At 33.4% G+C, this 81,064-nt stretch carries 65 protein-coding genes; 34 read left to right on the forward strand and 31 right to left on the reverse strand.

What is annotated here, in order from left to right:
- From BLV91_RS15335 to BLV91_RS15345, 3 genes are all read left to right on the forward strand, one after another.
- On the forward strand, positions 1-2,091 hold a 2,091-nt coding region (locus BLV91_RS15335), incomplete at its 5' end, for a T9SS type B sorting domain-containing protein (RefSeq protein ID WP_139262356.1).
- A gap of 58 nt (positions 2,092-2,149) precedes the next feature.
- Positions 2,150-3,058, forward strand: coding sequence for a PorP/SprF family type IX secretion system membrane protein (locus tag BLV91_RS15340; protein ID WP_091434865.1), 909 nt, complete (start codon positions 2,150-2,152; stop codon positions 3,056-3,058).
- A gap of 11 nt (positions 3,059-3,069) precedes the next feature.
- Positions 3,070-5,007, forward strand: coding sequence for an OmpA family protein (locus tag BLV91_RS15345; protein ID WP_091434867.1), 1,938 nt, complete (start codon positions 3,070-3,072; stop codon positions 5,005-5,007).
- 134 nt (positions 5,008-5,141) lie between these two features.
- Here BLV91_RS15345 and BLV91_RS17330 read toward each other — a convergent pair whose 3' ends face one another.
- The 9 genes from BLV91_RS17330 to pyrR form a co-directional block, all read right to left on the reverse strand.
- A complete protein-coding gene (locus tag BLV91_RS17330; protein ID WP_394331841.1) occupies positions 5,142-5,525 on the reverse strand; it encodes an IS3 family transposase in 384 nt (127 codons plus the stop codon).
- A gap of 36 nt (positions 5,526-5,561) precedes the next feature.
- The gene (locus BLV91_RS17335) at positions 5,562-5,969 is read right to left on the reverse strand and encodes an IS3 family transposase (RefSeq protein WP_394331842.1); all 408 of its coding nucleotides are present in this window, start codon (positions 5,967-5,969) and stop codon (positions 5,562-5,564) included.
- 47 nt (positions 5,970-6,016) lie between these two features.
- The gene (locus BLV91_RS17340; RefSeq protein WP_394331843.1) at positions 6,017-6,220 is read right to left on the reverse strand and encodes a transposase; all 204 of its coding nucleotides are present in this window, start codon (positions 6,218-6,220) and stop codon (positions 6,017-6,019) included.
- 364 nt (positions 6,221-6,584) lie between these two features.
- Positions 6,585-7,091 (reverse strand): CAP domain-containing protein, encoded by a 507-nt coding sequence (locus BLV91_RS15355; RefSeq protein WP_091434869.1) that lies wholly within the window; start codon positions 7,089-7,091, stop codon positions 6,585-6,587.
- A 960-nt stretch (positions 7,092-8,051) separates the two neighbouring features.
- On the reverse strand, positions 8,052-8,696 hold the full coding sequence (gene pdxH / locus BLV91_RS15360; protein ID WP_091434871.1) for a pyridoxamine 5'-phosphate oxidase: 645 nt from the start codon (positions 8,694-8,696) through the stop codon (positions 8,052-8,054).
- A gap of 36 nt (positions 8,697-8,732) precedes the next feature.
- Positions 8,733-9,638, reverse strand: coding sequence for a ribonuclease Z (locus BLV91_RS15365; protein WP_091434873.1), 906 nt, complete (start codon positions 9,636-9,638; stop codon positions 8,733-8,735).
- Positions 9,639-9,701: 63 nt separating this feature from the next.
- Positions 9,702-10,034: a ribonuclease Z gene (locus tag BLV91_RS15370; protein ID WP_091434875.1), complete on the reverse strand. Its 333-nt coding sequence runs from the start codon at positions 10,032-10,034 to the stop codon at positions 9,702-9,704.
- Between the two features lie 53 nt (positions 10,035-10,087).
- Positions 10,088-11,014 carry an aspartate carbamoyltransferase catalytic subunit gene (locus BLV91_RS15375; RefSeq protein ID WP_091434877.1) on the reverse strand — a complete coding sequence of 309 codons (927 nt, stop codon included), beginning with the start codon at positions 11,012-11,014 and terminating at the stop codon, positions 10,088-10,090.
- Between the two features lie 56 nt (positions 11,015-11,070).
- Positions 11,071-11,610, reverse strand: a complete 540-nt coding sequence (gene pyrR / locus BLV91_RS15380; protein WP_091434880.1) for a bifunctional pyr operon transcriptional regulator/uracil phosphoribosyltransferase PyrR — start codon at positions 11,608-11,610, stop codon at positions 11,071-11,073.
- Between the two features lie 303 nt (positions 11,611-11,913).
- Here pyrR and BLV91_RS17060 point away from each other — a divergent pair, with 303 nt between their 5' ends.
- Positions 11,914-12,087, forward strand: coding sequence for a hypothetical protein (locus BLV91_RS17060; protein WP_175514024.1), 174 nt, complete (start codon positions 11,914-11,916; stop codon positions 12,085-12,087).
- Positions 12,088-12,149: 62 nt separating this feature from the next.
- On the opposite strand, the gene BLV91_RS15385 is transcribed toward BLV91_RS17060, so the two are convergent.
- Both BLV91_RS15385 and BLV91_RS15390 read right to left on the reverse strand, forming a co-directional pair.
- Complete coding sequence (locus BLV91_RS15385) at positions 12,150-13,769, reverse strand: ABC-F family ATP-binding cassette domain-containing protein (protein ID WP_091434882.1); 1,620 nt, start codon at positions 13,767-13,769, stop codon at positions 12,150-12,152.
- 174 nt (positions 13,770-13,943) lie between these two features.
- Positions 13,944-15,977, reverse strand: coding sequence for a beta-N-acetylhexosaminidase (locus BLV91_RS15390; protein ID WP_091434884.1), 2,034 nt, complete (start codon positions 15,975-15,977; stop codon positions 13,944-13,946).
- A gap of 381 nt (positions 15,978-16,358) precedes the next feature.
- Here BLV91_RS15390 and BLV91_RS15395 point away from each other — a divergent pair, with 381 nt between their 5' ends.
- The 13 genes from BLV91_RS15395 (at position 16,359) to argH (ending at position 31,183) form a co-directional block, all read left to right on the forward strand.
- Positions 16,359-17,828 (forward strand): MFS transporter, encoded by a 1,470-nt coding sequence (locus tag BLV91_RS15395; RefSeq protein ID WP_091434886.1) that lies wholly within the window; start codon positions 16,359-16,361, stop codon positions 17,826-17,828.
- A 154-nt stretch (positions 17,829-17,982) separates the two neighbouring features.
- On the forward strand, positions 17,983-19,167 hold the full coding sequence (locus BLV91_RS15400; protein WP_091434888.1) for a hypothetical protein: 1,185 nt from the start codon (positions 17,983-17,985) through the stop codon (positions 19,165-19,167).
- A gap of 469 nt (positions 19,168-19,636) precedes the next feature.
- The gene (locus tag BLV91_RS15405; RefSeq protein ID WP_091434889.1) at positions 19,637-20,254 is read left to right on the forward strand and encodes a GNAT family N-acetyltransferase; all 618 of its coding nucleotides are present in this window, start codon (positions 19,637-19,639) and stop codon (positions 20,252-20,254) included.
- Between the two features lie 68 nt (positions 20,255-20,322).
- Positions 20,323-21,516 (forward strand): argininosuccinate synthase, encoded by a 1,194-nt coding sequence (locus BLV91_RS15410; RefSeq protein ID WP_091434891.1) that lies wholly within the window; start codon positions 20,323-20,325, stop codon positions 21,514-21,516.
- A gap of 277 nt (positions 21,517-21,793) precedes the next feature.
- Positions 21,794-22,771, forward strand: a complete 978-nt coding sequence (gene argC, locus BLV91_RS15415) for an N-acetyl-gamma-glutamyl-phosphate reductase (protein WP_091434893.1) — start codon at positions 21,794-21,796, stop codon at positions 22,769-22,771.
- Between the two features lie 82 nt (positions 22,772-22,853).
- Positions 22,854-23,990 (forward strand): aspartate aminotransferase family protein, encoded by a 1,137-nt coding sequence (locus tag BLV91_RS15420; RefSeq protein ID WP_091434895.1) that lies wholly within the window; start codon positions 22,854-22,856, stop codon positions 23,988-23,990.
- A 12-nt stretch (positions 23,991-24,002) separates the two neighbouring features.
- Positions 24,003-25,199 (forward strand): glutamate-5-semialdehyde dehydrogenase, encoded by a 1,197-nt coding sequence (locus BLV91_RS15425; RefSeq protein ID WP_091434897.1) that lies wholly within the window; start codon positions 24,003-24,005, stop codon positions 25,197-25,199.
- A 166-nt stretch (positions 25,200-25,365) separates the two neighbouring features.
- Positions 25,366-26,127, forward strand: a complete 762-nt coding sequence (gene proB, locus BLV91_RS15430; RefSeq protein ID WP_091434899.1) for a glutamate 5-kinase — start codon at positions 25,366-25,368, stop codon at positions 26,125-26,127.
- Positions 26,128-26,194: 67 nt separating this feature from the next.
- Positions 26,195-26,578 (forward strand): GxxExxY protein, encoded by a 384-nt coding sequence (locus tag BLV91_RS15435; protein ID WP_091434900.1) that lies wholly within the window; start codon positions 26,195-26,197, stop codon positions 26,576-26,578.
- 149 nt (positions 26,579-26,727) lie between these two features.
- Complete coding sequence (locus tag BLV91_RS15440) at positions 26,728-27,675, forward strand: N-acetylornithine carbamoyltransferase (protein ID WP_091434902.1); 948 nt, start codon at positions 26,728-26,730, stop codon at positions 27,673-27,675.
- A complete protein-coding gene (gene argB / locus BLV91_RS15445) occupies positions 27,665-28,450 on the forward strand; it encodes an acetylglutamate kinase (protein ID WP_091434904.1) in 786 nt (261 codons plus the stop codon). The genes BLV91_RS15440 and argB overlap by 11 nt, the downstream gene beginning before the upstream one ends.
- 150 nt (positions 28,451-28,600) lie before the next feature.
- Positions 28,601-29,671 carry a M20 family metallo-hydrolase gene (locus BLV91_RS15450; RefSeq protein WP_091434906.1) on the forward strand — a complete coding sequence of 357 codons (1,071 nt, stop codon included), beginning with the start codon at positions 28,601-28,603 and terminating at the stop codon, positions 29,669-29,671.
- Between the two features lie 231 nt (positions 29,672-29,902).
- Entirely contained in the window at positions 29,903-31,183 is a 1,281-nt protein-coding gene (argH, locus tag BLV91_RS15455) for an argininosuccinate lyase (RefSeq protein WP_091434908.1), read from the forward strand.
- A gap of 148 nt (positions 31,184-31,331) precedes the next feature.
- Here the strand turns inward: argH and BLV91_RS15460 are convergent, their stop codons facing one another.
- Complete coding sequence (locus tag BLV91_RS15460) at positions 31,332-31,625, reverse strand: thioredoxin family protein (protein ID WP_091434909.1); 294 nt, start codon at positions 31,623-31,625, stop codon at positions 31,332-31,334.
- A 272-nt stretch (positions 31,626-31,897) separates the two neighbouring features.
- Between BLV91_RS15460 and BLV91_RS15465 the strand changes: the two genes are divergently transcribed.
- Both BLV91_RS15465 and BLV91_RS15470 read left to right on the forward strand, forming a co-directional pair.
- Positions 31,898-32,896, forward strand: coding sequence for a DUF2157 domain-containing protein (locus tag BLV91_RS15465; RefSeq protein ID WP_091434911.1), 999 nt, complete (start codon positions 31,898-31,900; stop codon positions 32,894-32,896).
- Positions 32,880-34,040, forward strand: a complete 1,161-nt coding sequence (locus tag BLV91_RS15470; protein ID WP_091434913.1) for a hypothetical protein — start codon at positions 32,880-32,882, stop codon at positions 34,038-34,040. Before BLV91_RS15465 ends, BLV91_RS15470 begins: the two co-directional genes overlap by 17 nt.
- A gap of 75 nt (positions 34,041-34,115) precedes the next feature.
- Here BLV91_RS15470 and ytxJ read toward each other — a convergent pair whose 3' ends face one another.
- Positions 34,116-34,505 (reverse strand): bacillithiol system redox-active protein YtxJ, encoded by a 390-nt coding sequence (ytxJ, locus tag BLV91_RS15475; protein WP_091434915.1) that lies wholly within the window; start codon positions 34,503-34,505, stop codon positions 34,116-34,118.
- Between the two features lie 145 nt (positions 34,506-34,650).
- Here ytxJ and clpB point away from each other — a divergent pair, with 145 nt between their 5' ends.
- The 7 genes from clpB to BLV91_RS15510 all read left to right on the forward strand — a co-directional run bounded on the left by clpB (position 34,651) and on the right by BLV91_RS15510 (position 45,848).
- A complete protein-coding gene (clpB, locus tag BLV91_RS15480) occupies positions 34,651-37,257 on the forward strand; it encodes an ATP-dependent chaperone ClpB (RefSeq protein ID WP_091434916.1) in 2,607 nt (868 codons plus the stop codon).
- A gap of 1,072 nt (positions 37,258-38,329) precedes the next feature.
- Positions 38,330-39,601, forward strand: a complete 1,272-nt coding sequence (locus tag BLV91_RS15485; protein WP_175514025.1) for a hybrid sensor histidine kinase/response regulator — start codon at positions 38,330-38,332, stop codon at positions 39,599-39,601.
- Between the two features lie 210 nt (positions 39,602-39,811).
- Positions 39,812-41,656, forward strand: a complete 1,845-nt coding sequence (locus BLV91_RS15490) for a PLP-dependent transferase (protein WP_091434979.1) — start codon at positions 39,812-39,814, stop codon at positions 41,654-41,656.
- Positions 41,657-41,730: 74 nt separating this feature from the next.
- Entirely contained in the window at positions 41,731-42,075 is a 345-nt protein-coding gene (locus BLV91_RS17065; RefSeq protein WP_091434920.1) for a hypothetical protein, read from the forward strand.
- Positions 42,076-42,353: 278 nt separating this feature from the next.
- Positions 42,354-43,211 carry an HNH endonuclease gene (locus BLV91_RS15500; RefSeq protein WP_175514026.1) on the forward strand — a complete coding sequence of 286 codons (858 nt, stop codon included), beginning with the start codon at positions 42,354-42,356 and terminating at the stop codon, positions 43,209-43,211.
- A 150-nt stretch (positions 43,212-43,361) separates the two neighbouring features.
- Complete coding sequence (locus BLV91_RS15505; protein ID WP_175514027.1) at positions 43,362-44,180, forward strand: formylglycine-generating enzyme family protein; 819 nt, start codon at positions 43,362-43,364, stop codon at positions 44,178-44,180.
- 750 nt (positions 44,181-44,930) lie between these two features.
- Positions 44,931-45,848: an AraC family transcriptional regulator gene (locus BLV91_RS15510; RefSeq protein WP_091434925.1), complete on the forward strand. Its 918-nt coding sequence runs from the start codon at positions 44,931-44,933 to the stop codon at positions 45,846-45,848.
- 1 nt (position 45,849) lies between these two features.
- Here the strand turns inward: BLV91_RS15510 and BLV91_RS15515 are convergent, their stop codons facing one another.
- Together BLV91_RS15515 and BLV91_RS15520 are read right to left on the reverse strand one after the other, a co-directional pair.
- Complete coding sequence (locus BLV91_RS15515; protein WP_091434927.1) at positions 45,850-46,224, reverse strand: DUF779 domain-containing protein; 375 nt, start codon at positions 46,222-46,224, stop codon at positions 45,850-45,852.
- 76 nt (positions 46,225-46,300) lie between these two features.
- A complete protein-coding gene (locus BLV91_RS15520) occupies positions 46,301-47,806 on the reverse strand; it encodes an aldehyde dehydrogenase family protein (RefSeq protein ID WP_091434929.1) in 1,506 nt (501 codons plus the stop codon).
- A 294-nt stretch (positions 47,807-48,100) separates the two neighbouring features.
- Here BLV91_RS15520 and pheT point away from each other — a divergent pair, with 294 nt between their 5' ends.
- A complete protein-coding gene (gene pheT, locus BLV91_RS15530; RefSeq protein ID WP_091434933.1) occupies positions 48,101-50,521 on the forward strand; it encodes a phenylalanine--tRNA ligase subunit beta in 2,421 nt (806 codons plus the stop codon).
- A 120-nt stretch (positions 50,522-50,641) separates the two neighbouring features.
- Here pheT and BLV91_RS15535 read toward each other — a convergent pair whose 3' ends face one another.
- From BLV91_RS15535 to BLV91_RS15600, 14 genes are all read right to left on the reverse strand, one after another.
- Positions 50,642-51,196: a fasciclin domain-containing protein gene (locus BLV91_RS15535; protein WP_091434936.1), complete on the reverse strand. Its 555-nt coding sequence runs from the start codon at positions 51,194-51,196 to the stop codon at positions 50,642-50,644.
- A 169-nt stretch (positions 51,197-51,365) separates the two neighbouring features.
- Entirely contained in the window at positions 51,366-51,830 is a 465-nt protein-coding gene (locus BLV91_RS15540; RefSeq protein WP_091434938.1) for a DUF5362 family protein, read from the reverse strand.
- 113 nt (positions 51,831-51,943) lie between these two features.
- A complete protein-coding gene (rpsA, locus tag BLV91_RS15545) occupies positions 51,944-53,722 on the reverse strand; it encodes a 30S ribosomal protein S1 (RefSeq protein WP_091434940.1) in 1,779 nt (592 codons plus the stop codon).
- A gap of 331 nt (positions 53,723-54,053) precedes the next feature.
- Positions 54,054-55,433: a nucleoside permease gene (locus BLV91_RS15550; RefSeq protein ID WP_091434941.1), complete on the reverse strand. Its 1,380-nt coding sequence runs from the start codon at positions 55,431-55,433 to the stop codon at positions 54,054-54,056.
- Positions 55,434-55,503: 70 nt separating this feature from the next.
- Complete coding sequence (gene cmk / locus BLV91_RS15555) at positions 55,504-56,196, reverse strand: (d)CMP kinase (RefSeq protein WP_091434943.1); 693 nt, start codon at positions 56,194-56,196, stop codon at positions 55,504-55,506.
- 81 nt (positions 56,197-56,277) lie between these two features.
- Positions 56,278-56,895, reverse strand: a complete 618-nt coding sequence (locus BLV91_RS15560; RefSeq protein WP_245709722.1) for a murein L,D-transpeptidase catalytic domain-containing protein — start codon at positions 56,893-56,895, stop codon at positions 56,278-56,280.
- 61 nt (positions 56,896-56,956) lie between these two features.
- Complete coding sequence (gene porQ / locus BLV91_RS15565; protein ID WP_091434945.1) at positions 56,957-57,976, reverse strand: type IX secretion system protein PorQ; 1,020 nt, start codon at positions 57,974-57,976, stop codon at positions 56,957-56,959.
- Between the two features lie 171 nt (positions 57,977-58,147).
- Positions 58,148-60,598, reverse strand: a complete 2,451-nt coding sequence (lon, locus tag BLV91_RS15570; RefSeq protein WP_091434947.1) for an endopeptidase La — start codon at positions 60,596-60,598, stop codon at positions 58,148-58,150.
- A 360-nt stretch (positions 60,599-60,958) separates the two neighbouring features.
- Positions 60,959-62,263, reverse strand: coding sequence for an MFS transporter (locus BLV91_RS15575; protein ID WP_091434948.1), 1,305 nt, complete (start codon positions 62,261-62,263; stop codon positions 60,959-60,961).
- Positions 62,264-62,403: 140 nt separating this feature from the next.
- Complete coding sequence (locus BLV91_RS15580; protein WP_091434951.1) at positions 62,404-63,222, reverse strand: M48 family metallopeptidase; 819 nt, start codon at positions 63,220-63,222, stop codon at positions 62,404-62,406.
- A gap of 89 nt (positions 63,223-63,311) precedes the next feature.
- Positions 63,312-65,711 (reverse strand): glycoside hydrolase family 31 protein, encoded by a 2,400-nt coding sequence (locus BLV91_RS15585; RefSeq protein ID WP_091434953.1) that lies wholly within the window; start codon positions 65,709-65,711, stop codon positions 63,312-63,314.
- Positions 65,712-65,899: 188 nt separating this feature from the next.
- Positions 65,900-67,807: a 1,4-alpha-glucan branching protein GlgB gene (gene glgB, locus BLV91_RS15590; RefSeq protein ID WP_091434954.1), complete on the reverse strand. Its 1,908-nt coding sequence runs from the start codon at positions 67,805-67,807 to the stop codon at positions 65,900-65,902.
- A 65-nt stretch (positions 67,808-67,872) separates the two neighbouring features.
- Complete coding sequence (locus tag BLV91_RS15595) at positions 67,873-69,153, reverse strand: glucose-1-phosphate adenylyltransferase (RefSeq protein WP_091434956.1); 1,281 nt, start codon at positions 69,151-69,153, stop codon at positions 67,873-67,875.
- Positions 69,150-70,571, reverse strand: a complete 1,422-nt coding sequence (locus BLV91_RS15600) for a glycogen synthase (RefSeq protein WP_091434958.1) — start codon at positions 70,569-70,571, stop codon at positions 69,150-69,152. The genes BLV91_RS15595 and BLV91_RS15600 overlap by 4 nt, the downstream gene beginning before the upstream one ends.
- A gap of 188 nt (positions 70,572-70,759) precedes the next feature.
- Here BLV91_RS15600 and BLV91_RS15605 point away from each other — a divergent pair, with 188 nt between their 5' ends.
- The 4 genes from BLV91_RS15605 (at position 70,760) to BLV91_RS15620 (ending at position 73,833) form a co-directional block, all read left to right on the forward strand.
- A complete protein-coding gene (locus BLV91_RS15605) occupies positions 70,760-71,626 on the forward strand; it encodes an alpha/beta hydrolase (protein ID WP_091434960.1) in 867 nt (288 codons plus the stop codon).
- A gap of 13 nt (positions 71,627-71,639) precedes the next feature.
- Positions 71,640-72,029, forward strand: coding sequence for a peptide-methionine (R)-S-oxide reductase MsrB (gene msrB / locus BLV91_RS15610; RefSeq protein ID WP_091434962.1), 390 nt, complete (start codon positions 71,640-71,642; stop codon positions 72,027-72,029).
- Positions 72,030-72,033: 4 nt separating this feature from the next.
- Positions 72,034-72,678, forward strand: a complete 645-nt coding sequence (locus BLV91_RS15615) for an endonuclease III domain-containing protein (protein ID WP_091434965.1) — start codon at positions 72,034-72,036, stop codon at positions 72,676-72,678.
- 126 nt (positions 72,679-72,804) lie between these two features.
- Positions 72,805-73,833, forward strand: coding sequence for an isoaspartyl peptidase/L-asparaginase family protein (locus BLV91_RS15620; RefSeq protein WP_091434967.1), 1,029 nt, complete (start codon positions 72,805-72,807; stop codon positions 73,831-73,833).
- A 78-nt stretch (positions 73,834-73,911) separates the two neighbouring features.
- Here BLV91_RS15620 and BLV91_RS15625 read toward each other — a convergent pair whose 3' ends face one another.
- Positions 73,912-74,862, reverse strand: coding sequence for an NAD(P)H-dependent flavin oxidoreductase (locus tag BLV91_RS15625; protein ID WP_091434969.1), 951 nt, complete (start codon positions 74,860-74,862; stop codon positions 73,912-73,914).
- 163 nt (positions 74,863-75,025) lie between these two features.
- Here BLV91_RS15625 and BLV91_RS15630 point away from each other — a divergent pair, with 163 nt between their 5' ends.
- The 3 genes from BLV91_RS15630 to BLV91_RS15640 are packed head-to-tail and all read left to right on the forward strand — an operon-like array spanning position 75,026 to position 77,374.
- The gene (locus BLV91_RS15630; RefSeq protein WP_091434971.1) at positions 75,026-75,640 is read left to right on the forward strand and encodes a hypothetical protein; all 615 of its coding nucleotides are present in this window, start codon (positions 75,026-75,028) and stop codon (positions 75,638-75,640) included.
- A gap of 2 nt (positions 75,641-75,642) precedes the next feature.
- The gene (locus BLV91_RS15635) at positions 75,643-75,936 is read left to right on the forward strand and encodes a winged helix-turn-helix domain-containing protein (RefSeq protein WP_091434973.1); all 294 of its coding nucleotides are present in this window, start codon (positions 75,643-75,645) and stop codon (positions 75,934-75,936) included.
- Between the two features lie 55 nt (positions 75,937-75,991).
- Entirely contained in the window at positions 75,992-77,374 is a 1,383-nt protein-coding gene (locus BLV91_RS15640) for a DUF4153 domain-containing protein (protein ID WP_091434975.1), read from the forward strand.
- Between the two features lie 454 nt (positions 77,375-77,828).
- Here the strand turns inward: BLV91_RS15640 and BLV91_RS15645 are convergent, their stop codons facing one another.
- Positions 77,829-80,825: a sensor histidine kinase gene (locus tag BLV91_RS15645; RefSeq protein WP_091434977.1), complete on the reverse strand. Its 2,997-nt coding sequence runs from the start codon at positions 80,823-80,825 to the stop codon at positions 77,829-77,831.
- Positions 80,826-81,064 lie beyond the last annotated feature (239 nt).

Consider the following 81,064-nt stretch of genomic DNA (forward strand, 5'->3'; position numbering starts at 1 on the left):
GGTGACAACGGGAACTGTTCTAGCTTGACACGTACAGCTGTAACTTTAACTATTAACGCTGCTCCGGTTGCTCCTACTTCTGGTGGTGATCAAACGGTGTGTACTGATGGAACTAATACACAAACACTTACCGCAACTGCAACTGGTGGAACTATTACTTGGTATGACGCTGCAACTGCTGGAAATGTAGTGCAAACTCCTACTCAAATGGGTGTAGGAACTAGCACCTATTATGCTCAAGCTTCTAATGGAACTTGTTCTAGCTTAACTCGTACTGCTGTAGTATTAACAATAAATACTGCACCTGATGGACCTACTTCTGGTGGTAATCAAACAGTGTGTACTGATGGAACTATTACGCAAACACTTACTGCAACTGCAACTGGTGGAACGATTACTTGGTACGACGCTGCTGTTGATGGTACGGAAGTTACAAGTCCTACTCAAGTTGGTGTGGGAACTAAAACTTATTATGCGGAAGCTTATAATGGAATTTGTTCTAGCTTGACACGTACTGCTGTAACTTTAACTATCAATGCTGCCCCTGACGCACCTACTTCCAGTGGCAATCAAACCGTGTGTACTGATGGAACTACTAGACAAACACTTACTGCAACTGCAACTGGTGGAACTATTACTTGGTATGACGCTGCTGTTGATGGTGAGGTAGTAACAACTCCTTCTCAAATAGGTGTAGGAACTAAAACTTATTATGCGCAAGCTTCGAATGAAACTTGTTCTAGCTTGACACGTACAGCCGTGGTATTAACTATTAATCCTGCGCCGGTTGCCCCTACTTCTGGTGGTGATCAAACAGAGTGTCAGTCTACAACTATTCAAACTCTAACTGCAACTGCTATAGGTGGAACTATTACTTGGTATACTGAGGCTACAGGGGGTAATATAGTGGAGAGTCCAACTCTTAGTAGTGTAGGAACTATAACTTATTATGCTCAAGCTGATAACGGTAACTGTTCTAGCTTGACACGTACAGCTGTAACTTTAACTATAAATCCTACTTTAGTTTTGACCGCTTCTACTAAAATAGATGCCGCGTGTAATGGAACAAATACGGGTTCTATAACTGCTGGAACCGTTACAAATGCTGTCGGCACTGTAACTTATTCTTGGAAAAATAGTGAAAACGCTATTATAGGTACATCAGCAACTGTGAATAACGTGCCTGCTGGAATCTATACTCTTACTGTAAGTGATCAATGTACTTCAAAATCTAATTCGGTTACTGTTGGACAACCAATTATGGTAACTGTTAGCGGAATCGCAACAAATGTTGCTTGTTACGGAGAAGCGAACGGTTCAATTACTATTACCAATAGTATTGGCTCTACAGTCGTAATTACAAATGCTGCTAACGAGATTGTATCTAATTCTAACTTAGTTGCTGGAACTTATACTCTTACCGCTTCCGCAAGCAATAGTAGCCAGATCGGTACTTGTACTGCTGTTGCACAAGTCGTTATTTCACAACCAGTGAAAATTGAACCAATAGAAACGGAGTCAATATGTAATACGGACAGAACATTAATTATTGATTTAAATTCATACTTACCAGTAGGTACTCCTTTAACAGGAAATTGGATTGATGACGGAAGTAATGCTTTAAACAAAAATATATTAACTCCATATAATTTATCTATACGTCAGTATGATTTTCAATACCAAGTGACAGTGGATGGTTGTCCTCTAACATATATCATAAAAATGAACATAACAGATTTCGATTGTGGAATTGTATTAGGTTGTGGTGTTGTTGAAGTACACAATGCTTTCTCTCCTAACGGTGATGGAATAAATGAAATGTTTGTTATCGACAATATTGAAGATACTGTCTGTTACCCAGAAAATACTGTTGAGATATATAACCGTTGGGGGGTATTAGTTTTTGAAACTAAAAATTACAATAACGAAACTAATTCATTTAAGGGATATTCACAAGGTAGAACTACTGTAAGCCAATCTTCAGGATTACCAACTGGAACTTACTTTTATATTTTGAACTATTTATCTGTTGACGGAACAGGAAATATTCAAACTAATAAGAAAGATGGTTTTTTATACCTTACACGATAAATCTAACTCAAATCTAATACCTGAGGCGTAAAATCCTCAGGTTTAAAAACGAAATCAAATGAAGACAAGAATACTATTATTCGCCTTGATGTTTACTGGAATTGTTAGTTACTCGCAACAGGATGCACAGTTTACACAATACATGTATAACACAATCAACATCAATCCAGCTTATGCCGGTTCTAGAGGAGCTATGAGTATATTCGCCTTACATCGCACACAGTGGGTTGGACTAGATGGAGCACCAACAACTAGTACGGTGTCTATAAATACACCTTTAAACAATAGTCATTTGGGTTTGGGAGTATCTCTTATCAATGATAAAATTGGCCCAACAAGAGAAAACACCTTGTCAGCTGACTTATCATATACGATTCCAACATCTGAAAAGCTTAAGCTATCTTTTGGTCTTAAAGCAACGGCAAATTTATTTGATTTGGATATTTCCAAATTAAACCCTAAAGATAGTGACCCAAGTATACAAAATTATAATAATAAATTCACACCAAATATTGGAGCAGGTGTCTATTTACATTCTGACAAAGCCTATGTGGGTTTATCGGTTCCAAATTTCATAGAGACCAATCGTTATGACGACAATGAGGTTAAGATTTTCAAGGAAAAAATAAATTACTATTTAATTGCAGGTTATGCATTTGATTTGAATAGTGATTTTAAATTTAAACCTGCTTTACTTACCAAAATGGTAGAAGGAGCGCCTCTTCAAGTTGACATTTCGGGAAACTTTATGTTCAATAATAAATTTGTAATTGGAGCAGCATACCGATGGAGTGCTGCCATGAGTGCAATGCTTGGATTTCAAATTTCTGACTCAATGTATATCGGATATGGATATGATCTTGAAACAACAAAATTAGAAAATTATAATTCTGGATCACACGAAATCTTCTTTCGATATGAATTATTCAAAAACAATAAAAAAATTACAACTCCCCGATTCTTCTAAAAGTAATTATCATGAAAAATTATATCACCCTTTACCTAACGATAGTAAGTGTTTTTTCATTTAACTGTTATTCGCAAAAAGCCCAACTTGCTTCGGCTGATAAAAAATACGAGAATTATTCCTATATAAATGCCATTAAAACCTATGAAAGAGTAGCTGAAAAAGGATACAAATCGGCAGATATGTTTCAAAAATTGGGAAACGCATATTATTTCAATGCAGACCTTGAGCAGTCGGCTAAGTGGTATGGCGAATTATTTGCTATGACTTCGGATGTAGAACCAGTATATTTCTACCGTTATGCCCAATCTTTGAGAGCTATTGGTGAGAATGACAAAGCAAATGAAATGCTGAAAAAATTCACCAAACTTTCCGATGATGATTCCAGAGGAGACCTTTTTATTAAGAATGTAAATTATTTAGATGCCATAAAAAATAATTCTGGAAGATATACTGTTGAAAATGCTGGTATAAATTCTCAGTATTCAGATTATGGAGCGGCAATAACTTTAAATAAAATCGTGTTTGCTTCGGCCAGAGATACTGGTAGTCTAGGACAAAGAAAACATACTTGGACTAATCAACATTTCACAGATTTATATGTTGCTGATTTAGACGGAGAAATGAATCCTGGTACTGTTGATAAATTCGATAGAACAGTAAAATCTAAATTTCATGAGGCCACTCCTACTTTCACTAAAGACGGTAAAACCATGTATTTCACCCGAAATAATTATTTCGAGGCAGAAAAAGGAAAAAATGAAAAAAACATTACTTTAATAAAAATATATAAAGCAACTTTAGAAAACGACCAATGGGTTAACATAATGGAACTTCCTTTTGATAGTGACAATTATAGCACAGCTCATCCGGCCTTAAGTTCAGATGACAAAACCTTGTATTTTGCTTCAGATATGCCTGGAACTTTGGGTCAATCAGATTTGTTTAAAGTAGAAATAAATGAAGATGGTACTTATGGAACTCCAATCAATTTAGGAGAAACAATCAATACCGAAGGAAGAGAGACTTTTCCGTTTATAAATGATGAAAATGAAGTTTACTTTGCTTCTGATGGACATCCTGGTTTAGGAGGTTTAGACATTTTTGTTTCAAAAATAAATGAAGATGGCACTTTTAATAAAGTTCAAAATGTGGGAAGCGACGTAAATTCCCCTAAAGATGATTTCGCATATTGGATAGACACAAAATCAAGAAAAGGTTTCTTTTCTTCTAATAGAGACGGTGGTCAAGGATATGATGACATCTACAAATTTTTAGAACTTAAAAAGCTAACTTGTGAACAGCTGCTGTTTGGTAAAGTAACGGATCAAAGTACAAATGAAGTACTTCCAGGAGCTAAAATTAGTTTGTTTGACAGTCGTTTCAATGCGATGGGAGAAGTTCTGGCAGATTCAAAAGGTGATTACTCATTCGCTGTAGAGTGTGGAAAAACCTATAATGTCAGAGCAGAAAAAACAGATTATACAAAAAAAGAAGAAAAAATCACCATTGATAAAGAAAATGGAAAAACTAACTTGAATATAGCCTTGGAAAAAGAACAATGTAAAGTGGCTGTAGGCGATGATTTAGGAAAATGCTTCGGTATTAAAATGATTTACTTTGACTTAGACAAGTCTAATATCAGAAAAGAAGCTGCTTTAGATTTAGAAAAAATATTAGATGTACTTAGTCAAAACCCAACTATGAAACTTGATATCCGCTCTCACACCGATAGCCGTGCATCACATAAATACAATGAAGACCTATCTGATAGAAGAGCAAAATCTACCATCAATTGGTTAATCAAAAATGGGGTAAGTCCAGATAGATTAATAGGAAAAGGATATGGTGAGACAGAATTAGTAAACAAATGTTCAGATGGTGTGGATTGTACCGAAGATGAACATCAAATGAACAGACGTAGTGAATTTATTATTACAGCCTTATAGTTATTTAAACATTAGAACTACTCTATTTTGTAATTCTAAAAATTATTCAAAAACCTCGAAAGTAAATCTTTCGAGGTTTTTTTTTTGTTATATCCCCAAAGAAGTGGATATTCAAATAAAACCTGCAGTATAAGTTAAGCTACATTTTTGTAATTAATCTGATTATCAAATTCTTCAATAGTTGCATAATTCAAAGCAGAATGTCTCCTTTTTCTGTTGTACCAAATTTCAATATATTCAAAGATTTCCAGTTTCATTTGTTCTTTAGAAATCAGTTTGCTCCCATAAATCAATTCCGTTTTCAAAGATTTGAAGAAACTTTCCACTACAGCGTTATCCCAGCAATTTCCTTTACGACTCATACTGCGGGTTATTTTTTTATAGGAATCAAGAACATTTACAAACTTTTTACTGGCATGTTGGACACCTCTGTCAGAATGAAAAATCAAACCTTCATCAATATCGCGGTTTTTAACCGCCATTATCCAAGCTCCAAGCGTAGTTTCTTCTGTACTCATTCCGTTACTCAAACTCCAACCAATAATTTTTCTGTCCTATAAATCCATGATAGTGGTCAGGTATACAAACCCCTCTTTAGTTTGGATATATGTAATATCCGAAACCCAAACTTTTGAAGGCGTTTTTACAATAAACTCTCTGTTTAATACATTTTCGGCAACTAAATAATTATGATTTGAGTTGGTTGTAACTTTGAACTTCTTGCTTAATTTGCTTCGTAAGCCAAGTTCCTTCATATATTTTGCAACTGTGATTCGTGAAACTTTATAGCCTAAATACTGTAATTCCAATGTTATTCTAGGACTTCCATATCTTTGTTGGGCTGCAAAATAACTCAATGTTATCTGTTCTTTAATGGTGATTTTTAGTTGTTGTCTTGCTGTGATTGCTTGTTTTTTCCATCGGTAATAACTTCCGCTACTCACTTGTAGAACTTTGCACATTTTTTCAATCGGGAATAGTTGTTCATTGCTTTTTATGAAACTATAAATCATCGACCACTCTTGGAAAAAATGCCGATTGCTTTTTTTAATATATCACGTTCTAACTCGGCGTCTTTGAGTCTTTTCTCCAGTTCGTAGATTTTTTCTTGCTCGGGAGTTAGTTTTAAATTTCCTTTCCCAGGAAAACTTCCTTCTCCAAATTCCTCGAACTCTTTACGCCATTTATACAACTGTGGTGCTGTGACTCCCAACTCTCTGGCGAGTTCTGATACATTTGTTCTATCTTAACTCAATTGAACGGCTTTTTCTTTAAAAGCTTTGTCATAAATTTTGCGGACTTCTTTCATACCCTAAAATTAAGATTATTTCTTAACTTTCTGTGATGGCTAAGTTAGCATGTCCAAGAATTATTTGCAATGACTTCTGATTTAGAGGCTGAATATTATTATCGTTACTCAGCATCTTTAATGGCGATTGGCGAAAATGACAAAGCCAACGAAATGTTGGCTAGGTTCAATCAATTCTCTAGAAATAATAAATAGCTTTTTTTGAATTTATTATAAAAAAAGAGGCTGCAATTTGGGGAAAACAACCTCTAATTTTAAAAAAAATAAATTATATTTTTGCAAAGATATTAGTGTAATATTTTTTACCTGTTGTAGGATTCTCTCTTATCGCAATTCCAAAATGAGTAAAATTACCTTCTATATTTTGTTTGTGTCCTGGGCTATTTAACCAAGCATTTAGAGCTCCTTGTGGCGTACTGTAGTTATAGGCTATGTTCTCTCCTACTGTTTTAGCACCCAAAACTTTTATTATATTTTCAGAACGAGCTACAAAATCGTCATGGTTAACTACATTATTAGTTATCATATAGTTGTCATGTTCTTCTGACTTGTATGAAATATGGTTTATCTTTTCTAAAGTATTTAATCCAACACTTACTCTGTAATCATTTATCAATTTCATTGCTTCCAATTCATTTGCACTATAAGTGTAGCTTACTACAGCTTGTGATTTAGCTTCTACTGGTGAAGATGCTTCAGAAGAATCAGAAGAGCAAGAATTCATTGAAAATATAACTGCTAATAATAGTACGCTGCGAAGTAAAGATATTTTCATAATTATGTAGTTTAAGTTTAAAGTAGATTGTGGGGCAAACTCCTTTAGGATAATATTGTTTGTGTTTTAATTCTTTTCAAACATACCCAATATTTCGTTAAACTACCAAATAAAATCGACGAACTACATCTTTTGTTTTTAATATTAATATTTTTCTTACATTAGAATAATAATGTCAAGATTTTTTTTAAGTTTTTATTTCACTTATATATACCATTCGCTCACACAGTATCTTGGATTTACATTTCCAAGATATCTAGCCTAACTAATTGAGAACCCTTTTTTTATTTATCATAGAATCTATATTTCGTAAAAAAAAAGCTGCATCTTTAAGTTACAGCCTATATTAAACCGAAAAAATTACATGATTGCTAGTACATTTATTTAATAGCTTTTTCTAATAGCAAAATTAAACTCCTTCAGAAACCTACAGTTCCTAATGATCTTATCTTACTATCTAATTATGGGATTAATGTGCACACTACTTAATAATAAATTTAAAATTTACCACTCTATCTTTATGATTTACAAATTATTACAAACATTACCTGCCTTGAAAACAAAAAAATAGTAAAAAGCTAAACCACATATAGTTGGTATTTTCATGTAGTATGTATAAAATATGATTTAAAATAATAATAATAATACATTTAAACCAGCGATTTCTGTATGCTAATATGCCAATTTCATCGACTATCTCTTTCAGCCTAAAAATAAATTACTTACAACTTATAATTTTACTTCTCTTGTAAATATATAGCAAGCTTGAAAGTAATAAAAACATATTATCACTACTACTTCACGACCTTAACGTGATCGTAGCAGACTAGTAGCCAAAGTTCCTTAGGGTTATATGGTAAGTGTTCAGCTTCAATTCTAATTTAGCTGTATTTCCGCTAAACCTCTTACGATAATCGACGAACTACATGTTTTGATCGTAACATTAGTACTTTTCTTACTTTAAGGTGACAAACGCTCTATTTTCCAAGAAAAGTCTTCTTGACTTGTATACCTAATCCTATCGTGTAAACGATTAGGTCTTCCTTGCCAAAATTCAACTTCCATTGGAACTACTAAATAACCACCCCAATGCTTTGGTCTAGGAATAACCATACTATCGAAATCTTTTTCCAATTGTTTTAAACTTTCTTCTAAGTATGTACGCGAAGGAACAACTTCACTTTGGTTGGATACTATAGCTCCTAATTTACTTCCTTCGGGCCTTGAGTCAAAATAATTATCTGAATTGATTTCAGTTGTCTTTTTAGCAATTCCTTTTATAATAACCTGTCGTTCCATTGAATGCCAAAAAAAAGAAAGACATATTTTTGGGTTTGCGTCAATCGCCTTGCCTTTTTCTGAATTATAATTGGTATAAAAAATAAATCCTTCCTCCGTAAATTTTTTTAACAAAACAACTCTAGACTTTGGGAATCCATCTAAACCAATTGTAGCCACTGTCATTGCATTAACTTCTTCGCTTCCACCAAATTCTTCTGTTTCATGGAACCATCTATTAAATAAGTTGATAGGGTCATCAGGAATGTTAGATTCTAACAACTCACTTTTTTCATAGGATTTTCTATAGTTACTCAGATCATTCATTTTTATTCTTTTTTAAATTTATGGAATTCTAAAACATCAAAAATCAAAACTTTTTCCATCATCAGCTAGTAGCACTTGAGAAAAAATCGTTTGAGCTTCTTCTTTAAATAATTTTATATTTTCATATCGAGTAGAATAATGTCCTAGAACTAATTGTTTAACATTAGCTTTTAAAGCAATAGTTGCCGCTTCTTTAGCCGTTGAATGTAATGTTCTCTTTGCTAGATTCTCTTCAGATTGTAAAAAAGTGGATTCATGATATAAGACATCCACATCATTTAGTAACGGAATGATCCTTTCATCATAAGCCGTATCTGAACAAAAGGCATAATTCTTAGGAGGTATTGGGTCAAATGTCAATTTATGATTTTCTATAAGCCTTCCATCTTCTAATACTATATCTTTTCCATTTTTTATATTTTGATAATAACAGCTATCAATTTCAAAACTTTCAACAGCGGCCACATTAAGCTTCCTTTTATCTATCTTCTCCTGAAACAAAAAACCGTTGGTATATACACGATGCTTTAAAGGTATCGTTTTCACTATAACTTTCTCGTCTTCATAAATAACTTGGGTTTCGCTTGATTCCAGTTCATGGAAATGCAAACCATAATTGGTCCAGGAATTTGACAAGCGTAATTGTAACATTATGATTTCCTTTATGCCTTTGGGGCCATAAATATGCAAATCAGTTGCTCTATTTAGTAAGGTGAAAGTTGAGACTAAACCTACAAGCCCAAAAAAATGATCCCCATGTAAATGAGAAATGAAAATATGATTGATTTTAGAAAACCTGATTTTATTTTTGCGAAGTTGAACTTGAGTTCCCTCTCCACAATCAATAAGAAAAAGTCTGTTTTTAATTTCTAAAATTTGAGAAGTCGGATTGGTAAATGTTCTTGGAGTTGCTGCATAGCAACCTAATATTGTTAGTTTCAAATTTATGAGTTTCGATTATAGGCTTAACGCCAAATTCTCGTATAAAGATTTGTGCTTTTATTTTTAAAAACCCAAATCCCTTTCAATCTCTTCCATTTCAATAATGTCGTTTGCTTCCAGTAAAGAAGGAACAACAGTAAGCGCATCAGGAATAGCATTATAATCAAAGTCAGAGATTACAATAGCAAAAGATTTTTTCGATTTTTTGTGCTGTTTAGATAAGGGTAAAAACAATTTGATGTCATTTACAGTCAAATCTTTATGATACGAAAGATCTATTATTATATTGTGTTTTTCGTATGTTTTATACTGGTGAGTCACTTTCATCAAAAAAGAAGTAAAATCGCCTTGAGTGTCTTTAATTGTAACTGTGTGTCCTTTTTGATCTACTTTCATCGAATTTTATTTTCAAAATTACTATAAAACTAAGTTAGTGAAGATTTTTGAAATTACTGAATTTTTGAGGCCAAAAGATAGATGACCGCCATCCTAATTGCAACTCCATTTTCCACTTGATTTAGAATCATCGATTGAGATGAGTCGGCAACTTCAGAAGTTATCTCTACTCCCCTATTTATAGGGCCAGGATGCATAATAACAATTTCTTTACTAAGTGAGTCCAACAAGGTTTTATCTAAGCCATATTGTTGTGCGTATTCTCTAGTCGATGGAAAAAAATTAACGTCCATACGTTCATTTTGAACACGTAGCATATTGGCTACATCGCACCATTCTAATGCTTTTCTAAGGTTGGGTTCAACGGTAACTCCAAGTGATTCGATATGTTTTGGAATTAAAGTTTTTGGTCCGCATACTTTAACTTCAGCTCCTTGCATTTGCAAAGCATATATATTAGATAATGCCACTCTTGAGTGTAAAATATCCCCCACTATAACTACTTTTTTACCGCCCACATCTCCTAGCTTCTCTCTAATCGAGTAACTATCCAGTAAAGCTTGAGTAGGATGCTCGTGCGCGCCATCTCCTGCATTAATAATGCTTGCCTTTACGTTTTTAGACAAAAAATAAGCTGCACCAGGAGTCGCATGACGCATTACAACCATATCTACTTTCATCGAAAGTATGTTGTTTACTGTATCAATAAGTGTTTCTCCTTTTTTAACAGAAGATTGAGCTGCTGAAAAACTGATAACATCAGCTGACAATCTTTTTTGTGCTAGTTCAAATGAAAGTTTTGTGCGGGTACTGTTTTCAAAAAAAATATTGGCAATGGTAATATCTCGCAACGAAGGCACTTTTTTAATAGGACGATTGATGACTTCTTTAAAATGATCGGCTGTTTCAAAAATAAGGTCAATATCACTATTGTTAATATATTTTATTCCTAATAAATGATTTACGCTTAACTCTTTCATTCTTTTGCAATTATTATTGTTTTATCGGCTTATTTCTGAACGTTTATTTTTACTGCTTAATTTGTTATCAAATAAACAATATCTTCACCGTCATTTTCTTTCCAGTTTACCTTTACTTTTTCATTGTTTATTGCATCTACCTGCCTTCCTCTATAATCTGGTTGTATGGGTAAATTACGGCTAAAACGTCTGTCTATCAAAACAAGTAATTCGATTTCTGACGGTCGTCCAAAAGATTGAATCGCTGTCAACGCTGAACGGATACTTCTACCAGTAAACAATACGTCATCAATAAAAATAACTTTTTTATTTTCTACAATAAAATTAATCTTGGTTTTATTAGCTTCCAAAGGTTTATCGGTTCTACGAAAATCATCTCTAAAGAAAGTAATATCTAAATAGCCTAATTTAATTTCAGGAGTACTGTATTCATTTTCCAATAGCTCTTTCAGTCGCTCGGCAAGAAAAGTTCCTCTCGGTTGAATCCCTACCAAGATGGTATCTTTAAAATCGAGGTGTTTTTCAATTAGCTGACAAGCCAAACGGTGTAAAATGATATTGACTTCTTTGGAATTGAGCAAAACTTTTTGAGTCATAGTAAAGTAGTGTGTTTGGTCTCGCAAATATACAAATTCAAATTTATGATTTATTAAATATAAGCGTAGAATATGGTTTTCGTCTATGATTTGATATATTCTTCAATTGGCTTAGCGCCAAAAGTAATCTTATGCTCCATATCCATTTATCTTTTAAGCTTTATTTACAAAAAATGATAACTAAAAAGAGGATAAATAATTCTGTTAGCAAGTAAAGCTATTTTATAACTTTAAATGAGAATTATATAACTAATTTATTTTGTCATTTGGTAATTTTATAATTCAATTTAAAATCAATTTACCATGACAAACAAAGCAACAAAATTCATTTTACTATTTGCAATATTGATTTCATTTACAAGTTGTTCCGTAATTGGAGGAATCTTTAAAGCCGGTATGGGCGTAGGAATTTTTATAGTAGTTGCTATACTTGCAATCGTACTATTTTTAATCAGCAAACTATTTGGGAAGAAATAATTGAAATGAAAAAACTCCTGCAAATCAATTGCAGGAGTTTTTTAATAAACTGTTTATTATGTTTATTTAGTATACATCTTAGTTCTTAATTCCTGAACTTTTTCATCGTCCAAATATTCATCAAAAGTCATATAGCTGTCTATTGCACCATTAGGCGTCAATTCAACTACTCTATTACCTACAGTTTGTGCAAACTCATGATCATGCGTTGTAAAAATAACAGATCCTTTAAAGTTCTTTAATGAATTATTAAATGCAGTAATAGACTCTAGATCCAAGTGATTTGTAGGTTCATCTATCATTAATACATTCGCTCTTTCCATCATCATTCTGGATAACATACAACGTACTTTTTCTCCTCCTGATAATACTCTACATGTTTTTAAAGCTTCTTCTCCTGAGAAAATCATTTTACCAAGAAAACTACGAATATTTACTTCGTCACGTTCTTCCTCTGTTTTTACCCATTGACGTAACCAATCAACCAATGACAAATCACTCTCAAAAAAAGAATGGTTTTCTACTGGCAAATAAGCTTGGTTTGTAGTAACTCCCCAATCGAAATTTCCTGCATCAGCCGTTTTATTCCCATTAAGTATTTCATAAAACGCTGTTGTTGCGCGAGAATCTTTAGAGAATAATACTATTTTATCGCCTTTAGCCATGTTTAAATCAACGTTTTTAAACAAGACTTCACCATCAACAGAAGCACTTAAACCTTGAACATTTAATATTTGATCTCCTGCTTCACGCTCTTGATCAAATATAATCGCAGGGTAACGACGACTTGAAGGTTTAATCTCAGATATATTCAATTTACTAATCATTTTTTTTCGAGAAGTGGCTTGTTTTGACTTGGCCACATTCGCGCTAAAACGACGAATAAATTCTTCTAATTCTTGTTTCTTTTCTTCGGCTTTTTTGTTTTGTTGTGCACGTTGTTTAGCCGCTAATTGACTAGACTCATACCAAAACGTATAATTTCCTGAGTAATGATTAATTTTACTAAAATCAATATCAGATATGTGTGTACAAACTGAATCTAAAAAGTGACGGTCATGCGATACTACAATAACTGTATTCTCATAGTTTGCTAAGAAATTCTCTAACCAAGCAATTGTTTCAAAATCCAAGTCATTGGTAGGCTCATCCATGATAAGTAAATCAGGATTACCAAAAAGTGCTTGTGCCAAAAGGACACGAACTTTTATTTTCCCCTCAAGATCACCCATCAATGTATAATGATGCTCTTCTGTTATTCCAAGGTTTGATAGCATAGAAGCAGCATCTGAATCAGCATTCCAACCGCTCATTTCTTCAAACTGCACTTGCAACTCCCCTATTCTATCTGCATTTTTATCATTATAGTCTAAATAGAGCTCGTCCATTTCTTTCTTGATAGAGTATAACGTCTTGTTTCCCATTATTACGGTTTCCAATACGGTATGCTCATCAAACATATTGTGGTTTTGATTTAAAACCGACATACGTTTTCCTGGCTCTAAATGAATATGTCCTGATGTAGGATCCATTTCGCCCGAAATTATTTTAAGAAATGTTGATTTTCCAGCTCCATTGGCTCCGATAACTCCATAAATATTACCATGTGTGAAGGTGGTATTTACTTCGTCAAACAAAATTCGTTTGCCAAATTGAACTGATAAATTATTAACTGTTAGCATAAATTATTTTTATAAAAATTTTTGCAAAAGTACAAAAAAATACTGATTTTTTTATGTATCAAGCCAGATTTTAATGAATTGCATTCTGTATACTCTTTTATTAAATATCCAAAAAAAATCTTGACGTAAGTTCGTCAGGATCATATCAATTCATAATTCTCAATAAATAGCAATCTATGGCATTTCTGATATTTTTCTTAAACTATTGTATACCGCTAGTTCCACATCAGCATTTTTCTTAGAATTGCATTTTTCTAATAATTCATTCAAGATTTCTGGCTGTACAATTTTCTTGTTTTCAATCTTAAGTAACAACTGTTGTGATAGTTCACTTAGACTTTTCGACAAAGGTAAAAGTGGCTGAATCAAAGGTGCATTGGCGCTTAAATCAATTAATTGGTCATTCATAGCAATCCATTTTCTAAAAAAATCAGTTACAACAAATTGGTTCTCCTGACTTTTATTTTCTAAATAGGCCAAAACCGCTTTGTCAAAATCATAAGCATCAGAGGCGTCAGCAGCACAAGCATCTGCAAATAGGGTTAGCGGTGAATGCATGCGATACTTTTTACCGCCACCATTACGAGAATAGTTTTTTAAAGGTTCACACACATTCGATAAATCATTTATTGGTGCTGTTGACTGGTTGTTACTGATATTTCTTAAAATCACTCCTTTATTCCTAATATGGGTAATTCCCAATTCTTCCAGTCTCCAAGAAATCGTCTTTAGTCGCTTGTGCAAACTATTCAAATCAGTAACCTCCGCGTCAGACCACAATCGTTCCGCTATCGCTGCAGTTCTCGGCCATATTCTTGAATCAATATTTAATGGTGTAACAAGCTCGCTCCACATCGCTGCTTCGCCCCCAAGAATCCTTACTTTTTCTTCTGGTGTGAGCGTGCTATTTTTGGGGATTGGATCATTTAAGTAGTGCTTCTCCACACTAAGCATCAAATCAATATAATACCCATTTGACAAAACCGTTTGATAGCCGTTCTTTGCTGCTTTAGCAAGCGAACCTCCAGATTCCTGGCCTTCATTAGTACCTCTCCAGGCATGAATTATGGCGTCTTTAGACATATTCTCTGTCATTATTTCTTCCCAGCCCATCAGTTTTTTATTATGCTTTTTCAACATTGGAATCAACTGCATGTTAAAATAGGTTTGCAAATCATGATTGCTGCTCATTTTATTTTTCTTCTTAAATTCCTGAATCTGGGGATTAGCATTCCATTCTTTACCATTATTTTCATCTCCGCCAATATGAAAATAATCCCCTGAAAACAACGGGCACACCTCGTCGAAAATTTCACCCAGCAGTTCGTATGTTTTTGGATTCGTTGGATCTAAAGTCGAATTATAAATCCCTGAATTTCTCTTTACGGCATAAGCAGCATCAGCAGCTAACTTACTCCCTACTTCAGGATATGCGGCAAGTAAGGCCGACGCATGACCTGGAATATCTATTTCCGGCACAACCAGAATCCCTCTCTCATCAGCATATTTTATGATGTTCTTGATTTCCTCTTGAGTGTAATAACTGCCATCTGTGGATAGTTCGTTCAACTTTGGGTGTTTTTTCATTTCAATTCTCCATCCTTGATCATCAGCAAGATGCCAATGAAAAACATTCATTTTCATTGATGCCATTGCATCAAGATTTCTTTTGATAACATCTACGGGCTGAAAATGTCTTGCGGCATCTATCATTAATCCTCTCCAAATAAACCTTGGCGAATCGGAAATGACAACGTTCGGAAAATAATAGGAAGTAGTATTATTTTGCAACAATTGTAAAAGCGTCTCTAAACCATGCAGCGCCCCTAAATCTGTTGTGGCATTGATTGTTATTTTATTAGATGTAATAAGAAGTCGGTAACTTTCATCTTCATTTAATTTAATTTCTCCATTCCGAGTAATATTTATTTGCAATTGTGCCTCTGGTACTTCATTAATTTTAGTCAAATGTGCCTGCTCCAGAAAAAGTCCTGTCCTTCCATCTAATCTTCTAACAAATTGGGTTGCCCCAATAAAAATCCGCTGATTAGGATTTCCTGTAATATTAACTTTAAAATCTTTTGTCAATGAAAAACTACCGTTTTGCAGATTGATTTCTTGAGGCCAAGGCATTAGATTTAAATCTTCGAGTTTTACTTGTGCTGTCGAACTAATAACAACGAAAAGAAAGAATAGAATGTATCGCATATTTATTTTTTGTAGGTTTTAATAGTACTTGTCAGCAGTTAATCTCTTTCAAGCCTCAAGATATGCATTTTTTTAAAATTAGACCATATACAAAGTACTTTTGCTCTTCGAAGTTTAAATCTTAAATTACTATTAATTGTCAATTCAGTATTCTTATAGTCAATCAATAGTATCTCCTAATGTCAAGGTGCAGAAAAATTCAATACTAAGTCTAAAATATGTGAATTGTTAAACAAAACTCAGCATTATTTAACAAAAAGTGATTATTATATAATTTTAATCATATTTATACCAAATTGTTTTTTTTTAGTTTCCTTAACAAATATATTTACGCTCTTGAAAACTAAAAATTAATTAACCTAAAAAAATACTTTAACAATTATGAGTTCAGAAAATTTACAAACCAAATGGGGACAATTTATCTCATTAATAATCGTATTCTTTTTTTGGGGATTTGTTGGGTCTGCTAATGACATATTAATACCCGTATTCAAAAAAGTATTTACATTATCCCAAGTCCAGTCACAACTAGTAGCTTGGGCCTTTTATGTTGCCTATTTTGTAGGATCCATTATTTTCTTCTTAATATCTTTAAAAGTAGATGTTTTGCAAAAATTTGGATACAAAAAAACACTGTCTGCAGGTTTATTACTTTCTGCAGTAGGTTCGTTTTTATTCGTACCAGCAGCTACTATGGAAAGCTTTCCGTTTTTCCTAACCGCATTGTTTACAGTAGGTCTAGGTTTTTCAATTCAGCAAATTGTTGCTAATCCATTAGCTATTAAAATGGGTAGTCCAAATACTGGAGCGCATCGTTTGACTTTGGCAGGTGGTGTAAATTCATTTGGAACCACTATCGGTGCCATTTTATTAGGAATCGCACTTTTCGGAATGGGCGATAATAAAAATACATCACTTTCTCTAGAAGACATAAAATTACCTTTTATCATTTTAGGAATTGCTTTTATTGTAGTGGCAATTTTCATGAATTTTTCTAAAATTGAAAACCCTGCAAAAATAGAAAAAACAATAATTACAGAGAGTACAGATAAATTTAGAATTCTAGACTACCCACAGTTGTACTTAGGTATGTTAGCTATCTTTATTTATGTAGGAACAGAAGTAACCATAATCAGCAACTTACCAGCTTTATTGCATACTGCTGAGTTTGGTCGAATTTTAGAAGATGCTATATCTCCGTTTATCGCTTTGTATTGGGGAAGTTTAATGATTGGTCGCTGGAATGGTGGTGTAAATGTTTTTAACACTTCAAACCTTGTAAATACGGCTCTTAAATTTATCGTCCCTGCTCTTGCATTTGGAGTAATTATTGGCGCGAACGTTTTTGCAGGTCATGACGTTTCTTCATTTTATATTTATCCAATCTGGATCTTATTGTTTATTGCAGTAAGTTTTGTAGGTGGGAAAAATGCTGGAAAAACATTAATGCTTTTCGGTATATCTGGTTTATTGATGATGATAGCTGGTTTAGTTTGTACTGATACTGAAATTGCTAAATTTTTCTTTATATCAGGAGGTTTGTTCTTATCAATCATGTGGCCTTCTATTTTCGATTTAGCGATAGCTGGATTAGGAAAAAACACAGGAAAAGCATCTTCTTTCTTAATTATGATGATTCTTGGTGGAGGAGTTATTCCTTTGATTCAAGGAAGTATTTGTGATATCGATCTTACTAGTCCAAATGGAATCTTTGGAATCTCTTGGACTCATTTCTCATACATTGTACCCCTTCTAGGATTTGCATATTTAGGATTTTATGGTTTTTATTGCCCTAAAATATTAAAAAGACAAGGAATTAACCACATAGAAAGCGAAGGTGGAGGACACTAATCTCGTTATCAAAAAACAAACTATTTTAATACAAAAGAGTTTAAATTTTTAATTCAAAATAAGAGAACCATCAAATTTATATTTGGTGGTTTTTTTATGCCATTACTTTTGCCTTTATAGAATGTAATAAATACATTTGTTCAAACGATTATCTATGAAAAAATCCATACTCCTTATTTCGGTTATAATCTTTATTTCGGCCTGTGGCGTAAAACAGACTCGCAATTTACTTACTTCCGGGAACTATGACGAGGCTATTGACAATTCTGTATCCAATTTAAAATCCAACAAGGACAAAAAAGGAAAGCAAGATTACATCTATATTTTAGAAGAAGCTTATGCAAAAGCGAAGGAGCGTGATTTGAATTTTATTAATTTAATGACTCAGGCTGCCAATCCTTTAAATCTTGAAAAAATATACAATACGTATTTACTGCTGCATAATCGGCAAGAAAAAATCAAACCTTTGTTGCCTTTGAAATTATTGCAAGAAGGTAGAAATGCTAAATTCCCATTCAATAATTACAATAGCGAAATCATTGAATCCAAAAATGCTTTGTCCCAATTTTTATATGGAAACAGCAAAAAACTGTTACTCTCTGCTAATAAAATTAATTACCGTAAAGCTTATGATGACTTAGTTTATTTAAATCAGATCAATCCCGGTTACAAAGACGTTTTAAAGTTAGTCGAAGAAGCACAATTCAAAGGAACTGATTTTGTTAAGGTATCTTTAAACAACGAAACTAACATGGTGCTTCCTGTCCGTTTACAGAATGACCTTTTAGATTTTAACACCTTTGAAATGAATGACAAATGGACTGCCTATCACAATCGTGCAGAGAAAGGTATTGATTATGATTTCCAATTAATTTTAAATTTCAGAAGAATTGACATCTCGCCAGAACAGTTGAAAGAGAAAGAGATTATAAAAGAAAGAAAAATAAAAGATGGTCTAACAACCCTTCTCGATAAAAACGGAAAAGCGGTAAAAGACAGCTTAGGAAATGCCATAAAAGTCGATAATTTCAAGACAATCCGTGTAAGAATTTACGAATTCAACCAATTTAAAGCTTGCCAAATAACAGCACAGGTCGACTATGTTGATGCTAAAAACCGTCAGTTGCTAGAATCATTCCCGCTATCAAGTGAGTCTGTTTTTGAAAACACCTATTCTACTTATAAAGGAGATAAGCGTGCGACTGATGATTCTTACTATTCCTATTTTGACAAAAGGAATCTCCCTTTTCCAAGCAACGAACAAATGGTTTATGATACTGGGGAAGATTTGAAAGCCAAATTAAAAGACATCATCAGTAGAAATAAATTCAGGCAATAAAACTAAAAATAACAATACCTTAAATGCTCCTTGAAATTTCATTTTAAGGAGCGTTTATTCTTTCAAAATAACAATTGATTAAAATTTTGTTAGAAAACAAAAATTCATGCTTGTGTATTAAAAATATGTGTACTTTTGTGCCAATGAATAATACAAGTGTACATATAACTTCTATCTCACGGATAAACAAAACTACTACTTCTCCCGAAGTACGGATGCTACTTGTATAGTACCCAAAATTAGTTTTACTTTATTTTTATTCATATTTCATTTTTACCATTTTGAAAATTCAACTGTTAAGCATTGGATTAACATATCCTACAAAAAACAAAATATTTTATTCCATAACTTCTATATATAATTGTTATTCAGTACTTTATTTTTATATTTTTACAGATAAATCCAACAACTTTTGGTGTTCAAATTTGAATTCTAACTCATTTTTTAACCAAAAAATTCATCTTCTGAAATGAATATCTCAATTATTATAGCTCAGGAAGAACATTTTAAGTACGCACAAATCATTTGCGATACAATAGAATCATCTGCCCTACTGAGAGGAACTGGAATAGCAAAACGAACTCCAGAATACATCCAAAAAAAGATGGAAAACAAGGATGCTGTTATTGCATTAGATAATGGTGTCTTCGCTGGTTTTTGTTACATCGAAAGTTGGCAAGACAGTAACTACGTGGCACATTCAGGATTGATAGTGCATCCCGATTATAGAAATTTAGGTTTGGCAAAAAAAATCAAATCTAAAGTTTTTGATTACTCCCTGGAAAAATATCCAAATGCTAAAGTATTCGGAATTACAACTGGACTAGCAGTAATGAAAATAAATTCAGAGCTTGGTTACAAACCTGTTCCCTTTTCTGAATTAACAACTGATCCTAGTTTCTGGAAAGGATGCCAAACCTGTACCAATTATGAAATACTAAAAAGTAAAGAGAATAAATTGTGTTTGTGCACCGGAATGCTTTACGACCCAAAAGAAAAGCCAAAAACACCACCAAAGCATCCGTTTAATGTCCGGATTTGGAACCGATTAAAAAAGATTAAACAAGCACTCTTCTTAGAAGATTAAATAAAATATAAATAAAAAATATAATCAGCTAAACGCCAAAAAGCCGATAGCCCATAATAGCTCAAAAAATGAAAAAAGTTGTATTAGCATATAGTGGAGGTTTAGATACCTCATATTGCCTTAAGTATTTAAAAAACGAAAAAGGATATGAAGTTCACACCGTATTAATCAATACTGGAGGTTTTGACGATGAAGAGTTAAAAGCCATTGAAGAAAGAGCCTACGAACTAGGAAGCGCAAAACACGCTAATCTTACCATCGTTGATAAATATTATGATAAAGCCATTAAATATTTGATTTACGGGAATGTTCTTAAAAACAACACCTACCCTTTATCAGTTAGTGCAGAAAGAGTTTTTCAAGCTATTGAAGCTATTAAATACGCAAAATCAGTAGGTGCAGAAGCGATCGCTCACGGTAGTACTGGTGCTGGAAATGACCAAATTCGTTTTGATTTGATTTTTCACACTATCGCCCCAGAAATTGAAATCATCACTCCTATTCGTGACTTGAAATTATCAAGACAAGAAGAAGTAGATTATTTATCAAAAAACGGAGTTCACTACTCTTGGGAAAAAGCACAATACTCAATCAACAAAGGACTTTGGGGAACAAGTGTTGGAGGTAAAGAAACTTTGACTTCAGGGCAACCACTTCCTAATGAAGCCTATCCTTCACAATTGCAAAAAGAAGGTGAAGAGAAAGTGACTTTACATTTTGATAAAGGACAAATAGTAGGTATTAATGGTAAAATGGATGCCCCTACTAATAATATTGTTATTCTTGAGAAACTAGCAAACGCTTACGCAATTGGTAGAGATACTCATGTTGGTGATACTATTATTGGTATTAAAGGAAGAGTTGGTTTTGAAGCCGCTGCTCCGCTAATTATCATTAAAGCGCATCATTTACTTGAGAAACATACTCTTGGAAAATGGCAACAATACTGGAAAGAACAACTAGGAAACTGGTACGGAATGTTATTTCACGAAGGACAATTTCTTGATCCTGTTATGAGAAACATCGAAGCTTTCTTAGAAGACACACAAAAAACGGTAAACGGAACTGTAACAGTTTCACTTAAACCATATCATTTTACACTTGACGGAATCGAATCTGAAAATGATTTAATGAATACAGGTTTTGGACAATATGGCGAAATGAATAACGCTTGGACATCAGACGATGCTAAAGGATTTATCAAAATTTTAGGTAATGCCCAAAACATCTTTTCATCTGTAAATAATGAAACGTACGAATAATAAATAAAGATTTTTTTAAGGAGTAGAAACATTTTGCTTTTTAAGAACATCTGTCCCGCTTTCCGCTTCAATTCCCGCTCAAGAAAAATTAGATTTAACAATCTATTTTTCTAAAAATCGGGAGATTTTCACTGCAATCGGGGCTAATAAGGAAGTTTAGTTTTTCATAGAAACTTTTACAATCTATTTATACCATTAAGCAATTAAGTTCCATTCAGCTAAATTTTACTTAATTCCTTAATGGTTTAAATAAAAAATGTTTTAAAAAATAGAGATTATGATTAATGTTGGAATAATAGGTGGATCAGGATATACTGCGGGAGAATTAATTAGAATTTTAATGTTTCATCCTAATGCAAAGCTAGATTTTGTATACAGTACGACCAATGCAGGAAAACCACTTTCTGTAGCGCACCACGATCTAATGGGCGATATAGAAATGAACTTTACTGATACGGTAAATCCAAATGTAAATGTGCTTTTCCTCTGTTTAGGTCACGGAAAGTCAATTTCATTTTTAGAAAACAACAAATTTGCAAGCCATACAAAAATCATCGACTTAGGTAATGATTTCCGATTAACAAAAGACAAGGAATTCGATGGAAAATCTTTTGTTTACGGCTTACCTGAACTGAATAAAACCAGCATTAAAAATGCAAATTGCATTGCTAATCCAGGTTGTTTTGCTACAGCAATTCAACTAGCTTTATTACCGCTTGCTGCAAATGGATTATTGAACAATGACGTTCATATTAATGCTACTACGGGCAGTACGGGTGCAGGAGTTTCTCCTTCCGAAACTACACATTTTAGCTGGAGATCTAATAATATGTCGCATTACAAAGCTTTTGACCACCAACATTTGGGCGAAATAAACCAAAGTATCAGTCAATTGCAAGCGTCGTATTCAGACGAATTAATTTTCGTACCTAACAGAGGTGATTTTGCCAGAGGAATTTTTGCAACACTATACACAACTGCCGAAGAAAGCTTAGAAGATTTGGTTAACAAATATGAGTCTTATTATGCAGACCAACCTTTTGTAACAGTTACTACCACCAACATTAATATGAAACAAGTGGTACAAACTAACAAATGTATCATTAGTTTAATGAAAAAAGGAAACCGGGTTTTGATCACTTCAGTTATCGATAATCTAGTTAAAGGTGCATCTGGACAAGCAATTCAAAATATGAATTTGATGTTTGGACTTGATGAAACGACTGGATTGCATTTGAAACCTTCAGGGTTCTAAAAATTTGTTTCAAGTTTAAAGTTTAATGTTGTACACGTAACTTTAAACTTTGAACCTTAAACCATCTAAACAAAAAATCAAAATGAACTTATTTGACGTTTACCCATTATATCCTATTACCCCTGTAAAAGCTCTAGATTGCACGATTACAGACGACAAAGGAATCGAATATTTAGATTTATACTCCGGACATGGAGTAATTTCTATTGGTCACACCCAACCTGATTATGTGGCCAAAGTAAAAGCACAATTGAATAATTTGAGTTTTTACTCGAATGCGATTCAAAATCCATTACAAGTAAAACTAGCTGAAAAATTAGGAAAAGCTTCTGGCTTGACTGATTATAGCTTATTTTTATGTAGTTCTGGGGCTGAAGCCAATGAAAATGCTTTAAAAGTAGCTTCTTTCCATACGAACAAATCAAGAGTGATTGCTTTTGACAATTCGTTTCACGGAAGAACTTCAGCTGCGGTTGCTGTCACTGATAACAAGAAAATTGTAGCACCTTTGAATGCGCAACAAGCAGTAACTTTTTTGCCGTTAAACCAAATTGATTTGGTGGAAGCTGAACTAAAAAAAGGAGATGTTTGTGCGGTTATCATCGAAGCCATTCAAGGTGTAGGTGGTTTAGACCAAGGAACAACTGAATTTTTCCAAGCTTTAGAGAAAGTGTGTACTGCAAATGAAGTAGTTTTAATTTTAGATGAAGTACAATCAGGATACGGAAGAAGTGGAAAGTTTTTTGCTTTTCAACACCACGGAATCAATCCTGATATTGTAACCACTGCTAAAGGAATGGGAAATGGTTTCCCTATTGGAGGAGTATTAATTTCTCCAAAATTCGAAGCTAGCTACGGATTATTAGGAACTACTTTTGGTGGAAGCCATTTAGCTTGTGCTGCTGGAATTGCAGTTTTGGAAGTTATAGAAAATCAAAAATTAATTGAGAACACAAATAAAGTATCTGAATACTTTTTTGAAGCAATTAAAGTAATTCCAGAAATCATCAAGATAAAAGGAAGAGGATTAATGCTGGGAGTCGAATTTGATTTTGACGTAAGTGCTTTGAGAAAGAAAATGATAATTGAAAAGCACATCTTTACAGGTGGCGCAAACAACAAGAACCTATTGAGAATTCTTCCTCCATTGACCATAACTACTGATGCAATTGATAAATTTATCATCGCTTTAAAAGAGTCATTGGCTGAATTGAAATAAAAAATTAAAATAATGAAAACAGTATTATCCATAGAACAAAGAAATGCCGTATTAAGTCGAATGGCTGTACTTCTCGAACAAGAAAGAGCCAATCTTAAGGCAGTTAATCAGCAAGATTTAAACAATTATTCTGGTGATGATTTGGCTATGGAGAAACGTTTACTAGTAGATGATTCTAAGATTGACGGAATGATTTTGTCGCTACAACAATTAGCAAGTCAAGATGATCCCATTGGTCAAGTCCGTTTTAATTTCACACATGATAACGGATTAAAAATCAGTAATAAAACAGCCGCTTTTGGAACTATTCTAATCATATATGAATCTCGTCCTGACGTAACTGTTGAGGCTGGTGGAATCGCTTTCAAATCGGGAAATAAAATTCTGTTGAAAGGTGGTAAAGAATCTTTATTATCGAATCAGAAGATTGTTAGTCTTTGGCATCAAGCCTTAACCGATTCAGACGTTGCAACTTCCTGGGTCGAATATTTAAATTATGACAGAACGGAAACACAAGCGTTCTTAGAGAAACCAGCACAAAAAGTGGATTTAATCGTTCCTCGTGGTGGTGAAAACCTAATCAATTTTGTGAAAAAACACGCTACTTGCCCAGTAATTGTAAGTGGTAGAGGAAACAACTTTGTGTATGTAAATAGCGAAGCTGATTTAGATCAAGCAATGGCTATTATAATCAACGGAAAAACCTCAAACATATCTGTTTGCAATGCTTTAGATAAAGTGTTAATTGATACAAATTTACCGAATTGGGAGATCTTCGCAAAGCAATTAGTAACCGAATTGCAGCTTCGTCATGTTACTGTTTTGGGTGACGCTTTGGTTTCAACAGCTACGCAAGTTCCTTGTATCGAAAACGATTTGATTTGGTACGAAGAGTTCCTAGATTACAAAATTGTAATTGGTGCAACCAACTCAGATCAAGAAGCAATCGAAAAAATAAATAAGTATTGTGGCGGCCATTCGGCTTCCATAATTACAAAAGATGAGGCTATTGCTCAGCAATTCATGGATAACGTAGATACTGCGGCAGTATACCACAATGCTTCTACTCGATTTACTGATGGTGGTCAATTAGGCTTAGGCGGAGAATTGGCAATAAGCACTGATAAACTGCACCAACGAGGACCAATTGGATTACAACACCTAGTTACCAATAAATGGTATATTTACGGTGATGGACAGATTCGGTAAAATTGAAAGATTGAAGCATTAGAAAATTAGGCCAAGGATTTTTTTAAATTATTAAATTTACAAAAACAGATTTGCGAACTTTGTTTTTATAAGGCCTCAAAATAAAAAAACTTAGCGCCCTTCCCGGTTAAAAGTCAACACATAAAACCGTTAGTGGTTAAAAAATATGGCAAAAAAAAGAGTATTACTAAAAATTGGAACCAATACATTAACCAAGGAAACCAATCATATTTCCAGAGGAAAGATTGAGGACATTGGGATGCAAATAGCGGCTTTAAACGACGAATACGAATTTGTAATTGTGAGTTCTGGCGCTATCGCTGCGGCAAAACAATTTGTAAAATTGGAAACTAAAGGCAAAGAAATAATAGTTAAACAGGCCCTTGCTTCTATTGGCCAACCTCATTTGATGCGGATTTTTCATGAAAATTTCAGTGATTTAGGATTATTGACTTCACAATGTTTGCTGTCGTATTCTGATTTTGAAAAAGAGCAATCCAAGGTTAACATCGTAAACACAATCAATGTATTAATCGAAAACAATTACATTCCGATTATTAATGAAAACGATACAGTGGCAACGGACGAAATTCAGTTTGGTGACAACGATAAATTAGCAGCATTAACTGCTGTGCTATTGAAAGTTGATATTTTAATTATTGCAACGAATACCAACGGAATTTACACCAAAGCTTCTATTCATAATGATATTCCAGAAACCATTTCATTAGTAACCGACTTGCAGTTGATGCAACAAGAAGTGGGCGATTCAAAATCATCACAAGGAACCGGCGGAATGCAATCTAAAATTGAGGCAGCCGCAATTGCTAAAGCGGCTAATATTGAAACTTGGGTTGTCAATGGATTGAAAGATGATTTTATTTTGAACGCAATAAAGAATACTATTCCTTTTACAAAGATTGTGTAAAGTGAATGGAACGCGGATGACACTGATTCGCAAAAGCGAAAACGCTGATAAAAACTGATTTTAAAATATGGAATTACTACATCAAAAATTAACAGATGCTATTATTAAAACTTTTTACGAGGTTTATAATGAATTAGGGTATGGTTTTTTGGAAAAAGTGTATCAAAATTCCATGTATTTAGAATTGAAAAATAAAGGTTATCAGGTTGAAGCACAAAAGATGATAAAAGTGTACTACAAAGGAGCCGAAGTTGGTGAATATTATGCCGATTTAATCGTAGAAAACTTAATCATCCTTGAATTAAAAGCTGCTGATTCGATAGTTAAAGATTTTGAGAACCAAATACTAAATTATCTAAGAAGCACCGATTGTGAAGTTGGCTTACTTCTCAATTTTGGTAAACGGCCCGAGTTTAAAAGAAAAATATTTGAAAACAATCGAAAAAAATAAATCCCTTTTCGCCACACTCTAAAATACATAAAACAAGTAAAAAACCCGCTTTTATCAGCGTCTAAACTATAAAACAATTACAAAATCTGCTCTTATCCGTGGCTTCGCGATAGCGAATCCGTTTAATCAGCGTACAAATTACATACAGTATGAACTACATCTCAGTACAAAATATCGATTCCCTTTCTGAATGGGTGAAACAAGCATTAAAAATTAAAAAGAAGCCACTTAAAAATAAAAAACTAGGTAAAAACAAGACCTTAGGGATGCTATTTTTCAATCCAAGTCTAAGAACACGTTTGAGTACTCAAAAAGCCGCTTTAAACTTAGGAATGAATGTCATGGTGATGAACTTCACTAATGAAGGTTGGACTTTGGAATTTGAAGATGGTGCTATAATGGACCAAGGCGCTTCTGAACATATCAAAGAAGCTGCTGAAGTAGTGTCTCAATACTGTGATATTATTGCGGTAAGGGCGTTTGCTGGATTGGTCGATAAAGACAAAGACAATGCCGAAACGGTTTTGGCAGGTTTTCTGAAGTTTGCAACTGTACCAGTTGTCAATATGGAAGGCTGTACGGGACATCCACTGCAAGCACTTGCTGACGCGATTACCATGCAAGAGCACAAAACAGAACACAGACCAAAAGTTGTTTTATCATGGGCACCACACCCTAAAGCTTTACCTCAGGCTGTAGCCAATTCCTTTGTGTCAATGATGCAGTTACAAGATGCTGACTTTGTTATTACTCATCCTGAAGGCTATGAATTAAATCCTGAAATCACAAAGAACTCTGTAATTGAATACGATCAAAATAAAGCTTTTGAAAACGCTGATTTTATCTATACTAAAAACTGGAGTAATTATACTGATTACGGAAAAATAACCAATTCAGACCCCAATTGGACAGTAACAGCAGAGAAAATGACACTTACAAATAATGCTAAATTCATGCATTGTTTACCCGTTAGACGTAATGTAGTTGTTGCTGACGAAGTGCTTGACAGTGAAAATTCAATTGTTATCGAACAGGCAAACAACAGAACCTATGCAGCACAGTTGGTATTGCAAAAAATATTAGAAAATGGACATTAAGAAAACCATCACAATAGTAAAGATTGGAGGGAACATAATTGATGATGTTTCGGAATTAAAGCAATTCTTATCTGATTTTTCAAAAATAGAAGGCGCTAAAGTATTAGTTCATGGTGGTGGAAAATCTGCTACTAAAATGGCAAAAAGTATTGGTCTAGTTCCTCAAATGATTGATGGCCGACGTATTACTGATGCTGCTATGCTTAAAGTCGTAGTAATGATTTACGCAGGACAAATCAATAAAGATATCGTAGCTCAATTGCAAGCTAATAATACTAATGCAATGGGATTTTCTGGTGCAGATGGGAATCTAATCCAATCTGAAAAAAGAAACCATCCTACCATAGATTATGGTTTTGTGGGTGATGTCCAAGGCGTAAACACTCCCCTATTAGAAACTTTAATTTCAAACGGGATTGTTCCAGTATTTTGTGCCATAACGCATGATAAACAAGGACAATTATTGAATACAAATGCAGATACGATTGCCAGCGAGTTGGCGATAGCCTTGTCGGAGGTTTTTGAAGTGACCTTAAACTATTGCTTTGAAAAACCGGGCGTATTGTTTGATGCCGATGATAATTCTTCGGTAATCGAAAACATCAATCCAGAATTATATGCCAAATTAAAAGCAGAGAAAGCAATTCATTCTGGTATGATTCCTAAACTAGACAATTGCTTCAATAGCTTGTCTAAAGGAGTTCAAAAAATAAAAATAGGTCACCACAGAATGTTGCAGGACAAGACAGAAATTTATACGAACATAGAATTATAAATTAGACGATTGAAAATTGAACCATTTAGATATTTAGATATTTAGAACATTAAGCTTAATTCTCTAAATTTTCTAAATGGTTGAATAAAAAAGGAAAATATGTTGGATTAGTTGAAAATTCAAATTCAGTATTCGTCCCAATAAAAAAATATGAAAAACATAGAAACACTTACTCAGGAAGCCATCGCATTATTAAAAAACTTGATTGAAACACCGTCTTTTTCTAGCGAAGAAGAACAAACGGCCGCTTTAATCGAAAAATGGTTTGTAGTAAACGAGATTCCTTTCGAGAGAGAAAACAATAATATCTGGGCTTACAATTTACATTTTGACAAATCAAAACCCACCCTTTTACTGAATTCTCATCACGATACCGTAAGGCCAAATCAAGCCTATACTAAAGATCCTTTTAAAGCGATTGTCGAAGACGGTAAATTATACGGCTTAGGAAGCAATGATGCTGGAGGATGTCTAGTATCACTTTTGGCTACATTTGTGCATTTCTATGCTTCAGAAAACTTACCTTATAACATTGTAATTGTTGCATCGGCAGAGGAAGAAAGCAGTGGAAAAAAAGGCTTGAACAGCGTATTAAAAAGCTTACCCGAATTAGAGTGTGCTATCGTTGGCGAACCTACCTTAATGCAATTGGCTATAGCTGAAAAAGGACTTTTAGTACTTGATGTCAAAATAAAAGGAACGCCAAGTCATGCCGCACATCAAAATGACGACAATGCCATTTACAAAACAATTCCTGTGATGGAATGGTTCAAAAACTATAATTACGAGAAAGTATCAGAGCAATTAGGCCCTGTAAAAATGACCGTAACCCAAATTAATGCCGGAAAACAACACAATGTAGTGCCGTCTGAATGTGATTTAGTGGTTGACATTCGTGTCAACGATTGTTACACGAATCAAGAAATACTACAAACCGTTAAAGAAAACGTTGCTGCCGAAGTGACTCCACGTTCTATGAACTTAAGCGCCTCTTCCATTCCCGCAACGCATGGTTTAGTGCAGGCAGGGATTGCCTTGGGAAGAACAACTTACGGCTCTCCTACCCTTTCTGATCAGTCCGTTTTGAGTTGTAAATCACTTAAATTAGGACCTGGAGACACTTTGCGCTCACACTCTGCTGACGAATTTATATATTTGAACGAAATCGAGGAAGGAATCCAACTGTATATCAAAATACTTGGTGATTTTTTAAAGCAATAAAATAATTAGGAGCTAATCCTGCTATCCGCTATATCTTTCCCTGCTTAAAGAAAGCAGGAAAAGTATGCCGCTACTATCAGGGCTAAAAATAAGTGCAGACAATAAAATAGTCTACAAAAAGACAAACTCCGCAACTCTCTGAGGAACGTTTGAGTACCTCTGCGAAACAAAAGAATAATAGTTAAGCTTCAACCAAAAAATTGAAACTTTAAACCTGAAACAAAAAAAATTATGAAACTTTGGGAAAAAGGAATACCTACTGACAAACAAATTGAACAATTCACCGTTGGAAACGACAGAGAATTGGATTTAGTTTTAGCTAAATACGATGCATTAGGTTCAATTGCTCATGCTAAAATGTTAGGGAACATAGGTTTATTAACTACTACCGAAACTGATTCTTTAGTATTTGCTTTAAACGAAATCATTGCTGATGTCGAAAAAGGAAACTTCGTAATTGAAGATACTTTTGAAGATGTACATTCGAAAATCGAATATATGTTAACGGTAAAACTAGGTGATGCGGGTAAAAAGATTCACACCGCACGCTCTCGTAACGACCAGGTTTTAGTTGATGTAAATTTGTATTTAAAAGACGTAGTAAAAGAACTTAAAGAGCAAGTAAAAACGCTTTTTGATTTGCTAATGGAATCAGCAGAGAAACATCAAAATGTATTGTTACCAGGATATACGCATTTACAAATTGCCATGCCTTCATCGTTCGGAATGTGGTTTTCAGCTTATGCAGAAACTTTAATCGACGATATCACCATGTTGAATGCTGCCTTGAAAGTCGTGGATCAAAACCCATTAGGTTCCGCTGCAGGTTACGGAAGTTCATTCCCAATTGACAGAACGTTCACTACAAAAGAATTGGGTTTCGAAACCTTAAAATTCAATTCGGTAGCAGCACAAATGAGCCGTGGAAAATCGGAGAAAACATTGGCTTTTGCCATGAGTAGTGTCGCCGCTACTCTAGCTAAATTCTCTATGGATGTGTGCTTGTACATGAGTCAGAACTTCGATTTTATTACCTTACCAGCACATCTTACAACGGGATCGAGCATCATGCCGCACAAGAAAAACCCAGATGTTTTTGAGTTAATTCGTGGTAAATGCAACAAAATTCAAGCCTTGCCATACGAAATAACATTGATTACTAATAACCTTCCAAGTGGTTACCACAGGGATTTACAATTATTGAAAGAAGGATTGTTTCCAGCTATTCAAAACCTGAAAGCCTGTTTAGATATTTCCATATTTTCGATCAAAGACATTAAAGTAAAAGATAATATTTTAAACGATCCCAAATACAATTACTTGTTTACTGTAGACACATTAAACGAAATGGTGGTTGCGGGAATGCCTTTTAGAGATGCTTATAAAGCCGTTGCTGAGCAATTGGAAAACGGAACATTCGAATCTCCAAAACAAACAAAACATACGCACGAAGGAAGCATCAATAACTTGTGCCTAAATGAGATAAAAAAGAAGATGAATGCTTCTTATTAATTCAAAACTAAAAAATGCGCTATCAAAATTAGCGCATTTTTTTTATTTTACATTTAAAATAAAAGCTATATCTTTAAAATACAGATCCAAAAGATAAAATTAAACTTCATTAAGTTTTAATGTAATCATCACTTTGAAAATTATTTAATCAAATCATACAACGATTAATTTCTTCAAAAGTTTGTTCTAAAGAAAAAACACCTGCTTTTCTGAGAACCTCTTTTCCATTTTTAAAAAATAAAAGAACAGGAGCAGAAAAAACCATCAACTCTCCTCTAAGCATTGGAAAATCTTCTAATTTTATTTTGCTATACGCTAAATCGGGGAAATTACTCTGGATCCATGGCTTTAAACGCTGGTCCAATGCGCCACAGACTGAACATCGTTCGGTACTGATTAGTATCAAAATAGAAGAATAGTTGTCAATTTCAGACTTTGTCATTATTTTTATTATAAAGATAATACTTTTCAAATAAATCCAATATGTAATGCCACTAGAGACGAACGAACTATTAATAATTTGCATTTAGAGGAAATTAAAGGAAAAACAAATCTTCCTTAGTAAAGTACAAGCCTCCTTTTAAAGTCATAACGCGCTGTCAATCACAGTGTGTTTTTTATATCTATTTTAAATCTAAAAAACCAATACGATACAAAACCTTAGGAACTGTAGGAATAATGTATATTTGATAATAGCAATGCTAACACTACAATATGAAAAGATTTGAAGAAAACAGTACTAATAGACTTTTTGAGAAAAGCTTAATCGATAGAGAGCAAATGGATCAGATTTCAGAGTATCGTGCCTTAAATGTCTTCTCAGTGCATACAGAGCTTAAATTATTCTTATATCTTTCTGTTTTATTGTTTACCTCTGGTATAGGCATCTTAATTTACGAAAATATTGATAGCATTGGCCATATTGCCATTCTTAGCCTATTACTAATCGTCACTATAATCTGTTATTATTTCAGTTTTAAAAATGCCGTAGGATTTAAAAAACAGCAAACTAGTTTTGAAAACCCCTTATTTGACTATCTCATTCTTGCAGCCATACTTTTGAGTTGCATTTTTATTGGTTATTTACAGTTTCAATACACTGCTTTTGGGACCCATTATGGTTTAGCCACCTTAATTCCCACGGTAATTGCTTTATTTTGCGCCTACTATTTTGATAATAAAAGTATCTTATCAATCGCAATAACTGGGCTCGCAGCCTATATCGGATTATCAGTAAGTCCGCAAGCGTTGCTAGATAATAATTTTCAGCAATCAGATTCCTTAAGTTACTCTGCCATTGCTTTGGGTATTGTATTAATTGTTTGGTCCATTTACAGCACAAAAATTGAACTAAAAAAACACTTCAACTTAGTCTTCTTGACTTTTGCTTTACACCTTATCAATATTTCCTGTATCAATAACTTATTTGAACCTTATTGGGGAGTATTTATTATTCTATTAGCGGTTTCCAGCTATTACTTTTATACGGTAAGCTATAGCATTAAATCAGTATCCTTATTTGTGTTCACTATTTTATATGCTTATTTTGGACTTAATTTCCTTTTATTCAAAATCATTGATTTAATTGACATTCAAGATCTAATGATACTATTCTCTTTTTTAGTGCCCTTTTATTTTATTGCTTCTATAATTTTATTTATCCGTCTCATTAAAAAATTCAATAAAAACAAAACCGATGATTGCACACGATAAAACAGAATTAGAAAATATAACGCTACTTGAAGAAGCTAAATCATTAAACGAAGCTGGTTTTATAAATAAGAAACAGTTTGAAGTAATTTCAAAGCAACTGATTGTTCCTAAAAGTCATAATAACCTATTAATTAGAGCTGCCTTTTTCTTATTAGGTGTTTTTTTATATTCCTCGATTTGCGGTTTCTTCAGTCTAATTAGTGTAGACTTAATTGATGATAACTTTAAAGTTCTAATTTTTCTTTATGCTCTTGTTGGTTTTATAGGAGCAGAATTCTTAACCAAGCAAAAGTTTTATGGTCATGGATTAGATGATGCTTTTATATTGGGGGCCCAATTAACTTTGGCTATAGCGATAGGAGTTTATACTGATGGAAACGGATTACTAATTGCCGTAACAATAATGGTTACTTCACTATTAAGTTATCTTCGCTATGTGCATTTATCAATGGCATTGTTGTTTTGTTTGGCTGCCACTGCTAGTCTGGTTTATACGATGTTTGAGTTAGGCGATATTGGGAAAAACATTTTACCGTTTGTATTGATGTTATTTTCGGTAGCTGTTTATTTTTACAGTAAAACAGTTCTAAAAAATTTAAAAACAGCTTTTTATCACAAGGGGATTTTGCTAGCTAATAGTTTTAGTCTTATTCTGTTTTATCTTTCGGGAAATTATCTTGTAGTACGGGAACTTTCTGTTGCATTATTGGGTGCGCAGATTAATCCAAATAGTGACATTTCGTTTGCCTATTTCTTTTACGCTTTCACGTTTATTGTTCCTGTAGGCTTTCTAGTTTACTCTTTATTAAAAAAAGACCGTATTATGCTTTGGATTGGTGCATTGGCAATGGCGTTCTCCATTTATAGTGTTCGTTATTACTATGCTGTTTTACCCATTGAGACTTTCTTGACTATAGCAGGATTACTGCTATTTGCTTTTACATTTTTTGCCATAAAAAAATTAAAGCATAATAAAACGGGAATTACGTTCCGACCAGATCGATTTACAAATGCCAATGCTTTTATGAATGCCGAAGCATTAATCGCATCTCAGCTTGGCCTAAAACCAGAAACTATTCAAGAATCTGATATGGAATTTGGCGGTGGAGGTTTTAGTGGTGGAGGTTCGGGAGGAGAATTTTAAAAATAAGAAGGCCACGAATTCACAAATTGATATTATCTCATATGTTAATTCGTGGCCTTATTTAAACCTATTCAACTATACTTTAGTCTTCAAAACTCCTGCATCAATATCACTATGAGAAGCATTATAAATCGCTTTTCCGTCCTTAATTACTATTAATTGAGGTGATTGATGCTGCACTCCAAAACGATTCGAAATTTCGTTAGAAACTTCACGATACGCTATTAAATCTAAAAAATAAGGTGTAACTTTATCTGAGAAGTCAAATTCATTTTCAAATTGTTTCAATGCCATTCTGCTAATACTGCAACGAGTACTGTGCTTAAAAATGGCAACTGGAGTATCGTTTGAAAGCGTAATGATTTCATTCAACTGTCCCAAATCAGTTAAGTTATTCCAGTCCATTTTAGGAGTAGAATCATTTTGGTTCTCTGAACCACTAAAAATATTTTTAAAAAAACTCATGTTTTGTCGTTAATTAAGTCATTTTGACTAGTTTATATGATAATAATCATGTTTTATACGCCATTTTGTCCGTAGTATTGTATTGGAATACAACTTGATTACTAAGCAGCAAAGTTACCTAAATAACTCCATAAATTAAACGATCATGAATATAAATAAATTTACTATAAAATCACAGGAAGCCATACAGCTATCGCAACAATTAGCTCAGGGTTTTGGTCAACAACAAATAGAAAACGAACATATTTTTAAAGCCATCTTTGATGTCGACGAAAATGTAGCTCCTTTCATTTTAAAGAAATTGAATGTTAACGTGCCTTTATTTCTTCAAATTTTAGATAGTACTATTCAGAGCTTTCCAAAAGTTTCGGGTGGTGAGATAATGCTTTCCAGAACGGCAAACTCTGCCTTGAATGAAGCGGAAATTATTGCCAAGAAAATGAATGATGAATTCGTTTCTATTGAGCATTTAATATTAGCCATTTTTGGATCTAAAAGTAAAGTGGCACAAATATTAAAAGACCAAGGTGTTACTGAAAAGGGACTAAAAGCCGCTATTGAAGAATTGAGAAAAGGAGAAAGAGTAACCTCAGCCTCTGCTGAAGAAACATACAACTCATTAAATAAATATGCAAAAAACCTTAATGAATTAGCCAAAAATGGAAAATTAGATCCTGTAATTGGTCGTGATGAGGAAATTAGACGTGTATTACAAATATTGACTCGTAGAACAAAAAATAACCCAATGCTTGTAGGAGAACCCGGAGTGGGTAAAACTGCGATTGCCGAAGGTTTAGCACACAGGATTGTCGATGGAGATGTACCTGATAATTTGAAAAATAAAATCGTTTTTTCACTTGATATGGGAGCGCTTATCGCCGGAGCAAAATTCAAAGGAGAATTTGAAGAGCGTTTAAAAGCTGTTGTAAAAGAGGTGACTGCAGCCGAAGGAGATATTGTGCTTTTTATTGACGAAATCCACACCTTAGTTGGTGCTGGTGGTGGTGAAGGTGCGATGGATGCAGCAAATATTCTGAAACCAGCTTTGGCTCGTGGAGAATTGAGAGCCATTGGTGCAACTACCTTAGACGAATATCAAAAATATTTTGAAAAAGACAAAGCACTAGAAAGACGATTCCAAAAAATTATAATCGAAGAACCAGATACTGAAAGTGCCATTTCCATTTTACGTGGTATCAAGGATAAATACGAGACACACCATAAAGTACAGATAAAAGACGAAGCAATTATAGCTGCAGTTGAACTATCACAACGCTATATTACCAACCGATTCCTTCCAGACAAAGCTATTGATTTGATGGACGAAGCGGCTTCTAAAATCCGTATGGAAATCAATTCAAAACCAGAAGAATTGGATGTTTTGGACAGAAAGGTAATGCAACTAGAAATTGAAATCGAAGCTATCAAAAGAGAAAAAGACGAAAGCAAGCTCAAAATATTGGGAATGGAATTAGCTAATCTCAAAGAAGATCGAAATAAGATTTATGCCAAATGGAAATCAGAGAAAGATGTAGTTGATAACATTCAATCCATAAAAACTGAAATTGAAGATTACAAATATGAAGCGGAGCGTGCAGAGCGCGAAGGCGATTATGGTAAAGTGGCTGAGATTCGTTACGGAAAAATCAAGGAAGCTCAAGAGCGCCTAGACGTTCTACATGAAGAATTAGTCGAAAATCAATCTGACGGAAGCTCCTTGATCAAAGAGGAAGTTACAAGAGAAGATATTGCCGAAGTAGTAGCTAAATGGACCGGAATACCCGTTATGAAAATGTTACAAGGTGAACGTGAAAAACTATTGCATCTGGAGGAAGAGCTACATCAACGTGTAGTGGGTCAAGAAGAAGCAATCGAAGCGGTAAGTGATGCGGTTCGCCGTAGCCGTGCCGGACTACAAGACATGAAGAAACCAGTGGGAACATTCCTTTTCCTTGGAACAACAGGAGTTGGAAAAACGGAATTGGCGAAAGCCTTGGCCGAATATCTATTTGACGATGAAAATGCCATGACTCGTATTGATATGAGCGAATACCAAGAACGCCATAGCGTAAGTAGATTGGTGGGAGCACCTCCAGGATATGTGGGATATGACGAAGGTGGTCAATTGACTGAGGCCGTGCGCAGAAAACCGTATTCTGTGATATTGCTGGATGAGATTGAAAAAGCACATCCAGATACTTTTAACATCCTATTGCAAGTTTTGGATGAAGGAAGATTGACGGACAATAAAGGACGTCTTGCCGACTTCAAGAACACCATTATCATTATGACATCTAATATGGGAAGCCATATTATTCAGGAAAAATTTGAAAATCTCAAAGGAAGTATGGAAGCTGCTACCGAAGCTGCAAAAGTAGAAGTCCTTGGTTTATTGAAACAAACGGTGCGTCCTGAATTCATAAACCGTATCGATGAAATCGTGATGTTCACTCCGTTAAGCAGCGAGAATATCACTAAAATCGTAAGCTTACAACTGAAATCTGTGACTAAAATGTTGGCTCTTCAAGGTATTACTATGGACGCCACTCCAGACGCTATCGCCTATTTAGCCGAGAAAGGATTTGATCCACAATTTGGAGCCAGACCAGTAAAACGAGTAATACAAAGAGACGTGCTTAACAAGTTATCTAAAGAGATTCTGGCTGGCAATATTGCCACAGAAAGTATCATCCTTTTGGATGCTTTTGATGGAGAGTTAGTCTTCAGAAACCAAACCGAATTAGTAGAATAAATATTTATAGTTTTTTTGTAGTAAGAAAGCACCAGCCGAAAGGTTGGTGTTTTTTTTTTGTTCCTTTTTTAAGGAGCACATTAAATTATTTTTTCATCCACTTCCCTCCCGCTGTCCACAGTATCTTTTGTGCTGAACCCCAGCACAAAAAGGATACACGCTCCCATTGGGGCTAGACCACAACTATTTGTTTTTCAAAGGTTAAGTGCACATTTAGAAAAGCCAATTGTATATTATATCAGTGATTTCTTTTGTAATTATCAATTTTTAAAAACCTACTCCGAACCAGTATGAAATTTATCTGAACGCATCATAAAATATTAATTCTATGAGTAATTCAATTTTAAAACAGTCATACTTAGGCTATATCTTTTTTGAAATTCTTAATATTTTTTTATTTTATTAAATATTTTATATACTTTTAGAGCTTTGCAATAAATTGAGCTAAAACTATAAATATCAAATAAATACTGAACTCACATTTTAAATCATTAATAAAGTCTTTCAATTTTACAAGTGTTATTTAATACTCTAATAAGGATTCTAAATATAAAAAAAACTACAAAATCTATTAATTAACTCTTTTTAAATGGCCGGCACCCCATCCTCTGCAACTAATCGAAGAATCTATAAATTTAGCAAACTTGACAATTTTAGTTTTAATTTTTTTTCGTTACAATCTTTTATTGTAACGTCATTTCTTTTTTATTTAGAATTAACCTATGTTGCCTGGGGAAGTATTCCAATATTTCTGTTGTTTTTATATTTTTCGAATTCTAAAAAATATAGTTTTAGTCAAAAAGCTATTGCAGCATCTTTACTCTTAATAATCTATTTCACCTTTTCTTTCGCCTTGTATGGAAAAACATTCAATTTTATTGTCCTTTTATATATTATTCCTATCGTTTTATTAATAATAATTAGGTACCATAAGTTGATGTTTAATTTAATCTTACTCATTATTACAACAGTCTCAACTACTATCTATTTTGATTTTTTTGGGTTTGATTATGGTAACAAAATTTACTATGAAAAGAATATTTACAATATATTTTTTTACTTTATTGTAATAATGATTTTGATTTATTTGATTGTATTACTCACTGCAAGGACCAACCTAGTCAAGTATATTATTGAAGACTTAAAAACTAAAAATAATGAATTAGAAGAATCTCGAATAGAGTTAAGGAAATTACAAATCAATAAAGAATCTTTTTTCGCCATAATGAGTCATGAAATTAGAACACCTTTAAATGCCATAAAAGGAATTTCTGATATTTTAAAAAACAATATACAAAGTGAAGAAGATCAAAATCTTTTAGAACTAATGGACTATTCTTCAAATCATCTATTAGCACTAGTAAATAATATATTAGATTTCACAAAATTAAACGACGGTGTATTCTCATTACAATACTCGGAATTCAACTTAGGTAAATCCCTAAATTCATTATTCAAAATGAATGAAAGATTAGCTTTAGAAAAGGGATTGAAATTTGAAATTCAAACCTCTACTGACATACCTCATTATGTTTATGGTGATAAAAATAGAATCAATCAAATTGTTTTAAATCTATTAAATAATGCAATTGAATATACAAAAATAGGCACAGTAAAAATGCTTGTAACTGGCAATTATAACAGCGATATTAAAAAAGAATTCCTACTTCAAATAACCATCTCTGACACAGGTAAAGGAATAGACAAAGAATTAGGTGAAAAACTTTTTCAAAAATACGCTACTTCAAACACATCAAAGAATAGCGTGGGACTAGGGCTAACAATTTCAAAGGGACTAATTGATTTAATGAATGGCTCTATATCATTTGATTCTGAACCAAATGAGGGTACTACATTCCACATTACTATCCCACTACCAATCGTAGAAAATAACTCCACGAATTCAGATAATGTCGATAATAACTTTAAAGACACCGCAATAAAAATTCTTTTAGTTGATGACAATAAAATCAATTTATTAGTTTTAGAGAAACAGTTAAAAAACAAACTGAAAAACAGCCAACTTACTACTGCAAATAATGGGTTAGAAGCGTTAAACTTGATAAAAGAACATCAATACGATATTGTACTAATGGATGTAATTATGCCGATAATGGATGGTAAAACCGCGACAAAGCACGTAAGAAATTTAACTGATGACAGCAAAAAAAATATTCCAATAATTGCTTTAACTGCGAATGTTGGGGAAAAAGAATTGACAGAATGTTTAAATGCTGGAATGACTGATTTCGTAACAAAACCATTTGAAGTTAATGCTTTATTAAAAATAATTTCTAAAAATTACAAGCCTGAAGAACAGCATAATCACTCGGTGTTGTCCTGATTCTTTCGTTACTATTAAACCAATTACTGCTTATCATACACTTCGTTGTTTGTAATTAGGTGTATTTTGAATATTTATACAATCAAAGTTTAAAGGATGAAAGATAAGCAATACACTTAAAGGCTTGCCTCAACAGTAACAAAACGTCTTGATACACTTTTAGAATAAATCGATTTAATGTACCTTGCAGGTCTATCTAAAAGTAAAATCATGAAAGAGAATAAAATGCTAATTTATATAAAAGAGGTTTTAAGAAATATGCCAGCTGGTTGGCTGAGTACAACAACCCATCGACTAGATATTTATGATGAAAAATTGGCCAAAACTCAATTTTTAGATCAGTTTGAAACCTTATATAGTAACAACAATGCTACATCGGAAGCACTATCTGAATTACCTACTGCTTACGACTATATTCGTTTAGGTCATCCCCTATCTTGCCTACTAGAATGGGCAATTGCGAAGCTAAACAATATTAGGTCAGAAAACGCAATCAGTTTTTCATCAAAGACGATTCCTGCCTTGGCCATTCTAAGAAAAAATTCATTAGACAATAAAAACACCCAAATCATTTATACAGGAGAGTTACCCGCTTTTTTCGATGCTGAAGTGTTGCAAGCTGTTTATGGATATCAGTTTGATTTAAAGAAAGTGGAGAATACAGAAGCTATTTCAGCTTTTGAAGGAAGTACTGTTTTTATTTCACAACATGATGCTATTTCCAGTACTAATCTCAATCCAAATATCGACTTCTTTATCAATGGTTATGGACAATTAGGAAGTGTATTATTAGTTAATGGCGAGAAAAATGAAGCTTATATTTCCGAAATTCAACATGTAAGACGCAGAGAATCCATCGCCATGACTCCTGCCAATTGTCTTGCTGCATTAGAGTCGTTAATAGAACAAACCCATTTTGATACTGAGAAAAGTAATGTTGAAACTAACAAAACATTGGTTTTAGATTCAATTGCTACAATTACTAAAGCGCATACAAAGGCATTAGTTGCTTCTAGTGGATTGTCTATTCAATATGCGATTTTGATGGGACTTATTGACGATGCTTTAGAGAAACACAAAGGAAAGGCGATTAAAATTATTGTTCCTCCTAATTGTTATGGTGGTACAAATGACCAAGCAAGACGTGTTGCTGCCTGTATTGATAACGTTGAAATTGTGGATTTACTAGTTGATGGTGATAATGACATGGTTCAAAGTATTGATACCGTCTTAGCTAAAATTGCTACTGAAGATGCAATCCCATACATCATCGCTGAAATTCCAACAAACCCAAGAGTAGAAGTTCCAGATTTAATCCAATTAAAAAATGTGTTAAGTGTGCCACGTAAAACAGCCACTGGCGAAATGGCAATAGATCCTGTTTTTATTTTAGATCAAACCTTTTGCCCTAATGTCCACTTTTTAGGCGAAGACGATGTACTGTCAACAGTTAGAACTATTTCATTTGCAAGTGGATCAAAATTTCCAAGCGGCGGACAGTGTACCGCAGGTTATTGTGTAGGAAATAAAAAAACAGAAGCTTTGATGGAAAAAATAGAAAAGCATCTCCTACTTTGCGATAATGAGGCCACCCCTCTTCAATATGAAATATTGGCAAAACAGCTACCTTCAATGAATCAAAGAATTGAGGATGCCTATAAAAATACTCGTGAATTTGTAAACTTTATCCATGAGGTTTTACCTGCCGCAAAAATCAATTTTGTTTCAGAAGAACTGGCGGAGCAAGGATTTACACCATCTGTTTTTTCATTAGACCTTCCTACTAAAGGAAATACAGATGAAGAAAGAGAAGAGTATAAAAGAGCGTTAAACCTCAAGTTAATAAATCTAATGATTACAAAAATCCCTAATGAAAGTAAGTACTGTGTGAGTTATGGACAATTAAAAGGTTGTTACTGGACGATCCCAGCTACATCTACTCAAGGGACAACTAAAGAAGGCGACAAGGACTATATTGCTCGTGTAGCGCTTTCGCCAAATATGGATTTGGAACTGCATAAAAAAGTCTTTTTAGATTTTGTTGCAACTATGTAAATATATTGGGAGGCGTTAGCGCCTCCCTTCTTTTCTATACCAACTTTATTGTATAAACCAATGAATTTGAAATAGTGTTAAGCATACAAATTATCCAAACAACATTATTTTATAAATCACTTGGCCCGAATCCTTTTTTCAAAGCCGTAAAACTGAATCTAAAAGACAAGTTAAAAGGATACTTGTTTAAACTACTCACGGTTCTTTCTTTTTCCAAATCATTAGGGCGTGACCCTACCGTTAGCTTCGTCGTTCCTCCTGGCTACTTTCGGGTCGGGCTATTCGCTGTATCTTTTGTTCCGCAAGCTCCACAAAAGGATGCCGCTACTATCCCTCACGCAAATAAGTACTTCAATCATATTCAGTTCTTATTAACAACCACTTTTGTAAGAATAAATCGAGTATATTTGAATAGCTAATAAACGACACAATAGTGAGAATCTATCCAATTTTTGGTGTATAGGGGCTACTTTGTAGTGGGTATATATTAGTTGGTTCAATGATAAAAAAAACGATACGTAAATAAATGAACAATAGAGCAAAAAAGGAATTGTTATTTAAAATCTACTCTGAAAATTTCAAATACATTAAGGATAATTCAAGCCTGAAAAATAATTTTGAAAAAGATTTTGGTTGCTACTGTCCTATTTGCTTAATTTATTTTGAGAAAGCTGATTTATTTGATAAAATAAACCCATTGACTATTGAACACAATCCACCACAATCACTTGGTGGAAAAGGAAGTGTATTAACGTGTAAGAAATGTAATTCTGAAGCAGGACATAAAATAGATAATGAAATTTTAAATAAATTATTAGAAATAGATGCAGTAAATTTCAAACCTAATGCAGAAATTAAAACACAATTTTTTAACGATTCTACTGAAGGAAAAGGTGTTAATGCTAATATAAAAATTGATAAAGATCGAAAAATAATTATCAATATTGATAGTAAAAACAACAATCCTAAAACACAACAGAATTTTTTAAATAGTGAAGTTCACGAATATAAATCACCTTTTTTTAGTGATAATTTGATTGATACTGGATGGACTAAAAAGTTAAAATTTACTTTTAAAAAACCTAAAAAAGCAAATGAAAGGTTGGCAACTATCTCTTTATTAAAAATCGCTTATTTAATGGCTTTTGAAAAACTTGGACACCTGTATTTATTTAATAAAAATGCTGAAATAGTTCGAGAACAAATAAAATTTCCAGACAAAGAAATTATTAAAAACCCATTTTGGATAAATTATAAATTTCCAGATAATATACTAGGAGTTAATATAATAACTAAGCCAAGAGAATTACGGTCTATACTAGTTGTATATGATTTAAAAACAAAATCGGATACTTATAGAATTGCCATATGTATTCCTGGATTTAGTGAGGATGATGACAAAATTTATGAAAATATAAATGAAAAATTGTGCAAGGGCGAAAGTTTTGAAAATGTAGAAGTGAATAATTACATAAATTCTGAATATAAGATCAAGAATTTAGAAGACACTTTTCTTTTGGTTAATTTTTGGGAGTCTTTCGTTGAAAAGCAATAAATCACGGCACCCAACTGCCGTTTGGCAAGATTGCGAATTTAGTGGAAGTACCGTTTCGAATCAAGTTTTCGTTAAGCCGAAAATTGAACGTTTACGAACTTCCAGCCCTCTCAAAGGCAAAACCTTGGTAGTAATTTTAAAATGACACTTATGACAAAATTGACATCAACATTTTTAGTCGGATTAATGGTATTTACTTCTTGCAAACAAAATCAAAACAAAATTGACTGGATTTTTGTTGAAGGTGGCAATTTTGAACAAGGTAAAAACCAAATCATCATTAGCGCTAAAGGCGACACAATAAATGGTTTTACAAGTCCACACAGAATGGTTGAACTTGATGACTTTTATATAAGCAAATATGAGATAACCGTTAAACAGTTTAAGGAATTTTGTAAAGAAACAGATAGAAAAATGCCTAACGCACCTACTGAAAGTGCAAACGGAATTAAAGTAAATTACAAATGGATTGACGAAAATCCTATGCTTGCAACTTGGGACGAAGCAAATGATTTTGCAAAATGGGCAGGCGGAAGACTCCCTACAGAAGCAGAATGGGAATATGCAGCAAAAGGTGGGAAACAAACAAAAGGATTTAAATATAGTGGTAGCAATAATCCAATTGAAGTTGGTTGGGTAAAAGAAAACTCAGACAGTACATTTCATAAAGTTGGACTTCTCAAACCTAATGAACTTGGAATATATGATATGACTGGAAATGTTGGCGAATGGGTTTTTGATTGGTATAATCCCGAAAAAGACAGTTTGGTAACTACGAAAAATCCACAAGGGCCAACCGAAGGAGAAGGAACATATAAAATTTCAAAAGGTGTTAGTTGGTTTTACGAAACACAAAGTGCAGACGGAAAACCACTAGAATACGGTATTCATATGCCAGAAGTTAGATACCAATCTCCAAAAAGTACACGGAATGACGGATTTGGATTTAGAATTGCAAAAAGCAAATAAAAACTACTACCAACAGATAAGGATTCGTTGGGCTTGAGCATCTTAGCCCCTTGGAGCATCGCCCAAACTTCAGCTTTACTGAGTGTTACAGCAATTTTTTTCTCATGCTTTATAGAAGGCAATCGCAAGTATTCATAAAGAAAGCCTTCGGATTTAAGTAGAAACCGAAGCCCATAAACAGTGTGTTTACAATACGTTTGTGAACGGGTTTTTGACTTTTTTGACTTTTTTGAAGATAAAACAAAAAATCATGTACTTACTCTGGATCCAATTCGGTGGAAATCTTCCCAAAATACAAAGCAAAACAGGAATATACAGACATTTGGATATTAGGAATAGCTAATTTCAATCAAAAAATTATTTCATAAGTAGATAAGAAAATAATGGATAAATTTTTCCAACAAATAATAAAATATCGAGCAGAAAATAATTTGCCACCCGATACTTTGGAACGATTGGAAACTGACAAAATCATTATTGAAAATAAAAACGAAATATGCATGTACTTAATGTGCGGGAATAAATTATAAAATGCGATTGTACTTTTCCTTTCACTTGAAGAGTAAAATAAAGCTACAATTAAGAGGTGAAATCTTCTAAAATACTGGTTCTACAGCGTAAAAACACCTAAAGTGCTATTCTAAAAACGCACAACACACTAGCTACAATTATATCCATTTTAACAAAATAAGGCTTCATTAATACGTTTATTTTCAGTAAGTTTATATTTCCTTTTTATAAACTACAATTATGAATCGCAACTACATAAAGCCACCCAATTTATCGAATGAAAAATCGCTAAAGACATTAGTTGAAAACAGAACGGTTTACAATTTGAATCATTGTGAATTGAATCTTTTTGAAACTTATAAAGCGTCGGAATTGGTTCCTTTAAAGTTTAACGATTTAGTGGTTACTAGTATGCTAAGGGGAAAAAAAGTGATGCATCTTTTTGATGATCCTAGTTTCGAATATTTACCTGGCGAGACGGTTGTTATTCCCTCTAATGTAGAAATGAAAATTGACTTTCCAGAGGCTACAAAGAATAATCCCACGCAATGCCTAGCACTTGCAATTGACCAACATAAAATTACACAAACCTTAGACTTCCTGAATGAACGTTACCCTAAAGAAGGGAACAAGCAATTCTGGCATTTAGACTATCAGAATTACTATTTTTATAATAATGTAGAGCTGGCCACAACCATTAATAAACTAGTTAAGGAATGCATGAGCACATCAGTCACTAAAGATGTTTTGGCTGATTTGACTTTGCAGGAACTTTTAATCCGAATTATCCAGACACAAACGACAAAATCCATTGATGACGGTTTGTATACAAATCCAAATTCTCCAATAACACAGGTACTGGAATATATACGGTTAAATTTAAGGGAAAACATCAGCCTTAAAAATCTAAGTGATATCTGCTGTATGAGTACTACTTCTTTTTATCGTTTTTTTAAAAGAGAATTAGGCATGAGCCCGATTGAGTTTGTTATCAGTGAAAAAATGCGATGTGCCAAAAAATTATTAAAAAACCCTAGCATACAAATCAATGAAGTATGCCATTTATCTGGTTTTGAAGACAGCAATTACTTTATTCGTTTGTTTAAAAAGCATGAAGGGATTACACCAAAGCAATACCAGCTATTATATGTAAACTAGCTTACTCTATATATTTTACAGGTTCTAAATTTAGCTCTTCTTCGGGAGTGAAAATTCTGTATTCAATTTGAAAGGTTTTCTTCAATGGGGTTTCTAATGAAAACCCTCCTACTCCAAATGCGTCAATTACCTTTAAGGTAAAATGGGCATGTTGCCAATACTCAAACAAATCTTTATCAACCCAGAATTCAGTTTCTTCAATGGTTCCGATGCATACGTCTCCCATTCTTTGATAGAAACCTCCTTTTTCAAAACACTGTGGCTGTGATCCCTCACAGCAACCTCCAGCCTGATAAAACATTAGATCTCCATGTTTTTCCTTCAAATTTTTGATTAATTCTATCGCTTCTTCTGTGGCATCAATTCTTTTTATCATCTTTTCTAATTTAAAATAAAACCCGACAAATCCTACAATCTGTCAGGCTTATTATTAACCAATAATCTAAAATCTACTAAAAGAAACCTAATTTCTTTTTATCATAAGAAATAAGCATGTTTTTTGTTTGGCGATAATGACCAAGCATCATTTTGTGGTTTTCGCGTCCTATACCTGATTGTTTGTATCCTCCAAAAGGAGCACCTGCAGGATAAGCATGGTATTGATTGATCCATACACGCCCCGCTTGAATTGCTCTTGGAACCTGATAAATTTCATGTGCATCACGTGTCCAAAGTCCAGCTCCCAAACCATACATAGTATCATTTGCAATAGCAATTGCTTCTTCAGTTGTTTTAAAGGTAGTCACGGCTAATACAGGCCCGAAAATTTCTTCCTGAAAAATACGCATTTTGTTATTCCCCTTAAAAAGTGTTGGTTGAATATAATATCCACCGTCTAAATCACCACCCAATTTCTTAACATCACCACCTATTAATAACTCGGCACCTTCTTCTTTACCCAGTTTTATATAAGACATGATTTTTTCTTTTTGTACCAATGACGCCTGCGCTCCCATCATAGTGGTTCTGTCTAATGGATTTCCCATTTTTATCGCTCCAGTTCTTTCAATTACTCTAGCAATAAATTTGTCGTAAATATCCTCATGAACTAAAAGTCTCGAAGGACAAGTACAAATTTCACCTTGATTTAAAGCAAACATTACAGCACCTTCAACCGCTTTGTCAAAGAAATCATCATCAGCATCTCCAACGGATTTCATAAAAATATTAGGCGACTTCCCTCCTAGTTCAAGTGTTACTGGAATAATATTTTCAGTTGCATATTGCATCACTAAGCGACCTGTAGTTGTAGAACCTGTAAAAGCAGCTTTTGACACTTTTTTATTCGTTACTAAAGCACGCCCTAATTCAGCACCAAAACCATTCACAATATTAATTACTCCTGGGGGCAGAATATCTCCTATCAACTCCATTAAAACAAGAATTGAAATTGGCGTACTTTCAGCAGGTTTTAAAACTACCGTGTTTCCTGCAGCAAGTGCGGGTGCCAGTTTCCAAATTGCCATTAAAATAGGGAAGTTCCAAGGTATAATTTGTGCTATAACTCCCAATGGCTCACTTAGTGCAATTGAAACAGTTTGTGAGTCAAGTTCAGTAATCGAACTTTCCTCCGCTCTAATTACACCGGCAAAATACCTGAAATGGTCAATTGCCAACGGAATATCTGCAGCCAATGTTTCACGGATAGCCTTACCGTTATCAACAGTTTCCACTGTGGCAATATATTCTAGGTTATCTTCCATAACCTGTGCAATCTTATTCAATAAGTTACTACGTTCAGTAACTGATGTTTTACTCCAACTTTGAAATGCATCATATGCTGTATCCACAGCCAAATCTAAATCTACTTTAGTTGAATGTGCAGCTCTTGTGAACACCTTACCATCAATGGGAGAAACCACATCAAAGTATTGACCACCGATTGGCGCTACAAATTTTCCGCCTATATAATTATCATACGTTGCCTTAAATTCAGGTCTTTGTGCTATGTTGCTCATAATTATTTGATTTTAATTTTATCAAATTTACCTATCATATAACAATAGATATAGCATTATTCGTTCAACTAATAGCATAAAATTTTCATATCAATTTATTTAACATTATATTATTAGCTTATTCGTAAATATTTATGGGTTATATTACAATATTATCATTTTCAAGGCTTTTTGAACCCCTCAATAATGTCCTAAAAAACCAAAAAAATTGTTTCTTACTACAAACTGCAATCCTTATATTTGCATCCGATACCGTAGGTCAAACTGACGAAGTACTCTTATTAAAAATCACAGATGAAAATATCTTACAATTGGTTAAAACAATTCATTAAAATAGACTGGAATTCCGAAGAAACGGCAGCTTTACTTACCGATTTAGGTTTGGAAGTAGAAGTAGTCGAAAAATACCAATCTGTAAAAGGAGGATTAGAAGGTATAGTAGTAGGACATGTCCTTACTTGCGTTCCCCATCCTGATGCTGACAGATTAAAATTAACAACAGTTGATATTGGTACTGGTACACCTATACAAATTGTTTGTGGAGCAGCAAATGTAGATGCAGGACAAAAAGTTCCTGTAGCCACAATTGGTACTGTATTGTATGATAAAGAAGGTGGTTCTTTTACCATTAAAAAAGGAAAAATTAGAGGACAGGAAAGCCACGGAATGATTTGTGCCGAAGATGAATTAGGTCTTGGCGAAAGCCATGACGGAATCATGATCCTTGATACTGCTTTAGTTCCAGGGACAAAAGCATCTGAAGTTTTTAAAATAGAGAATGATGAGGTATTCGAAATTGGACTAACACCCAATCGTGCCGATGCGATGAGTCACTTAGGTACAGCTCGTGATTTGAGAGCTGGTTTACTGCAAAGTGGCGTGAATGTTGAATTGATTACTCCTTCAGTGAGTAATTTCAGAGTAGACATGAGAACGCTTAAAATAGACACTGTTATTGAACAACCACAATTATCACCAAGATATTGTGGTGTAACGATTTCTGGCATTAGCGTAAAACCTTCTCCAAAATGGTTACAAGATAGATTGAAAGCAATTGGATTAAATCCAAAAAACAATATTGTCGATGTTACTAATTATGTATTACATGATCTAGGCCAACCTTTACACGCATTCGATGCTGCTAAAATCAATGGAAAAATCATTGTAAAAACACTTCCATCAGGAACTAAATTTACAACCCTTGATGATGTTGAGCGTAGCTTACACGAGGAAGATTTGATGATTTGTGACGAAAAAGGTCCATTGTGTATAGCAGGAGTTTTTGGAGGTAAAAATTCTGGAGTATCAGAACACACAACTTCAATATTCTTAGAAAGCGCTTACTTCAATCCGGTAAGCATTAGAAAAACAGCAAAAAGACACCAATTAAATACAGATGCTTCTTTCCGTTTTGAAAGAGGAATCGACCCTACAATTACTGCATACGCTTTAAAACGTGCTGCTTTATTGATTCAAGAAGTAGCTGGCGGAGAAATCACATCTGATGTGAGTGATTTCTATCAAAAGAAACTAGAAGATTTTTCAGTGTTTCTAAATTTTGCAAATGCAGCAAAAATCATTGGACAAGAAATTCCAAAAGATACTATTAAGCAAATTTTAGTTTCTTTAGACATAAAAGTAAATAGCGTTTCTGAATACGGATTAGGATTAACTATTCCTTCTTACCGTGTTGATGTGCAAAGAGAAATTGACGTTATTGAAGAAATCTTGCGAGTTTACGGATACAACAACATCAGCTTTTCTAAAAAACTAAATGCTACAGTTTCAAATTCTCCTAGAAATGAAGATTACAAACTTCAAAATATAGTTGCTACACAATTGAACTCACAAGGCTTTCATGAAATGATGGCTAACTCATTGACAACAGCATCTTATGCAAAGCTGTCAGAAAATCTAAAGGAAGAACATAACGTAACAATGCTTAATCCTTTAAGCAACGATTTAGCGACGATGCGTCAATCTTTATTGTTTTCAGGACTAGAAGCAATATCCTATAATATCAACCGTAAAAATGGCGATTTAAAATTATTTGAATTCGGAAAAACATACCACAAGTTTCTTTCTGGTTTTGAAGAGCACAAACATTTGACTTTATTAGTTTCAGGAAGCAGAAACAAAGAAAGCTGGACCACAGCTCAAAAGCCTTCTGATTTCTTTATGTTTAAAGGATATGTTGATGCTGTTCTTGCTCGATTTGGTATTGCAAAAACACAAAATAGTCCAGTAACTTCTGATGTGTTTTCGGAAGGAATTGCCATTGGAACTGGTCACAATACATTAGTGGAATTTGGAGTCGTTAAGAAATCAATATTGAAACATTTCGGAATTAAACAAGAAGTGTTTTATGCTGATTTTAATTGGGACGTGATTATAAAAGCGATCTCAGCTAAAATTAAATTTACTGACATTCCTAAATATCCTGAAGTGCGTAGAGATTTAGCTTTGCTAATCGATCAAAACGTAACTTACGATAACATTTACACTATTGCGAGACAAACGGAAAAAGCACTATTAAAAGGAATCAATCTATTTGATGTGTATGAAGGTGAAAATCTTCCAGAAGGTAAAAAATCATACGCCATCAGTTTTACTATTCAGGACAGTGCAAAAACACTTACTGATGCTCAGATAGACAAAATCATGGGTAAATTGCAGAAGAACTTTGAAACAGAGCTTGGAGCAAGTTTAAGATAAGAACTTCATATTATAAAAGTAAAAGTCCCAATTCTAAATTAGAATTGGGACTTTTTGTATAAAAAAAATCCCGTACATCTACGGGACTTTTCAATCAACAAACAAACCAACCTCTTATAATTATTGTTTTGGCAATAAAACTGCATTAACTACATGAATCACACCGTTTGATTGATTTACGTCAGCAATAGTAACTTGTGACATGCCTCCTTTTTCATCCGTGATGTATAATTTTTTTCCTTTCATCCACGCTGTCAATGTTCCACCACTTACAGTTTTCATCATTGCTTTTCCTTTTCCTTTTTTAATTGCCATAGCAATATCAGATCCATTCATTTTACCTGCTACAACATGATACGTAAGTATGGTTTGTAACATTTTTTTATTTTCTGGTTTCAATAGTGTTTCTACTGTTCCCATTGGTAATTTTTCGAATGCTGCATTTGTAGGAGCAAAAACTGTAAACGGTCCTTTCCCTTGTAGCGTTGCAACCAAGTCTGCTGCTTTAACTGCTGCTACTAATGTTGTATGGTCTTTTGAATTAACCGCATTTTCGATAATGTTCTTAGAAGGATACATGGCGGCTCCACCTACCATAACTGTTTTTTGAGCGAAAGATGTTGCTCCAAATACTAATGCAAATAATGCTACTGATAAAAATTTTCTAGTTTTCATAAATCTATTTATTAAAGTTATATAAAAGCATTTACGCTAAGAAAACAGATATGGTTTTAAAAAAGTAAAACTATTTTTTAATTCATTAATTACCAACATAATAAAAACAAAAAAAGCTAAACTTCAAATCGAAATCTAGCTTTAATGCTATTTAAAATCCTAATTTACCTTAACTAAGAAAAGCGATGCCTCCAATAAGGATCGTAAATAGAAATATAATTCCATATAGTATTACAAACACCAAAGCTAAAACCCCCATAAACTTATAATGCGATTTCAAGAAACTGAAAGATTCATTTAGCGCATCATTATCCTCATTTTTAAATGCAGCTTTCATTTTTGATGAAAATTGAAACAAATAATATACTGGAAAAAAATAAAGTGCCGCGATAACAACATAAATAAAACTTATAAATCCTCCTCCCATTCTTTGTAACATCGCCGTATCTCCTCCCATGCTATCTAATTTAGAGAATATCGTCCCAATAAAAACAGCTAATACAAGCATAAAACCTACGCCAACGAATCCTAAAATTGATAAAAAATAAGCCCACTTAGCTGTTTCTTTTAAAAACCGTTTAGAATCTTCATTTAAATAAAATTTTGAATTTTCCTGTAATGTAATTTCGTCCATATTATATATTTATAAAGTTGGATATAAATATATAAAAAAATAGTAAGAAATTACAACATAAAAAAAAGCCCCACATTACTGTGGGGCTTTACTATTATAAGAAAGATTGAGAATTATTTTTTCTCTCCCTTTTCCATTTTAGCTTTCAATGCTGCAAGCATATCATTACTATCTCCCAAAGTAGAAGCAGCAGCGTTGTTTGTAGACGATGCAGAACTGTTAGTAGTGGCAGCTTTCACATTTTTCTCTTCTTCTTCACGGAAGATAGCAGTGTGAGAGGCAACAACTCTTTTGAATTCTTTGTTAAATTCGATTACTTTGAAATCAGCAGATTCTCCTTTTTTCAATTTCTTACCATCTTCTTTTTCAAGGTGACGAGTAGGAATGAAAGCAACGATATCTTCTCCGAATTCTACAGTAGCTCCTTTGTCAACAATTTCAGAAATCTCACCGTTGTGGATAGTTCCCACAGCGAAAGACTCTTCATATTTATCCCAAGGATTAGGAGTAGTTTGTTTGTGACCTAAAGATAATTTACGTCCGTCAACATCTAATTCTAATACTACAACATCAAGTTTCTCACCAACATTTACAAATTCTGATGGGTGTTTGATTTTCTTAGTCCAAGATAAGTCAGAGATGTAAATTAATCCATCAATTCCTTCTTCAAGTTCTACGAAGATACCAAAGTTTGTAAAGTTTCTAACGATACCTGAATGTTTAGAACCTACAGGATATTTAGAAGTAATATCAGTCCAAGGGTCTTGAGACAATTGTTTGATACCTAATGACATTTTACGGTCATCTCTGTCTAATGTTAAAATTTGAGCTTCAACAATATCACCTACTTTTACGAAATCTTGAGCAGAACGTAAATGAGTAGACCATGACATTTCAGAAACGTGGATCAAACCTTCAACACCTTCAGCAACTTCGATAAATGCACCGTAATCAGCGATTACAACTACTTTACCTTTTACTTTATCTCCAATTGCTAAGTTAGCATCTAGAGCATCCCAAGGATGAGCGTTTAATTGTTTCAATCCTAATTGAATTCTTGTTTTCTCATCATCGAAATCAAGGATTACAACATTTAATTTTTGGTCTAATTCAAGAACTTCAGATGGGTGATTAATTCTTGACCAAGAAAGGTCAGTAATGTGAATCAATCCATCTACTCCACCTAAATCAATAAACACACCATAAGAAGTAATGTTTTTAACAACACCTTCTAATACTTGTCCTTTTTGTAATTGGCCGATGATTTCTTTTTTCTGTATTTCAATATCCGCTTCAATAAGCGCTTTATGAGATACTACAACGTTTTTAAATTCGTGGTTGATTTTCACAACTTTGAATTCCATTGTTTTATTTACGTATACATCGTAATCTCTAATTGGCTTAACATCAATTTGAGATCCTGGTAAAAACGCTTCAATTCCGAAAACATCAACGATCATACCACCTTTAGTTCTGCATTTTACAAAACCATTAACAATTTCTCCTGTTTCGTTAGCCGAAATAACTCTATCCCAAGATTTGATAGTACGAGCTTTTCTGTGAGATAAAACTAGTTGTCCAGTTTTGTCTTCACGGATGTCGATTAATACTTCAACAGTATCACCTACTTTTAAGTTTGGGTTGTAACGGAATTCGTTTAATGAAATAACACCTTCCGATTTTGCGTTGATATCAACGATAACGTCTCTATCTGTAATTCTTACAACTGTTCCATCTACTACTTCTTCTTGATCAGTAGAAATAAATGTTTTTGAAACTAATTCTTCGAATTCTTTTAAGTTTTTTTGATCAACTGCATCAATACCTTCTTCAAAGTTGTGCCAGTTAAAATTTGCTAAAAACTCTTCTTGTGATTTTACTTGTTCAGACATGCTGATAAAAATTTGTATTCTGTATTCTCTCGAGTTTCATAAAGTGATAGAAAACAACAGAAGTTGTTTGTATAATTAGTTGAACCCCAAAGGAAACTCTTATTCACCTAAAGGACTGCAAAGGTAATACATCTATATCTAATTTTCAACTTTATTTTAACATGAAAATAATTAAGCTAAAATTTATAACCTTTTGATTACCAGTAACACATTCATCATGCGCTTTTAAAGTCATCCTACTTGATTGTCATTATCGGTCTTATCTAACAATAAACAAAAAGACCCGATGCCATTTTTTCTGGAATCGGGTCTACTGCTTTTATTTTTAAGGTTAATGACCTACTACGCTAGCCACATCTTCTGGGTGATGTTTGTGCTTAAATAAAATTGCAAAAGCAATCGCTATAATTAAAGAGTAAATTGCAAAAGCCAGCCAGATCGTATGCCAGTCCTTCATAAAAATAGTATTACTCAGCAAACCATCTGTCGAAATTGAATTTCCTTGATCTGTAATAAACTCTAACATCTTTTGATTCGTTTGTTCTGTTTGTAAGAAACTCGCTAAATCAGTTGTATTATTAAATGACTTGGTAAAATATTTATCAATAGCCCATCCCGAAGTAAAACTTCCAAAAACAGCTCCAAAGCCATTAGTCATCATCATAAATAAACCTTGTGCTGAAGAACGATTCTTTGGATCCGTATTGGTTTCAACAAACAATGACCCTGAGATATTAAAGAAATCAAACGCCATACCATATACCACACAAGACATTACAATCATCCATAATCCATTTGTTGGATTTCCGTAAGCAAACAGTCCAAAGCGCAATACCCAGGCCATCATGGAAATTAGCATTACTTGTTTGATTCCGAAACGTCTTAAGAAAAAAGGAATCGCAAGAATAAACAAGGTTTCTGAAATTTGAGAAATTGACATTATAATAGTTGAATATTCTACAACAAATGAATCAGCATATTTTGGAAAATGCTTGAATTCATCTAAGAAAACATCTCCGTACGCATTTGTCAACTGTAAGGCCCCTCCTAAAAACATAGAGAAGACAAAAAACAAAGCCATTTTATAATCAGCAAACAACCTAAAAGACTCTAAACCTAATGTCTCCGTAAGAGAAGCGTTTTCAGTAGATAAACGTTGTGGTTTACACTTTGGTAAAGAAAAAGAATAGATTCCTAGAAATACAGCTGCTAAACCTGCTATATAAAACTGATATTCTGTTGCTTTATTTCCAGTTAAATTAGTAATCCACATTGCAACAATAAAACCTATAGTCCCCCAAACTCGTATGGGAGGAAAATTTTTAATAATGTCTTTATTATTTAATTTGAGTGCAGTGTAAGAAATAGAGTTACTCAAAGCGATCGTTGGCATATAAAAACACATTGCCAATAGCATTACATAAATAAAGGTTTCCGGTGTTGTTACTTGCGGTATATAAAACAAAACTCCTGCGTATAAAACATGAAGTACACCATATAATTTTTCTGCATTTACCCATCTATCGGCGATAATTCCAGTTAATGTTGGCATAAATAAAGACGCAATTCCCATCGTCCCAAAAACCAACCCAAATTGAGTTCCATCCCATTGCATTGTGCCAAACCAGTAATTAGCAATCGTAATCAACCAAGCACCCCAAACAAAAAACTGGAGAAAACTCATTATTATCAATCTATTTTTAATTCCCATAAAATGAATTCTTTAATTTTAAAAATTAACAAGCCGTAAAACTAGTATTTAAATTGAAATATACAAACATTTAGTTTGCTTCAATAATCTCATTTACTAATCCTAGCACAACATCAAACTGTTCTTCTCTACTAAGATACGAATTGTCAATTTCTATGGCATCCTCAGCCCTTACCAATGGGGAGTTATCTCTATGGGTATCAATATAATCACGCTCTTCTACGTTATGCAAAACTTCTTCAAAACTTACATCATCTCCTTTTTCCGTTAATTCGTCATAACGCCTTTGTGCTCTGGTAGCTGCGCTGGCGGTCATGAATATTTTTAGTTCCGCGTCAGGGAAAACGACGGTCCCGATGTCTCTGCCGTCCATAACGACTCCTTTGTCCTTGCCCATTTCCTTTTGTTGCTCCACTAATTTGGCACGCACTTCAGATATTTCGGCTACTTTACTAACGAAACTAGATACTTCAATAGTCCTAATTTCTTTTTCCACATTGGTATCATTTAAATACATTTCAGCAAAGCCCAAATCTGAATTAAATTTGAACTGTAATTTTATAGATGGCAAACTCGCTATCAATTTTTCTTTGTCAAAAAGCTCGCTGTTTATATATCCATTCTGCATTGCAAATAGTGCAATAGCGCGATACATAGCTCCAGTATCGACGTACACATATCCTAAATGTTTTGCAAGTTGTTTTGCCAATGTGCTTTTTCCTGTAGATGAAAATCCGTCAATGGCGATGGTGATTTTTTTCAATGTTGTAATTTTAATGTTCTGTAATTAAATTTCTATTTTGCCTTGTGCGTGTTTATAAAAGAGGTTTCATTACTTACTTTTTTAGTAGTAAATACTCATAATAATATTCGAATCTGAATTGTCTATTATTTCCGCTAGCCTTTCAAAATAGCGTTCGTTAACCGCCGGACAGCCAAAGCTTTTTTCTATAGACCCATTTTGCTCTTGCTCAGGAATACTACTCATTTTATGCAGCACTATATTTCTGGCGAATGCATTACTATTTGTTTTGTCTAACCCATATAACTTGTACGCTTTCCCATAAGACCCTAAATAAGAATTACCTACAGAATAGTTCCCCAATGATGTGCATAATGAATTACTGACATTGCTAAATCTCAACTCCCCCGTTGATCTCTTTTCTGACCCAAAGCCATGCGTAACTAGACCTTCATCTATAATTTTATTGCTTTTCAAATTATAAATAAAAAACCGAAACTTACCGGACTCAATACCCATATCAAGAAAAAAAGCAATTTCTTTATTATACTTCGTACTAGAGTTGACCACTTTTTTTACTTCATTTATCTGAATAGTAAATCTTTCTTCGGCAGAATTATACTTTGGCTTTTCAGAAAAACCCGAAAAAATAAATCCCACAAATACCAGAAGTACAAGTAGTGCTCTCATCTCTTTATTTGCCTTTAAATTTGTATTCATTTGTCATTTACATTAAATAGTCTTGACGGAATAAATCCGTTTATCTTTCATTTACAAACTGCTATTGAAAATTAATCGTCAACCCAAACAAACTTGTATTGCCCGCTAAAGTGTAACGCGAATACGAATAATTAAATTTCAATTTATTCATTTTTAATCCAAAACCTAGTGAAACTCCCGAGAAATTGCGCTGTTCAAGAATCCGCAGTTCCTCTGCCCTTCTAAAATTATACCCCAGCCGAAGGTTAAATGTTTTTTTAGGAAACAATTCCACTCCAAAAATCACATGACGCAATGCGTTATTCGTAAACGAAACTTTCTCTTCGTTTGTATTCCCATCAATTGACGTTTCAGCCCTTTCAGGATTAGAAAAAGCAATATTCCATTGTTGTAAATTCTCTAACGTAAGATGCCATCTTAAGGGAACATGTTCTAATTCCTGTGAAACACCCACTAGTATTTCCAACGGCAATTTTTCATTCACTCCCGAATAGGTGGTAAATTGCGTTCCAATATTTCGAATTACCAACCCCCAATTAACATCATTTCTTTCATCAATAAAAATAGCACCAATATCTATAGCTCCTCCCAAGGACGAATAACTTTCAAGCGAGGAGGAAATCAACTTTGCATTTGCTCCTACATGTATTGTCGTATAAGGTATGTTGTACGCATATCCCAAAGAAAGCGCTATTTCACTTCCTGTGAACTCAGTTGTATACTGTCCGTTTTCGTCATAACCTTCAAATTTACCGTAATTCACATAATTAACTCCAGCCTGAAACGTTTGCAAATGCCGATCGTATGTGTAGGCATATGAAGCTGTACCATAAGTAACCTCGTTAAAGTAATTACCATAATTCAACGCCAAATGATTATCCATTTCCACATTTATGGTTGCAGGATTAAAATTCACTTGATTGACATCATCATCATAAATAGTTATCGTTTTTCCACCTAAGGCTGCCTGTCTAGGCGAAGTAACCAAATTCAAAAACTGATAAGTATACTTGCCTCCTATTTGACTGTAGGACACAGTACAAATAAATAACGACAAGAATAGAAAAATGTTTCTGAACATACTTTAGGTCTCTGTTTTCGTAAAATAAAACGCAAATGCGAAGATAAAATTATAGTAGCAAAAATACTCATTATAAATCTCCAAATACCACTTAAATAAAATTCCAAAATCATTGCCTAATTATCTTAAGTTTTGATTTTGGAATATACATTTAGAAATCAAAAAGACTACTTATAAGATTTTGGCATTTTTAACCTTTTGATCCGTAATTGCAATTTTCAAAACATCACTCATTTCTTTAACGTAATGAAAAGTTAAGCCTTCAATATATTCTGGCTTTATTTCATCAACATCACTTTTATTTTCATGACACAGAATAATCTCTTTAATATTAGCGCGTTTTGCTGCCAATATTTTTTCTTTAATTCCACCTACAGGTAATACTTTCCCTCTTAATGTTATCTCACCAGTCATCGCCATGTTTTTCTTAACTCTTTTTTGAGTAAATACTGACACTAAAGAAGTCAACATCGCTATACCTGCACTTGGTCCATCTTTTGGTGTCGCTCCTTCTGGAACGTGTAAATGGATATTATATTTAGATATTATCTCTGGATTTAAGCCCATTAATTCCGCATTAGCTTTTAGATATTCCAATGCTATTGTAGCTGATTCTTTCATTACAGTACCTAAATTACCCGTAATGGTCATAGCGCCCTTACCTGGAGAAATTAAAGATTCTATAAAAAGAATATCACCACCTACACTTGTCCAAGCTAATCCTGTAACAACACCTGCCACATCATTACTTTCATACTTATCTCTTTCTAATCTAGGAACACCTAGAATTCGAACGATATCTGCATCAGTTACTTTTTTATTGTACTCTTCCTCCATTGCAACTGATTTAGCTGCATTACGGATTACTTGTGCAATTTTAGCTTCTAAACCACGAACACCAGATTCACGAGTATATCCTTCTACAATTTTTTCCAACTGTTTTTTACCAATTGTTAAATCTTTGGTTGTTAAACCGTGTTCTTTTAATTGTCTTGGCAACAAATGCTGACGTGCAATCTCCACTTTCTCTTCAATAGTATACCCAGACATTTTTATGATCTCCATACGATCTCTCAATGCAGGCTGAATAGAAGACATTGTATTTGAAGTAGCTATAAACATCACTTTTGACAAGTCATATCCCATCTCTAGGAAGTTATCATAAAATGAATTGTTTTGCTCTGGATCTAATACTTCAAGTAAAGCTGACGAAGGATCTCCTTGACTGCTCACTGACAATTTATCAATTTCATCTAATACAAATACAGGATTTGATGTCCCTGCTTTTTTCAAGCTTTGGATAATCCTACCTGGCATAGCACCAATATATGTTTTTCTGTGACCTCTTATTTCTGATTCATCACGCAAACCTCCTAAGGAAATACGAACATATTCTCTCCCTAAAGCTTCGGCAACGGAACGACCAATAGAAGTTTTCCCTACTCCTGGAGGTCCTGTCAAACAAATAATAGGTGATTTCATGTCATTACGCAATTTCAAAACTGCCAAATGCTCAATCATTCTTTTCTTAACATCTTCTAACCCAAAATGATCTCTATCCAAGATTTTTTGCGCTCTTTTTAAGTCAAAATTATCTTTTGAATATTCATTCCAAGGCAATTCTAAAAACAGCTCTAAGTAATTTCTTTGAATTCCAAAATCAGGTGCCTGTGGATTCATTCGGCGCATTTTTGACAATTCTTTTTCGAAATGCTTTTTGGTTTTTTCATCCCATTTCTTAGACTTGGACTTAAGTAACATCTCTTCCATTTCCTCCTCTTGCGAAGAACCACCCAATTCTTCTTGGATTGTTTTCATTTGCTGTTGAAGAAAATATTCTCTTTGTTGTTGGTCTAAATCAAAACGCACTTTAGACTGAATGTCGTTTTTTAACTCGAGTTTTTGCAACTCAATATTCATAAAACGAAGCGTCTCTAACGCTCTATCTTTCAAACTACTAATAGCAAGAAGATCTTGTTTTTCTTTAACTGATAAATTCATGTTAGAAGTAACGAAATTAATCAGGAAAGATTGACTTTCAATATTTTTAATAGCAAAGGTCGCCTCGCTTGGAATGTTCGGACTTTCTTTTATTATTTGAATCGCCAATTCTTTGACAGACTCAAGAATAGCTAAAAATTCAGTGTCTTTACTCTCTGGCCTACTTTCTTCAAACTCTTTAATAGTTGCAGTAATGTAAGGCTCTTCAGAAACTACAGTGTCAATTTCAAAACGCTTTTTACCTTGAAGAATAACTGTCGTAGTACCATCAGGCATTTTTAAAACCCTTAATATTCTAGCAACAGTTCCTATGCTATGAATATCATCCTTTGTAGGTTCCTCGTCTTCTTCGTTTTTCTGAGCAACAACACCTATTATTTTTCCTCCTGCATTCGCGTCATTAATTAGCTTAATGGATTTATCACGTCCCGCAGTAATTGGAATTACAACACCAGGAAACAACACCATATTGCGTAAAGGCAAAATTGGTAATGATTCTGGCAATTCCTCGTTAATCATTTCTTCTTCATCTTCAGGAGTCAATAATGGAATTAATTCAGCTTCTGAATCATATTCCTGAAGTGACAGATTGTCTATTGTAAGTATTTTATGATTTGACATAATTATATATAAGTCTTTTTGTCATTAAAAAATTTGAGTTCATGAACAAATATAGGGTTTCGACACTTTATATATCAATAAAATTGACTTTTTCCCATACCATTCATCAAGTACTTAAAAGGGACAATCATTGTGCCAAAAGAAAATTATTGACCAATATATTGGTAAAAGCACTCCAAATATCCCCCTTGAAAAAATCTGAAAAAACACTATTTATGTTGCAAGAAATAGAAATGAAAATGATTCCAAAGTGTTTTTCACATTAACGCAGCTACTACCAAAATAGTCAACATCATGCCGTACAATCGATTCTTTTTCTATTGTTACTATATTTTTATTTTACATTGAATAAAAATAAAATTATGCCTCTTTCTTCTCTTTCATAAAACTAAGGACAACATACCCCAGTAAGAAGAAGATCGCCAGGATAAAAAAGGAATTGCGCATTGAGTTAGTGATAGACGCAACAAAACCAAAAATAAAGGTTCCAAAAACAATGGCAATTTTCTCTGTTACATCAAAGAAACTAAAGTAAGTTGCGTGGTCTTCTGTATCTGGCAATAATTTCGAATAAGTAGAACGTGACAAAGATTGTATCGCACCTAAAACCATTCCTATAGTTCCTCCAAGAGCATAAAACTGAATATCGATGTATTGATTTTTAGCATCTAACAAATAGGCTGATAAGCAAATAAGACACCAAATTGCAATAGTTAATTTAAGTGTTTTTATGTTTCCAATTTTTTCTGATATTCTTGAAAATACAAAAGCTCCAAAAATAGCAACTACATTTATTAATAATATAATGATAATTAATTTGCTAGTTCCTATTCCCAATTCTTTTTTACCAAAGATTCCAGCTAATAATATTACCGTTTGAACACCTATACTATAAAGGAAGAAAGCAGTTAAAAACTGTTTAAGATTGGTTTGTTTATTTATACTTTTTGTAACTACTTTAAGCTCTCTAAATCCATTGAAAAGAACATCCGTTCCCGATTTTTTTTGAAATACATTATTTGGTAAATAGTGAAATGTAACTTGCGCGAAACCCATCCACCAAATTCCAACGGATAAAAATGAAATTCTTGCAGGTAAAGAACTATCTGTAATTCCATACCATTCTGGCATCATGACCATAGTCAAGTTAAATCCTAATAATAGTAAAGAACCTGTGTAACCAAACATAAACCCTTTGGCACTAACCCTATCATGCTGCTCAGGATGAGCAATTTCTGGTAAATAGGAATTATAAAAAACAATACTCCCCCAAAAACCAATACTCGCTAGAATGGTACCTAAAATCCCAATCCACAAAGTATCTTGGCCTGTAAAAAAGTACAAACTCATTACTGAGAGCGATCCCAGATAACAAAAAAACTGCATAAATCGCTTTTTGTTACCAGTAAAATCAGCAATTCCAGATAAAATAGGTGACATAAACGCAACGATTAAAAAAGAAAATGACAAAGAATAAGACAGTAGTGAAGAATTATTAAATTCCATTCCTAAAAACTGCACAATATCATTATTACCACTCGTAACACTTTCGTAATAAATAGGAAACACCGCAGTTGCAATAACTAGACTATAAACAGAATTTGCCCAATCATAAAATGCCCAAGCATTAATTAATTTCTTATCCCCTTTTTTCAATGCTATCATATCTGTAGTTTTATACGAATTTATTTATTTTTATGACATAAACGCTATAAAAACACGGAATTTAAAAAGTTTAACCACTATTTAAACGAAGAAAGCCAATTCGATGAATTGGCTTTCTTTGTTTATGTAATTACAATAATTTATTTATATATCATTCCGAATTTTGCCGCAGTGGCTTTAGCTTCAGGAATTAATTTTTTCAAATCGGCAATTCTAGTTGCATCAGATGGATGTGAACTTAAAAAAGGCGGTGGTGCTTGACCTTGAGAATTCGCTGACATTCTCATCCAAAACGCAATGGATTCATCTGGATTATATCCTGCAATTGCCATTAGTGTCAATCCAATTTTATCTGCTTCAGTTTCATGGCCTCTACTGTAAGGAAGCATTACTCCCACTTCTGAACCTACACCATAGATTTGTTGCCATGTTTGTTGTGCTTGTTCGCTTTTTCCTCCTGTTGCAACAGCTACCCCTACGGCACCAAGGCCCTGAAGTTGAGATGCACTCATACGTTGTGCACCGTGATTAGCTAAAGCATGAGAAACTTCATGTCCTATAACAGTCGCTAAACCAGCTTCGTCTTTCGTTATTGGTAAAATACCAGAGTAAACAACAATTTTTCCTCCAGGCATACACCAAGCATTAACGTCTTTACTTTCAACTAAGTTGTATTCCCAACGATAATCCTTTAAGTATTCAGGTTGACCAACATAAGCTACGTATTTCTCAGCGGCTAGTTTAATTCTCGCCCCTACTTTGGCTACCATATTTGCATCAGCAGTACCTGAAATTATTTTGTTCTCCTTTAAGAAAGTACCGTATTCTTGAAATGAAGAAGGAAAAAGTTCGCTATTAGATACGAAATTCAAGGTTTTTTTTCCGGTAATTGGATTCGTCGCACAAGAAAATAGTAAACCTATTGTGCAAACTCCTAGAAGTATTGAATGTTTTTTCATGGTTATAATTTTAAATATTAACAAAAATACGAATATTACGAACTTAAAGTTTATAAAATTCATGCGAAAAGTATCATTTTTTTGTGTTATTACTTTCCTGTAATATGCAGAACATTAAATTCTTTGTCCACAATCAGATAATTATCCCTTTCAATAGCTTCAATATCAACGGCAACTTCTTCATTGTCTATTTCGATACTTTTAATTTTAAACGGCAGTCCAATCAGATTAATTTTATACATCGAATATGGAGTGTCATATTTACCTTCTTTGTGCAATTGAATATTTAACTCCAATTCTTTTCCAGTTACTTGAAATGTCAAGAAACTGTATCTCCCCTTTTTATAATCATAGCCGTCTTGAGCATCTTCATAGACTACTGACTTTTCTTTACCTTCTTTATAATATAAATCTAATGTCAATTCATCAAACTCCAATTCACCTACATATTGCTGAACAGGGTATTTTGGAATAACAGCTCCTGCTTTTACAAAAACTGGTATTTCATCATATTTCGTATCTACCCACATTTCTTTTCCACCATTCACTAAACTATTTGTCCAATAATTATACCACTGACCACGTGGCACATACATCCTTCTACCTATAGCATTAGGTTCTAAAATAGGACAAACTAATATTTGATTTCCAAATACAAACTCATCATTTCTATAGTGTGTTTGAGTGTCAGCTTGGTCAAAATACACCAAAGGCTTAAGCATAGGAATTCCTTCCTCAATATATTGCCAAAACATAGTATACAAGTAAGGTAATAACTGATAACGTAGATTGACGAATTTTCTCGTGATATCAACCACTTCTTCATCAAATGCCCAAGGTTCTTGGTCCCCATGATCTCCTGAGGAATGCGTTCTGCAAAAAGGGTGAAAAACACCTAACTGAATCCAACGAGTAAAAAGTTCTCCAGATGGCTGTTCGGCAAATCCACCGATATCAGATCCTGTGAATCCCATGCCCGAAATTGACATTCTTTGCACTTGAATATTTGCAATCCATAAATGCTCCCAAGTCGCAACGTTATCCCCTGTCCATGACGACGTATATCGCTGTGCCCCTGCATAAGCAGATCTCGTTATAATGAACGGTCTTTTCGGATATGCAAAACGTTTCACCCCATGATAGGTGGCTCTAGCCATTTGCGTTCCGTAAATATTATGTGCTTTTCTATGACTACAAGGATTCCCGTCATAATCATGTCGGACATCCATGGGGAAAGTTTTGTTAGGAACTTCCATCACCGCGGGCTCATTCATGTCATTCCACACTCCTTTTACTCCAATATCAGAAATTAACTCTTTAAACAATCCTGCCCACCATTCTCTAACTTCGGGATTTGTATAATCCGGAAAATTGCATTCTCCAGGCCATACTTTTCCTTTCATATAGGGACCATCGGCTCTTTTGCAGAAATAATCTTTTTCTAAAGCCTCTTTATAAACTGAATATTCTTTGTCTATTTTTATACCCGGATCAATGATCACAACCGTTTTAAAGCCATCCTCTGCTAATTCAGCCACCATTCGTTTTGGATCTGGGAAATATTCTTTATTCCACGTAAAACATCTAAAGCCGTCCATGTAATCAATATCTAAATAAATCGCATCACAAGGAATCTTTAATTCTCTGAATTTTGCAGTTACTTCCTTCACATTACTCTCCGGAAAATAACTCCATTTACATTGATGGTAACCCAAAGCCCATAAAGGCGGTAATTCCGGTTTCCCTGTAAGATCAGTATAACTGGCAACAACATCCTCCATCTGTGGACCATGGATAAAATAATAATTCATCTCTCCTCCTTCTGCCCAAAAACTCGTTACATTTCTTCTTTCATGACAAAAGTCAAAAAAAGTTCTAAATGTATTATCGAAGAAAATTCCGTAGGCCTGTTTGTGCTGTAATCCGATATAGAACGGAACTACTTTATATAATGGCTCTTGGTCCTTTTGAAAAGCATATTGATCTGTTGCGAAATTCTCTAATCTTTTCCCTTTCAAGTTCATTTGGGTCGCTTTGTCCCCTAATCCATAGAAACATTCACCATCCTTTGAAGCCTTACTCATCTTAACGATATTACCGCCAAACTCATAACTCTCCTCCCAATGAAAACCCAATTCATCTTCAAGCAACACATTGTCATTCAAATCAAAAATAGATATTCTCATATCAATCTTCTGAATGATACATTTTACTTTACTGGTTTGTATCTTATAAAACTCAAGTTCCTCTGTTATTTCAAGAAAATTATATCCATGGGAATGACTTTTGTCTATCGCATATGAAAAGTCGTTGCTAAAATATCCTTTTGTAGTGTAGCGAAAACGAATTAAACTATCGCGTACTATGGTTACTTTTAATATTACGCTATTGTCGGAGTGAAAAAACACTGAATCTACATCATGTTCAAAAGAAACTATTTTTGATGGATATAAATCCCCTTTAAATTCTAATTCTGTATTTGTAATCATTATGGTAGGTTATTAAAAATAAGGCTGATATGAAACGGCAAAAATACAAAAAAGCAGTTCAATTTTCTACCTAATCCTTTTATTTAAATATGCCTTATAATTCTGCTGTAAAAAAGAAACAGTATTAATCCATGGGATCAATACTGTTTTTAATAATATTAGTCAAAGGAATTCTACTCCCCTATTTTTTATGAGATTTTAAAAACAGTCACACTCAAAGGAGGTAATTGCAATTCAATTGAATAATCCCTACCATCATATGGCGAAGCATCAATCACTAATTTACCAGAATTACCAATACCGCTTCCTCCATATATTGTGGCATCACTATTGAAAATTTCATTAAGCTTTCCTTTTCTTGGAAGTCCAATTCTATAGTTCTCACGAACTACTTGAGTAAAATTACAAACCACTACAACATCATCTTTTGGTTTTTCCCCTTTTCGAATAAATGACATAACTGCATTTTGATGATCTGAATAGTTGATCCATTCAAAGCCTTCAGGACTGAATTGCTTTTCATGTAAAGCAGGTTGCTTTTTGTATAATCCATTCAAATCTGTAATTAATTTCTTAACCCCTTCATGAAACGGATATTGCAATAAATGCCAGTCTAAACTTCCCTCGAAATTCCATTCGGTACTTTGACCAAATTCACATCCCATAAACAATAATTTTGTTCCAGGATGGGTAAACATATAACTGTAAAGTAACCTCAAATTTGCAAATTTCTGCCATTCATCGCCTGGCATTCTTCCTGCAATCGATTTTTTCCCATATACAACTTCGTCATGTGACAATGGTAACATGAAATTTTCAGAGAAAGTATACGTCATAGAAAAGGTCAAATCATTTTGATGGTATTTTCTATAAACCGTATCCTTTTGAAAATATTCTAAAGTATCATGCATCCATCCCATCATCCATTTCATTCCAAATCCTAGGCCTCCAACAGATGTTGGTCTTGAAACCATTGGAAAAGAAGTACTTTCTTCAGCAATCGTCTGCACTCCTTCAAAATTGGAATAAACGGCTTCATTAAATTCTTTTAAAAAACTGATAGTGTCAAGGTTTTCATTACCGCCATAAATATTAGGTTCCCATTCTCCGTCTTCACGTGAATAATCTAAGTACAGCATTGATGCTACAGCGTCAACACGAAGTGCATCTGCATGATAGTTTTGCAACCAAAAAAGTGCATTACTAATCAAAAAGGAACGCACTTCATTACGTCCATAATTAAAAACTAGACTTTTCCAATCTGGATGATAGCCTTTTTTACGGTCTGGATGTTCAAATAGATTTGAACCGTCAAAAAATCCTAGTCCATGTGCATCATCAGGAAAGTGAGATGGCACCCAGTCCAGAATTACCCCGATACCTGCTTGGTGCAATTTATCAACCAAAACCATGAAATCCTGCGGTTCCCCAAAACGGGAAGTGGGCGCAAAATATCCTACTAATTGATATCCCCAAGAAGGATCATAAGGATATTCCATTATGGGCATAAATTCAACATGAGTGAATCCTGTTTCCTTTACATAACTTACTAATTCTTCAGCAAACTCAAGGTAAGTCAAAAAACGATTGCCTTCAGCATGACGTTTCCAAGATCCCAAATGAACTTCGTAAACAGAATAGGGTTTATCTAAACCATTATGGTCCTGACGCGATTTCATCCATTTCGTATCCTTCCATTTATAATCAAGATCCCAAATTACAGAGGCCGTATGAGGTGGCTGTTCACAGTAAAAAGCGAATGGATCTGCTTTTTCAGTAACAATTCCGTCATTATTAGAATGTATTCTATATTTATAGGTTGCTCCTTTTTCTACATTTGGAATAAAACCTTCCCAGATACCTGAGGAATCCCAGCGTACTTCAAGTTGGTGTTCGCCCTCTGTCCAAAAATTAAAGTCACCCACAACAGAAACAGAACGTGCACTTGGAGCCCAAACCGCAAAATAAACACCCTTAACACCATCTAATTCAATCAAATGTGCACCAAGTTTTTCATATAATCTGTAATGCTTTCCTGCTTTGAACAAGTCGATATCGAAATCACTAAAAAGGGAATGTGAAATAACTGTACTCATATATTATTTGTATAATTCTAAAGTTTTAAAATAGAATATTAATTTAAAAAATAATTCTAATAACTTTAATTAATCTTATAGTTATCTGGTAGTATAGCACCCTTTTTAATAACAACAATTCCTTCTTTAATGGCATACAGTTCATTTGAAAAGTCAGCCAAATGTTTTCCCCCATTGATATAAACGTCATTTCCAATTCTACAATTTTTATCGACAATTGCATTGCTAATAAAGCAATTCTCACCAATACCAATTAATATTTTGCTTTTTTCAACGTCAGCATTCATATCATCTAAATTCTGATAGAAATCATTTCCCATTATATAACAATTCTGAATAATAGTTCCGTCTCCAATTCTAGAACGAATACCTATTACTGAGTGATTAATCTCTTTGGCATTTAAAATACAACCTTCAGAAATTAAAGACCTATCTACAAGTGTTTTTTGAAATTTTGACGGAGGCAATAATCTTGGTCTAGTATAAATTTTATTGTCATTGTCAAACAAATTGAATTTTGGTATATCATCAGTCAAACCTATATTAGCTTCAAAAAAGGAATCGATATTACCAATATCTGTCCAATAACCTTCATATTGATAACTTAGGATCTTTTTATTACCTACGGCTTGCGGAATAATTTCTTTTCCAAAATCTTTCGTTTCCTTATTTGACATGATATCCACCAACAAATTTTTATTGAAAATGTAGATTCCCATTGATGCCAAATAATGCTTCTCCTCAGACTTCATTTGCTCACTCACATCTGATTTCCAATCGGATAAAAGCTCTTTAGCAGGTTTTTCGATGAAAGATTCAATACAGCTTTCACTGTTTGTTTTTAGGATTCCAAATTCTGGAGCATCTTTAGCATTAACTGGCAATGTGGCAATCGTAATATCTGCCTGGTTTTTAATATGCTCTTCGATCATATCATTGAAATCCATTTGGTATAACTGATCCCCAGAAAGTATTAATGCGTAATCAAAATCATGATTTAAAAAATGAGGCATACATTGTCTAACGGCATCAGCAGTCCCTTGAAACCAAGTTGGATTATCAGGAGTTTGCTCAGCGGCAAGAATATCAACAAAAGCGTGGCTAAATACACTAAAATTATAGGTGTTCTTAATATGAGCATTTAATGAAGCCGAATTGAATTGTGTCAATACAAACATTCTATAAATATCTGAATTCATACAATTAGAAATTGGAATATCCACTAATCTATACTTCCCTCCTATTGGAACAGCAGGTTTAGACCTAGATTCAGTCAACGGGTATAATCTGGATCCTTGACCTCCTCCTAAAATAATCGCAATTACATTTTTCTTTTTAGCTTTCATACTTTTTTAATTATTAAATTATAGACCTCTATATATTCTTGACAAACTCTTTCCCACGAATGGTCTGTGAGCATTCCTTTTTTTCTAATTTTATTTAATTTTTCTTTATCCTTATATAGGTTAATACCTCTTTGTATCGAATAACAAATATCTCCAACCGAAGCTTGATCATGACAAATACCATTTCCGTCATCTCCAAAATCAATTACGGTATCTTTCAAGCCTCCTGTTCTCCTCACAATTGGAATTGTTCCATATCGCAATGAATACATTTGGTTCAACCCGCATGGTTCTACTCTTGACGGCATTAATAAATAATCTGCTCCTGCGTAAATCAGATGTGCTAATTCCTCATTATACCCTATGAAAGTATTATAATTCCCTTTATAATCAGGCAATAAACTATTTAATTGATTTTCAATTTCTGGATTTCCAGAACCTAAAATCAAGATATTAATTTGCTCGTAGTTCTCAGACATTGCCAAAGCAGTAGCATGCGGCAATAAATCACCTCCTTTTTCTTCTAGCAATCTTCCTATAAAACTGAATAATGGTTTGCTCGGATCCAAATTAAAAAGGGTACAAAGTATTTCTTTGTTTTGCTGTTTACCTACTTCAAAATTAGTTACAGAATAATTTTTCTCTAGCATTTTGTCCTTTTCAGGATCCCAAACTTCAGTATCAATTCCGTTTAATATCCCTCTCGATTTATAACGAACAAGGTTGAACAATGTTTCTAATCCATTAGCTGAAAAATTGATTTCGTTCAAATAATTTGGAGAAACAGTTGTCACTGCCCAAGCACATTTTATTCCAACCGCCAATGAATTGATACAATTATCCCATTCTAGAACGTTAACATGAGCTAAGTTAAACACTGGTAAATAATGTAATTTATCAAACCCAAATTGTCCCTGGTATAAACCATTATGTATCGTAATCATTGATGGTGTATTCTGTAATTTTTGGTATTTATTACAGTACAACATCATAAAAGGAATCAAGCCTGTATGATGGTCATGGCAATTTATTACATCTGGCATTCCATCTCTTCCAATTATCCAGTCTAAAGAGGCAATTTGGAAAGATAAAAACCGCTCAATGTCATCCTCATATCCATACACGTTTTTTCTGTCAAAAAGCTCCGGAATTTCTATCAGATACAGTTCAAACCCTAATTTATTAGTAGTCTCTTTCAGAACACTAAAAGAAAAATTAAATCGCCCTAATTTGACGGTTCCCCAATGAACACACTCAAAATCATTTTCTTTTTTAAATTTTGTATCATAACATGGTATTACAACCCTTGTAAGATGTCCAGCATTATTTTGGTATTTTGGTAAAGCTCCCACAACATCTGCTAATCCACCAACTTTTGCTACAGGGTAACACTCTGCACTTATATGAAATATTTCCATTTATTAATTATATTGTTCATCAATTATTTACAATTTTATGAAAGATCTCCAAAATTTATTAAGGGTATTCTTTCCTAAATGTAAATGTCAATTAAGAGGTTAATATTTTACTAATTATATTACTTTTATGTTTTTCTAAATTTAGTGAAAAATAAATAAAATAAAAGCACTCTTACAAATTTATCGATATGACAAAAAATACTTCTATTCATACACAATCATTGAAAATTCCTAAGTTTATACTGCTTAGCAGTAAGTTTATCTCCTTTATTTCTCCAAAACTGACCATATTATATGCCGCAAAATTATTCACAACTCCTATAAAACATAAAATTCCAAAAAGAGAATTGCATATGGACAGTGATAGTGTCCAAAAATTAGTCACTATTCCAAGCTTAAATAAACAAGTCGTTGTCTATGAATATGGAAGAAGTGAAAAGAAAGTTTTATTGGTACATGGATGGTCTGGTCGCGGAACCCAATTAGTAAAAATTGCTGATGAATTACTAAAATCAGGCTATTCTACTGTGAGTTTTGATGCACCAGGACATGGAAAATCACCTGGTAATAATAGTATAATGACGGATTTTATTGCTGCAATCATCGAAATAGATACACAATACGGACCATTTGATGCAGCCATTGGTCATTCCCTTGGTGGAATGTCAGTATTAAATGCCGTTAAACAAGGACTTGAACTAAAATGTGCGGCAATTATTGGAAGCGGAGATATTGTACAAGATATCATTGATGATTTTGTCGCGAAACTTGAATTAAAACCAGAACTTGCTACTGCTTTAAGATTGCATTTCGAAAAAAAATACGGAGGAAAAATGAACGACTATTCTGCTTATAAAGCTGCCAAGGATACTGATATTCCAATTCTGGTAGTCCATGATAAAGACGATCCAGAAGTGTCTGTCAAAGCAGGTATTCACATACACAAACATTTGCAAAATGGAAAATTAATGCTGACTGAACGCTTAGGGCATCGAAAAGTTTTAGGCAATCACGAAGTCGTTGAAAAAGTCGTTCAATTCATTACTAATAACTAATAATATATATACCATGAAATACCCTTTAGAAAAAACAGAAGATCAATGGAAAGAGGAATTAGGTGAAGAACGATATAATATCCTTCGCCAAAAAGGAACTGAGCGCCCTCATACTGGAGCCTACAACCTCCATTATGAGAAAGGAACCTACTGCTGCGGCGCTTGCAACGAACCTTTATTTGAAAGTAACTCAAAATTTGATGCCCATTGCGGATGGCCTTCATTTGACGATGCCATTCCTGGAAAAGTAAAAAATGTCCTAGACAAATCACACGGAATGATTCGTACCGAAATTGTATGTGCAAATTGCGGAAGTCACTTAGGACACGTATTTAATGATGGACCAACTGCTACAGGACAACGTTTTTGTGTGAATTCACTGTCAGTAGACTTTAAAGAATAATGATTTGGATCTATTTGAAAATTCAAGTGATTGGGCTAAAAAATTAGACCCAATTCTTGTTAAATATAAAGGAAGAAAGCACCCGCTAGACCATCATAACCTTTACCAACTATTGGTAATGGTAGTGCTTTCTGCCCAAGATTCTGATGCTAATATAAACAATATTTCTCCTGCATTATTTACTGCTTATCCCAATATGGAAAGTTTCCTCGGATCGAATATAGAGACTCTAATTCCATACATATCTAATGTCAAGAATTTTAAAAATAAAGCCAAATGGCTGATGGAAATTGCAAAAAAGATCCAAAAAGATGAAAATATTCCATTAAGTATGCACGCTTTAGTTGCCCTAAAAGGCGTTGGACGGAAATCAGCAAATGTTATTAGGCGTGAATTTAGTGTTCCCGCAACAGGAATTATCGCAGATTTACATGTAATTCGAGTAGCTCCAAGAATTGGAATAACAGCAGAAACTAAAGACGGAATAAAAGCCGAAAAACAACTCATGCAAGTGCTACCAAATAACATCTGGAGCGAAATTGGAATGGCAATCTCTTTTCTGGGAAGAGAAACTTGTCGGCCTCAACCTAAATGTCCTGAGTGTCCTATAAATTCGATTTGTAAATATTACAGTGAACCTTATAAATAGTAAAAGAATACTGTAGTTCACTATTTTAAAATCGCTATCAACTTCTCTGGAAAATAGCTAATAACAATTTGTGCAACTTTTTGATTATCTATACATTTACAATTAAACCTAACTAAATTATCTTACATGAAAAAAACTATCGCCCTTCTATTAATCCTTTTTGTGTTTGTTCAATGCAAAAGTGTAAAAACGCCCGCTAATGATAATTTTGCAATAGTAATTCATGGAGGTGCTGGAACTATATTGAAAAAGAATATGTCTCCAGAATTAGAGGCAGAATACAAAGCAAAGCTCGAAGAGGCTGTAAAAGTTGGTTATGCAGTTTTAAAAAATGGTGGTTCAAGTATAGAAGCAGTAGAAAAAACTATTAATGTAATGGAGAATTCCCCATTATTTAATGCAGGAAAAGGAGCCGTGTTCACTAATCAAGGAAAGAATGAGTTAGACGCATCAATAATGGATGGAAAGACCCTAAAGGCAGGTGCAATTGCTGGGGTTACTACAGTTAAAAATCCAATTAGTCTGGCAAGAGCGGTAATGGAAAAATCAGAACATGTACTATTAGCAAGAGAAGGAGCTGAATATTTTGCAAAGGAAAACGGACTAGAGCTAGTAAATCCTGCATACTTTTATACAGAAAACCGATACCAATCGTTACTAAAAGCACAAGAAAAGGAGAAAATTGAGCTTGATCACTCCGGAAACACCTCATTTTATGACCCGTACATCAAAGACAATAAATTTGGAACTGTAGGTTGCGTAGCCTTAGATAAAAACGGAAATCTTGCTGCAGGTACTTCTACTGGCGGGATGACCAACAAAAAATGGGGACGCATTGGTGATACGCCTATAATTGGGGCCGGAACTTATGCTAATAATACTACTTGTGGTGTTTCTTCAACCGGATGGGGAGAATTTTTTATTCGTAATGTCGTCGCTTATGATATCTCAGCTCTAATGGAATATAAAGGATTATCATTAGAGGATGCTGCTAAGGAAGTAATTCAAAAGAAGCTAACGAAACTTGGTGGTGATGGTGGAATCGTAGCAATGGACAAAGACGGAAATATTTCAATGGAATTCAATACTGCCGGCATGTACAGGGCTTCAATAGATACCAAAGGAAAATTAATGATTGGAATTTACGAAAAGTAATGAACAATGCTTACCAACTAAAAAGCCTTTTAACTCATAATTATATGACTTAAAAGGCTTTTTTTTATGTTTAAACAGTTACAGACACAATCTATCAACTATTTTAGATACGGAACTTATTTCGGTTGTATTTTCAATGGTAGGTCCGGCAACCCAAACCGTTTTATAAGTAACTTCAGTAGCGGCTTTTGTAACCGCATTTGATCCTATCATATAACGTATCATTTTAACCCACTTTTTTAGTGTTTTACTTTTATTCAATGTTTTTTCAATCCAAGATTGTTTTGTCCCTACTTTTTGAACATAAGGAGTATTAATTACAGTACATGGCGTTCCTGAAATTTTCTCTGTCAACACGATATCCTCTGCTTTATAATCAACGCAAGCTTGTTTATATTCCTCTGAAACTCCCGACTCAAATGAAGCTATAAATGGACTTCCCACTGAAACTCCTACTGCACCATAGGCCATCATTTTATCAAGTTCAGCCTTTGTACTCACCCCTCCTGCCGAAATAATAGGCAGCGTGGTCTTTTCATTTAATTCTTTTATCAATTCTTCAGGCGAAAGATTTCCGCGGTGACCACCAGCTTGATTATTTACCGCTATTAAAGCATCAGCTCCTAAGCTTTCTACTTTTTTAGCAAAAGCCAAGTCTGTAACATCACAAAAAACTTTAATCCCTACTTTGTGCGCTTGATTGATCGTCTCCTCAGGCGAACCTAGTGAAGTGATGATAAAATCTACTTTTTCATCACACAATACAGCTAATTGGTCTTTGTATTTGATATTTGATTTATTCACAATTAAATTATAGCCAAAACTCCCACCTGCAACTTTAGCTGCTTTAAGTTCTATAACAGAAGCTCGCAATTCTTCCAGTGTTCTGTAGTTTAAAGCTGGAATACAACCTGCCACACCAGCTTTCATTCCCTCAATAACCATTTTAGTATTCGAAACAAGAAACATAGGCGCCATAATTAATGGACGATTTATCTGTAATAGAGCAGTAAGCGTAGGTTTGGTCATTTTAAGTTTTTTTAATTCTAACAAATATATACAAATATACTATGCGTGCCTACTAAATTTAATATCAATACAAAGTTAAAAAGTTCATCGATAAAATATTTTGTTCTTTTTCCTTTTTTTATTTAAAATAAATAATAACTTTGTATTTCAAAGTACTTTAACTATGGCTGATAAACATCAAGAAGATTTAATGCATATTCGTTCTATGATGGAACGTTCTTCCCGTTTTATTTCACTGAGTGGACTTTCTGGTGTTTTTGCAGGACTATCTGCATTAGTCGGTGGAACATATGTCTACTTGCGTTTAAAAAATTTAGGCATTGATTATTTGACTTCTGAAAACTCTTTTTATGATAAAGATTTGGTTCTAGAGTTTTTTCTAGTAGCGTTAATTGTTCTGTTCTTTGCTTTAACTTTTGGAATCTATTTTACTTTGCAAAAAAGTAAAAAAAACAATCATCCTATTTGGACTTCAACTACTAAGAACTTAGTTATTAATTTGGCTATTCCTTTATGTGTAGGATTCGTGTTTTGTCTTTCGCTATTGATACATAACTTGTTTGTTTTTATAGCACCAGTAACCTTATTATTCTATGGTTTAGCGTTAATAAACGCTGAGAAATATACCTTTTCGGATATTAAGTACTTAGGATATCTTGAACTAATTTTAGGTATGCTATCACTATTCTTCATAGGTAAAGGATTATTATTTTGGATTGTAGGTTTTGGAGTATTACACATTTTGTATGGTATTATTTTATTTAAAAAATACAAATAATAATGGGTATCATCGATAAGCTAAATAAGGATTTTGAAAGCAGAGTAAGACTGGGTATTATGTCTATTCTGTTAGTAAACGATTGGGTAGATTTTACCGAAATGAAATCCTTATTAGAAGTAACTGATGGAAATTTAGCTAGCCATTCCGCTGGCTTAGAAAAGATGAATTACATCGAAGTTAAAAAAGAGTTTGTAGGTAAAAAACCGAAAACTTCGTACCGAGTTACAAATGTTGGACGTATTGCCTTCAAAGAACATTTAAACTTTCTTGAAAAATTAATAAAATCAAAATAGCCTATTTTTTTAACTTTTTACTTTGAAAAACAAAGTACTTTTAAACTTTTGAAACATGAAAAAACATCAATTAATTATCGTAACAACAGCAATTTTTTCATTATTATTTTACAATGAAAGCCTAGGTATCAACCTTGCATTTTTTGCTCTATCGTTATTATTTATAACTATCAACCAGACTAAAACTAAAACAACTCTCTTTAAATGGTTCATTGCAACAACTCTGCTATCCGTTGCAGCATTTGCTTATTATGGCGATATAGCATCATTTTTTGCTCTATCGTTATCATTAATTTTTTTACAATTTCAAAGTCAAGACCCGCAACTTAAGTTGATACAAACTTTGCCTATCGTTATTCTTAACATGGTCACTTCAATAGGAAGACCCCTAATTTTTAGTCAATGGTTTCCTAGAACCAAAATCGATAATAATGTCGCCAAGAAAATTATAGCCTACATCCTAATTCCTTCTGTTTTTTTAGTGCTGTTTTTTATAGCTTACTCTTTTGGTAGTGATACCTTTTCTTCATTATTTCTATATGAATTAGATTTAGATTTTTGGCATTTTATACTAATTTCTTGTGTTGGTTTTTATATTTCCTTTAGTTTTTGGAATTATTTTACTCCAAACTACTGTCATACTATTAATTCAAAACTAGCTGATAAATTTTCGGACCAAGCTAAAGAATTAAACAAGGGTAGTTTTTCATTTCTAGATCTTACTTTTGAACGCAAAAGTGGCGAGATTTCACTTGTTTTACTAAATTTTATGTTAGTCATATTTATAGCTACTTACAACTACGAGCAATTTTTTAAAGTACCAAATAGCACCAATCTAAGCGCCGCGACACATGATAGAGTTAACGCGGTAATCATTTCGATTATAATGGCTGTGGCGGTAATTTTATTTTATTTCAAAGGAGGTTTCAATTTTGATCCTAAAGCCAAATTATTAAAAGCCCTAGCAAAAGTCTGGATCGGTTTAAACGCTATTCTGATTATAAGCTCCGCTATAAAAAACTCAGAATATATCTTCGAATTTGGAATGACCTACAAACGATTGGGTGTATATGCTTTTCTAACAATTACGTTTATTGGTTTAGTAATTACGTTTTTAAAAATCAAGAATAAGAAGACAAATGCTTTTCTGTTTAATCAAATGTTTCTGTACCTATATGCTTTAGTACTAGTATGTGCCATCTTTAACTGGGGAAACTTAATTACAACTTACAATATCAGCGTAAACAAAGGAGTAGATCCACAATTTATAAGTCGACTTAATTATAATGATAAAGCTAGAAGAGCGTATTTTAAAGAAAATCACTTAGATGGTACTTATAACGAAGAATCAAAAGAACGAGAAATCAGTCACAATCAAAATACCAGTTTCTTATCAAAAAATTTATATTATTTAACTATTGAGCAAATTAAAAAATAAAGTATAAAAACAGAGAGTCCGAAAAAAAAATTTCGGACTCTCTGCTACTAAACCAAAGTATATATTATTCAAAAACTAAACAATTAAATTTATGATAGAGTTGGGGCAAATCATTAATACTAATGGTAGTTTAATTCTTTAACGAATTTAGATAAAAATAGATTAAAAGTACAATATAATCGACTAAATACATGTTTTTTAAACAAAAGTACGTTATTACTTATAAAATAAAATGTTGAAGATAGTGTATTACATAAAGTATAATAAATAATATTAAAACTTTATAAGAACCACTATCTTCTTAGTTAGCCAATTTAAGACCTTAAAATTGAAACTATTTGAATAGCTTTACTCTAATACTAAGCTCTTTTTCCGCTAAATTATTTTAATTATTAATTAAGATTAATCTTAAAGCCATATTATAATGCCTTTTCTAATTAATCTCCAATAAAACTTAGAAATTAATAAATAATTGAATAGTAACTGTCGTACCATTACATTCGGTAAAATCAATCTTTATAGGGTCCAAATTGTCTTTTTGTAACAAAACAATGCGTTCCCTAGCTAAGGCGATACCCCTAGATACATGAAATGTAGATTTTTTGATTGCCTTTAGCCCCTTTCCGTTGTCAATAATCTTACACTCTAAAACCCGTTCGTCAATCATTTTAAAGGAAATATTCAGTTTTGGTGAAGGAACAAATTCATCAAAAGCATGAGCAAATACATTTTCCACAAAGGGTTGTATCAGCATGGGTGGGATTTCAAATAAGCTTACAGCAACCACAGGGTCAATATAAACATCACATAAAACACGGTCTTTAAAACGCATATTTTCAATACACATGTAACTTTTTAAATATTCGACTTCATCTTTAATCGATATAGTTTGTTTTGGAGAATTTTTTAAGGTCTTTCTCATCAAAGTAGCAAATTCACTAATATAAAGTGACGAATTAACTTCATCATTGTCTTGCACGAAACCTTGAATAGATTCTAAAGCATTGTAAATAAAATGAGGATTCATTTGATTTGACAGCGCTTCAAACTTAGCTTCGGTTATTTGCTTTTCTATAATGGCTTTATCTCTTGCCTTATTCTTCTTCCGCACGAGTATATAAACCACAACTCCCATAACAAATAGGAAAATAATAGTAATAAACCACCAAGCAAACCAAAATGGCGGTGAAATATAAACTTTAAGCAATTTAAAAACACTAGATTTCCCAGCATTTAAATCTAAAACTTCCACTTCTACTAAATAATTGCCATAAGGCAAGTAAGCTAAAAACAAATTAGTTTTGTCGCTATAAGGGCTCCAACGATTCGAGCTATTTAAACGATATCGAAATTTTAGTTTATCAGCAATAGCATGGCCTTCTGGAATAAAATCAATCGAAAGCGAATTCTGATTATAATCAAGCCTCAGTTCCTCTGAAGCATAACGGAACCAATTGAAATTGGATTTATTGAGAGCTGTATTATTGACAGCTATACTACTAATTCCTAACTTTGAAACCGTTGATTGTTCCTTTGTAAGCGTATTTAAATCAACAACATAATATCCTTTTTGTGTACCAATCCATAACTGGTTCTCAAATATTTTTGAAGTCGTGAATACACAATCCCTTAATCCCAATTGCTTATCAATCAATCGTACTTTTCCATCTTTATATATATTCATTCCTTTTTCGGTTCCAATTAATATATAATCTTTAAAAGATTCAAGAAATAAAATTGTATTTCCATTGATATCCTCTTTGGGAATGGTTTTTACTATTTTGAATGATTTTCTATCATCTACGATAAAGATAGTTCCAAATTCTGATGCTAAAATCAGCTGCCCATCTCTATTCACCGTAATATGTTTGAACTTTTTTTCATTCCAAATTCCTTCAGCCAAATAAGAGTGAAATTGATTGTTTTTATAAACATACAGTCCATTAAAAACCGACAGCAAATACGTCTTGTCTTTGTTAGTCAAAATCTCCACAATATACTGAGGAGTATTTTTATTGAACTTTGAAAAATGTTTAATACTTTGACCGAGCGCATCCTCATATAATCTGACACCCGCATAAGTAATAGTCTCAATAAATTTACCGTCATAGGTAAACCCCATTTTCAAACTGTGTTTAGGTAAGTAGTTTTTAATGTTTCCTAAACTGTCTATTTCAAATATCCCTATGTTGCTGCCTATCCAAAAAGAACCATTGTTTTTTACCATTTCATAAAACTCAATACCACTAGCTGGAATCGTAAAATTTAATTCAAAATCTCTTGATTCAATTCCTTGCTTGTTAAGTACTTTATTTCCTTTTTTTAAAAAATCTAATTCGAAATTTTTAAAATCAACAAGTGAAATACTTTTTGAAATGCTTTTACTTGAATCTAAAATAGTCAAACCTTTGTTGTGTAAAATAAATTTCTGTAGGCCTAAATATTCGAAATCTATTACTGATTTTGCATCAAATAAATTATAATCAACTACTCTATCTAATCGAACTTCATAAATTCCTTTATCATTAGAACCTACATATAAAATATCCTTTGATTTATCATACACTACATTTAATAAAATTTTAGAGCCTATTCCAAAATATTCCGAAACATTAAACATTTTATCATTCTCAATTTTGTAAAGTCCTCCGTCTGGAGCATAAACTCCCCAAGCAGCAGCATAAATTGAGTTTGTTTTGCCTTTTGCATATTGCCATACAAAAGATTTTCCGAATCTAGAATTGGAAATTTTACCCTCTAAAATATCATTAATATTAAATTTATCTATAAATCCTTCATTACTACTATAAAGTGCAGATCCATAAATAGCTAATTCATAGGTGTTTTTACGCAAAATAATTGGAATAATTTTTGGCTTTGAATCCGATTCATCAATTTTAAATAAACCATCAAAAATTGATGCAAAATAAATTTCATCTCTGTATTCGAAAAACGAAATACTAATAAAATCCTCTTTATGAGAAGGCACTATTGGTGTTACTAATTTATTTGTATTTATATCAATGATTGAAACTCCCTGCTCCGTGCCCACATATATCTTTTTTTTGAAAGAAAATACTTTTCGCGTTTTATCAGCTAATAGGCCATCTTTTGTTGTAAACACAGTATATTTTTCACCATCATATTTAGTGATACCCCCTCCATAACTGGCAAACCACATATTTCCGTTACTGTCCTGACAAATATCCCAGCAACTGTTATGCCCTAATCCATCAGATTCATCGAGATTAGAAAAGGAGCCATTTTCCATTTTGGAAACACCATTTTCCGTGCCAATCCATAAAACGTTATTCGAATCCAAAAATAAGGACCGAACAGCATTATTAGGTAAACCATCAGCGGTAGTATAATTTTTCGATGGTAAATATTGTCCAAATAGTGAATATGAAAAAATAAAATATATAAAAACGCAATAATTTTGAAATTTCATTGACACGCAATTAATAATAGTGATAATACTAAATAAGACCAGGAGCTACATAATCTTTGTACGCGTACTGTTAAATATAGTAAGCTAAAATAATCTTTAAAAAAGTATAAAACTGTATTTTGTAAGAAAAACATATTTTTATAAGGATCAGGAACAAAACCTGGGGAGGATTTAATAAAAATATAGATATTTGCAGAGCAAAACAATAATAAATGGATTCATTCGAGCTTTTAAAATTT

This window comes from Flavobacterium degerlachei, from assembly GCF_900106645.1.
Taxonomy (GTDB): Bacteria; Bacteroidota; Bacteroidia; order Flavobacteriales; family Flavobacteriaceae; genus Flavobacterium; species Flavobacterium degerlachei.

Bases quoted from the DNA above. Each gene is read 5' to 3' on its own strand.
- argH (WP_091434908.1), top strand. From the start codon at position 29,903: ATGAAACTTTGGGAAAAAGGAATACCTACTGACAAACAAATTGAACAA.
- BLV91_RS15645 (WP_091434977.1), bottom strand. From the start codon at position 80,825: ATGAAATTTCAAAATTATTGCGTTTTTATATATTTTATTTTTTCATAT.
- msrB (WP_091434962.1), top strand. From the start codon at position 71,640: ATGAAATACCCTTTAGAAAAAACAGAAGATCAATGGAAAGAGGAATTA.
- BLV91_RS15520 (WP_091434929.1), bottom strand. From the start codon at position 47,806: ATGAGCAACATAGCACAAAGACCTGAATTTAAGGCAACGTATGATAAT.
- BLV91_RS15585 (WP_091434953.1), bottom strand. From the start codon at position 65,711: ATGATTACAAATACAGAATTAGAATTTAAAGGGGATTTATATCCATCA.
- BLV91_RS15420 (WP_091434895.1), top strand. From the start codon at position 22,854: ATGAACTTATTTGACGTTTACCCATTATATCCTATTACCCCTGTAAAA.
- BLV91_RS15620 (WP_091434967.1), top strand. From the start codon at position 72,805: ATGAAAAAAACTATCGCCCTTCTATTAATCCTTTTTGTGTTTGTTCAA.
- BLV91_RS15465 (WP_091434911.1), top strand. From the start codon at position 31,898: ATGAAAAGATTTGAAGAAAACAGTACTAATAGACTTTTTGAGAAAAGC.
- lon (WP_091434947.1), bottom strand. From the start codon at position 60,598: ATGTCAAATCATAAAATACTTACAATAGACAATCTGTCACTTCAGGAA.
- BLV91_RS15635 (WP_091434973.1), top strand. From the start codon at position 75,643: ATGGGTATCATCGATAAGCTAAATAAGGATTTTGAAAGCAGAGTAAGA.
- BLV91_RS15560 (WP_245709722.1), bottom strand. From the start codon at position 56,895: ATGAATACAAATTTAAAGGCAAATAAAGAGATGAGAGCACTACTTGTA.
- BLV91_RS15470 (WP_091434913.1), top strand. From the start codon at position 32,880: ATGATTGCACACGATAAAACAGAATTAGAAAATATAACGCTACTTGAA.
- BLV91_RS15505 (WP_175514027.1), top strand. From the start codon at position 43,362: ATGACAAAATTGACATCAACATTTTTAGTCGGATTAATGGTATTTACT.
- BLV91_RS15580 (WP_091434951.1), bottom strand. From the start codon at position 63,222: ATGAAAAAACATTCAATACTTCTAGGAGTTTGCACAATAGGTTTACTA.
- BLV91_RS15395 (WP_091434886.1), top strand. From the start codon at position 16,359: ATGAGTTCAGAAAATTTACAAACCAAATGGGGACAATTTATCTCATTA.
- BLV91_RS15550 (WP_091434941.1), bottom strand. From the start codon at position 55,433: ATGGGAATTAAAAATAGATTGATAATAATGAGTTTTCTCCAGTTTTTT.
- BLV91_RS15400 (WP_091434888.1), top strand. From the start codon at position 17,983: ATGAAAAAATCCATACTCCTTATTTCGGTTATAATCTTTATTTCGGCC.
- BLV91_RS15345 (WP_091434867.1), top strand. From the start codon at position 3,070: ATGAAAAATTATATCACCCTTTACCTAACGATAGTAAGTGTTTTTTCA.
- rpsA (WP_091434940.1), bottom strand. From the start codon at position 53,722: ATGTCTGAACAAGTAAAATCACAAGAAGAGTTTTTAGCAAATTTTAAC.
- BLV91_RS15390 (WP_091434884.1), bottom strand. From the start codon at position 15,977: ATGCGATACATTCTATTCTTTCTTTTCGTTGTTATTAGTTCGACAGCA.
- BLV91_RS15600 (WP_091434958.1), bottom strand. From the start codon at position 70,571: ATGGAAATATTTCATATAAGTGCAGAGTGTTACCCTGTAGCAAAAGTT.
- porQ (WP_091434945.1), bottom strand. From the start codon at position 57,976: ATGTTCAGAAACATTTTTCTATTCTTGTCGTTATTTATTTGTACTGTG.
- pdxH (WP_091434871.1), bottom strand. From the start codon at position 8,696: ATGAATGATCTGAGTAACTATAGAAAATCCTATGAAAAAAGTGAGTTG.
- BLV91_RS15405 (WP_091434889.1), top strand. From the start codon at position 19,637: ATGAATATCTCAATTATTATAGCTCAGGAAGAACATTTTAAGTACGCA.
- argC (WP_091434893.1), top strand. From the start codon at position 21,794: ATGATTAATGTTGGAATAATAGGTGGATCAGGATATACTGCGGGAGAA.
- BLV91_RS15355 (WP_091434869.1), bottom strand. From the start codon at position 7,091: ATGAAAATATCTTTACTTCGCAGCGTACTATTATTAGCAGTTATATTT.
- clpB (WP_091434916.1), top strand. From the start codon at position 34,651: ATGAATATAAATAAATTTACTATAAAATCACAGGAAGCCATACAGCTA.
- BLV91_RS15595 (WP_091434956.1), bottom strand. From the start codon at position 69,153: ATGAAAGCTAAAAAGAAAAATGTAATTGCGATTATTTTAGGAGGAGGT.
- BLV91_RS15630 (WP_091434971.1), top strand. From the start codon at position 75,026: ATGGCTGATAAACATCAAGAAGATTTAATGCATATTCGTTCTATGATG.
- ytxJ (WP_091434915.1), bottom strand. From the start codon at position 34,505: ATGAGTTTTTTTAAAAATATTTTTAGTGGTTCAGAGAACCAAAATGAT.
- BLV91_RS15535 (WP_091434936.1), bottom strand. From the start codon at position 51,196: ATGAAAACTAGAAAATTTTTATCAGTAGCATTATTTGCATTAGTATTT.
- BLV91_RS15370 (WP_091434875.1), bottom strand. From the start codon at position 10,034: ATGAAAGTAGATCAAAAAGGACACACAGTTACAATTAAAGACACTCAA.
- BLV91_RS15485 (WP_175514025.1), top strand. From the start codon at position 38,330: ATGATTTTGATTTATTTGATTGTATTACTCACTGCAAGGACCAACCTA.
- BLV91_RS17330 (WP_394331841.1), bottom strand. From the start codon at position 5,525: ATGAGTACAGAAGAAACTACGCTTGGAGCTTGGATAATGGCGGTTAAA.
- argB (WP_091434904.1), top strand. From the start codon at position 27,665: ATGGACATTAAGAAAACCATCACAATAGTAAAGATTGGAGGGAACATA.
- BLV91_RS15425 (WP_091434897.1), top strand. From the start codon at position 24,003: ATGAAAACAGTATTATCCATAGAACAAAGAAATGCCGTATTAAGTCGA.
- BLV91_RS15640 (WP_091434975.1), top strand. From the start codon at position 75,992: ATGAAAAAACATCAATTAATTATCGTAACAACAGCAATTTTTTCATTA.
- BLV91_RS15375 (WP_091434877.1), bottom strand. From the start codon at position 11,014: ATGAAAGAGTTAAGCGTAAATCATTTATTAGGAATAAAATATATTAAC.
- BLV91_RS15440 (WP_091434902.1), top strand. From the start codon at position 26,728: ATGAACTACATCTCAGTACAAAATATCGATTCCCTTTCTGAATGGGTG.
- BLV91_RS15450 (WP_091434906.1), top strand. From the start codon at position 28,601: ATGAAAAACATAGAAACACTTACTCAGGAAGCCATCGCATTATTAAAA.
- BLV91_RS15575 (WP_091434948.1), bottom strand. From the start codon at position 62,263: ATGATAGCATTGAAAAAAGGGGATAAGAAATTAATTAATGCTTGGGCA.
- pheT (WP_091434933.1), top strand. From the start codon at position 48,101: ATGAAAATATCTTACAATTGGTTAAAACAATTCATTAAAATAGACTGG.
- BLV91_RS15385 (WP_091434882.1), bottom strand. From the start codon at position 13,769: ATGCTAACAGTTAATAATTTATCAGTTCAATTTGGCAAACGAATTTTG.
- BLV91_RS15605 (WP_091434960.1), top strand. From the start codon at position 70,760: ATGACAAAAAATACTTCTATTCATACACAATCATTGAAAATTCCTAAG.
- BLV91_RS17335 (WP_394331842.1), bottom strand. From the start codon at position 5,969: ATGTGCAAAGTTCTACAAGTGAGTAGCGGAAGTTATTACCGATGGAAA.
- BLV91_RS15410 (WP_091434891.1), top strand. From the start codon at position 20,323: ATGAAAAAAGTTGTATTAGCATATAGTGGAGGTTTAGATACCTCATAT.
- BLV91_RS15435 (WP_091434900.1), top strand. From the start codon at position 26,195: ATGGAATTACTACATCAAAAATTAACAGATGCTATTATTAAAACTTTT.
- BLV91_RS15515 (WP_091434927.1), bottom strand. From the start codon at position 46,224: ATGATAAAAAGAATTGATGCCACAGAAGAAGCGATAGAATTAATCAAA.
- glgB (WP_091434954.1), bottom strand. From the start codon at position 67,807: ATGAGTACAGTTATTTCACATTCCCTTTTTAGTGATTTCGATATCGAC.
- BLV91_RS15625 (WP_091434969.1), bottom strand. From the start codon at position 74,862: ATGACCAAACCTACGCTTACTGCTCTATTACAGATAAATCGTCCATTA.
- BLV91_RS17060 (WP_175514024.1), top strand. From the start codon at position 11,914: ATGACAAACAAAGCAACAAAATTCATTTTACTATTTGCAATATTGATT.
- BLV91_RS15510 (WP_091434925.1), top strand. From the start codon at position 44,931: ATGAATCGCAACTACATAAAGCCACCCAATTTATCGAATGAAAAATCG.
- proB (WP_091434899.1), top strand. From the start codon at position 25,366: ATGGCAAAAAAAAGAGTATTACTAAAAATTGGAACCAATACATTAACC.
- BLV91_RS15540 (WP_091434938.1), bottom strand. From the start codon at position 51,830: ATGGACGAAATTACATTACAGGAAAATTCAAAATTTTATTTAAATGAA.
- BLV91_RS15490 (WP_091434979.1), top strand. From the start codon at position 39,812: ATGAAAGAGAATAAAATGCTAATTTATATAAAAGAGGTTTTAAGAAAT.
- BLV91_RS15460 (WP_091434909.1), bottom strand. From the start codon at position 31,625: ATGACAAAGTCTGAAATTGACAACTATTCTTCTATTTTGATACTAATC.
- pyrR (WP_091434880.1), bottom strand. From the start codon at position 11,610: ATGACTCAAAAAGTTTTGCTCAATTCCAAAGAAGTCAATATCATTTTA.
- BLV91_RS15340 (WP_091434865.1), top strand. From the start codon at position 2,150: ATGAAGACAAGAATACTATTATTCGCCTTGATGTTTACTGGAATTGTT.